This window comes from Sphingomonas longa (genome assembly GCF_016892685.1).
Lineage (GTDB): Bacteria > Pseudomonadota > Alphaproteobacteria > Sphingomonadales > Sphingomonadaceae > Sphingomonas > Sphingomonas longa.
Genome location: NZ_JAFEMC010000003.1, coordinates 218,979 through 328,343, shown reverse-complemented (window position 1 = coordinate 328,343; position 109,365 = coordinate 218,979). Strand labels below are relative to the sequence as shown.

Sequence of the window (109,365 nt, the reverse complement as noted above, 5' to 3'; positions counted from 1 at the left end):
GGGCGGCAAGGGCGCGCCGGTCGCTCGGCTGGTCGAGGAGCATGGCAGCCCAGTGACGGTGTTCGTCGATGATCTGGCGGTGCACCACGACTCCGTCGCCCGCCACGCGCCGGGCGTCCACCGGCTGCACATGATCTCCGAACCCGAACTGGCTGCCGCAACGCCGCCCGCACCCGCCGCGCACGCGCGGATCGACGACTGGCAAGAGGCGGAGGCGTGGATCGCCGCGCGCTTCGCCGATGGCGCGCCGGCTCAAGCTTGACCCCCGGGGCTTGACCCTGCCGCGGTGCGAAGGCAGTCCCGCCGCATGACCGATCGCATCGATACCAAGCTCGCCGAACTGGGCCTCTCCCTGCCGGAGGCGGCCGCCCCCGTCGCCGCCTATGTCTCCGCCGTAGAAGCCGGGGGCATGCTGTTCCTGTCCGGGCAGTTGCCGTTCAAGGACGGCCAGCTGGTCAAGGGCCGGCTCGGCGAGAACGTCTCGCTGGAAGACGGTCAGGAGGCAGCGAAACTGTGCGGACTAATGGTCGTCGCCCAAATCCGCAAAGCACTGAACGGCGATCTGGCGCGGGTGAAGCGCATCGTGAAGCTGGGCGTGTTCGTAAATTCCACCGCCGACTTCACCGATCAGGCGAAGGTCGCAAACGGTGCGTCGGAGCTGATGGTCGCACTGTTCGGCGACATCGGCCGTCACGCCCGCTCGGCGGTCGGCGTACCCGTGCTGCCGCTGGGTGCCGCGGTCGAGGTCGACGCGATTATCGAGATCGGCACCGCACTTTAAACTTTACGATCATCAGTCGGGCCGGACCGGCCGCTTTAATCGACCTCCAGAAGCCGTAGCGGCACGTCACGTGCCAGCGGCAGGCCGCCGCAATCGATGTCATTCAATCTTGCGGCATGATACGCTTGACGGGTAACGACGTCGCGAGGCAGCACTCCAATCTGCCGCACCAGAGATATGCATCTAGAAAAGCATGTTTTTCCCCGGTGCTCTATGCTCACGGAGAGAAAACGGATGCCGGGACGGGAGCAGGAAGGGACTGTTCAGAAGGTTCGCAACATCGCGGACCTGGCGCGACTGGCGGGCGTATCGCCCGGCACCGTGTCGCGCGCATTGGCCGGCAAAGCGCTGGTCAACGCCGAGACGCGTGCGCGCATCCAGGCCTTGGCGACCGAGCACAGCTTTCGCCCCAACCAGATGGCGCGGCGGTTGCGGACACAGCGCACCGGCGTGATCGGCGTCGTCGTACCCTTGGGGCATGAACGTCGGCAGCATCTGTCGGACCCGTTCTTCATGTCCCTGCTGGGTCATCTCGCAGATTCGCTGACGGAGAATGGCTACGACCTGATGCTGTCGCGCATCATCCCCGATGCGGACGACTGGCTGGAACGGATCGTCGGGTCGGGCATGCTCGACGGGGTGCTGCTGATCGGCCAGTCCGACCAGTGGGAGACGATCGAGCGTGTCGCCGCCGAATATCGGCCGATGGTGGTATGGGGCAGCCAGATGCCTGGACAGATCCACTGCGCTGTCGGTGTCGACAACCGCATGGGCGGACGCCTGGCGGGCGAGAAGCTGATCGCGCGCGGCAGCCGCCGGCTGGCGTTTCTGGGCGAGGTGCGGACGCTGGAACTGGACCAGCGTTACAAGGGGCTGTGCGATGCAGCGGCGGCGGCGGGACTGGATGTGCCGTTGCAATTGGACACGCATTTGGCATCCGACCTGATGACGGCCGAGATCACGGCGCATATCGACGCGCAAGGTGACCGGATCGACGGGATCGTCGCGGCGTCGGACGTGATCGCGGTGCGTGCGGTCCGCGTCCTGATCGATCGCGGTATCGCCGTGCCGGACAGGATGCCGATCACCGGCTTCGACGATCTGCCGCTGTCCGGTCAGATGGTCCCGCGGCTGACGTCGGTGAAGCAGGATCTGGTCACCGGCGCACGGGCGATGGTGGACGCCCTGTTCGCGCGCATTGCCGGTCAGGATGCGCCATCGGTGGAGATGACGCCGGTCCTGATGGAACGCGACACGGCCTGATCCGTCAGGCGGGGCTCTCCATGGCATCCAGAAGTGCGTCGATGCTGACCGTGCCGAAGCCGGTGTAATCGTCGGCGATGCCATACGGGAGCAACATCGTCCGGCCGCGGACCAGCGCACCGCAGCTGTACACGACGTTCGGAACATAGCCGTCGCGGTCCTGAGGCCCCGGCTCCAGGATCGGCAGCGGCGTGCGGCCGAGCACCTTCGAGGGATCGTCCTTGTCGAGCAGCGCGGCGCCCATGCAGTAATTGCGGACGACACCGACGCCGTGGGTCAGCAACAGCCATCCCTCCTCGATCTCCAGCGGGGAGCCGCAATTGCCCATCTGAACGAATTCCCACGGATAACGGGGTTCGATCAGCTTCTGGCCGCCGGTCCATGCGAACAGGTCGTCCGACGCGAATAGCCACAGATTTTCGTTATCCTGACGCCCAATCGCGAAATGGCGTCCTCCGATCTGTCGCGGAAACAGCGCCATACCCTTCGCCGCGGCGAGATCGCCGGTGACGGGCCGCATCCGGAAGGTCGCGAAGTCGTCGGTCTGGAGCATCTGCTGTTGCACGCCGCGATCGCCCACCGCGGTGAACGTGCCGACATAGGTGGAATGGCCGTCCGGCATGGTGAGCGGCGTGAGACGCAGGTCCTCGATCCCGCGGCTCTGGCTGGGGACGACGGGGAACAGCACGGTTTCCGACGGTTCCCGGCTGCCGCCACAGTCGAGTTCGAAGACATCGTCGGTGCCGGACGGCGCGACGATCGGTGCGACCGAGGTCGGGCTTGGCGGGTCGACGGCGACGCTGCCGTCCGCGGCCCAAGTGCCGGTGCGGAAGGTGACGGACGACAGATGCCCCTCTCCGATCCCGCGCAGCGACAGGATGAAGCGGGTTGCGCCATCTTCGGTGCCGGACAAGTCGGGGTGTTCGACGATGCTGGGGTTGAACAAAGCGGCGGATTCGAAGGAATATTCGGCGCTGAAATACGCGCCGATCAGCATCCGGTGCGCCTCCGTCGCGTGCGCCGCACCGGGCAGCTGATTCGCCATCTCGGCGAAGCGACGGAGCAGCAGCGCCGGCACATCGCGGTGCCGCTCGTCCAGCGACAGTCGCACGCGGTCGAGTTCCTCGCGCAGTTCCGCCTCGTCGAGCTCCAGCACGCGACGGGCGATCCGCTCGGCGCGCGGATGGCCGGGCGTCTCGAACCCCGGCGGATCGGACGGCAGGAACGGGCGGATCACCGTGCGGCCCGGATCGGGGCGCAGGACGACGGGCAGGACGGTGATGAGGGACTCGCTCACTTGACGTTCGCATCCTTCAGTTCGGTGGCGTTGGTAACGGTGGCGATGCCGCCCGCGTCGATCGCGACCAGCCAGCGCGCATTGCCGTCGCACACCGCGACCCAGGTCGGCGCACCCTGGATGTCCTTGGCTTCCTTGACATCGGTCACCTGCTGGCATTCGCGGCCGGCGTCGCGGATCGCGCGAAACATGACGCCGACGCGCTGCCCCTGCGGCATCGTGCGGATCGCCTGCGCATAATTACCCTCTGGAACGGTGACGTTGGTCGTCGGCTGGTCGCTCGACGCGCCTTGTCCGCATGCGGCGAGCAGGAGCGGAGCGATCAGGAGTGCAGGCATCAGGCGGTTCATGACGATCCCTTTTCGTGGCGGGTCCATGCCCTGATAACCGCTCGCCGCCGCGCCGGTTGCATAGTGACGGTATCGTAATGACGCGGGAATCACTGGCGTGCGGCGGCGTGCCTGATAAGCCATGAGCGAAGGGATGCGGAATGGCGCGCTGGCGGCTGGCAATATTGAACCTCGCGGCGGTTCTGACCGCCTGTGGCAGCGATTCCGGCGGTTCATCATCGGCGGTCGGCGACACCGGCGGCGTGACCACGGCAGCCGCGGGCTGCACGTTGCGGGCGCGGCAGGACTGGGCGGCGGCGCAGTTGCGCGAATGGTATCTGTTCCCGGAGACGCTGCCGGCCTCGCTCGATCCCGCCCCGTATCCCACGGTGCAAGCCTATGTCGACGCGCTGACCGCGGGGGCACGGGCGCAGCGCAAGGATCGGTTCTTCACCTACGTGACCTCCATCCGCGAGGAGGAGAGCTACTACCAGTCGGGCAACACCGCCGGCTTCGGCATCCGCATCGCCACCTCCGCCGATCGCACGAAGTTGCAGATCACGGAGGCGTTCGAGGGCGCACCGGCACTGACCGCCGGGATCGACCGCGGTACGGAGATCGTCGGGATCGGCACGACCGCGAGCGATGTGCGTCCGGTGGCGGAGATCGTCGCCGCGAACGGGCTGGACGCGGCGCTGGGGCCGGCGACGGCGGGGACGACGCGGACCTTCCGCATCGTCGACGGCTCGGGAACGCGCGACGTCACCGTGGCGAAGGCGGACTATGCGTTGGTGCCCGTGTCGTCCCGTTACGGCGCACGGGTGCTGGCGGATGGCGACAAGCGGGTCGGATACATCAACCTGCGCACCTTCATCGACACCGCGGACGGCAGCCTTCGCGCCGCGTTCGACGGGTTCCGGGCGCAGGGCATCACCGAGTTCGTGATCGACCTGCGCTACAATGGCGGTGGGCTGATCTCGATCGCGGAGCTGATGGGCGACCTGATGGGGGCGGATCGCCGCCCGAGCGACGTATTCTCCTACACCATGTATCGTCCGGAAAAGGCGGCGAGCAACCGCACGCGCTTCTTCCAGCCGCAGGCGCAGTCGGTCGCGCCGACGCGCATCGCCTTCATCGGCACCACGGCAAGCGCGTCGGCGAGCGAGTTGGTCATCAACGCGTTCATCCCCTACCTGCACGCTCGCGTCGGGCTGATCGGGACCAACACGTTCGGCAAGCCGGTCGGGCAGATCGGGCTGGACCGCAGCGCGTGCGACGACCGGCTGCGCGTCATTGCGCTGGCGACGCAGAATGCCGCACGCCAGGGCGGCTATTATGACGGGCTGGCGGGGACGGTGGAGGCGAGTTGCCGGGCGACCGACGACTTGACGCAACCGCTGGGCAGCGTGGCGGAGGACTCGATCAGGACGGCGCTCGATTTTCTGGCGGGGCGCGCCTGCACGCCGATCGATTCCGCTGCGACCGCACAACGTGTTGGCGGAGGAGTGCGGACGCTGGTCAACGCGGCGCGGCCCAATCCGGCGCAGCGCGAGGTGCCGGGGCTGTTCTGATCGGGCCGCGCGGCCTATCGCTCATGGATGAGCGACGAGTATGTCTATGACGAGGCCAGTGGCGAGTGGGTGGCGGGCGGCGACGCCCCTGCCCCGGCAACTGCCGTGGAGGTGCGCGACGCGGTCGGCAATGTGCTGGCGGACGGCGATCAGGTGACGCTGATCAAGGACCTGAAGGTCAAGGGCGCGGGGCAGACGCTGAAGCGCGGGACGCTGATCAAGAGCATTCGCCTGACCGGTGACGAGCAGGAGATCGACTGCAAGTTCGACGGGATCAAGGGCCTCGTCCTGCGCGCCGAGTTCGTGCGGAAGCGGTGACGTGAGCCCGCGGATCGACCCGAGCTGGGACGCGACGCTGGCCGATGCGCTGGCCTGTCCGAGCATGGCAGCGCTGCACGCGTTCCTCGACAACGAGGTGGCGGCCGGCAAGCAGGTGTTCCCGGCCGCGGAGGACCGGTTCCGCGCGCTGGAGCTGACGCCGCTGCCGGACGTGCGCGTCGTGATCCTGGGGCAGGACCCGTATCACGGCTCGGGACAGGCGCACGGGCTGAGCTTTTCCGTGCGGCCGGGGGTCAGGCCGCCGCCGAGCCTCGTCAACATCTACAAGGAAATGCACGCCGATCTGGGCATCGTGCCGGCGGGGCACGGGTTTCTGGAGGCGTGGGCGCGACAAGGCGTGCTGCTGCTCAACACCGTCATGAGCGTCGAGGCGGGCCGCGCCGGATCGCACCGCGAGCGTGGGTGGGAGCGCTTCACCGATGCCGTCATCCGCGCGGTCGCCGCGAAGCCGAAACCGGTCGTGTTCCTGCTGTGGGGCGCACATGCGCAGAAGAAGGCGGCGTTCGTCCGCACCGTCGAACGGGGCGGCGCGCATCTGGTGCTGAGCGCGCCGCATCCGTCGCCGCTGTCGGCATACAAGGGCTGGTTCGGCAGCCGGCCCTTCTCGCAGGCGAACGCCTTTCTGGTGGAGCACGGCAGGCGGCCGATCGACTGGGCTTTGCCTTCAGAGGGTTAGCGCGGAAGGTTAGGCTAAGGTTAGTCCAATGCGACGTTTCACTCGTCGTCGCTTCCATCCCCATCGCGCTCCATGTCGCGGCGGTGGCGACGCAGGGCGCGGTCGATCGCTTTGGGATGATCGGGCGCATTGCGCGGATGGACGAAGCGGTCGAGCGGCACGGGCACCGGATCGCGCTCGTCGAGCAGGCACGCGATCTCGTCCGCCAGTTCCTGCGGCGGCATCAGCAGATGCGGCTCGGCCGGCGTGACGGGGCCGAGCGTCGCGGCGGCAACTTCCAGCGGCGGGGTCGCCGGCATGGGCTCGGCAGCGGGGCGGGTATCCTGTTCGGCATGGCGGAAGCGATCGGGGCGATAGGCGCGCAGCAGGAACATCATCAGCCTATCGCTGTAATGACGCTTCGAGCCGATGCGGCAGCCGTCGCGGTCGAACACCGGGATGTCGACGCCGTCGATCGCGCGCGTCATCGCGACGTCGATCAGGCGGGTCGCCGCCGCCGCGACGGCGGCATCCCAGGCGCGCGCGAAGCTCTCCGCCCCCGCCGAGCGGCGCAGGCGATAGGCACTCTGCACCGAGATATCGAGCGAGCGGCAGGCGTCGGCGACGATGCCGGTATCGGCCAGTGCCTCGACGAAGCGACGCTGCAATTCCGGCGTCCAGCCATCCGAGCGCGGCCGGCGCAGGACGGGCCGCCATTCGAAATCATGGGGGTCGAAGCCGTTGGCATCCAGCACCGGCGGTTCGGGCACCGTGGCGACGGTGCGCGACCGGTCGTCGGCCGCCGCCTCCGGCATGTCGAGGGTGGCGGGATCGCGCGGCGCGGCAGCGGCGGGCGGGGCTTTGCGGGTTTTGGAATCGTCCATGCGCGCCAGAAGGTCACGGGTCCTCCAACATTGACAGGCGGCCGGGGTCGATTGTTGGACGGTTTACGGGCGCGCTGTGGCAGGATGGCATCCAACAGCCGCCCGCGGTGCGCGGGTGCGCGAAGGAGACGGACGATGACCGAAGCCTGGTGGAACGACACGCGCATCGCGGCGAGCGACGACATCGTGGTGGTGGAGGGCAACAGCTATTTCCCGCTGTCCGCCGTCGACCCCGCCATACTGAAGGACAGTGCGACGACCAGCGTCTGCCCGTGGAAGGGCACCGCGCATTACTACACGCTGGTCGCCGGCGGCGCGGAGAACAAGGACGCGGCATGGTACTACCCCGAGCCCAAGGACGCGGCGCGTTCCATCGCGGGGCGGGTGGCGTTCTGGAAGGGTGTGGTGGTGCGGTAGGTCCGGGTCAGCGGGGGCGGTCGAGCGGGAAGCGCATCGCGACGTCGCAGCGGGCATAGGCGTGGCCGAAGCGCGCCATGATGTCGGCGTCGTGGACGAAGCCGGCGCGTTCGTAGAGGTGGATCGCGGCGGCGCATTTGCGGCTGGTGAGCAGGTAGAGCGTGTCGATGCCGGGCAGGTCGCGGGCGCGTTCGATCAGTGCGGCGAGCAGGATGCCGCCGGCACCGGTGCCGCGGGCGGCGGCGAGCACACCCATCTTGGTGAGTTCGTACGCGCCGGTCGCGGTCGGCATCAGCGCGCCGGTGCCGATGACGGTGCCGTCGGGCGTGGCGGCGAAGAGGATGACGCCGCCCTGATCGACGATCGCTTCGCGCGGATGGCCGAGGACGTGGCGGTCGTGATCCTCGAGGACGAACATATCCTCGATCCAGGCGGCGTTGATGTGCGCGAAATGGGGGGCGAGGGTGTCGGTGTAGGGGAGGATTTGCATGGGGGTGGTAGGGGATCACGAATCAAACACGGAAGCGACGATCAGTTTTAACTACCTTAACTTTGCTGAAGGGCCACTCTCCCTTCGGCAGTTCTCTTAAGCTTCGCACGGATCGCCATCCGATATTTCGGCGTTACGAATTTCCATAAATTTTGCTTAGGCGCTCGCCGGATTATCGGATGCTTGGCTGAGGCAAATCCCGATAAAATCTGTGAAACGTTTAAGGCTGCACCCTTAGTTTCAAAATTCTCGCGCAATATCATTTCAATATCACTAGTTTTAAAATCCTCTAAAGAACACATTCCAAGGGAGAACAATACCTGATTTTTTCGCCCTACCTTTGTGTCTATGGCGTTCATCACCCCCTCAATGACGCCAACGTCGGAAGACAGGCTATCTGCCACCCACGTCTCCAAGGCATCATTGACGATTTCTTGAGTTATAATATCTTTGTTGCGAACGGCACCTTGAGACACAATCAGGCACAGCTCATGCAGATGCTGAGCAATCCTATCAGTGTAGAAGCTGATATCTGAGTAAAGCTTCTTTTGATCTACTTCGGCAGAAAAGTTTAGACCCAACTGACCAACAAAGCCTTTCTCAATCAAATCATGCGCTTCGCTGTCAGTCATTCTTGCGACCTCAGGCAACTCTGTAAGACGATTCGCGATCGGTGCCGAATTCGAAATATTTACCAGGATTTCCTTGAGATTTCCAGGCACCCCTACGATAACGACCTGAACATCAAATTGGCTGAAAGATTCATCATCTGCGGACACGATAAGGCCACCAATCTGGCGGACCATATCTGCATCACTCACAATAGACTCAAAGTTGTCTAGCACTAGGGCCGCGGGTCGGTCAGAATGGGCACGAAAACGGACTGCCTCTAGCAGACTCATAAATGGGCTCTTAACGTGAAACGTTTGCGACGATTTCAAAGCATGATCGACGCCCATTCCGCCCGGCTTAAAGCCGGCACTTGAGTTGGTTTCCTGGGCAGTTATTGTTGAACGCCCCCATTCCCCAAGCTTTTGCTTGAAAGCATCTTCAAGAGATCCAGTTGCGGCAGCCTGTCCTAAATTTACCACATCCACGTGTATATCATTTTCTGCGAAAACTTTCTTCTATAACCAAGTTTTTCCGTTTCCACTTTCTCCATGTATCACGATATACTTATTAGCATTAAAAGCATCTATGAGGCGCCTCTCAAGGCGTTCGCGTTGAACGTACATGCTATCGTTCACCTGAGGTGCACGCGGCGTAAAGACCTTATCAGGAGCTACCTTCGGCATAACCGTCTCACTACAGACTTAAAAGACTACAGTGCTACATTCAGGCTAGTATTGCAAAGGCGATCATTCCGCCGCCGGCAGGTAAACCTCGCTCCCCTTTGCCTTAAAGCGTTCGCTCATTTCCGCCATGCCGGCTTCGGCGTCTGCTACCGAGCCCTTGCCGTTGGCGAAGAGGGCGCGGTCGGCGTCGGCTGCGTCCGCCGCCAGGAACGTGTCCGCGGGCGAATTCTGCTTGGCGGCGAATTCGCGGACTTCGGCGGTGATCTTCATCGAGCAGAATTTGGGGCCGCACATCGAGCAGAAGTGGGCGGTCTTGGCGCCTTCGGCGGGGAGGGTCTGGTCGTGGTAATCCTCCGCCGTGTCGGGGTCGAGCGACAGGTTGAACTGGTCGCGCCAGCGGAAGTCGAAGCGGGCGCGGGATAGGGCGTCGTCGCGCATCTGGGCCGCCGGGTGGCCCTTGGCGAGGTCGGCGGCGTGGGCGGCGAGCTTGTAGGTCACCACGCCGACCTTGACGTCGTCGCGGTCGGGCAGGCCGAGATGCTCCTTGGGCGTGACGTAGCAGAGCATCGCGGTGCCGTACCAGCCGATCATCGCGGCGCCGATGCCGCTGGTGATGTGGTCGTAGCCCGGCGCGATGTCGGTGGTGAGCGGCCCGAGCGTGTAGAACGGGGCTTCGCCGCAGACCTCGAGCTGCTTTTCCATGTTCTGCTTGATCTTGTGCATCGGCACGTGGCCGGGGCCTTCGATCATGACCTGCACGTCCTGCGCCCAGGCGCGGTGGGTGAGTTCGCCCAGGGTGTAGAGCTCGCTGAACTGCGCCTCGTCGTTGGCGTCGGCGATGCTTCCGGGGCGGAGGCCATCGCCGAGCGAATAGGCGATGTCATACGCCTTCATGATCTCGGTGATCTCGTCGAAGCGTTCGTAGAGGAAGGATTCCTTGTGATGCGCGAGGCACCATTTCGCCATGATGCTGCCGCCGCGCGAGACGATGCCGGTGACGCGCTTCGCGGTCATCGGGATGTAGGGCAGGCGGACGCCGGCGTGGATCGTGAAGTAATCGACGCCCTGTTCGGCCTGTTCGATCAGGGTGTCGCGGAATACCTCCCACGTCAGATCCTCGGCGATGCCGCCGACCTTTTCGAGCGCCTGATAGATGGGGACGGTGCCGATCGGCACGGGCGAGTTGCGGATGATCCATTCGCGCGTGTCGTGGATGTTGCGGCCGGTCGACAGGTCCATGACCGTGTCCGCGCCCCAGCGGATCGACCAGACGAGCTTGTCGACTTCGGCGGCGACGTTGCTGGCGACCGCGGAGTTGCCGATGTTGGCGTTGATCTTGACCAGGAAGTTGCGGCCGATCGCCATCGGTTCGGATTCGGGGTGGTTGACGTTGTTGGGGATGATCGCGCGGCCCCTCGCCACTTCGTCGCGGACGAATTCGGGGGTGACGTAGTCGGGGATCGACGCGCCGAAGCTTTCGCCGTCGCGCTTGTAATCCTTGAGCATTTCGCGGCCGAGGTTCTCGCGGGTGGCGACGTACTCCATCTCGGGCGTGATGATGCCGCGGCGGGCATAGTGCATCTGGCTGAGGTTCATGCCAGGCTTGGCGCGCAAGGGGCGCTTTACGTGGCGCGGGAATTGCGGAACGCCGCCGGAGCGGTCGGGGCCGAGCTGGCCGTTGTCCTCGGGGCGGATTTCGCGGGCGTCGTAGCTTTCGACGTCGCCGCGCGCCTCGATCCACTGGCGGCGAAGCTGCGGCAGGCCTGCCATGATGTCGATGCGGGCGTCGGGATCGGTGTAGGGGCCGGAGGGGTCGTAGACCCGCAGGGGTGGCTCGTTTGCGGAGGGATCGAGGTGGATCTCGCGCATCGCGACGCGCAGGGGGCCGACATGCACCTTCTTCGATCCCCGGATCGGTCCGGTGGTGACGCCGATTTCGGTGCGGGCTGGGATGTCGGCCATGTCGTCTCTCCAAAAAACGGAGAGCGGGCGGTCCTCTGGCGAACACCGCTCCCTCCCTCCGCCGGTGTCAACCGGATCAGGTTCAGCGGGTCGAAGGCTCCTGCCTTCCTCTCAAGCGCGGACTGGCGCTCCCCCGGGGATGACGGGAGCATAGGCGCGTCGCAGGCCGCGTCCAAATAAAAAGGCGGCCAAACGAAAAGGGCCGCGCCGTTGCCGGCGCGGCCCCCGTTCGACCGTCAGGAGGGGGAATCAGGTCGAACGAACGGTGCCGTTCACACCGGCGGGGAAGAAGCCGCCGCTGGTCGTGGACGCATTCGGGGTCAGGTACACGATGTTGAGCACCTGCGCCGGCGAGCGGACGAAGGCGAGGCCGTTCGCGTCGGTCGGGACGATGTTGGACCGGACCTGCCCGTTCACCGTCTCGGATGCGATACCCTGATCGCGGTCGGCACCCTGGCCGAGCAGACCCGTCGATGCCGTTCCATCCAGCGTGTCGCGCGCGTCGCTGATCCGCGTGGTGGCGGTGATGATCGACGTGTCGGTCACCCCCTTGCGGTACAGCAAAGTGCGGACGAGGCCGGCGTGATAGGCCTCGACGGCGTGAATGCCCGCCGCCGCCTCGATCGTGGCCGGTGTCGTCAGCAGCTGGACGCCGCCCATATACGCCGTGACGCCCACATCCTCGAACAGATACGCGGCCAGCAGGAAGTTGTTGTCGCTGGCATACGGATCGAACGTCGCGGTCGCACCGACCACCTGGGCGGCGCGCGCCGCCGCGGTGAAGGCGCCGTTCGCATCGCCGGAGATGTTGATCGCCGGCTGGGACACCGCGGCAGCGCCGAGTGCGGTGCGCAGGAAGGTGACGTGCGCGATCTCGTCATAGGCAATCTCGCGGGCATATTGGCCGACGATCGGGTCCTGGAACGTGACCTGCCGGCCACCGGTGACCGCACCCTGCACACCGGTCCCGGTGGTCAGGTTCGCGGCCAGACCGACGCCGAATGCCGCAAAGCTGTAGAACTGCGCTTCGAGATATTCGAGGTTCAGCGCGAAGTTCAGCACGTCGGCTTCCGTCACCGCAGTGGGTGTCGGGCTCGGCGTGGGGGTCGGCGTCGGCAGCGGCGTGTCGTCGTCGTTACAGGCGGCGAGCATCGACAGCCCGCCGACCACTGCGGCAGCACCACCGGCGGCGCGGAGGAATCCGCGGCGCGCGTCGCGCCGGGTCTTGGCTCTCTCGACCAGGTCGAGAACGAAATGTTCGTCTTGCATGGAAGCATTTCCCTTAAAAGCAGGTTCTCGACAGATCAGAGCGAGGCGATGCCGCCCCGGATGTTGCCGTTGACGCCGTTCGGGAAGAACCCGCCCATCGTCGCCGCCGCGTTGTTCAGATAGACGATGTTCAGCACCTGCTGCGGAGAGCGGCTGAAGGCGATCGCGGAAACGGGATCGGCCGGAACGATATTCGACACCAGTGCACCGCTGAGGGTGACAGGCGAGATGCCCTGATCCAGATCGTTCGGGCCATCAAGGCTGTCACGCGCATTGGAGATCGCGTCCGCCGCCGAGCGCAGGCTGGGGGTTTCGACACCCAGACCGTAGAGCGTCGTGCGGACGATCGCGGCGTGGTACGCCTCCACCGCCAGGATACCGGCGGCCGCCTGAAGGAAGGTCCTGTTCTGGACCAGCGGCGAAGCGCCCTTGTACGCGGTCACGCCGACATCCTCGAAGATGTACGCACCGAGCAGGAAGCTCGCGTCGTCCGCATAGGGATCGAAGCTGGGCGACAAGCCCGCTGCCGCCGCCGCCGCGCCGAACGGTCCGCCGGCGCCGCCGCGAATGTCGATGTTGGGCATCGCCACCGCCGCCGTGCCGAGCGCGCCCGCACTGCGCAGGAAGGTGACGTGCGCGATCTCGTCCGCCGCGATCTCGCGCGCATATTGCGCGACGACCGGGTCACGGAACGTGACCGGACGGCCGCCGACCACGGTACCGGCCGCGGTCGTCCCGTTGCCGCCCCCGGTCAGGGTCGTAGACAGATACGAGCCCGTCGCAGCGATCGCGTAAAATTGCGCCTCGAGATATTCGAGGTTCAGCGCGAAGTTCAGGATATCGGCATCCGTGATCGCCTGCGCCGACGCCTTGGTCGAGAAGCTGAGCGCTGCCGCGCCACCAACCGCGAAGGCACCCACGCCGAACGCTGCCTTGAAAAATTCTCGCCGGTCGTCGCGGCGGCGGACACGATTGTCCATCGTCGCGATCAGGTGTTCGCTATCGGTCATCGATCATCCCCTCGTACGGCCGGTCGGGGGCGACCAGCCTTCAGGTCCTCTCCGTCACGCGAGAGAGGGGAGGAATGCTCCCATGACCCGCGATCGGGTACAGGAACGTCGATCGAAGACTTCCGGACGCACCGCGGCGCACCATGACGTCAAATAATTTTCGTTAAGGTCGCATAGGTTGCACGGGATCGTTGATCCCGTGCAACTTCGTTGCGCGCCACGACGGCGGATCAGAAGGTGTAGGCGACGCCCACTGCGCCCAGCCACTGGGTGCGCGATCCGGCGATGCTGGTCAGCGGACTGTCGGCATAATCGTTGAGCAGGCGGCGGTAATTGACGCCACCGACGGCCTTCCAGCCGTGCAGCAGATCGCCGCTGAGCACATAGGTGCCCGCGACGCCGAGCGACCAGTTCTTCCACCCGCCGCGCGCGTTGTAAACGGGTAGGCCGCTGGCGAGGCTCTGCTGCGGCGAGACGCTGAAATAGGTGCGAGCGTACTTACCCGCGGCGCGTTCGCCGGACGCGAAGATGCCGACCGCAGCCTTCTGGCTGAGCGGCGTGAAATAGCTGACGGTTGGTTGCCAGATGCCGCTCTCGTGGGCGTTGCCGACATCGTAGCGATAGCTGACCGACACGGCGAGGCGGTCATAGGGGCTGGTGAGGACGCCGGTCTTGCCGACCCCAACGAAGCCGCCGACCTCGTACGCCGTGTTGACCTCTCCCAGCGCCTTCACCCGGCGATCGTCGATGCTCTTGGTGTTCGACCGGTTGAAGTTCAGGACGGCGATCGGGCCAGCCTGCAAATCCCAGGTCGGTCCCGCCTGATTGCGGATCAGGTCGACGGACACGCGGTTGCCGAGCACCTGGAAGGCATAGCCGCTGATCGAGCCGATCGCGGCGGGGGCCGGGACGACGCGATAGTCGTTCGAACCCTCGTAATCGCTGAGATACGCCGCAGCGACACCGACGGTGACGGTATCGGCATCGAAGCCGTCAGCGCTTCCCGCGGGAGGCGTGTCCGCTGCGGATTGCGCCAGTGCCGGGGCGGTGAACAGCAGCAGCAAGGCGGCGGCGGGCAGGATGGCGCGCAAGGACTGTAACTCCGGTGATACGATGATCCCGGCGCAACGTCCCGATAACCGGATCGGGTCCGGGTCGACCGATCAGAAGATGTAACGCATCCGTACCTGTTGCGTTTGTGCACCACCATCCAACGTGAAGCGGGCAGCCTCGAACCGCGGCGGGCCGAAGCGGACGGCGGGATTGCGGGAGAAGCCGAACCCTTCGCGCGGAATGCCGGCGAAGGTGTCCAGCTTGGCGTTGCCGTTCTCGTCATGGATCACGGCGACGGCATAGCCACCCCTGGGCAGGCCGTCGAAGCGGACGCTATGCACTCCCGCGGGCACCGAGCGGGTGACGGCGTCGGCATCGTCGATGCAGCCGGGGAAATTGGCCGGATCGGCGGTCAGGCAGATGCGGACCATGCCCTTGCCGGAGCGCAGGTGGTCGACCGCGACGTCAAGCCGCGCCGGGTTCGTCGCGCCGGTGAGGGCCGACAGCGCTACGATCGCCAGCGCCGCCGTGCCGGCGCGCCGCGCGGGCGTGGTCCCGCACGAAATCGCCGAGGCCACGGTCGGTGCCGCAGATGCGATCCCAAAAGCGGAAATAGAGGCCATAATTGCACCCGTATTGTTCATGATGCCGCTGGTGATGGCTCGCCGTGATGAGCCAGTTCCCCAATGGCCCCCGCCACATGAACCGCGGGAAAACCTCCCACCCCATATGGTTCGTCACCCCCATAACCGTCATGACGGCAAGGACGAAGCACAAGGCACCGGTGTGGAGCGGAATGACGAACACCAGTAGCGGAATTACAACAGCCCCGCTCAGCGCCTCGATCGGGTGGAACGCCATCGCCGCCCAGGCGGTCGGTGGTTTGCTGGCGTGGTGGACGGCGTGCGCCATCCGGAACGGTTTGGGCCGATGCATCCAGCGGTGCGTCCAGTAGAACCATGTATCGTGCGCGAACAGCACGAGAAACACCGACACCGGCAGCCACCAGAGCGGATAGTCTGAGACGCGGTCGTAGAGCAGCGTCCAGCCGCGATTGTGCCAGCCCCAGGCGACGATACCCGCCGGGATGCCGTAGATCGCGGCGGACGCGAGGCTCCACGCGATCTCCCGCTTCATCTGCGGATCGAGGCCGCGATAGAGGCCCGGATGCCGCCGCCCCGTCGCCCAGGCGAAGGCGCCGGACACGATCAGGTAGCGGACACCGATGATCAGCGTCATCGCAATAGCCGACAGGATGAGGGCGAGGATCACCGGGCCGCTCTACACGATGCGTGGTTAACATCCCACCCCGGGTGGCCTGCACCCTCCCCGACCGCCGTCATCGCGAGCGAAGCGAAGCAATCCGGGCCCGGACGCGCGGCTGCGGATTGGCGCGTCGCTGCGCTCCTCACAAGGACGGATATTGGCGGTAGCGAGGCATCTGGCGAGGGGCTCAGCCCTTGGGCACGCGCAACGCGTCGACCATCGCGATGACGTGTTCCAGATGCGCGGCGGGGGCGCTGGCGCCGGCGCGGTCGAGCGCAACGGCGGCGCGGGCGAGCAGGTCGGCGGATTCCTCCAGCCAGTCCTGCGCATCGCCGCCGTCGAGGCCGGCGGCATCGCCGATGTCGCGGCGCAGTTCGAATGCGGCGACGGTGCGGCGGGCGAGCATTTCCAGCGCCGCGCGCTCCTCCGGATCGAGGTCGTCGCGGGGTGCGATGTCGATAACGCACAAGGTACCGAGCCTGGCGCCGTTGCGCATCCTGAGCGGAGCACCGGCGTAAAACCGGATGCCGCCATCCCTGGCGACCGCAGGGATATCGCGGAACCGCGTGTCGGCGCGGGCATCCGCGACGGTGAACAACTCGTCGCTGCGGATCGCGTGCGCGCAGATCGATTCATCGATCGGGTCCTCGCGGTGCTCGACGCCGATCGCCGCCTTGAACCATTGCCGGTCCTCGTCAACCAGCGAGATCATCGCGATCGGGGCGTTCGTGACCGATGCCGCTTCCTGTACGATCACATCGAAGGCCCGTTCGGCGGGCGTATCGAGAAGTCCGTATTCCTTCAGCGTGGCGAGTCGCGCGGCCTCGCTCTGAGCATCCAGCATGGTAGATTCCGTGTCAGGAGAGGCCGGCCCGATATCACACCGCAGCGCAGGCCACTATCATCCCGATCAATGTCGGAGCGATTACATCGTGCGCTCCAGGATCAGCGTCGGCTTGTCCCGGTACAGCCCTTTCGCGAAGGCGACGAAGCCCAGCCGCTCCGCAAGCCGCCGCGATGGTGCGTTGCCCGGATCGATGATGCACATCGTGCGCGACAGCCGCGGATCGGCCCAGCCGAACACCGCCTCCAACGCTTCGCGCGCGAATCCCCGGCCCTGCGCATCGCCGCGAAAGCCCCAGCCGACCTCCGGCACCCCCTCGAAATCGGGAACCGTGCCGCGGCGCGAATCCATGATGCCGACCTCTCCCAGCCAGGTGCGGGTGGCGCTGTCCCGCACCACCCAGTGGCCGTATTCCGCGACCTGCCAGTGGCCGATATAACGGAGCAGGCGGTGCCACACCTCCTCGCGCGGGGTCGGCTTGCCGGACAGCGGCGCGTAGAAGCCGGGATCGGCGTGCATCGACGCCATCTCCTCCAGATCGCCCGGCTCGTGCGGGGACAGGGTGAGGCGTGTGGTGGACAGGATCGGCGGAGTCATCGCCGGATGGTAATGCAGGATGGTGCGGGCACGGAAAGATTTTCCGTGTCGCCGCGAAACACGCTAGGCGGAACGTTCATGGCCACCACCATCTCCTGCGACGTCGCGATCGTCGGCGCCGGTCTTGCCGGCGGGCTGATCGCGCTCGCGCTGGCGAAGCGACACCCCGACCTCGACGTGCGGCTGATCGACGGCGGCGACAGCGTCGGCGGCAATCATCTGTGGTCGTTCTTCGGCAGCGACGTCGCGCAGGCGGATCGCTGGATCGTCGAGCCGCTCGTCAGCTATGGCTGGCGCGGGTACGATGTCGCGTTCCCGCATCACGCGCGCACGATCGGCGCGACCTATTACTCGATCGAGAGCAGCGCGCTGGACCGGGAGGTGCGGGCGGCGATGCCGGCAGAGCGGCTGATGCTGGGGCGCAAGGCGCTGGGCGCGTCGGCGACCGGCGTCGTGCTGGCGGACGGCGACCGGATCGAGGCGCGCGGCGTGATCGATGCGCGCGGCACCGGCGACCTGTCGATGCTGGACCTCGGCTGGCAGAAGTTCGTCGGGCGGGAGATCGCGCTGGACACCCCGCACGGTCGCGAGCGGCCGGTGGTGATGGACGCGACGGTGAAGCAGATCGACGGGTATCGCTTCGTCTACGTCCTGCCCTTTGCCGAGCGGCGCATCTTCGTCGAGGACACCTATTACAGTGACAAGGCGGAACTGAACCGCCGCGCGATCGAACCGCGGCTGGATCGTTATGCAGAGGCGCAGGGCTGGCACGGCACGACCGTCCGCGAGGAGGCGGGCGTGCTGCCGGTCGCGATGGGCGGCGATTTCGAGGGATATTGGCGGTCGGGCGGCGCGAAGACGGCGAAGGCGGGAATGCGCGCCGGCCTGTTCCACCCGACGACCGGCTATTCGCTGCCGGACGCGATCCGCACCGCCGCCGCGATTGTCGCGCAGCGCGACTTCTCCGGCGAGGCGCTGCACGCGCTGACGCACGGGCTGGCGAAGGCGACGTGGGACGCGCGCGGCTTCTACCGGATGCTCGACACGATGCTGTTTCGCGCCGCGGAACCGGAGGAACGGTACCGCGTGCTCGAACGCTTTTACCGGCTCGATCCGGGGCTGATCGGGCGCTTCTACGCGGGAACGTCGACGATGAAGGACAAGGCGCGGGTGCTGGTGGGCAAGCCGCCGGTTCCGATCGGGCGTGCGGTGCGCGCATTGATGAGGGCAAGAGCATGACGACGGCGGTAGTGATCGGTGCGGGATTCGGCGGGTTGGCGCTCGGTATCCGGCTGCAATCGGCAGGCGTGCAGACGACGATCGTCGAGGCGCGGGACAAGCCGGGCGGGCGCGCCTATTATTGGGAGCGCGACGGCTTCACCTTCGATGCGGGCCCGACCGTCATCACCGATCCGGCGTGTCTGGAGGAGCTGTGGCAGTTGACCGGCCGGGCGATGGCCGACGACGTGACGCTGGAACCGGTGTCGCCCTTCTATCGCCTCAACTGGCCCGACGGCACCAATTTCGACTACACCAACGACGACACCGTGCTGCGCGCGGAGATCGAGAAGCTGCATCCCGGCGACTGGGAGGGATACCAGAAGTTCCTGAAATACTCCGCGGGCGTGTTTCATGAGGGATATGAGAAGCTGGGCCATGTCGCGTTCCTCGACTTCGCGTCGATGATCAAGGCGGCACCGGCGCTGGCCAAATATCAGGCGTGGCGATCGGTCTATTCGGTCGTGTCGGGCTTCGTGAAGTCGGAGAAGCTGCGCGAGGCGCTGTCGTTCCACACGCTGCTGGTCGGCGGCAACCCGATGACGACGAGCGCGATCTACGCGCTGATCCACAAGCTGGAGCGCGACGGTGGTGTCTGGTTCGCCAAGGGCGGCACTAATCGCCTGATCGCCGGCATGGTCGCGCAGTTCGAACGGATCGGCGGGACGCTGCGCCTGGGCGATCCGGTCGCGAAGATCGAGACGCTGGGCGACCGCGCGACCGGCGTCGCGTGCGAAAGCGGCTGGCGCGCGGATGCGGACATGGTCGCGGCCAACGCCGACATCATGCACGCGTACCGCGACCTGCTGAGTGACTCACGCAGTTCGCAGCGGACCAAGGCGAAGCTGGAGCGCAAGTCGTACAGCCCGTCGCTGTTCGTCGTGCATTTCGGCATCAAAGGCACGTGGCCGGGCGTGCCGCACCACATGATCCTGTTCGGCCCGCGCTATAAGGGCCTGCTGGAGGACATTTACGACCACGGCGTGCTGAGCGAGGATTTCTCGCTGTATCTGCACCATCCGACCGTCACCGACCCCAGCCTGGCCCCGGAAGGAATGTCGACCTTCTATGCGCTGGCGCCGGTGCCGCACATGGGCAAGTTTCCGGTCGACTGGGCGGAGATCGGCCCGATCCTGGAAAAGCGGATCATCGACGAGGTCGGGCGTCGCCTGATCCCCGACATCCACGAGCGCATCGTCACCAAATTCCACTACGCGCCCAGCGACTTCGCGCAGGACCTGAACGCGCATCTGGGCAGCGCCTTCTCGCTGGAGCCGGTGCTGACGCAGAGCGCCTATTTCCGCGTCCACAACCGCGACGACGCGATACCGAACCTGTATTTCGTGGGTGCGGGCACGCATCCGGGCGCGGGCATTCCCGGCGTGGTGGGGAGCGCGAAGGCGACGGCGCGGTTGATGCTGGAGGGGTGAGGGGTTGGTGGGGTGATGCAGAAGTCAAAAGTTTTGCATCAGCGTGGGGAGCAAAGCGGCCGGTTGGCCGATGCCTGGAAGCGGACCTCAAAGCTTAGGCATTGATGCGATCTTAGTCGCGAAGGTCAGCAGGTTCGGGTGTTCGCGCCACTCTGTCAGTTCGCTAAATCCGCGTTCAAGCAACGCATCAATGAATGGAGCAAAAGCGGCAACCTCTTCGCCTTCCATCAGAAAGGTCGTCTTCCAGTATCGATCGCTTCCCCGATCGTCCGAGCAACAAGCCCATAGATTCCACGTTAAACGGTCCGGGTCGGCAAGATATAGCTGCAACAACGCACTCGGATTGTTCCCCCAACGCATGGATCTGCCAACGGAGTCGCGCTCATTCTGCCTCACCGACGGGGCATGACGTGCCGCGAACCCATTGATGTTTGGATCGATCGGCAGAAGCGCTGCTTCGAAATGCGCCCATTGCTCGTCTGTCCCATACCAGCCGCGGTTCGCCATGAGGCACCTCCACGCTTTGGTATGCGGCTTCCAGCAGGTTTGGCAACACGTCCGCTCCCAGCACCTTTCCGCGCTATGGATGCAAAACTCAAAGGTTTGCATCAAAGCGACATGAAGGTCCGACCGATGATCACCTGCAATCAGGTGACGCTACTGAATTGCAGCATGCCGCCGGATGGCGGGTATGGTGGGCGATGGGTAAATGGCCGCGAGTGACGCTGGATCGCTCCGGACCGTAGCCGCAGGCGTGAAGTCAGTAACTTCGAATCTAGCCCGGTCTATAGCCACGATACGCATTGCGCCCTCAACATGGTGTTTTGCCGCATCAGTCGCGCGTATCCAAATATAGTATTTTGGATACGACACTCCACTCTGTGTCGCTCCTTTCCGAAGCGGTTCAAGCGTCACCTTTTTAGAAGGTAGCCGGTGCGCTGCGAGGTACGCTCGAACATCGCGCTCAAGGATTTTGCTAAAACTTGAGGCAGGTGGCGCATTTGCCGCAATATGGCTCGCCTGTAGCTGCTGCATCATTCGCCCTATGTGAGCCGTTGATGGAACCTGCTGTGCCATTACAGATGCCGATACGGAGATCAGAAGTGTGAAGATGGCCGAGGTGCGCATGGTCATGATCGGTTTGTCAGCATAATCCGAGTTCCGTCAATGGCCGGTTTCCAGCGAGGTTGCCAACCATGATGCATAACTAACAAGTTCTGCATCACGCCGGGGACGGCAGAGATCCGGGCGCATTCATGATGCATATCCCTGATGCATCATCCCATCCCCGCACCCCGCCACCCTTGCCGCTCCCGTCCCCATCCCCTAACCCGCGCAGCATGAAGCGCCTTGCGATTTACTGCGGCTCCGCGACGCCGGCCGATCCCGTGTTCATCGATTCCGCGCGGGAGGTCGGGCGGACGCTGGCCGAGCGGGGGATCGGCGTCGTCTATGGCGGCGGGCGACTGGGATTGATGGGCGCGATCGCCGATGCGGCGCTGGCGGCGGGGGGCGAGGTCATCGGCGTGATCCCGCAGGCGCTGGTCGATGCGGAGGTCGCGCATCGCGGGCTGACCGAATTGCACGTCGTCACGGGTATGCACCAGCGGAAGGCGCTGTTCACCGAGCTGTCGGACGGCTTCGTCACGATCCCGGGCGGCACCGGTACGATGGACGAATTGTGGGAGGCGCTGAGCTGGGCGCAGCTCGGCTATCACGCCGATCCCGTGGGGCTGCTCAACACCGCCAATTACTACGAGCATCTGATCGCGTTCTGGGGGACGATGGCGCAGACCGGGTTCCTGCGACCGCAGCACCGCGACCTGCTGATCGTCGCCGATACGCTCGACGTGCTGCTGGAGCGGATGGCCAGTCACGTGCCGACGCAGCCGATCGTGCGGATGTCGGTCGGGGATCTTTGAGCGCCGCATCGCCTTCGGATGACGTGGGGCCCACCCGCGACGCGATCGTGGCGACCGCGCATGAGTCGATCGCGCGTGGATCGAAGAGCTTCGCCGCCGCATCCCTGTTATTCGATCCGAAGACGCGGCAGCGGGCGTGGCTGCTGTACGCGTGGTGCCGACGCTGCGACGACATCGCGGACGGGCAGGATCACGGCCACAGCATGAGCCATGTCGAGGACGCGCCGGCCCGGCTGGCGGACGTGTCCGCGAAGACCGAGGCGGCGCTGGCCGGGCAGGTCGTCGGCGATCCGGCCTTCGACGCGCTTCGGATCGTGGCGGCGGAGACGCGGTTGCCGCCCGCCTTCGCGCGCGACCTGATCGCCGGCTTCGCGCTGGATGCCGAAGAGTGGCGGCCGGCGACCGAGAACGACCTGTACCGCTATTGCTACCACGTGGCCGGGGTCGTCGGGTGCATGATGGCGGTCGTCATGGGGGTGCCGCCGGAGAACGCCGCAACGCTGGACCGCGCCTGCGATCTGGGCATGGCATTCCAGTTGGCGAATATCGCCCGCGACGTGCGCGAGGATGCGGAGGCTGGTCGCTGCTACCTTCCCGCTGCGTGGCTGGCCGAACTGGGGCTGACCGAGGCGACGCTACTGGAGCCTGCGAACCGCGCGGCCCTGGCGCGGCTAGGGGCACGGCTGGCGGAGAAGGCGGCGGCGTTCGAGGCGAGCGCGCGGGGCGGGACGCCGGCGCTGTCGTTCCGGTCGGCCTGGGCGGTGCTGGCGGCGGCGGCGATTTATGGTGCGATCGGGCGCGAAGTCGCGGCGCGGGGCGAGCGGGCATGGGACCGGCGGGTCAGCACGTCCGGCGCACAGAAGCTGGGTTTCATCGCGCGCGCGGGTCGCGAGGCGGCACGGCGACACGAGCTATATGCAAATGTGGCGCGGCCGGCTGGCCTGTGGCGACGGCCGCGCTGACGATCGACGGCCGCCAACTCTCGGGGACGGCAACCGACCTATCAATCGAAGCTACACCCGGCCCGAGCGCACGCAAAAAGGCCGCGGGCAATGTCGCCCCCGGCCCGTTCACCACCGCGATCGGCAATCGACCCGCACGCCCGAAGGCGTGCGCGTGCGGATTACTTGATCTTGGCTTCCTTGAAGTCGACATGCTTCCGCACGACCGGGTCGTACTTCTTGAAGCTCAGCTTCTCCGTCTTGGTGCGCGGGTTCTTCTTGGTGACGTAGAAGAAGCCTGTGTCCGCGGAGCTGACGAGCTTGATCTTGACGGTGGTCGGCTTGGCCATGAGCCCTATCCTGAAAAAGAAAGAGAGCGGCGGCCGGGGCCCCCGCTCGATCAGTGGCGGCGCATGACGCATGGTCGGCACGAAGTCAACCGAAAGCACCCTGGCGGGCGGGTCTTAACGGCCCGGCAACCAGTGGAAGCGTAGGGTTTCAGCAGGATAGAAGAGGAGCCGGGGACATGGAGCAGCCGATCGATCTGGACGCGGTCCGCGCCGACCTGACGATGCGAATCGCCGCCATCGACACGCGTGCGCCCTATGCCCGCCCTTGCGAACTGGCGCCGGCGATCGATGCGATTCGCGTGATCGCGCATCGCAACGGCCTGAACCCCGCCGTTACCGTCGCGCATTTCGTCGATTCGGCGCTGTCTCGTGGCGAGCGCGGTGCGCTGGTGCATGGCTGGCTGTCGATCCTGTCCGACGCGGTCGGCTGCGAGCGGCAGGACGTCGCCGCGTGCGACGCCTATGCCGCCGCCTGCTCGGTCCGCCTCGCGAGCTGACATCTTGGACGCGCTGATGGCGGCGCTGGTCGCCGCCGCGCTGGCCGGCATCGGCGATCGGCCTGCGCACCTCTCGGCGATCCTTGCCGATCGATTCCGCCCCGGTGTCGTCATCCTGGCGGCGCTGGTCGCGCTCGCCGCCGCGACCGCGTTGGCGGCGATCGCAGGAACGCTCCTCGCGCCGATGCTGACGCCGGAGGCCGCACGGCTGCTCCTGGCGCTGGCGCTGGCGTTGCAGGGGGGCGGCGCACTGTGGTCGGGCAAGCCACCGGAACGCCTCGATGGCTGGCGACTGGGCGGGTTCGCCACCGCGACGCTCGGTTTGTTCATCCTCGCGTTCGGCGACGGAGTGCAGTTCGTCGTCGCCGCGCTGACCGCCGGCGGAGGATCGCCGATCCTAGCCGCGGCCGGCGCGACGATCGGCGCAACCGTGACGATGACGGCCGGGGTCCTGCTGGGCGAGCGTGGCTGGCTGAGGCTGCCGCTCAAGCCCGTGCGATGGACGATCGCCGGGCTGTTTCTCGTCGTCGCGGCGATCCTCGCATTACAAGCACTCCATCTCGTCTGACGGCGGAGCCAATCGAGGCGGGGTTCGTTACGCTGACGATCCCAAACTTCGGAGCTTATCATGGCCGACGTCGCCCCCAACCTGAAGACCCCGACCGACCTCAACCGCAACGACACGCGCACCGTGGCGGAGGCGCTGAACATCGCGCTGGCGGATTGTTTCGCGCTGTACCTGAAGACGAAGAATTTCCACTGGCACGTGTCCGGCCCGCATTTCCGCGATTATCACCTGATGTTCGACGATCAGGCCACGCAGATCCTGGGCATCACCGATGCGATCGGTGAGCGTGTACGCAAGACCAGCCAGACGACGCTGCGTTCGATCGGCGACATCAGCCGTCGCCAGACGATCGTCGACAACGATCGCGATTATGTCAGCCCCGACGAGATGCTGGCGGAGCTGCGCGAGGATAATCTGAAGCTGATCGCGGTGTTCCGCGACGCGCGCGAGCGGGCCGAGGAAGCGAACGACACCGCCACCTCGTCGATCGTCGACGACTGGATCGATCAGGCCGAGGAACGCGCCTGGTTCCTGTTCGAAACCGCACGGAAGGGTTGATCCGATGTTGAAGCTCGCTGTGATCTTTCTCGTGCTCGGCCTCGTGCTGGGCGGCCTGGGCTTCGGCGGCGTCGGCGGTGCGTTCGTCGGGATCGCCAAGATCCTGTTCGTGATCGCGTTGGTGCTGTTCGTGATCTTCCTCGTGCTCGGTCTGGTCGCGGGCAAGAAGGTCAAGGACGCACTCTGACGGACGGGAGCGCCTACTGGCTGGTGGACGACGGTCCGATCCGGATCAGCCACCAGTCGGGCGGTGCGCCGAAGCGGATCGGCAGATTGCTGGTGCCGAGGCCACCGGTGACGATGATGGTGCGGCCGGGGTCATGGATCACGCCGCACCGATACCGCGGCGGGGCCACATCGATCGGGGCTCCGTAGAAGGGCAAAACGACCTGCCCGCAATGGGTATGCCCCGCCAGCAGCAGGTGGACGTACGGCTTGGCCCAATTGGTCGCCTCGGGCGAATGGGCGACCATAACCCCAGCCCCCTGCAGTCGTAGCAGCGCGAACATGGCCGGTGCGATGTGGAAATGGCCTGTAGACTGGTCCCCCATCCCCGCGACTCGCAAGGGTCCCACTTGCGCCGAACCATTGATCAGCAACGTCGCACCAATCCGCCGTAACATTCGCGCCACCGCTACCTCGTCGGTGCCGTAGTCGTGGTTGCCGAGCACCGCGACGATGCCGAATGGGGCGGACAGCCGACGCAGTTCCGCCTCCAGGATCGGTACGGCGTGCAGGGCTTCTGCCCGGCCCACGCCTTCGATGAAGTCCCCGGCGATCACGATCAGGTCGGGGCGCTGCGTGTTCACCCGATCGACCACGCGGCGCAGTCGCTGCGGGTCCATCGTCATGCTTTCCATGTGGATATCGCTCAACAGCGCGACCGTCATTGGCGGCGCGCCCCTGGGCCAGTCCGGCAGCCCGACGGAGGTACGCCGCAGCACCGGATCGACGCGGGCATTGTGCACCCCGACGCCGAACAGGACACTGAAGGCGGCGATCACGAGCAGACAGGCAAGCAACAGGCGGCGCATCAACATCGTCGCGTGCCCTAGCGGGAGCGGTTCGGGTGCGCCATGCGTTCCGATGTCATGCACGCTTTCGCCGCGCTTCTCGATTCGCTGATCTACACGCGCGGTCGCAACGCGAAGCTGAAGCTGGTCGCCGACTACCTTCTCGCCACGCCCGACCCCGATCGCGGCTGGGCAATGGCGGCGCTGACCGGCGATCTCGACCTGCCGGGCGTGAAACCCGCGCAAATTCGCGCGCTGATCGAAGAGCGCGTCGATCCCGTGCTGTTCCGTATGAGCCGCGATTATGTCGGCGACACCGCGGAGACGGTGGCGTTGTTGTGGCCGGCGCCGGTCGTGCCCGCCGAGCCCGAGCCGCTATCGCTGGCGCAAGCGGTGGAGCGGTTGCGGCATTTGTCCCGCTCCGACGCGCCTGCGGCGCTCGCGGCGATGCTCGACCGGCTGGACGCGGAGGAGCGGTTCGCGCTGTTGAAGATGGCGACGGGCGGTTTGCGCATCGGCCTGTCCGCACGGCTGGCGAAGACGGCGCTGGCGAATGCCTTCGGGATCGACGTCGACGAGCTGGAGGAGCTTTGGCACGGTCTCGACCCGCCCTATGCGACGCTGTTCGAATGGGTGGAGGGGCGCGCCGAGCGACCGACGGCGGTGGACACGCCGATCTTCCGTCCCTTCATGCTAGCGCACGGACTGGAGGACGCGCGTGTCGACCTGAACGATTATGCCGCGGAGTGGAAGTGGGACGGTATCCGTGTCCAGATCGTTCACGTCGCCGGCCAGACGCGCCTGTACAGCCGCACCGGCGACGATGTGACGGGCGCCTTTCCCGATGTCGCCGCCGCCTTTGCCGAAGCCGGGGCGGTCGATGGCGAGTTGCTGGTGAAGGGCGAGGTTCAGGGCGGCGAAGCGGCGAGTTTCAACGCGTTGCAACAGCGATTGGGCCGCAAGACCGTGTCGGCGAAGATGCTCGCCGAATATCCGGCCTTCGTCCGCCTCTACGATATCCTGGTCGACGGTACGGAGGATCTGCGCGCGCTGCCCTGGACCGAGCGCCGCCGGCGGCTGGAGGCGTTCGTGCCGCGGCTCGATCCGGAGCGCTTCGATATCAGCGCGGTGATCGAGGCCGACGACTTCACGCATCTGGAGGCGATCCGCGCCGGCGCGCGCGATGCCGCGATCGAGGGTGTGATGCTCAAGCGGCGCGACAGCCCCTATGTCGGCGGACGGCGCGCGGGCTTGTGGTACAAATGGAAGCGCGATCCGCTGACCGCAGATTGCGTGATGATGTATGCGCAGCGCGGCAGCGGCCGGCGATCCTCCTATTACAGCGACTATACGTTTGGGTGCTGGACCGATGACGGCGAGTTGCTGCCGGTCGGCAAGGCGTATTCGGGCATCACCGACGAGGAGCTGCGGATACTCGACAAGTTCGTGCGCAACCACACGCTGAACCGATTCGGCCCGGTGCGCGAGGTCGAGAAGACACTGGTGCTGGAGATCGCGTTCGATTCGATCCACGCCTCGACCCGGCACAAATCGGGCGTTGCGATGCGCTTTCCCCGGATCGCGCGGATCAGGACGGACAAGCCCGCGAACGAGGCCGACCAGCTGGCGACGCTGAAGCGGCTGGTGACCTGATCCGCCGGACGGACGTCAGGGCAGCGCGATCTCGAACAGCGTCGGCCACAGCTTGCCGGTGACGAACAGCCGCCGCGCCTTCGCATCCCAGGCGATGCCGTTCGCCACCGCCTCGATATCGGTAACCCCGATCTCCGCGACGATCGGCTTCAGGTCGACGATCTGGACGACCTTGCCCGAGCCCGGATCGATGCGGACGAGATACGGCGTGTGCCAGACGTTGGCGAGGATCGTGCCGTCGACCAATTCCAGCTCATTCAGGTCCTTGAGCGGCCGACCGCGGATCGTGACGGCGATCAGGCGGCGGTCCTTCAGCGTCTTCGGATCGACCACCCGCAACGTGTCGGACCCGTCGGAGCGGATCAGCTGCGTCGCGTCGCCGGTCAGGCCCCAGCCTTCGCCGGTGTAGCGCATAGTTCCCAGCGGCTTGAGCGTTTTGGCGTTCCAGCGATGCGCTATGCCGTCATGCCATGTCAGGCTGACGAGATCGTTGCCGGCCAGCGCCACGCCCTCCCCGAACTGCGCCGCGGGGATCGTGGCGCGGGCGAGGATGCGACCGTCATTCAGGCGGACGCGGCGGACCTCCGACCGACCCTCCTGCCCGGTGCTCTCGACCAGCACGCCGTCGTGCCACAACAGCCCTTCGGTGAAGGCGGTGCGGTCGTGCGGGTAGCGAGCGACGATCCGCGGCACGACGACGGGGATGTCGGCGGGCTCCGTCGTTCCCTGCGCGGCCTGCGCCGGCGGCGTGGCTTGCGCGGGTGGCGAAAGCCACAATGTGAGCAGGGCGAGGAGCGTCGGGATCATCGCGCCTGATTGCGGCAGGCGATGCGGGGCGGCAAGCCTCTAGTGGCGGAAGTGGCGCATGCCGGTGAAGACCATCGCCAGCCCGGCCTCGTCCGCCGCCGCGATGACCTCGTCGTCGCGGATAGAGCCGCCCGGCTGGATCACCGCCGTCGCGCCGGCCTCCACCGCTGCGAGCAGGCCGTCGGCGAAGGGGAAGAACGCGTCCGACGCCACGGCGGAGCCGATCGTCTGCGGTTGCGCCCAGCCTGCCTTCTCCGCCGCGTCCTTCGCCTTCCACGCGGCGATGCGGGCCGATTCCAGCCGGTTCATCTGCCCCGCGCCGACACCGGCGGTCGCACCGTCCCTGGCATAGACGATCGCATTCGATTTGACGTGCTTGGCCACCGTCCACGCAAACCGGCAATCCGCCAGTTCCTGCTCGGTCGGCGCGCGACGCGTCACCACCTTCAGTTCGCCCAACCGGCCATTGTCGCGCGACTGGACCAGCAGGCCACCGGCGATGCTCTTGATCGCCAGCCCGCCGCGTGTCGGATCGGGCAGTTCGCCCGCGATCAGCAGCCGCAGGTTCTTCTTGCGCGCGAACACCGCCCGTGCATCGGCATCGGCATCGGGGGCGACCACGACCTCGGTGAAGATCGCCGAGATCGCCTCCGCCGTCGCACCGTCGAGCGGACGATTGACCGCGACGATGCCACCGAAGGCCGACACGGTGTCGCACGCGAAGGCGGCGCGATACGCGTCCAGCACCGTCTCACCGCTCGCCACGCCGCAGGGGTTGGCATGCTTGACGATCACCACCGTCGGCGGCCCGTCGCGGAACTCCGCCACCAGTTCCAGTGCGGCGTCGGCATCGTTGAGGTTGTTGTAGCTGAGCGCCTTGCCCTGCAACTGCTCCGCCTGCGCGATGCCGCGGGCGTGCGGCCCGCGCGGCAGGTACAGGGCGGCCGACTGATGCGGGTTCTCGCCGTAGCGCAATTCCTCCGCGTGACGCGTGAAGGCGAGCGGGAGCGTCGCCGGGAACGTCTCACCCTGATCGGAAAAGGCGAACCACTGCGCGATCGCCGAGTCGTAGGCGCCGGTGGCGGCGAACGCCTTGGCCGCGAGGCGGCGGCGCGTGGCGAGCGTGGTGCCGCCGGCGTCGAGTTCGGCCAGCACGCCCGCATAATCGGCGGGATCGGTCAGGATCGCGACATGCGCGTGGTTCTTGGCGGCGGAGCGGACCATGCTGGGGCCGCCGATGTCGATATTCTCGATCACCTCGTCCCGCGCCGCGCCCTTCGCGACGGTCGCCTCGAACGGATAGAGGTTGACGACGACGAGATCGATCGGCGCGATGCCGTGCTCCCGCATCGACGCGACGTGCGCCGGATCGTCGCGCACCGCCAGCAGTCCGCCGTGAACCTTGGGGTGCAGCGTCTTGACGCGTCCGTCCATCATCTCAGGGAAACCGGTCAGGTCCGACACGTCGTCGACCGTAAGGCCAGCCTCGCGTAGCGCCCTCGCCGTGCCGCCGGTGGAGACGAGCGCGACGCCCTTGGCCGCCAGCGCGGTCGCGAGATCGACGATGCCGGTCTTGTCGGAGACGGACAGGAGGGCGCGGGTGACGGGGATGGTGCTCATGGCCAGCGCCCTTGGCCGGTCAGAGCGCGCGCTTCAAGACCCAGCTGATGTGCGCGCCGCCGGTCGGGGCTTCTCCACCGACCACCAGTTGCTGGATCGCCACCGGCCGCCCCTCCCCGTCGATCCAGACGCTGTCCTCGATTGCAAGCGCACCGCCGCGCGCACGGAACTGCCACAAGGCGCCGCCGGGCAGGCGCAGGATCGCAGCCTGCCCGTCCGCGGTTGCCGACGCCTGCACGCCACGACCGAGATGGAACCGGACCGCGAACCCCGTCGCCCCCGGATTGCGCTTGCGGCCGTCGGGCAGCAGCGCGTCCTCGCCGCGCAGCTCGCGGCCGTCGCCGGTCAGCAGCAGCTGGCGGCGGTGCTTGAAACCCCAGCGGCGGACGTATCCGTCATGGCTCGCCTCGATGCGGCTGGCGGCATCGGATTCCTGCCGGGACAGCTCCACCTCCGCGACGCCGCGGCCCAGCGTGCCGTCCGTGTGGATCGCGGTGGAGTTCGAATCGCCCAACGTCAGCGTCGAATGCGCCGCGGTGGTGCGCAGCCCCTCGGCGAGGGTTGCGGGAAGCTGTACCACCGCCGCGCGCGCGCCGCCGCAGTTCACGACGATGCGGACCGGGCCGTCGCTGAACTCGAACGCCAGCGTGGAGGCACAGCCGCCATCGACCACCCGCGCGACCGGCGGCGGCGCGGCATCGACGATCAGCACCGCAGAGCCGGCGGCGAGCCGCTGATACCCCCATTCGCGCGACTGGCGCAGCGGGCGGGTGCGGATTCCGCTGGCCGCGATCACCGCCGCGACCTCCGCTTCGGTAGAGGGGCCACCACCCTGCCAGCTCGACAGCGCACGGTCGCCGTGGCTCGCGCCGAGCAGCGCCGGGACCATCCGCGCCAGCGCCGATCCCGCGACGACGGGCAGCTCCAGCCGGCGCGCCGCATAGGTCTCACGCAGGGTCGACAGCAGCGCGATCACGTCGAGCAGCATCGCCGGGCTGCGCGAGACGACGCCGCCATCCTCGAACAGGCCGGTGTGCAGCGCGCGCGTCAGCCCCGCCTCCCCGAACGCCAGCCGCGGATCGCCGCCGGGAATGAGCAGCCCTGCCGCGACGACTCCGCACCACGCGGCAATGCGCGGTGCACCGGCGGGTGCCTTGTCGGCGCTGCGATCCAGATGCCGCGCGCCGCGTGCCAGCGTGTTCAGCACCTGCGACCGGTAGATCAGGTCCGTCGATGACAGGATCAGCGGCGCATGCGCCGTCCAGAACAGGATGCGGCGGCCCCAGTTTTCCGGCGACCACGCCGCGCCGTCGATCTTCGTACCATGCACGCTCAGCCAGCGCTGCATCAGCCCTTCGGCGACGGTCGCTCCGGCGGCGCGGGTGGCCCCCGACGACAGGTCGCGCAGCCAGGCGAAGCTGTGAACATAGGCGCCGAACGCACCCGACCAGTCGGGCCTGGCGAAGTCGAGCGTGTCGATCGCGCGAACTTCGCCGCGAAAGCCGATCTGCCCGTCCAGCAGCGCCTGTCCGCACGCGGCATTGCCCAGCACGGGGTCGTCCGGCACTGCGATCAGCTTCAGCGGGTAACGACCCTTCAGCCGCATGCCGTGGATCGGCGTCCGCCACGTCAGCCGGTGCAGCCGGTCGGCGAGACGCTCCGCCAGCGACAGGCCGGACGTACCGCGGACCCGCATCAGGCGCTTGCCCTCCTCGATGCCGTCGGGGTTTGTCTCGCTATCGGGGGGCAGGTCGGTCACGCGCCGCGGAGTGCCCGGATATTGTCGGCGTAAGCGTCTGGTCCGCCACGGAAGACGGCGGTCCCCGCAACCAGCGCGTCCGCACCCGCATCGATGCACTGGCGCGCGGTGTCGGGATCGACGCCGCCATCCACCTCCAGATCGATCGCGCGGCCGGTCTGGTCGATCATCTTGCGGACCGCGGCGATCTTCTTGAGCTGGCTGGGGATGAAATGCTGCCCGCCGAAACCGGGATTGACGCTCATCACCAGCACCAAGTCGACGGTGTCGAGCAGGTAATCGAGCATCTTGGCGGGCGTGCCGGGACACAGCACGACGCCGGCGCGCTTGCCCAACCCCTTGATGTGCTGGAGCGAGCGATGGATGTGCGGCCCCGCCTCGTAATGGACAGTGATGCAGTCTGCCCCGGCCTCCGCGAACGCATCCAGATACGCATCCACGGGCGATATCATCAGGTGCACGTCGAACGGCTTGGTCGTAACGCCGCGCACCGACTTCATCACGGCCGGCCCGAACGAGATATTGGGCACGAAATGCCCGTCCATTACGTCGATGTGGATCCAGTCCGCACCAGCGGCGTCGATGGCGCGCACCTCCTCGCCGAGCTTCGCGAAGTCGGCGGACAGGATCGACGGGGCGATGCGGACGGGCAGGGCTGGCATGGGCGCTCGTGTAACGCGGGTTGCGGCGGGGTTAAAGGTGGCTGGTAGGGTCAGGTGCGCCTGAGCTTCACCGCGAAGAACCCGTCGAGGCGACCCTTGTCGGCGAGCATCGTCGGCAGCGTCCGGACATATCCCCCTTCCGCCGCAGCGACGCCGGTCGGCAGCGATGCCGGATCGACCGGCTCCACCGCAAAGTCGCGCCGCGCGACAAGGAAGCGTTCGAGCTGGCGCTCGCCCTCGTCCGGCTCCAGCGAGCAGGTGGCGAAGACCATCGTGCCGCCCGGTTTCACCCAGTCGGCGGCGCGGTTGAGGATGCGGGTCTGAAGTTCCGCCAGTTCCGCAACCACCGAGGGGCGGACGCGGTGGAGGACGTCCGGGTGGCGGCGGAAGATACCGGTGGCGCTGCACGGTGCGTCGATCAGGATCGCGTCGGCCGGTTCCTCCGGCGACCACAGCAGCACGTCGGCGCGCACCACCTCGGCCTTCAGGCGGGTGCGGAACAGGTTCTCGCGCAGGCGCTTGATTCGCCCCTGCGACGAATCGATCGCGACGGTCTGCCAGCCGGCGGCGGCGAGCTGCATCGTCTTGCCGCCGGGCGCGGCGCACAGGTCGAGCGCGACGCCGTCACCCCGGCCCAGCATCCGCGCCGGGATCGTAGCGGCAAGGTCCTGCACCCACCACGCGCCGTCGGTATAGCCCGCCATGTCCGGCACGGGGTCATGATCGACGAGGCGCAAGTGGCCGGGCGCAAGGCTTTCGCCGCCGAGCCGCACGCGCCATTCCTCCGTCGAACCGGGATCGGCGAGCGTGATGTCCAGCGGCGGCGGCGCGGCGATCGCTTCCGCGGCGGCCTCGACCATCGCCTCGCCCCACGCCGTTTCCCACCGCGCCTCGACCAACGGCGGCAGCGCGGGAATTTCGGGCAACAGGATGTTGGCGCGCATCAGCGTGCCGAACACACCGTGAACCAGCTTGCGCGGGCCGCCGTCGACCAGCGGCAGCACGGTCGAGATCGCGGCGTGCGGCGGCGTGCCGAGCACCAGCGCCTGCACCAGCGCGATGCGCAGCGCGGTGCGCGCCTTGGCGTCGTCCGGCAGCGCCCGCTCGGTCGCGCCGTCGATCGCGGCATCGAGATCGGGCAGACGGCGCAGCGTCTCCGCAGCGATGGCATGCGCGAGGCCGCGATCGGGCCCGTGCACCATCCGCGTCGCCGCCGGCAGCGCCGCCTCCAGCGACTCGCCACGGCGCAGCACCGCGTCGAGCAGTTTGATCGCGGCACGGCGGGTGGGCACGCCGAGCGGTTCGGGCGCATGCGTCTGCGGCCCCGCCGGCTTCGTTCTGGGCTTCACTTGGGAGAACTCCTTTGAGCCCCTATGTGGAGCAGCAGCGATATTCCAGCAACCGCAGCACCGGAGATACGCCGATGGGACAGCGTCCCGACCATCTGAAGCCGCCCAGCTACCTGTCCCCAAACCCCCCGGTGCCGCAGCCGGAAGCCACGCCGAAGCGCCACGACGATCCGCTCGGCCGCGATCCGGTCCGGTACGGCGACTGGGAACTGAAGGGCATAGCCGTCGATTTCTGACGCCCGCTCGGGAACTTGTTTTCCCTGCGGAACGTCCGGCTTGATATGGGGCAAATCGGCAGGCGCTGGCGGATCATCGGCGGGGTGCTGCTCGGCGTCCTCGTCATCCTGTTATTGATCGTGGCGATGTTCCCGTGGGGCGTGTTCCGCGGCATCGTCGAGCGCGAGGCGACGGAGCGCTTCGGCCGGCCGGTGACGATCGGTGCCGTCGACCGGATCGACAGCTTCGGCTTCACTCCCGTCATCGCCATTCGCAACGTGCGCGTGCCGCAGGCGGACTGGGCTGGCACCGGCGACTTTGCGCGGGTGAAGCAGGTGACGGTCAGCTTTCCGGTGTGGCCGTTGCTGACGGGCGAGTTCCGGCCGCGCGACGTGACGGCGGACGGCGTGCGGCTGGCGCTGGTTCGCGATGCCCGGAAGCGGACCAACTGGGACCGGCCGGGCAAGCCGCAGGGTGGCGGCGGCTCCACCGACCTCGGTGCGATCACGATCCGCGATGCCGTCGTCAGCTATGCCGACGCCGTGCAGGACCGGCGGGCGACGATGCGGCTGACCGCCGACCCCGACGCCGGGCTGAAGGCGGAGGGCGATGGCATCATCCGGGGTGCGCCGGTGCGGATTACCGTGAGCGGCCCCGCGCCTGTTCGCGGCCAGCCCTGGCCGTTCACCGCCGACGTTGCCGGACGGGCGCTGACCATGCATGCCAAGGGCAGCATGGACCGGCCGCTCGACACCGATGCGATGACGCTGGACGTATCGGCCCGCGCGACCGACCTGAAGATGATCGACGCGGTGATCGAGGCGGGCCTGTTCCGGACCCGCCCGGTGGCGCTGACCGCGCATGTCCGGCACGATCCGACGCGCTGGACGATCACGGCGCTGAAAGGCACGATCGGGCGATCCGATCTGCGCGGACACATGACCGTCGACAAGATCGACGGTCGATCGAAGATCGACGGCGCGCTGGTGTCGAAGCAGTTCGCCTTTGACGACCTGACCTCCCCTGAGGGACGTGCCGAGGGCATTGCGAAGGAACGCCGGATCGGGCCGCGGCTGGTGCCCGACACCCGCATCGACATCGGCAAGATCGACAACACGGACGGGCGGCTGGTGTTCAACGTCGACCAGATCGTCGGGCCGGGGGCGAATGCGCCGATTCGATCGCTGGCGGCGACGATGACGATGGACCACCAATTGCTGACGCTGTCGCCGCTGAAAATGGTGCTGGCGCAGGGCCGAGTCACCGGTCGCGCGACGATCGACCAGCGCGGCGGCCGGCGGTCGCCGACCCTGTCGTTCGACATCCGGCTGGACGGCGGCCGGATCGCCGGCTTCGCCGAAGACGGGCAGTTCACGGGCAAGCTCGACGGTCGTGCGCGGCTGACCGGGGTCGGCGATACCATCCGCAGCGCGATCGGCCGGTCGAGTGGCGGCATCGGCTTCGTGGTGCGCGAAGGTCAATTGCCGCAGCGTTATGCCGCCGCTTTGGGCTTCGACGCGGGGCGGGCGTTGCTGGCGGGGTCGGACGACCGCACCGGCCTGCGCTGCCTGATCGCGCGGGTCGCGGTGAAGGACGGCACCGGCCGGATCAACCCGCTGGTCGTCGACACGGCGATCAGCCAGTTGACCGGGTCGGGCACCATCGCCTTTCCGGAGGAAACGCTGGCGCTGACGATGAAGGGCGCGCCCAAGCGTGACGTGATCCTGCGCATCCCCGGCAATGCGGCGATCGCGGGAACGCTGACCGATCCGAGGATCGTCGTGCCGCGCGAGGTGAAATCGGTCGGCAACATCCTGAAAGCGATCGGTAATCGCATCACCGGGCATAGCGGGCCGGTCGCCGGGAACGCCGACTGCAACGCGCTGGCGGCGCGGGCCTTGCGGTAAGCGCGACTGCGGAAGGTTAGGCTAAGGTTAGTCCAACGCGGCTTATGGCCGACGAGTGGATATGGACGTTTGAAAGAGCGGGTCGGCGCGCTTCATATAGGCGGATCGGGTTCTGTAGGACAGCGCGAACGCATTCTATCGACCCTCGTCGCGTAGCGGTCGGGCCAGCAGATCGCCGACCACCTGCGCGGCGGGGGCACCTTCCAGCAAACGACAGACCGCATCGGTAACGGGCATGTCGACGCCCGCTTCGCCCGCCGCCTGACGCAGCACGGGGGCGGTGAACGCGCCCTCCGCGACGGTGCGGCGATCCTGGAGCAGTGTCGCCGCCGTGTCGCCGCGCCCCAGCCCGACCCCGAGCGAGAAATTGCGGCTGCTGGTCGACGAACAGGTGAGGACGAGGTCGCCGAGGCCGGACAATCCCGCCAGCGTCTCCGCTCGTGCGCCGCGCGCCAGACCGAATCGCGTCATTTCCGCGAAGCCACGGGCGATCAGCGCGGCACGGGCGTTCTGGCCCAGCCCGGCCCCCTCGACCACGCCACAGCCGATCGCGAGGACGTTCTTCACGGCTCCACCGATCTCCGCACCGATGACGTCGTTCGATGCATAGGGGCGGAAATGCGGTGCCGCGAGACGATCCATCAGTCGCGCGCGCAGCTCGTCGTCCTCGCAGGCGAGCGTCACCGCGGTCGGCAGTCCGCGGGCGACCTCATGTGCGAAAGTGGGGCCGGACAGGACGGCGATCGGCGCGGCCGGGTGCGCGGCGCGCGCGACCTCCCCCACCAGGCGGCGGGTGCCCGCCTCGATGCCCTTGGCGCACAGGATCAGCGGCGTCTGGCCGACCGGCGTCGCGGCGAGCACGGTGCCGACATGCTGCGCCGGCACGACGACGAGCAAAGCGTCGACATCGCGCATACGAGTTGGATCGGTCGTCGCGACGATCGTCTCCGACAGCTTTATGTCATTCAGGAACAAGGGGTTGAGGTGATCGCGATTGACCGCGTCGACCACGTCGCGGCTGCGCGCCCAGAGCAGCACGTCGCGGCCGCCATGCGCAGCGACCTGCGCCAGCGCGGTGCCCCACGCGCCGCCGCCGAGCACGCCGATCCTCATGCGTTTACCCCCGTCATGCCTTCACACCGGCACCGCGCACCGGCGGCGCGGACGGGTCGAGCGGCCAGCGCGGGCGCGCCGGCATGTCGAGCGGATCGGTCAGGCCGGCGGCAAACCGCTCCACCCCCGCCCACGCGATCATCGCGGCATTGTCCGTGCACAGCCACAGCGGCGGGGCGACGAAGCGGCGGCCATGCTCCGCCGCCAGCCCGGCCAGCGCGGTGCGGACGGCGGTGTTGGCGGCGACGCCACCCGCCACGACGAGCGCCTTGGCCTCCGGGGCGGCGTGGAGCGCGCGGGCGGTGCGGTCGATCAGGCATTCGACTACCGCCGCCTGGAAGGATGCCGCGAGATCCTCGGGCGAGTGATCGGCGGCGGCACGCGCGACCGCGCTTTTCAGGCCCGCGAACGAGAAATGCGGCTCGGCGGCCCCCTTGAGCGGGCGCGGCAGCGGTACCGCGCGGGGATTTCCGAGCGCCGCCGCCCGTTCGACGGCCGGACCACCGGGGAAGCCGAGGCCCAGCACCTTGGCGGTCTTGTCGAACGCCTCGCCCGCGGCATCGTCGATCGTCGTGGCGAGTCGGCGATAGCGGCCGACGCCCTTGACGAGGAGCAACTGGCAATGGCCGCCCGACACCAGCAGCAGCAGGTAGGGAAAATCGAGATCGGGGTCGGACAGCCGCGGGCTGAGTGCATGCCCCTCCAGATGGTTGACGCCGATGAGCGGTTTGCCGACCGCATGCGCCAGCGCCTTGCCGGTGACGAGGCCGACCATGACGCCGCCGATCAGGCCCGGCCCGGCGGTGGCGGCGATCGCGTCGACATCGGCGAGCGCGATGCCCGCATCCTTGAGAGCGGCGGCGATCAGCGGCTCCATCGCCTCGACATGCGCACGGGCGGCGATCTCCGGCACGACGCCCCCGTAAGGCGCGTGCGCCGCCTCCTGCCCCGCGAGCCGGTGCGCCAGGACACGGCGATCGTCGGTGACGAGCGCGGCGGCGGTCTCGTCGCAGGAGGATTCCAGACCAAGGATCAGCATGCATGCTCTGTAGGGCGGGCAACGGAGACGGGCAAATGCCCGTAGCCCTTGTCCCCGCCCCTTCCCCCGCGCTAACCGGCGGAAATGATCCGGTTCAGGCTCGGGACGCGGGGTTCGCCGCTGGCATTGACGCAGGCGGGAATGGTGCGCGCGGGGCTGTGCGCCGCGCACGACTGGCCGGAAGACGCCGTCGAGCTCGTCGTGATCCGCACCACCGGCGACCGCGTGCAGGACCGCGCGCTGGCGGAGATCGGCGGCAAGGCGCTGTGGACCAAGGAACTCGACCGCGCCCTGCTCGACGGTGCGATCGACGCGGCGGTGCATTCGATGAAGGATGTCGAGACGATCCGGCCGGAGGCGATCCGCATTGCCGCGACGCTCCCTCGCGCGGATGTACGCGACCGGCTGATCGGGGTCGAATCGCTCGACGTGCTGCGCCGGGGCGCGGTGGTCGGCACCAGTTCGCCGCGACGGCGCGCGCAGTTGCTGCGACTGCGGCCCGACCTGTCGATCGTGCTGTTCCGCGGCAATGTCGAGACGCGGCTGGCGAAGCTGGCGGCGGGCGAGGTCGATGCGACGCTGCTGGCGGCGGCGGGGCTCGACCGGCTGGGGCGCAGCGATGTGGGTCATGCGATTGGCACCGACGTCATGCTGCCCGCGCCGGCGCAGGGGGCGGTCGGGATCGAAGTCCGCCGCGCCGATGCCGCGGCCGAGGCGCTGGTCGCGGCGATCGACGATCCGGCGACGCATGCCTGTGTCGCGGCGGAGCGATCGTTGCTGGCGAGCCTGTCGGCGGATTGTCACTCGCCGGTCGCGGCACTGGCGAGTCTGGCGGGCGAGACGCTGTCGCTGCGCGGGCAATTGCTGTCGGAGGACGGCGAGGAGGATGTCGTCGGGCAGGTCGAGGGGGTGCCGGGCGAGGACCTCGGCGGCGCACTGGCCGCCGACCTGCTGGCTCGCGCGCCGGAGGCGGTGCGGCGGCTGTTCGCGGCGTGATGACGGGTGGTGGGCGACGGTGGCGTAGCAACGCCCTGAACGTAGACGCCCTCATCAAGCTGTACGACTCCGAAGGTAGCGGCGCCACGCCGCAAGCCATTCACCGCGCCTCTGCGCATCCGCGCGGACATTCTGATTCGCGTCCAAGCGGTTTACCGATCCCCGCAGCGCGCCCCGCCTGTCGGCCAGGAGCCTGACGGCATGCCGCGCCCGATCGTCGTCTTACGACCGGAGCCGGGGAACGCGGCGACGGCGACGAGGGTCGAGCAGGCCGGTCTCGTCGCCCTGAGGTTGCCGTTGTTCTGCGTAGCGGCGGTGGCGTGGACAGTGCCGGACCCGGCGCAGTTCGACGCGCTGCTGCTGACCAGCGCCAATGCGGTGCGGCATGGCGGCGAGGGGTTGGCGCGGTTGCGAGAGCTGCCCGTGGTCGCCGTGGGAGAGGCGACGGCACGGGCGGCGCGCGCGGCTGGCTTCACCGTCCTGCTGACGGGCAGCGGCGATGCCGCATCGGTGACGGCGGCCACGACCGGACGTCTGCTGCATCTGGCGGGGCGCGAGCATCATGCGGTCGCGGGGGCGACGACGATCGTCGTCTATGCAACGGAGCCGTTGCCGGTCGACGGCTCACTCTTCGAGGGCAGTGTCGCGCTGGTGCATTCGGCGCGCGCGGCGGCGCGGCTGGCTGCAATAGTGGAGGGGGAAGCGCGCGAAAGCATCGTGATCGCAGCGCTGAGTCCGACAGTTGCGGCGGCGGCCGGCGATGGGTGGCGAGCGGTCGAGGCCAGCGACATGCCCCGCGATGAGGCACTCGTCGCGCTGGCGGTGCGGCTCGCCGGTCGCGACGGTGATTGACCGCACCGCCCCGCGGCCCGATAAACGCGTGCAATGAGCAGCCACGCGCCCACCGATCCGACGCGGTCCCGCGGGCCCCGCATGGGCATCATCCTGACGCTGGTACTGCTGGCGTTTCTCGGCGGCGCGCTGCTGGTGGGGCTGGCGTTCCGGTCGGGCTGGTCGTTCGGCGGGCTGATGGCACAGCGGCAGGCGGCTGCAGCCGCGCCTACCGCCACGGGGTTCCAGCCGGCGCAACCGCTGACATCGACGGGATCGGTGCCGAACGTCGATCCGGCGACGCTGGTCACGCGCGAGGCTGCACTGGCGGGGCAACTCGCCGCGTTGGAGACGCGCGCCGCGGTGGTCGCGACCGATGCCGCCGCGGCGGGCGCGCAGGCGACGCGGGCGGAGGCGCTGATGGTCGCATTCGCGGCGCGGCGGGCGATCGATAAGGGTACGCCGCTCGGCTATCTCGAAGAGCAGTTGCGCACGCGGTTCGCGCAGGCGCAGCCCAAGGCGGTGGCGATCATCGTGCAGGCCGCGCGCGAGCCGGTGACGGCGGAGGATCTGCGGCAGGGCCTCGACGCGCTCGCCCCCGATCTGGCACGTCCAGCAAGCGAGGGGTGGTGGGCCGACCTGCGCCGCAACTTCGGCAATCTGGTGGTGCTGAGGCCGGAGGGAACGCCCTCCCCCGCCGCCGAGGAGCGGATCGCGCGGGCACGCCGCTTGCTGGACGACGGTCGCGTAGATGCGGCGCGCGCGGAAGTCGCCCGGCTGCCGGGCGCGAACGATGCCGGCGCGTGGATGAGCGCGGCGCGGCGTTGGGTGCTGACGCATCAGGCGCTCGACGTGATCGAGACGGCGGCGATCCTCGGGCAGGCGCAGGGCTTGCAGCCGCCATTGCGTGTGGTGCCGACGCAGGAAGCTGCGCCGGTGGTGACGACCGAAGGCGGTTGAGGGGATTGCGGCGGGACTGTTCGGCTGCATCGCAGGCCACCCCGGCGTAGCTCGTGTCGAAAGCATGATTACACGACGGTGATCCTCCCAGCGCGTTCGCCCCGAGCCTGTCGACGCCCGTGGTGAGCGACGCCGCAGGTGGTGTCGATGGGCATGAGTCTCGTTGGTGCTTCGACAGGCTCAGCACGAACGGTGCAAGCAGCGGTCATCACTGCCCTGCGCCGACTGTGTTCCGGCTGCTATAGGTGCTCTGGGTTTCACCGCCTTCGCCGAAACTGGACCAGGGCCCACGCCGGGTTGGCGCCAAGTTTTAGAAGCATCGCCCGATCAAGCTGCCGTTTCCACCGCGCGGCGAATACGCCCGATCAAAGCCGCTCGATCAGCGCCATCGCTCCCTGCGGGGCGCGGACCTTGGCGCCGTTGATGAAGAATATGAACGTATCGCGCGGCTGCTTCGATGCGGGGTCGGGCGCGGCATAGGGCAGGCCGTCCGGCTGCTCCCCCGCCGCCCAGCGCTTGGCGGCTGCCGCCCACTCGTCCAGCGCGGCGGGTGCGTAGCCGGCGACGAAGCGTTCCTCCGCCGCCTCCAGCCGGGCATAGACGAGATCGCCCGACGCATCGGCGATCGCCGGATACTCCGTTGAGTGCGCGTAGACGATCGCGACGCCCGCCCCGCGGCACAGCGCCACGAACTCGGGGCAGGCGAAACTCTCGTGCCGGACATGCACCGCGTGTCGGAGCGCGATGCCGTCCTGCTTCGTCGGCAGCAGCTTCAGGAACGCGCCGAAATCGTCCGCGTCGAATTTCTTGGTGGCCATGAACTGCCACAGGATCGGGCCGAGCTTGTCCCCGAGTTCGACGATCCCCTGCCCCGTGAAGCGCGCGATCGACTCGCCCGCCTCCGCCAGCACCTTGCGGTTGGTGCAGTAGCGCGACGCTTTCAGCGCGAAGACGAAACCGTCCGGCGTCGTGTCGCGCCATCCGGCGAAGGTCGCGGGCTTGAAGCCGCTGTAATAAGTGCCGTTGACCTCGATCGCGGTAAGCTTGCCGGCGGCGTATTCCAGCTCGCGTTTGTGCGGCCACTTCTCCGGGAAGAACGTGCCGCGCCACGGTTCATAGGTCCAGCCGCCGATGCCGACGCGGACCGCGCCTCTGCGCTGTGCTGCCTCAGCCGATCCCATGTCGCTGCCCCACATCCATCGTTCCCGATTAGCATCGGTGGGCGAGGACTGCACGCGATACCAGTACGATCTCGGAAAGCCCGTCGTCGCCCGCGGACGAGTCTCGATTTCGGACGAAATAGAGCCATGGTAAACGGTCAAGTAACGTGCAAGTCATGGCATCGGGCTTTCAGGGGGAATAAACGATGTCGATCACTATCAAGACCGCGATGCAAGGTGCTGTTCTGGTTGCGGGACTCATGACCGGTGCGGCTGTTCAGGCGGTGACGGTACCCGGTGTGTATAGCACCGGGTTCGGTGCGGGCGGCGCGTCGCTGGCTGCTGGCAACGGTGTGGCGGACGCGAATTATCGCCTGACGGCAACGACGTCGGCAACGCAGCCGGTCGGAACGCAGGCCGTCACCTTCTACAACTTCAATTATGCAGCAGATACCGCGACATCGCGCTGGATTTCGTACACGGCCGACACGTCGCAGATGGGCTACAACGCCAACTTCACCTTCACGACCACGTTCGACCTGACCGGATTCAACGCTGCCACTGCGCGGCTTTCGGGCTTCGTCGGGGCTGACAACGAAGCCACGGTGCTGCTGAACGGGGTCGCGATCGGCGGCGTCTATGGCTATCGACGGGAGACGTTCACGTCGCTGACGGCGTTCTCGACGCTGGATCCGGCCCTGTTCGTCAGCGGCGTCAACCGGCTCGACGTGGTGCTGCACAACATCGATCTGATCGCTGCGGTTCGGATCGATCAACTGACCTTGACCGCCGATGCTGGGGCGGTGCCGGAGCCGGCGACCTGGGCGATGATGGTGCTGGGTTTCGGGACGATCGGCGGGGCGATGCGCCGCCGCCAGACGATGCGCCTGGCGAACGCGTAACGGGTGCGAGCCATGCCGGCCATCGGGGTCGGCATGGTTCGATCCCATATGATCGTTATATCGCGTGCCCCTCGGCGTCGCGCAGCACTTCGCGACGGCCGACATGGTCGGGGCGGCCGACGATGCCGTCCTTCTCCATGCGTTCGATCAGGCGCGCGGCGGAGTTGTAGCCGATCCGCAACTGGCGCTGGAGCCAGCTGGTCGACGCCTTTTGCGATTCGCAGACGAGCTGGATTGCGGCGCGATATTGCTGGTCCTCCGCCGAATCCTCGCCGGTCGGTGCGCCCTCCAGTGCGAAGCCGTCCTCCGGCTCCTCGGTGACGGACGAGATGTAATCGGGCAGCCCCTGCCCGCGCCAGTGATCGGCCACCGCGCGCACCTCGTCGTCGCTGGTGAAGGGGCCGTGGACGCGGACAATGCCCTTGCCGCCCGGCATGTACAGCATGTCGCCACGCCCCAAGAGCTGCTCCGCACCCTGCTCGCCCAAAATGGTGCGCGAGTCGATCTTCGACGTGACGTGGAAGCTGATGCGCGTCGGCAGGTTCGCCTTGATGACGCCGGTGATGACGTCGACCGAGGGACGCTGTGTCGCCATGATGAGGTGGATGCCGGCCGCGCGTGCCTTCTGCGCCAGCCGCTGGATCAGGAATTCGACCTCCTTGCCGGCGGTCATCATCAGGTCCGCCAGCTCGTCGACGATCACGACGATTTGCGGCAGGACGTCGTATTCGAGCTTCTCCTCCTCGTAGATCGGCGCGCCGGTATCGGGGTTGTAGCCGGTCTGGACGCGGCGGCCGAGCGGCTGGCCTTTGGCACGCGCACCCCGCACCTTGTCGTTGAAGCCCGCGAGCGAACGCACGCCGACCGACGACATCTGCCGATAGCGGTCCTCCATCGTCTCCACCGCCCATTTCAGCGCGCGGACGGCCTTGGCGGGATCGGTGACGACGGGCGACAGCAGGTGCGGGATGTCGTCGTACATGCTGAGTTCCAGCATCTTCGGATCGATCATGATCATCCGGCACTGGCTCGGCGTCAGCCGGTACAGCAGCGACAGGATCATGCAGTTCAGGCCGACCGACTTGCCCGACCCGGTCGTGCCCGCGACCAGCAGATGCGGCATCGGCGCGAGATCGGTGATGACCGGATCGCCGGCGATGTTCTTGCCCAGGATGATCGGCAGCTGCGCCGCCTGATCCTCGAACGACTGGCTGCCGACGAGTTCGTGGAGCGATACCGACTCACGCTTGGCGTTCGGCAGTTCGATGCCGATGACGTTGCGACCGGGGATCACCGCGACACGCGCGGAGATCGCCGACATATTGCGCGCGATGTCGTCCGCCAGCGCGATGACGCGGCTGGCCTTGATGCCCGGCGCGGGTTCCAGTTCGTACATCGTCACGACGGGGCCGGGGCGGACCTCGATAATCGAACCCTTGACGTGGAAGTCGTCGAGCACGTTCTCCAGCAGGCGGGCGTTGCGTTCCAGCGCGGCCTTGTCGACGACGTTGCCCGACGAGGGTGGCGACGGCACCAGCAGGTCCAGCGAGGGCAGCACGTAATTGTCGCGCAGGTCGAGCTGTTGCTGGCGCTTGGGCGTCGCGGCGGACACGGGCGCGAGGTTGCGGTCGGCGATCACCGGCGCCGGCCGCGGGTCCGGCTCCGCGACGGCGCGCGGCTGCACCGGCTTGCGCGTCAGCGTCAGCGGCTCCTCGTCGTCCTCATCGGTCGCATAGGCGTCGATATCATAGGGCAGGTCGCCATCGGCGGGACGCGCGCGGCGGAACCGCCAGCGACGCTCGCCGAATTCGATCTCCAGGCTGCGCGCCCAGATGATCACGCCGGCGATCGCCGCGATCAGGCCGAGCGCGCGGCCGGCCCACAGCTCCGCCACAGGCTGACCGACGAACGCCAGCGCCCAGCGGATCGCACCCGCGACACCGAGCCCGACGATCCCGCCCCAGCCGGCGGGCAGCGCCAGCACCGACGCTGCCGACACGAACGCCAGCGCCGTCGCCATCAGCGCCACGCCGAGAGTCGCGCCGCGCAACATCCGCACCCAGCGACCGGCGGGCGCGTCCCGCCACAGTCGCAGCGCGACGATCGGCCCGACCGGCAGCAGCAGCGCCACGACGGGGCCGAACGCGCTCAGCATCAAATCCGCCAGCCACGCACCGGGAAAGCCGACCAGGTTCGCCGCAGCGCCGCCGGACGCGGTGTTGATCGCCGGATCGGCGGGGTGGTAGCTTGCCAGCGCCAGCGCCAGCAAACTGGTCACGGCGAAAATCGCCGCGGACGCGATCAACGCCCCGCTGCGCACCGCACCGGCCTTCATCGTCTCGCGCCACAGCGGCGGCTGCGCCTGACTGGCCATCGCCTTCGTTCCCCGTCAGTATGTTCGTAGATTGCCCGGCGGAAATCATCGGCTTTCGCGTTAACCTCGTCAAGCTGGCGTTGCCGTCCTGTTCCCGGGCCGCCCAAGATCGCGGCAGTGCGTCGCGACGATGTATGTCCCTCCTGCCGCATTTGGCGCTTGGGCCGGTGCGGCCAGCGCGGGTAAGACCCTTCACATGCAGAACGATGTCATCATCCTCGGCGGCGGGCTGGTCGGGGCGACGCTGGCGCTGGCGCTGGACGCGCATGGCCTGACTTCCACGGTCGTCGACCCGGCCGATCCCGCCGTGATGCTTGCGCCCGGATTCGACGGGCGCGCGTCGGCGGTCGCCAGTGCGAGCCACCGGATGCTCGATGCGATCGGCGTCGGCGCGACATTGTCGGGCAAGGGCTGCGCGATCCGGCAGATCCGCGTGAGCGACGGGCTGAAACCCGGCGCACTCGACTTCGTGCCCGATGCCGACGACGGCGCGCTGGGGACGATGTACGAGAACCGGCTGCTGCGGCGGACCCTGTTCGAGGCGGCGCGCGACGCGAAGAACGTCTCGTTGAAGATGCAGACACGCGCGACGCAGGTCGAGCGCGGCCCTGCGAGGGTGGTCGCGACGCTGGACGACGGCAGCACCGTCCGCGCGCCGTTGTTGATCGCGGCGGAGGGGCGTCATTCACCCACGCGGGAGGCGGCGGGCATTCGCGTCGCGCGCTGGTCGTACGATCATGCCGCGATCGTGGGGGCGTTCCACCACGCGCAACCGCATGGCGATATCGCCTACGAGATCTTCTACCCGTCGGGTCCGTTCGCGTTGCTGCCGTTGCCGGACGATACGATCGGCCACCGCTCGGCGATCGTCTGGTCGGTCGCGGCGGCGCACGGGCCGGGGCTGGTGAAGCTGTCCGACCGCGCGTTTCTGGCGGAGGCGGAGAAGCGGATGGGCGGGTTCCTCGGTACGCTGTCCGCGCCGAGCCCGCGTGCTTCCTATCCGCTGGGATTCCATCATGCCGGGACGATCACGGCGGAGCGGCTGGCGCTGGTCGGCGATGCGGGGCACGGCATCCATCCGATCGCCGGACAGGGGCTGAACCTCGGGTTCCGGGATGTCGCGGTGCTGGCGGAGGTGCTGGTGGAGGCGCGGCGGCTGGGCCTCGATCTCGGCGATGCGCAGGTGTTGGCGCGATACCAGAGCTGGCGCGGGCTCGACACGCTGGCGGTGGCGGCGGCAACGGACGGGCTGACGCGCTTGTTCGGGGTGCGGGGACGCGCGGCAAGCGCGGTGCGGCGGTTCGGGATTTCGGCGGTCGACCGGCTGCCGCCGCTGAAGGCGCGGTTCATGGCCGAGGCGCGGGGCGAAAGCGGGCAGTTGCCGCGGCTGTTGCAGGGCGCGATGATCTGAACGGCCGGATTTAGCCGGAGTTTAACCGTCGTCGGCTATGTCGGCGGGATGACCGAGCCATCATCCGACACCCGCGAGAAGCGGAGTGGAGTCATCATCCGTGCCGCCATTGCGCGGGACGGCGCCAGCGTCGAGCGGCGGGTGCGCAACCTGTCGCCGCGGGGGGCGTGCGTCGACAATGTGCAGGATCTGGCCGCAGGCGATGTCGTGACGGTGGCGATGGGCAGCCTGCACGGGCTGATCGCCGACGTCATGTGGGCCAAGCCGCAACTGGCCGGGCTGCGATTTCGGTCGACGGTCGATCTGGATGCCGCGCGCAAGCCCCGCGCCGCGGTATCCGCCACGGCGAAAGCGGGCTGGATGGCGGACATGGGTAACGCCTATCGCCGGGACGGCTGAGGGCCTATCACCGCGACCGCTGAGGGTTCAGCCGAGAACCCGCGCTTCCTCGACCAGCATCACGGGCACGCCGTCCCGAATTGGATAGGCCAACCCCGCCGCCTCCGACACCAGTTCGTGCGCCGCTTCGTCGTAGCGCAGCGGCCTCCGCGTTACCGGACAAACGAGGCGTTCCAGCAGCCACGGGTCGAGCACGCTCATTGCAGCGTCACCCGATCCTCACCGTCATGGCGACCGAAGAACTGCATGAGCTGGATGATGAGTTCCGCGCGCTGCTCGATATCGGGCGCCTCCAGCAGCGCCTGTTTCGCGGCGACGTCGAACGGTGCGATCTGGGCGATGCCGTTGACGAGGCTCTGGTCGTCCAGCCGACCGACCGCGTCCCAATCCACCGAATAGCCGGCCGCGTCGGCGAAACGCCGCGACTCCATCTCCAGGGAGGATCGCCGGCCGAGCGAGAGCGCGTCGTCGGCGATCGTCGGCAGCAATTCCGCCTCGATCTGGCGAAACGCGGTCGTCGCGTCGAGTTCGCGGACGATCCGGAACAACGACAGCCCTTCGAGGATGACGTTGTAGCGGCCGTCCTCCAGCGCCTCCACCTCCGCGATCTTGCCGACGCAGCCGGTAGTATAAAGCGGCGGCTTGTCCGACATCGCGCCCGGCTCGATCCGCGGCTGGATCATGCCGATCCGCCGGTCACGCGCCATCGCGTCGGAGATCATCGCGCGGTAGCGCGGCTCGAAGATGTGCAGCGGCAGGTGCATGTCGGGAAACAGCAGCGCGCCAGGCAGCGGAAAGATCGAGAGCCGCGTCATCGGGCGTCCGTCATCCGAACAGCACCGCGGACAGACGGCGGCGCTGCGCCGACACCCAGGGGTCCATCAGGCCGACGACTTCGAACAGCTTCAGCAACTGGGTGCGCGCCGCCCCGTCGTTCCACTCGCGGTCGGCGGCGACGATGTAGAGAAGGTTGTCCGCCGCGGCATCGCGGTCGCCCGCCGCCATCTGCGCGCCCGCAAGCGCGAAGCGACGTTCGTGATCGTCGGGGTTGTTCTGAACCTCGGTCGCGAGCGCGGCATAGTCCGCCACCGGTTGCGCGGTCTGCGCCAGCGCCAGCGCGGCACGCGCACGGTCGAGGCCGGGGTCCTTCAGGTCGACGGGCAGCGCATCGACCGCCGCCTGCGCCTCGTCGGTGCGGCCGGCGGCGACCAGCGCGCGGATGCGGCCGGACAGGACGGCGGGGTGCTCCGGCGCCATTTCGAGCAGCTGGTCGAACAGCGACAGCGCGCGTTCGCCGTCGCCCTCGGCCAGAATATCCTCGCCCATCGCGATCAGCGGCTCCAGTTCGGCCTCCTGATCGGCGGCTTCGGTCTGGATCGGCAGCTGCTTCAGCAGCTGGTCGAGCATCGTCCGCAGCGCGCTTTCGGTGCGGGCCGGCGTCAGGTCGGCGACGAGTTGCCCCTGGAACATCGCATAGACGGTCGGGATCGACTTGATCTGGAATTGCGCGGCGATGAACTGGTTCTTGTCGGTATCGACCTTGGCCAGCACGACGCCCTTGTCGGCATAGGCGGCGGCGACCTTTTCCAGCACCGGCGTCAGCGCCTTGCAGGGGCCGCACCACTCTGCCCAGAAATCGATGATGACGAGGCTCGACATCGACGGTTCGACGACGTCGCGGCGGAAGGCGGCGACCGCATCCTTTTCGGCAGGCGACATTCCCAGGGTGGCCACGTGATCTCCGTTCGCTTGTGTCGGTCGCTATTTGGGGCGGAAGGGGGTGGATTGGAAGCGGGAGCGAGGTGAAAGGTCCCGAAGCTCGGGGGATATCGCGTACAGATGGGGCTGTTCGCTGGTTCGGTGTCGGCGTGCGAGGAGTCTTTACCGCACGGGACGGGTGAAGGACAGCTTTGGGCGTTCCCACTCCTTCCGGCCCATCCACCCCGGCGACGACCGGGGTCCCGTTGCCGTCAATGCCGTGAGTCTCACCGGCTTCGTGGAGGCTGGACCCCGGCCTTCGCCGGGGTGGTGAGGTGGAAGGTTCTCCCGAATTTAATGGAAATCCCGCGATTTCGGCAGCACGCGCACGTCGCGGGGATGGCCGTGGCGGGGGGCGTGACTGGGCGCGTGGTCGTGACGGGGGTCGCGGCCGCGGGGGTGTTGGGGGCGGATGAACTCGTCGGCGCGCGACAGGGTGATCGTCGGCTGGTGATCCTCCGACAGGCGGCGCAGTTCGTGGGTGCGATCCTCGACCCGCGACGTCATCAGATGCACGACCCCCTCGTCGCTGCGCTGGACGACGCCGTGCAGGACCATCAGCCGCGACGCCATCACCGCGCGGCGATGCTCCTCGAAATCGCGCGCCCACATCAACGCGTTGGCGACGCCGCTCTCGTCCTCCACGGTGATGAAGACGGCATTGCCCTTGCCCGGCCGCTGACGGACCAGCACGACCCCGGCGACGCTGGCGCGGCGGCCGTCCTTCGTGTTGCGCAGTTGTTCGCAGGTCAGGATGCCCTCGCCTGCGAACGTCGCGCGCAGGAAGGTCATCGGGTGGTTCTTCAGCGACAGCCGCGTCGTCTGGTAGTCGGCGGCGACCTGTTCGGACAACGGCATCGCGGGCAGCTTCGCATCGGGCTCCACGCCCAGTTCCGGCGCATCGGCGGCGGCGAACAGGGCGAGCTGCACCGGCGGCGTCCGCCGCACCTCCCATCCCGCCTGCCGCCGGTCCGTCCCCAGCGAGCCGCACGCATCGGCATCCGCGAGCAGCTTCAACGCCCGCGACGGCAGCCCGGCGCGGCGGGCAAGATCCTCGATCGACGCATAGGGCGCGGCGGCAGCGATGGCGTTCCCCCAATCCTCGCGGAAGCCGTCGATCTGACGGAAGCCGAGGCGGATGGCGAAGTCGCGATCGTCGCGGACCTCCGCATCCCAACCGACCGGGCCACCATCCGGGCCGATGCGACGACGGTGGAAGTTGCGCGCGACCGGCCTTGGCGCACCGGATTCGAGCCGGTTGTCCCAGATGCTGTGATTGACGTCGATCGGCTTCACGTCGACGCCATGTTCGATCGCGTCGCGGGCGAGTTGCGCGGGGGCGTAGAAGCCCATCGGCTGCGAGTTCAGGATCGCGCAGCCGAACACCGCCGGATAGCGGCACTTGATCCACGACGAGACATAGACCAGCCGCGCGAACGACAACGCGTGGCTTTCGGGGAAGCCGTAGCTGCCGAACCCCTCGATCTGGCGATAACAGCGCTCGGCGAATTCGCGCGTGTAACCGCGCGCGGTCATGCCATCGACCAGCTTCGCCTGAAAATCCTCCATGCCGCCGACGTGGCGGAACGTCGCCATCGCCTTGCGCAGGCGGTTCGCCTCGTCGGGCGTGAAGCTGGCGGCGACGATCGCCAGCTTCATCGCCTGTTCCTGAAACAGCGGTACGCCGTACGTTTTGCCGAGCAGCGTCTTCAGCTCGTCGGGATCGTGCGGCGGTGACGGCGACGGACATTCGACCAGTTCCTTGCCGGCGCGGCGACGCAGATAGGGGTGGACCATATCGCCCTCGATCGGTCCCGGCCGCACGATCGCCACCTGCACCACCAGATCGTAGAGTTCGCGCGGGTTGAGCCGCGGCAGCATGTTGATCTGCGCGCGGCTTTCGACCTGGAACACGCCGATGCTGTCGCCGTCGCACAGCATCTCGAACACCTCCGGCGCATCGGGCGGCACCGTGTCGAGATCGTGGTCGCCCATGTCGGCACCCCGCATCAGGTCGAACGCCTTGCGGATGCAGGTCAGCATGCCGAGTGCGAGGATGTCGACCTTCATGATCTTCAGGACGTCGATGTCGTCCTTGTCCCATTCGATAAAGGTCCGGTCCTTCATCGCGCCGTTGTGGATCGGTACCGTCTCGTCCAGTCGCCCCTCGGTCAGGACATAGCCGCCGACATGCTGCGACAGATGCCGCGGAAACTTGTGCAGCTGGTCGACGATCATGCGCAGCTGCGCGATCTGCGGATTGGCGAGGTCGAAGCCGGTTTCGTGGAAGCGGCGTTCGTCGAACCGGTCGGAAAAACTGCCCCAGACAGTGCTGGTCAGGCGCTGCGTCACGTCCTCCGTCAGGCCGAGCGCACGGCCGACCTCCCGCACGGTGCTGCGCGAGCGATAGCGGATGACGGTGCCGGCGATCGCGGCGCGGTGGCGGCCGTAGCGGCGGTAGATGTACTGCATCACCTCCTCGCGCCGCTCATGTTCGAAATCGATGTCGATATCGGGCGGCTCGTCGCGCTCCGCCGACACGAAGCGCGAGAACAGCAGGTCGTGCTTCATCGGATCGACCGAGGTGACGCCGAGCAGCCAGCACACCGCCGAATTCGCCGCCGAGCCGCGGCCCTGACACAGGATCGGCGGTTTGCACTCTTCGCGGGCGAAGCGAACGATGTCGTGGACGGTGAGGAAATAATGCGCGTAGTTGCGGCTGGCGATCAGCGGCAGTTCTTCGTCCAGCAGCTTCTGGAGCTTGTCCGGAATACCGCCGGGAAACCGCTGTAGCGCCGCGGCATAAGTGATGTGCTCCAGCCAGTCCTGCGCGCCCCAGCCCTCCGGCACCGGTTCGTGCGGATATTCGTAGGAGAGCTGCGACAGGTCGAAGCCGATACGGTCGAGCAGCATCCCGCTGTGCTGAACGGCATCCGGGCGGAAGGCGAACAGGCGCGCCATTTCCTCCGGTGGTTTCAGATGACGTTCGGCATTGGCGGCGAGGATGCGGCCGGCGGCGTGGACGGTCAGGCCCTCCCGAATGCACGTGACGACATCATGCAGCGGACGGGCGCCCGGGTCCGCATAGAGCGCATCGGTGGTCGCCAGCAGCGGCACGCCGGCCGCGTCGGCGACCGCCGCCAGCCGCGCCAGCCGCCGCCGGTCGCGACCCGCACGCGGCATCGTCAGGCCCAGCCAGACGCGACCCGGTGCGGCCTTCGACAGTTCGCCGAGCGTCGCCGGCAGGCCGGGATCGGCACGGCGCGGTGGCAGGGGGATGCCGGGCATGGGCCTGGCAGGACGCTCGGTCGAGCGATGGAGGACGATCAGCAGCAGGTCGTCGGCGTGGCGCACGAGGTCGCCGAGCCCGAGGATGCAGCCACCCTTTTCCGATCGCAGATTCCCCGTCGTCAGCAGCCGCGTCAGCCGGCCCCAGCCGTGGCGGGTGGCGGGATAGGCGACGATGTCGGGTGTGCCGTCCGCGAACACCAGCCGCGCGCCGACCGCCAGCTTGAACGCGAGCGGCGGCAGTTGCGCGCCGAGCAGCCCCTTTCGTGCGCGCTCCAGCGCGTCATAGGCGCGGACGACGCCGGCCACGGTGTTGCGGTCGGCGATGCCGATGCCGGCGTGCTTCAGCTCCACCGAGCGGGCGACCATGTCGCCGGGCTGGCTCGCCCCGTCGAGGAACGAGAAGCTGGTGGCGGTGACGAGGTCTGCGAACGCGGTCATCGCCCCCCGACACCTCTACGGCCCCGCATGACCCCCGTCTTGTCGGCCTTGCACCCGGCGAACGGCATCACGCGAACAGCCCATGCAGATACCAGCGCGGGGCCTCCGTTTCGGAATACAGGCCGTGGCGGAAGATCCAGAAGCGCCGCCCGCGCCGGTCCTCGATGCGGAAATAGTCGCGCGTGGGAATCGCGGCGTCGTGGCGTCGCCACCATTCCCCCGCGATCCGCTCTGGCCCCTCGGCGCGCGCGACGTCGTGCAATGTGCGCCGCCAGCGGAAGCGGGCGGGCGGGCCGTCCGGCACCTCCGCCATGACGCTTTCGATCGGCTGCGGCGGGTCGAACAGGTAGATCGGGCGGAGCGGCGGCTCGCCCGCCTCCGGCTCAGGCCAGGGTATTGCCGCGGTTGCAGGCGCGGCGGCGGGCAGCATCAGTTCGGCCTGTTCGGGGATGTGGCTGTCGCGCGCCGCAAAGCGCCGGACGCGATCGCGGCCGAGGCGCGTCGACAATTGGTCGACCAGCGCGCCGACATCGCCGCCGCCAACACTCTTGCGCGTCTCCCCGCCCTCCAGCTGCAACTGGCTGGTGTCGAGCCGCTCCGCCAGCACCACGTCGAGCCGGATCAGGTCATAGCCGAAACCGGGGTCGAGCGGATCGGCGAGCCCGTCGATCCGCTCCGCGAACAGCCGCATCAGCAGCGATACGTCGCGCGTCGGGCGGCCCGTCTCGACGCGCAGCCGCTGGATCTGGCCGTCGGCGCGGAACAGCTTCGCCTCCCAACGGCGACCACCCTCGCGGCGTTTCTCCAGCGCGTCGATGGCCTCGCCCGCGAGGTCGGCGATCACCTCCAGCGCATATTCGGTACGCGCCACGGGTTCGGCGAAGCGCCGTTCGGCCGCGATCGGCTGGACCGTCTTGCGCGCCACGACCGGCGCTTTCACGTCGCCGGACAGCCGCCGCACCGCCGTCGCCGCCGCTTCACCGAAGCGCGCGGCGATACCGCTGAGCGGGCGGCTCATGACGTCGCCGACGGTCTTCAGCCCGGCGCGGCGCAGCGCCTCGCTATCGTCGTCGTCCAGCCCCAGCGCCGCCACCGGCAGCCGCCGCACCGCCCCCGCCTCGTCCGGGGCGGGCGCACCGGCATAGCGGGCCAGCGCGCGCGCCACTTCCGGGGTGTCGCCGAACGCGTGGCGGACCAGCACGCCGCGCCGTGCCAGCCGCCCCTCGACATCCGCCGCCAGCGGCCGCTCCCCTTCGAACGCATGCACGCAACCGGCGATGTCGAGCGTCAGCCCGTCGGGCGCGTCCAGCGCGACGGTCGGCGTGTAGCGCGCACATCCCTCCGCCAGCCGTTCCAGCCATTCGTGATCGGCGTGCGGGTCGCTGGGGAAGACCTCCAGCTCCGGCACCCGTGCGCGCGCGTCCGCCAGCGTCAGGCCGGGTTGCAGCCCCGCGAGCACGCCCGCCCGATCGAGCGCGACGAGGCGCACGGCCTGACCGACCGTCTCCACGAAGGCGGTCGGCGTCTCATCCCGCCCGACGAACAGATGGGGCCGGGTCGCGCGCAACCGCTCGATCGGCAACCAGGGGAAGACCAGCGCCAGGTAGCGCCGTTTCCTGGGCCGGTAAGGTGACGAAGTGTCGGGTTTCACGGTTCCACTCCACGGGCCAGCGGGTGCCGGCAGGGCCGCCGCGCCGACGCAGGCATTCGACGAGAAAGGCAGGTCGGCCGGGTGCGGGCGTGCCGAACACGTCCCCCGGCAAGGTGCGCGATGGCATGGCGGCAATGCCCCACCGGCTGGCGGCGGCGCTGGGCTCCACCTGCGCGGCGAGGCGGACGCTGAGCACGGTGACGCCGGACGCTTCGGCCGCCAGCATCAGCCGGCGGGTCGCCGTCAGGTCCAGCCCCGGCACGCGCCCGTGCGTCTCGACGATGACGGTGCCGAGCCCCGGAAAGCGCGCCGCATCCGCCGCCACGCGCAGCAGCGCCGCCGGATCGGGCACCTCCGCCAGCACCAGCGCGTCGGGCGCGAGACCGAGGTCGAGCAGCCCGGTGGCGTGTAGGCGGCCGTCGCCCCGCCCCTGCTGGCGGACCCACAGGATCGGCGCGGCGACGTGTCCGATGGCCGTCGTGTCCCCCTGCTTCTGTCCGGCCAGCGCCAGCGCGACCGCGAATCCTGTCGCCGCCGGGCCGTCCTCCGCCTCCATCCCGTAGATCTCGTGGAGCTGCGCCGCGGGGGCGCCCTGCATCAGCCAGTCGTCCGGACCGGCGGAATCGCTCACCCTGCCGCTCCGGGGGGCGGTGATCGCGCGCAATTGCGCTATCAGGGCGTTCGAGTCGGCCATCTATGTTCTTGTAATGTTCTATTTAGCGAGTCGCCAACCCTGAATCTTCGCGCATTCGGGAACGGCCCGCGACTTTTGCGCTTGCGGCTATGACAGACCACTGCTAGTGGCCGCGCCTCACCCAGCCGGTGGCTCTCACGAGCAACCGGCACATGGCGCCAGAGCGGGCGTAGCTCAGGGGTAGAGCACAACCTTGCCAAGGTTGGGGTCGAGGGTTCGAATCCCTTCGCCCGCTCCAGTCATTCCGTTGAAGCCGCCAAGCTTCCGGTAGCCGCCTTAGCGGCGCTTAAAATCAAACGCTCAGGTCCGCCGCCAGCGATACCGATACGTATCGCCCGGTGTTGAAGTACAATCCTTCCGATGCGTTAGCGACCCAGCGATAGGTGTCGAACAGGTTGTTGACCTGCACCCGCGCGATCACGTCGCGTCCCGCTAGATGCAGCCGATGACGAGCCCCCAGCGCCACGACGGGGCGCGACGGCAGGCGGACGATATTGGCCTGATCCGCGAACGATCCGCCGTGCCGCGTCACCTGCAAATCCAGCGACGAGCCGTTCCATCCGGGCGGATGCAGGTCGAGTGCCAGCACGATCCGGCTGCGCGTGACGCCGACCGGGCGCGCTCCGATCGTGCCGTCTTCCACCAGAGCCCCGCCGACCCGCGGATCGAGCAGGACCGCCCCGGCGACGATACTGAGCGCAGGCGACGCGGTGCCGCTGAGCGATCCCTCGACGCCGCGGTGCCGGACTTCGCCGAGACGGCGGTAGATGTCGGCGCCGTCGAGGTTGAAGTACGGCTTGCGCACGTCGAACAGGCCGATCGCGGCTTGCAGGGTCTTGCCGAGCGCGATCCTCAGCCCACCGTCGATCTGACGCGTGCGGAGCGCGGGCGGAGCGGCATTGCGGTTGACGGCGATGTCCGGGGCGACATCGCTCTCCTCCAGACCTCGCGTGACGCCGGCATAAGCCGCGACATTTTTCGTCAGATCGAGCGATGCCATCAGGTTCACCAGCCACGGCCGTTCGCGTGCATCGATCCCTGCCCGATCCGGCGGCCGGACCGTCTTGCGATAGTCGGTCTTCTGCACACCGATGTTGACGCTGCCCCGCCCATTCCAACGGCCCTCATAGGCGAGGCCAAGCGTCACCTGTCGCACATCGTCGGGCGTACGGGGTTGGAAGTCGAACGCGGGTTCATCGACCGGTCGACGCGTATCGATGGACCGCCGCGGCAGTGCGACCGCCTCGGCATTGCCATAGAGGCGCGCCTGATCGCGGGCGCGCACCGAGACGTGGACACGGTGCACGCGTGAGCCCTCCACCCAGCTTCGCGACAGACGCAATTCGCCGGAGGTGGAGGCGTAGCGTGAGGGCGGTGCGGCGAAGACGGTCTCCATCCCCGCGCCCGCGCGGTCCACATCGAGCCACACGGTCGTCCGGTCGCGCGCGATCGTGAAGACGGAGCGGAACAGCCCGGCTGCCAGCGACCACCCGCCCCGCCGGCCCCGCGCGATCAGACCGGCATTGTCGCCGCGGCTGGTGTTCGTGGCCCAGCGTTGTCCGGTATAACGCTGACGATCGCCGATCCGCGGCGGCAGGAACGCTCCATCGACGAAATAGGTGGGGCGAGATTCCTCGCTCCAGTAGCGATCGGTGCTCCAGAACGGGATGATCTCGACATTGACGGCGGGTCGCCAGCGCGCGCTGATGCCGGCGGACAGCACTTCGGGCGTGCCGCCGAACGCTTCGTTGTCGCGGTAGGCGCCGAAGCCACCGGCCACGGACACGGTCTTGCCGATCACCGGCGCACGCACGTCCGTTTCGATGCCGATGTCGCCGAAGCTGCCCGCCGTCACGCGCGGACTGATCACGAACGCGTCGGGTGCATCGGGCAGCCGGAAATCGGCGATGCCGGTCGGCGCGGGAAACGGATAATCGATTGCGGTCAGCCCGACGCGGATGATCGAGCTGTCGACGACCCGGTAGCTGAGGTCCGCCTGCTGGTCGATGTACAGCCCCTCCAGCCGGACGTTGCCGGCATCGATCGGTGAGAAACCGCGCACGTCCTCCTCGTCGTACAGGCCGATCGATTCGTTGGCGTAGCTGACGCCGAACGCGTCTTCGGCCGCGCGCGCGGCGTTCTGCTCCGCGCGCTGCGCGGACGCCGTGCCGACGGTACCGATGCACCCGCCGGTCGCGACAAGTCCGACTATCATCAAGTATCGCATATCGCCCCCGCCGCGGGCGTAGCGTGCCGGCTGCGCGCCACCAAGGCGGATCGCCCCCGGATCGGGGGAACGGCGATCCTCGCGGTCGGTTGTTTAGCGACAACAGCGACTTAGCGGACACGAATTTGCGGGAGACAAGCATGAGCGACGACAGCCAGACGACGGGTGCCCGGATCGCGAGAGGTGCGCTGGCCGGGGTGATCGGCGGCATCGTTGCGTCGTTCGCGATGGACGGGCTGCAGGCGCTGCTGGCGAAGATGTCCGACGACGACAGCGGTAGCGACGAAGAGCCGACGACGACCAAGGCGGCGGACGGCGTTGCCAGGGTTGTCACTGGTGATGACATCGGAGAGGCGAACAAGCCGCTCGCCGGACAGGCGATGCATTATGGCCTGGGGGCGGCACTCGGCCTTGCGTACGGCGTTGCGGCAGCGTTCGAACCTCGGGTCACGACCGCGTCGGGGACGCTGTTCGGGCTGACGACCGCGACCGTGCTGGACGAGGGCGCGGTGCCGGCACTGGGGCTCGCCGACGCGCCGTGGAAGACGCCGGCGTCGGGGCATCTGTACTCGCTGGCGTCGCATCTGGTGTTCGGCGGCGTCACGGAACTGGTACGCGCTCAGGTCGACAGGACGCTGGCTCCTGCGGACTGACGTCGCAGCCCGGTCGCGCGCTTGCCAACGGACCCGGGGGGCGGCAGCGACGTTCACCACGAGTTCAATGCGCGGCCGCTATCGCCGCGCCACCCCCTCGGGAGATCGTCGTTGAAGTTCTTGATCGCCGCCGCCTTGCTGGCCCCTGCCGTCGTGCTTGCCGCCCCCGTCGGGGCACAGGCGAACGATCTGGCAACCGTGCAGCGTTATCTGAAGGCGATCACGACGATGACCGCCGATTTCAGCCAGACCGATCGTAACGGGCAGGTGCTGACGGGTACGCTGACGTGGAAGCAGCCGGGCAACATCCGCTTCCAGTATCAGAAGGGCGTGCCGACACTGATCGTGGCGGAGGGCGGTGCGCTGACGTTCATCGACTACTCGGTGAAGCAGGTGCAGCGCTGGCCGATCCGCAACTCGCCGCTGGGCGTGCTGCTCGATCCGGGTCGCGACCTGTCGCAATTCGCCAAGGTCGTGCCCGGCGATCCGCGGCTGGTGTCCGTCGAGGCGCGCGACCCCAAGCATCCCGAATATGGCCGCATCACGCTGGTGCTGGCGCGCGATGCGGCGGCCCCGGCGGGGATGACGTTGCAGGGCTGGGTCGCCCTCGACAGCCAGAACAATCGCACGACGGTGCGCCTTTCGAACCAACGTTATGGCGTTCCGGTGGCGAGCAACGCATTCCGCTGGGTCGATCCGCGACCGACGACGCGGCGGTAGTCCGTCGATCTTCCGTGCTCCCGCCTCCGTGGGAGCATTCGGACGACGTAGCCGGTGCCGCTGATCGGCCAAGAAACGACCGGTTTCCCAGCCAAGTCTTTTTTTACAAAGCCATTCATCCAATCGACAGGTTGCCGGGGCTAAAGCCGATTTGCGAGTGTGGGGCGTCCGGGATTTCCCCCTGTTGCCTGGATTTCATCCCCATTCGCCTGCGTGACGAACGCTGAGTCGGCCCTCGTTCCATGCCCCCGGAACGGGGGCCTTTCTCGTCTGGCGGCTTGCCGCCGGACTTGCCGTCAGCGTGGAACGATGACGGACTGCGCGGCGTGGCGGTGACACCGCGAGCCTCCTCCTACGTGACGCGCCCCGCAAAACCGGCTACCCGCGCGCCCGTGAAGATCGTCTCCTGGAACATCAATTCGGTGCGGTTCCGCATCGCTATCGTCGAGCAATTCCTGCGCGAGCAGGCACCGGATATCCTGTGCCTCCAGGAAACCAAGGTCATCGACGACGACTTCCCGTTCGAGATGTTCCGGTCGCTCGGCTACGACCACGTCGTCATCCACGGTCAGCGCATGCACCACGGCGTCGCGATCCTCAGCCGCGTGCCGATCACGCTGGACGACCGGTTCGACTGGCAGGCCAATCGCGAAGCGCGACATGTCGGCGTGGCGCTGCCGAACGGCGTGCGGCTGGAGAATGTCTATGTCCCCGCGGGCGGCGACGTGCCCGATCGCGAGGTGAACCCGAAATTCGGGCAGAAGCTCGACTTCGTGGAGCGGATGACGCGCTGGTCGGAGGGGCTGTCAGGCCCGACGATCCTGGTCGGCGATTTCAACATCGCGCCGCTGCCCGAGGACGTGTGGAGCCATAAGCAGCTGCTCGACGTGGTCAGCCATACGCCGATCGAGGTCGATGCGCTGGGCCGGTTGCAGGCGGCGGGCGACTGGGTCGATCTCGGCCGACGCTTCCATCCGGCCCCCAAGCGGCTGCACACCTGGTGGAGCTACCGCGCGAAGGACTGGGCGGCGTCGGATCGCGGGCGGCGGCTCGACCATATGTGGGCGACGCAGGACGTGGCGGCGCAGGCGGTGGCGCACACCGTGTTCGAGGATTGCCGTGGCTGGCTGAAGCCGTCCGACCACGTGCCGATCATGACCGAGTTCGCGTGGTGAGGGAGGCACGCGATGTCGCCCGGGCGATCGATGCGATGCGGCGCGGATGGCCGATCGCGATCGCCGCGCCGGGCGAGGCGCCGCTCGTGCTGTTGGCGGTGGAGACCGCCGATCCGTTACGGCTGGCGGCGTTCGCGCCGGAGGGCGGCCCGGTGCTGATCTCCAGCGGTCGGGCGGAGACGCTGAAGCTGACGAACCAGCTGGCCGCCGCCGATCCCGATTTCCCGGTGGTGGTGGAGCATGCCCCGTGGCTGGATTTCGATGCGGCGGTGGCGCTGGCCGATCCGCAGCTCGATCTGGCGACGCCGTTGAAGGGTCCGTTTCGCACCGCGACGGTGACGCAACCGGTGGCGTCGCTCGCGGCGCTGAGATTGGCGCGGATCGCCGGGTTGTTGCCCGCCTTCTTCATCGACGGAGTCGAGCCGGAGGTGACGATCGCCGCCGCCGCGATCGATGCCTACACCGCGCCTGCCTCGCTGCGGATCGCGACGCGCGCGCGGCTGCCTGTCGACGGGGCGGAGGATGCGGAGATCGTCGCCTTCCGTGCGCCTGATTCGGGCGACGAGCATGTCGCGTTGATCGTCGGTCAGCCGGACGGGACGCCGCCACTGGTGCGGCTACACAGCGAATGCCTGACCGGGGATGTCCTCGGCAGCCTGAAGTGCGATTGCGGGCCGCAGCTTCATGCCGCGATCCGCGCGATCGCCGCGAATGGCTGGGGCATCCTGTTGTATCTGCGGCAGGAGGGGCGCGGGATCGGGCTGGTCAACAAGCTGCGCGCGTACCGGTTGCAGGATCAGGGATTCGATACGGTCGATGCGAATACGCGGCTGGGCTTCGCGGTCGACGCGCGTGATTTCGGGGTCGCGGCGCGGATGCTCGACCTGATCGGCCAGCGCGCGGTGCGGTTGCTGACCAACAACCCCGCCAAGGTTGCGCAGCTGGAGGCGGCGGGCACGCGGGTGGTGGAGCGGGTGCCGCATCACCTGCCGCCGAACCCGCACAACGCGCGCTATCTGGCGACGAAGCGCGACCGGACGGGGCACGAGTTTTAAGCTCGGCCGCCGTCCCGGCGACAGCTGGGATGACGCATTCTGCTATTCCAGCACCCGCGCCACCTCGGCGAAGTCCGCCGCGATGACATCTGCGCCCAGCGCGAGCAGTCGCTGGCCGTGATCCGCCGGGCAATGCAGCCCCGCGCACAGCCCGATCACGAACGCGCCCGTCTTCGCCGCGCCCGTCACGCCGACCGGCGAGTCCTCGATGATCGCGCAGCGTTCGATCGGCACCCCTAGCGCTTTTGCCCCATACCAGTACAAGTCCGGCTCCGGCTTGCCGCGCGCGACATGCTCGCGCCCGGAATAGATGTGGTCGCCGAACGCCTCGCGCAGGCCGAGGTGGTGCAGGTGCGTGTCGATCCAGCGCGTCGAACTCGACGACACCACCGCGCGCGGCAGGTCGGCGGGCAGCGAGCGGACAAATGCCACCGCGCCCGCGACCGCGTCGATTCCCTCCGCCAGCACGCGAGCGTTCTCGATCTCGCGATCGGCGTGAAACGCATCGGGCAGCGGCTTGCCGATCCATCGTTCGACTGCCGCAATGAAGTCGGTGCCGGACAAGCCCATGAAATGCGTCATCGAATGTTCGGGCGTCGTCGGATAGCCCGCCGCCGTCAGCCACTCCGCCAATTGGCGGTTGCCCGACGCCTCGCTCTCCAACAGCACGCCGTCGAAGTCGAACAACAGGGCATCGTACCTCATGCGCGCGCTCCGAACAGCGCGGTGCCGACGCGGACGTACGTCGCACCAAGCATCACCGCCGTCTCCAGATCGTCCGACATGCCCATGCTCAGTCCCGCCAGCCCGTGGTCGCGCGCCATCTTGGCGAGCAGCGCGAAATAGGGCGCGGGCTCGAGGTCGGCGGGCGGCACCGCCATCAGCCCGGCGATCGTCAGCCCGGCCGCCCGCGCACGCTCCAGCAACGCCGGCAGCTCGGCAACCGCGCAGCCACCCTTTTGCGGCTCGTCGCCAATATTGACCTGCACGAAGCAGGCAGGATGCTTGTCGGCCTTGGTACATGCTGCCGCCAGCGCATCGACCAGCGATGCACGGTCGATCGAGTGGATCGCATCGAACAGCGCGACGGCATCGGCGGCCTTGTTGGACTGAAGCTGTCCGACGAGGTGAAGCTCGACATCGGGGTAGCGCTCTCGCAGCGCCGGCCATTTCCCCTGCGCCTCCTGAACACGATTCTCGCCGAACGCACGCTGACCGGCGGCGAGCAGCGGTTCGATCTCCTCCGCCATCCGAGTCTTGGAGACGGCGATCAGCGTCGCGGCATCGTCGTCGCGCCCGGTGAGGCGCGCGGCGGCGGCGATCCGGGCACGCACCGTCGAGAGAGGGTCCTGTTCGGTCATGCGCGGCGCTATAGGGGGGACGATGCCGAGCCGATACCCCGCCGAGATTCCACCGCGTTGGCTGATGACCGACGAGCGGCTGGGCGACGGCCTGTGGCGGGCGTTGCGCCGATTGCCACCGGGGAGCGGCGTGGTGTTCCGCCACTACGCCACGCCGCTAGAGGAGCGGAGGACGCTATTCGAACGCGTTCAACGCGTCGCAAGGGCGCGGCGACTCGTGTTGGTGGCGGCAGGGTCGGCCCTCGGGGGGACGTTGCGGCACGGCCGGGTCGCCGGCGCGTATAGCTGGCCGGTCCATGACCGTGCCGAAGCGCTGGCTGCCCGGCGAGCGCGGGCGAAGATGGTGATGGTGTCGCCGGTGTTTCCGACGCGCTCGCATCCGGGGGCACCGGCGCTGGGAGCGGCGCGCGCGGCGAGGATCGGGCGGTTGGCGGGCGTGCCCGTGGTCGCGCTCGGCGGCATGACGGAACGGCGGTGGCGACGGGTCGCGGGGCTGGGGTTTGCAGGCTGGGCAGCGATCGACGCGTGGGTGGAATGATGGCTAGCCCCGTCATTGCGAGCGTAGCGAAGCAACCCAGAACAGACCGCCACGCACTGGATGGCTTCGCTGCGCCCGCAATGACGGATATTTTGTGTGACGGGATCGGGCCGAACGCCGCCGCGCTACTTTTGGAAGCGTAAGCCGATCGGCTACCAATGATACGATTTGGCCGCTGGGCTCCCGTCTTTCCGGGAGCACGTCGGTTATGAGCGGAAACCCGCCGTTATCCGTCCGCCGACCTTAGAACCGGAAGGCAGTACCCAGATACACCGCCTGGCTGTCGCGCCGCTCGTCCAGTCGCGCCAGTCGCTCGCGGTCGGAGCGATAGCGGACGCCCGCCGTCACATCGAGGTTGCGCGTCAGCGAATATGATCCTCCGAGATCCACCGAATAGCTCTGCGGATCGGCGATTGCCTTCGGAGTGCCGGCGATCGGGCGATCGGTGGCCGCCCGCACCTGCGTGCTCCAACGGTTGGCGGTATAGCTCAATGCGACATCCGCAGCCTCGCGTCCGCCCGGCTGCGTGGCCAGATCGACACGCGTCAGGTCGCCCGCGATGGCGAACCGCTTCCAGCCCACGGCGGCACCCAGATTATAGGCGATCGGCGCGATGCCGGTGCGTGGTTCGGCGGCGATGCGCGTCGTCGTCGCAGTGTCGACGTTACTGCGTGCGCGGACCGCGACCGTCACGGCGCGATTGTCGCGCCGCGTCTCGGCGGGCGTGAACGGCAGACCGTTACCGGTACCAAGACCACTGCGCGCAAACAGCGCCGCCAGCCGCGGATCGCCCGCCGCAGGGGTGAAGCCACCCAGCGCGCGAATCGGCGGGCGCTTGACGGCGCGGGCGTTATGCTGATCGGCCGTACGGAGGGCACCGACCGCAGGCGCGACGAGGGCAGCGGCGGCGACAAGCGCTCCGGCGACAACCCCAATCATGGCGCGATGCGCACCCACCCCGAATCCTCCGACTAATCCCCTCGAAACTTCGCCTAGCATGATTCGATCCGGGCCAACCACAACCGGGAGCCTGCCGGTACGGAAATTGCGCATGTGTTGCATCAAGCGCACAGTTCGACCCCGGCTCGCGCGTAACTTGCGGGTATGCACGCGGCCCTATAGAGGCGGGAGAAGCCCATTTTTCCGTCGCAGGACACCCATCCGCATGATCCGCCGCACCGCCCGTCTGGGCATCACCGCCGTCGTGTCGCTCGCCACCTTGTCTGCCTGTGCCAGCAACGATCGGCCCAAGGGCGATCTGGCGGCATCGAAGATCACGACGATCGGCGTGAATAGCTATTTGTGGCGTGCCAGCCTCGATACGCTGTCGTTCATGCCGTTGCTCCAGACGGACTCCAACGGCGGCGTCATCGTCACCGACTGGTACGTCAATCCGCAAATTCCGTCGGAGCGGATGAAGGTGACGGTGTCGATCCTCGATCAGGACCTGCGCGCCGATGCGGTCCGCGTCGCGGCGCTACGCGAGATCAATCGGCAGGGTCAGTGGATCTCCGCCCCCGTGCAGGCCGCGACGACGCAGAAGCTGGAGGACCTGATCCTCACCCGCGCCCGCGACCTGCGCCGCGCCTCCATCGCCGGCTGAGGCAACGCCCATGACGTCGCGGTTCAACGCGCTGAAGGCCGACGCGCACTGGCAGGCCGTGTGGGAGGAGCGTCGCACCTTCGCCGCCGATGCCGCGTCGACCAAGCCGCGGGCCTATGTCCTTGAGATGTTTCCCTATCCTTCGGGGAAAATCCATATGGGCCACGTCCGCAACTATACGATGGGCGACGTGCTGGCGCGCTATCGGCGGATGACCGGGCACGAGGTCCTGCACCCGATGGGGTGGGATGCGTTCGGCATGCCGGCCGAGAACGCCGCGATGGAAAAGGGCGTGCACCCCGGCAACTGGACGCGCCAGAACATTGCCACAATGAAGGCGCAGTTGAAGCGGCTCGGCTTCGCGCTCGACTGGACGCGCGAGTTGGCGACGTGCGAGCCCGATTACTACGGCCATGAACAGGCGCTGTTCCTCGACCTGTTCGCGGGCGGGCTGGTCTATCGCAAGGAATCCTCGGTCAACTGGGACCCCGTCGATATGACCGTGCTCGCCAACGAGCAGGTGATCGACGGTCGCGGCTGGCGGTCGGGCGCGGTGGTCGAGAAGCGCAAGCTGAACCAGTGGTTTCTGAAGATCACCGACTTCGCCGACGAGCTGCTCGACGGTCTGTCCTCGCTCGATCAATGGCCCGACAAGGTGCGGTTGATGCAGGAGAACTGGATCGGCCGCAGCAAGGGGTTGACGTTCCGGTTCGATCCCGTTGCGCCGCTGACCGCACCCATCGAAGTCTACTCGACGCGTCCCGATACGATCTTCGGGGCCAGCTTCGTCGCGATCGCCGCCGATCACCCGGTCGCGCGCGAAGTAGCCGCACGCGATACTAACGCTGCCACCTTCATCGAACGGTGCAAGGCTGGCGGCACCACCGCCGCCGAGCTGGACACGCAGGAGAAGCTGGGCTTCGACACCGGCTACACCGTCGCGCATCCGTTCGATGCGGCGTGGACGCTGCCCGTCTACATCGCGAACTTCGTGCTGATGGAATATGGCACGGGTGCGGTGATGGGCGTTCCCGCGCACGACCAACGCGACCTGGATTTAGCGCGCAAATACGGACTTGATGTGACCCGCGTCGTCGCCGAGGGCGACCAGACGGATGCGGTGTTCGAGGGCGATACCGCCTATACCGGTCCCGGCGCGATCGTGAACTCGCGCTTCCTCGACGGCATGGACGTGGAACAGGCCAAGGCTGCCGTCATCGCCCGTGCCGAGGGTGAAGGCTGGGGCAAGGGCTCCACCGTATTCCGACTGCGCGACTGGGGCGTCTCGCGCCAGCGTTACTGGGGTACCCCGATCCCGATCATCCACTGCGATGCCTGCGGTGCGGTGCCGGTGCCCAAGGACCAGTTGCCCGTCGTACTGCCCGACGACGTATCGTTCGCGATCCCCGGCAATCCGCTCGATCGGCACCCGACGTGGAAATACGTCCCCTGCCCGACCTGTAGCGGCGAGGCGGTGCGCGAGACGGACACACTGGACACCTTCGTCGACTCGTCCTGGTACTTCATCCGCTTCGCCAGCCAGCCCAAGGACCGGCCGTTCGACCGTGCCGAGGCGGAAAAGTGGCTGCCCGTCGCGCAATATATCGGCGGCGTGGAGCATGCGATCCTGCACCTGCTCTACGCGCGCTTCTGGACCCGCGCGCTGAAGCATATCGGCCAGCTCGACATTGCCGAGCCGTTTGCCGGGCTGTTCACGCAAGGCATGGTCACGCACGAGACGTACAAGTCCGCGGAGGGGCTGTGGCTCGGGCCCGACGACGTCGAGGGTGGCATCGAAGTCTCGACGGGGCAGCCGGTGACGGTCGGCCGCGTCGAGAAGATGTCCAAATCCAAAAAGAACACGATCGATCCGGAGCCGATCGTGGATCAATATGGTGCGGACGCCGTGCGCTGGTTCATGCTGTCGGATTCTCCACCGGAGCGGGACCTGCCCTGGTCGGAAGCCGGCATCGACGGCGCATGGCGCTTCGTGCAGCGGCTGTGGCGACTGGTAGGCAGCGAAGACGATGCTGGTGAGGGCGAGAACATCGCGCTGCGCAAGCTGTCGCATCGCACCACCGCCGGTGTCGCCGAAGCGATCGAGGGGTTGCAGTTCAACAAGGCGGTGGCGCTGCTCTACACGCTCGCCAATGCCGTCGAGAAGGCGGCCCCCTCCCCCGACCGGCGTGACGCCGTGGCGACGTTGCTGCGCCTCGCCTCTCCGATGGTTCCCCATCTGGCGGAGGAAGCGTGGGCGGCGAGTGGTCAGTCCGGCCTTGTCGCCAATGCGCCGTGGCCGACCGTCGACCCGGCGATGCTGGTCGATGACGAGGTGACGATCGCGATCCAGGTCAATGGCAAGCTGCGCGACACGCTGATGTTTGCCAAGGGCGCCCCCCGCGAAGAGGTGGAAGCCGCCGCACTCGCCAGCGACAAGATCGCGCGGACATTGGACGGCAAGCCCCCGCGCAAGGTCATCGTCGTCCCCGACCGCCTCGTGAACATCGTCGCATGAGGGCGGCTGCGCTCCTGCTGCTCGGCGCGGTAGCCCTATCCGGCTGCGGCTTGCGGCCGCTCTATACGGGTGGTGGTAATGGTGCGGTCGCGAATGCGCTTGCCAATGTCGAGGTTGCGCCGATCGAGGGCAAGGCCGGCTGGCTGATGGCGAACGCATTGCGGGATCGGCTCGGCAATCGTGGCGGCGCGCCGACCTATCGCCTCGATATCCGGCTGGACGACCGCATCAGCGGCCTCGGCCTGCGCAGCGATGACAGCGTTACGCGCGAGCGGCGGGCGTTGCGCGCGCGGTATCAGCTCGTGAACGTCGCTGACGGATCGGTGTTGCTCGATGCCACCGCCGGGTCGGATGCCGGCATCGATGTCGTGCAATCCGAATACGCGACGATCGCGGCGGAGAATACCGCGCTGGAACGTCTGTCGGGCATCGTTGCCGACCAGATCGTGTCGCGCCTGGCGCTGTACGCGCAGCGGCGTTCCGCAGCGCCGTGAAGGCGAACGCCAACCAGATCCGTCAGGCGCTCGCCGCGCCGCGCCCCGCCATTCGTTTCCACTTGCTTCACGGCCCCGACGAGGCTGGCGCAGACGCCCTTGCGCGCGTTCTGGGCGATGCGATGGGCAAGGGTGCGGAGCGGGTCGATCTCGATGGCGCCACGCTGAAGGGTGATCCAGCCCGGCTGGCCGATGAAGCCGCGTCGATTTCGCTGTTCGGCGACAAGCGCTGGATCAGGATCACCGGCCTCGGCGAAGAGAGCCTCGCGGCGATCAGCGCCTTGCTGGAGGCGGAAAGCGCAGGCAACCCCGTCGTGGCGATCGCACCGACGATCAAAGCCACCGGCAAGGTGGTGAAGCTGGCGCAGGACTCTCCTGCCGCAATGGCCTTCGCCTGTTACCCACCGACCGCACAGGACGCCGAGCGGCTGGCGGTGTCGCTCGCCGCCGAACAGGGCATGCGGACCGCCCCCGGCGTCGCGGCACGGATGGTGGCGGCGAGCAGCGGCGATCGTGCCGTGCTGGCGCGAGAGGTCGACAAGCTGGCGCTGTTCCTCGATGCCGCCGCCGACCGACCGCGCGACCTGGATCACGAGGCGCTCGACGCGATCGGCGCGGCGCTGGACGAGGCGGAGACGAACTTGGCCGTCGAGGCCGTGATCGAGGGGCGCGCCGACGTCCTGGCCGTAGAGCTGGCGCGGCTTTCGGAGAGCGGCACGTCGCCGATCATGTGGCTGCGTCAGCTGGCGCGTCGGATCACGGCTTTGGCGGAGATGCGGGCCGAAGTTGCCCGTGGCGAGCCGGCCGACAGCGTGGTCAAACGCCACCGCGTCTTCTGGAAGGAAGAGCAGGCGACAATCCGGGCGTTGCGCCGCTGGTCGCCCGTGATGCTTGCCGACGCCCTGGCGCGTGCGCGGGCCGCGGAACGGGCAGTCATGGCCGCAAATAACGCTGGATCGGTGCTGGCGGATCAGGCGATCCTCACCCTCGCCCGCGCGGTGGCCCGGCGGGGCTAGATCGTCTCGCCGGTCAGTCGCTGACAGAGCATGTCGAGCTGGTCGAGCGTCGAGTAGGCCAACGTCAGCGTCCCGCCTTTCTCTCCATACCCGATCGATACGGAGACCCCGAGCAGGTCCGCAAGCCGACGTTCCAGCGCCGCGATATCGGCATCCGGTGCCGGCGGTGCCGCCCGCTCCCCGCGCGGTTCGGACCGTCGCGGCTTGGTGTCGCGGGCCAGCTTCTCCGTCTCGCGCACTGACAGGCCACGACGCACAACCTGTTCCGCCAACCCCTCGACATCGGGAGCGCCGAGCAACGCCCGCGCATGGCCCATCGACAGCGATCCATCGACCACCCTCGCCTGTACGGGGTCGGGCAAATCCAGCAGTCGCAGCAGATTGGCGACGTGGCTGCGCGACTTGTGGACGATCTGCGCCAGCGCTTCCTGCGTATGACCGTAATCGCCCGCCAGACGCTGGTACGCCTGCGCCTCTTCGATCGCGTTCAGGTCCTGCCGCTGAATGTTCTCCACCAGCGCGATTTCGAGCGTCTCTGCGTCGTCGAAGTCGCGGACGACGACCGGCACTTCATGCAGCCGAGCCCGCTGCGCGGCCCGCCAGCGTCGTTCACCTGCGACGATCTGATACTGATGCCCGTGCGGTCGCACCACGATCGGCTGGATAACTCCCCGCGACGCGATCGACGCGGCGAGCTCGTCCAGCATCGCCTCGTCGAAGTGGCGTCGTGGCTGCTCGGGGTGTGGAGCGAGAGCACCGACCGGCAGCATCCGCACGCCCGGTCCCGGCTCCGCCCCCGGTGTCACCGGCGCCTCGCGCGCGATTTCGCCCAGCAAGGCGTTCAATCCGCGCCCGAGTCCTCCGCGCGGTCGACGTGCGGCATCGCTCATGCGGCCGCATCCACAGCTGGCTTGGGAAGCCGCTGGATCATCTCGCGTGCCAACGCCATATAGGCTTCCGAGCCGGAGCAGCGGTGATCGTAAATCAGCGCGGGCAAGCCGTGGCTCGGCGCTTCGGACAGGCGGACATTGCGCGGAATCACGGTGTCGAACACGACCTTGCCCAGCACGGCGCGAACGTCGGTGGAAACCTGTTCGGTTAGCCGGTTCCGGCGATCGTACATCGTCAGCGCGACGCCGAGGATCGCGAGTCCGGGATTGAACCGCTCGCGGATGCGCTCGACCGTGCTCAACAGTTGGGACAATCCTTCCAGCGCGAAGAACTCGCACTGGAGTGGGACCAGCAATCGGTCGGCGGCCACCATCGCATTGATCGTCAGCAGTCCGAGCGATGGAGGACAATCGATCAACACGATGTCCCAACGCGAGGCGTTGGCGCGGATGGCCGCATCAAGGCGGTGGGTGCGATCATCGAACTCGACCAGTTCGATTTCCGCCCCGGACAGATCGACCGTTGCGGGGAGAACATCGAGCCGTGGCACCTTGCTGGCAACGACCGCGGCATCCACCGGACAATCCCCGAGCAAAACGTCGTAGCTCGATCGCTCGCGTTGCGATTGTGGAATCCCAAGGCCTGTGGAGGCGTTGCCCTGCGGGTCAAGGTCCACCAGCAACACGCGTTGGCCGGTAGCGGCGAGAGCCGTGCCAAGGTTGATGGCGCTGGTCGTCTTCCCAACCCCACCCTTCTGGTTCGCGATCGCAACGCAGATCATGTGGGGCAGCCTTCAAGAACCACGATCGAAGACGATGTCTCCGTGACGCTTTGTTCCACGTGAAACATCATACCCCTCGCTTCGACCTGGGTCTGAAGATCGCCAATGTCGGCCGCTCCCCGCGGCAACAACCAGCGTGTCCTTGGTGTGCAGCAATGCCGCGCCGCAAGCAAAAGCTTTTCGACGGACGCCACTGCCCTGGCGGTGATAACATCCGCTTCAACCGAAGCCGTTTCAATTTTGCCTTCGATGACCAAGGCGGGCGCAACGCCCAACGTGGCGAGGCAATGGCGCAAAAACGCGACGCGACGCTTCCGCGGTTCCACCATCGTCATCGGCAGTGCCCCCGCGATGGCGAGAACCATCCCCGGAAATCCGCCGCCCGATCCGATGTCGAGCCACCTGCTCGGCCGATCGGATCCTGCGATCGGCAGCAGCTGCAGCGAGTCCGCAATATGTCGACTCCACAGCATCGGCACAGTGCCCGGCGAAATCAGGTTCTGCCGCGTATTCTCTTCGACGATCATGACTGCGAACCTTTCGAGCGATCGGAACGCGCTCGAATCCACTCGATCAGCGACCCATGCCTTGGCGTCGTCCTCGGTCACGCCGCCTTCCTCGCATGAAGCAACACCGCGCTGAGAGCGGCTGGTGTGATCCCCCTAACCCGCGCGGCCGCCGCCAGCGATCGCGGCTGGCTGGCCGACAACCTGACGACCATTTCGTTCGACAGCCCCGGAATTTCGGCGAAGCACAGATCGTGCGGCAAAGGGATATCCTCATCCCTCCTCATGCGCTCGACCTCGGCTGCCTGGCGGTCCAGATACGGGGCATACCGCGCGTCTTGCAGCGTCTCCGCAAGAATGTCGGCACCCGCGACCACATCCGGCGCGACATGGTCCCACGCAACACCGTCGAAACGCAGCCATTCCCACGCGGTCCGCCGCGATCCATCCTGCGCCACCTTGCCGCCTGCGAGAGCAATAGCGGATGACGTGACGTCTCGAGCAAGCAGGTTGCGGACTCGCGCTCGTTCCCGGGTCCGACCGTGCTGGTGCTTCAGCCGTGCGCTTCCCAATGCTCCGGCCGCCTCCGCAATCTGACCCAATCGTGTTTCGGCATTGTCGGCGCGCAGGGCCAATCGGTACTCGGCGCGAGCCGTCAGCATTCGGTACGGCTCGGTCACACCTTGCAGCACGAGATCATCGATCATGACGCCGATATAGCTCGACGCGCGGTCCAGAATGACAGAGTCCAAATCGCACACATAAGCCGCTGCGTTCAACCCGGCGACAAGGCCCTGCCCCGCTGCCTCCTCATATCCCGTCGTGCCATTGATCTGCCCTGCGAAGAACAGGCCATCGACACCGCGATGCGCCAACGTAGGTCCAAGCGAGCGCGGGTCGAGGTGGTCATACTCGACGGCATAGCCGGGCACAGTGATCCGCGCGTTTTCCAGCCCGGGAATCGATGCGAGCACCGCCTCCTGAACCGAAGTCGCCAGGCTGGTCGACAAGCCGTTCGGATACACCGTGGTATCCGACAGACCTTCCGGCTCCAGAAATACCTGATGACCGTCGCGATCGCCGAACCGGTCGATCTTGTCCTCGATGGAGGGACAATAGCGTGGACCCTGCCCCTCGATCGCGCCGGAGAATAGCGGCGACTCCGGCAACGCCTCGCGGATGATCGCGTGCGTGGCCATGGTCGTGCGTGTGATCGCGCAGGCTATTTGGGGAAGAACCCGATGACGGGTTAGCGCCGACATGGACCATAGATCGTCATCCGACGGCTGCTCTTCGAGTTTCGCCCAGTCGATCGTTCGGCCATCGAGCCGGGGCGGAGTGCCCGTTTTCAAGCGAGCCATCGGCAGCGCGAGATCACGCAACGATGCCGCTAGCGGACCAGCGGCGCGCTCGGCGATGCGGCCGCCGTGATGACGTTCGTCGCCTCGGAAGATCGTCGCACCGAGGAACGTCCCGGTTGCGATGACCACGGCGCGCGCCTGAACGTGGTCGCCGCTGCTCAGCGTGATTCCGACGATGCGACCGTTGTTCAGCTTCAGGGCAATAGCTTCGCCCTCCAGCATTTCGACATTTGTCGTTTTGAGTATGTGTTGCACCGCTGTCGCATACAGCCGCCGGTCCGCTTGTATGCGGGGTCCGTGAACCGCCGCCCCTTTGCTGCGATTCAGCATCCGGTGATGGATAGCCGCAGCGTCTGCGGCCACTGCCATGATGCCGTCGAAGGCATCTACCTCGCGGACGATGTGTCCTTTTCCCAACCCGCCAATCGACGGGTTACAGGACATCTGCCCAATGTTGTCGGCCGAGTAGGAGAGCAAGGCGACCCGAGCGCCTCTCCGCGATGCTGCTGCCGCTGCTTCGGCACCAGCATGGCCGCCACCAATTACGAGAACGTCGTACATGGTTCGGCTTTGACGCGGCCACGGACAAAGGTCAAAATTGTTCCACGTGGAACAGCGTCATTTTCCCAAGCAAAAGCGCGAAAAGAGTGCATCCAGCATCGCTTCGGTAGCATCCGCCCCGGTAACCGCTGCCAACGCTTTGAGCGCAATCCGGAGGTTCTCACCCAGCAAAAGCGGATCGCGCGTAGCATCAAGCAATGCATGTGCCGCAGTGCGGCATAACTCAGCTTGGTGGGCCCTTAAAGGAACGAGGTCGATGGAGGGTATCAGCGTGACGGCCCGCGCCGATATGGCGTTCCAAACGGCTTCTATAGATTGGGGGTCCGACTGCGATATCACGACGTCAGCATTCGTCGGCACCACTCGTCGATCTGGCAGATCGCTTTTTGCGTGTACCCTGATCGCGTCCTGACGTGGAGGTGCTCCGTCCCCCAGCCACAACACGATATCGCCCGCATCGATGGCCTGCTCCGCCCGGCCGACTCCGATGGCTTCGACGATGTCATCGGTTCTGGTCAGGCCGGCCGTGTCCGTCAGCCGATACGCCAGCCCTCCGCGTGCGACCTGTACTTCGATCCGGTCGCGGGTCGTCCCCGCGATCGGCGACACGATCGCGGCGTCCTGTTCTGCCAACAGGTTCAACAGGGTCGACTTGCCGGCATTCGGAGGACCCGCCAAGACGACGACGATGCCGCGGTGCAGCGCATCGACGGGGGGCGCCGACGCAACGTCGTGGATTGATGTTCCGAGCGTTCGCGCATCGAGAGCTATGGCATCGATATCTTCGTCGACGGCATCGTCCTCGCCATAGTCGAGCACCGCCTCGATACGCGCCGACAGGATCGCCAACTCAGTGATCCAGCCCTCGATCGAGCGGCTGACATTCCCCTCGGCAGCGGCGATCGCCACGCGACGCTGCCCCTCGGTTTCGGCGGCCAGCAGGTCTGCCAACCCTTCCGCTTCGGTCAGATCGATGCGCCCGTTGGTCAATGCTCTCCGCGTGAACTCGCCGGGTTCCGCGAGACGAACGGTGGCGCTATCGACCAGCGTCGTCAGGATCGACGCGACCACGGCGCGTCCGCCGTGGCAGTGGATCTCGACTAGGTCCTCCCCCGTCGCCGTGGCGGGTCCGGGAAAGGCCAGCATCAAGACGCGGTCGAGCACCGAACCTGCGGGATCTCTCAGGGTTCGCAGCTTCGCCGTTCTTGGTGACGGCAGCGATCCTGCAAGCGCCTCCCCCGCCGCAAACGCCGCCGGTCCGCTAACCCGGATCACCGCAATGGCCGCCGGCGGCTGACCGCTGGATACCGCCGCGATCGTATCGATCATCCCTTCGATGCCGCGCCGATCGTACCGGCACTGTCGAGCATCTGCCGCCAGAATTTCATGCCCGCGTCACCCATCGGGGCCCAGCTTTTCAGCATGCCCTCCAGCAGTTCGGGCTGGACCTTCCCCTGCATCACCTCCTGCATCATCGCAACATATTGATCGTGCAGCGGCGTCAGGTCCGGCAGGCCCATGGCCCGACGGGCCTCGTCTGGCGTGCAGTCGATCTCGATCGTGACCTTCATATCGCATGTCCTCCGCCGCCGTGGCGCCGCATAGCGCCACGACCGCGTGTTCCCGTCAACCGGATCACCCGAACAGGCTGGCGACGCCCAGCGTGTTCTCGCTACCGACCCAGCCTTCGTAGATCATCTTGAACGCCACGAAGACGATCACGGCAAGGCCGACATAGGCGATCCAGCGATACTTGTTGATGATGCGCGCGATGAAGTTCGCCGCCAGCCCCATCAGGGCCACCGACAGCAGCAGGCCGACGACGAGGATGCCCGGATGCTCGCGCGCCGCCCCTGCGACCGCCAACACGTTGTCCAAGCTCATCGATACGTCGGCGACGGCGACCGCCCAGGCCGCTCCGGCGAAGCTCTTCGCCGAGCGAATGCCCGACGCTTCATCACCAGCAATTTCATCGGAGCCGGGGTTGTGTCCACCCTCGCGAATTTCGCGCCAGAATTTCCAGCTCACCCACAACAGCAACAGGCCACCCGCGAAGATCAGGCCGACGATGCCCATCAGCCACGTGACGATCAACGCGAACAGGATGCGCAGCACCAGCGCCGCGCCGATGCCGATCAGGATCACCTTCTTGCGCTGCTCGGCCGGCAGGCCCGCCGCCAGCGCCCCGACGACGATCGCATTGTCGCCCGCAAGGACGAGGTCGATCATCAAAACCGATCCGAACGCGGCGAGTGCCGCGGGCTCGGTGATGTTCGAGAAGTCCGCGACGATATGCTGCCAGATCTCGGCGGGCGAACCCGGTCCGCTCGCGACGGCCGCGGCTAGAAGGGTGAGGATAGACATGTCGGCTCCCGATGACGCATTCGTCACCTCATAGCGCAACAGGCGGGTGTTACGAGCGAAAGTCGCTTAATTCGGTCGTCCTCGACACTTGTGGTGGCCGCGACGCGGGCAAAGCCCGCGTCGTCGGACGGGCGCAATTTGCCCGCCGGCCGCGCTCGGGCGAGTCCTGCCGCAAGGTGGGGCAGGCCGCCCCGCCCGTTACTGATTCATGCTGTCGAAGAAGTCGTGGTTGGTCTTCGAATTCTTCATCTTGTCGAGCAGGAATTCCATCGAGTCGATCGTGCCCATCTGCATCAGGATGCGGCGCAGGACCCACATCTTGGACAGCTTGTCCTTCTCGACCAACAGCTCTTCCTTGCGAGTGCCGCTCTTGCCGACGTCCAGCGCCGGGAAGATGCGCTTGTCGGCAACCTTGCGATCGAGCACGATTTCCGAATTGCCGGTGCCCTTGAACTCCTCGAAGATCACCTCGTCCATGCGGCTGCCGGTGTCGATCAGCGCGGTGGCGATGATCGAGAGCGAGCCGCCCTCCTCGATGTTACGCGCCGCACCGAAGAAGCGCTTGGGGCGCTGCAACGCGTTGGCGTCGACACCGCCGGTAAGGACCTTGCCCGACGACGGAACGACGGTGTTGTAGGCACGGCCGAGACGCGTGATCGAATCGAGCAGGATCACGACATCGCGCTTGTGCTCGACAAGCCGCTTCGCCTTTTCGATCACCATTTCGGCGACCTGCACGTGGCGCTGGGCCGGCTCGTCGAAGGTCGACGACACGACTTCGCCCTTCACCGATCGCTGCATGTCGGTGACTTCCTCCGGCCGCTCGTCGATCAGCAGCACGATCAGGAACACTTCGGGATGGTTGTCGGTGATCGCCTTGGCGATGTTCTGCAACATCACCGTCTTGCCGACGCGGGGCGGTGCGACGATCAGCGTACGCTGGCCCTTGCCCTGCGGCGAGACGATGTCGATAACGCGCGCCGACTTGTCCTTCTGCGTCGGGTCCTCCGGGTCGAGCGTCAGCTTCGATTCCGGATAGAGCGGCGTGAGGTTGTCGAAATTGACGCGGTGCCGGACCATGTCCGGATCGTCGAAATTGACGGCGGTCAGCCGCACCAGCGCGAAATAGCGCTCGCCGTCCTTCGGCCCGCGGATCTCGCCCTCGACCGTGTCGCCGGTGCGCAGCCCGTGCTTGCGGACCTGATTGGGCGAGACATAGATGTCGTCCGGGCCGGCAAGGTAATTCGCTTCCGGACTACGCAGGAAGCCGAAACCGTCCTGCAACACCTCGATCGTGCCCAGCCCCATGATCTGGTCGCCACGCTCCGCCTGTTCCTTCAGGATGGCGAACAGCAGGTCCTGCTTGCGCAGCGTCGACGCGCTTTCGACGCCCAGTTCCTCGGCAAGCTGCACCAGCTCGGCGGGCGTCTTCTTCTTCAGGTCTTTGAGATGCATGGAAAGGTCCGGATGCGAGCGTCGGGCGGCGAAGGACTCGCGATCATACCGATGCTGGAAAGGCGCGTGGAACGCGGCAGGACGCCGCTACGCGAGACAGGGAGGTAAGCGGCTCGCTTCCTCCCGTCAAGCAGGGTTCGTCAAGCAGGGTTCAGGGTTTTACGATCACCAGCACCACGATCAGCGTCACCGCCAAAGCCGGTACCTCGTTCAGCATCCTGAGCTTGCGCCCGTCGAGCGTCGGCTTTCCGCGCGCGAGCTTCTTCGCATAGCCGATCGCCCACCCATGATAGCCGGACAGCAGGAACACCAGCAGCAGCTTGGCGTGGAGCCAGCCCAGCCCCGACACACCGTCGAACAGCCCCAGATTGGCTGCCAGCATCAATCCGAGCACCCACACGACAACCAGCGCCGGCGTCAGGATGATGTGGCGGATCTTGCCCTCGCGCGATACCCATTCGGCCGCTTCCTCGGTGCGGCCGGCGGCCAGCGCCTCCTGATGATAGACGAGGTAGCGCGGCAGCATGAACAGCCCTGCCATCCAGAAGATGACGAAGATCAGATGCGCCGCCTTCACCCAGTCATAGGTCGCGCCCAGCCAGCCGATCATCGATCCCTCCTTACGTGCGCAATCAACCGTTCGACGTGCGCGATCGGCGTGTCGGGCAGGATGCCATGGCCCAGATTGAAGACGTGCGGCCGCCCCGCCAGCGCTGCCGTGATACGGTCCACCGCCCGATCGAGTTCCGCACCGCCCGCGATCAGCGCCAGCGGGTCGAGGTTACCCTGCACCGGCATGCCCTCCGGCAACACGCTGTTCGCCCAGGCGGGATCGACCGTCTCGTCCAGCCCCAGCGCATCGACCCCGGTCTCGCGCGCATAGGCGGGCAGCTTGCCCCCCGCCCCCTTGGGAAAGCCGATCACCAGCAGGTCCGGCCGTTTCGCCTTCAGCGCCGCGACGATCGCCGCATTCGGCGCGATCACCCAGCGTTCGAACTGCGCAGGGCTCAGCGATCCGGCCCAGCTGTCGAACAGCTGCACCGCCTCCACGCCCGCATCCGCCTGCGCGATCAGATACTCGACCGTCATCGCCGCGATCGCATCGACCAGCGCCTGGAATGCGCCGGGATCATTATAGGCGACACGCCGCGTCTCGCCCTGATCCTTCGATCCCTTGCCCGCGACCATGTACGTCGCGACCGTCCAGGGCGATCCCGCGAAGCCCAGGAACGTCGTCGCTCCACCGTTCAGGGCGGGCAGTTCCGCCGCGACCCGACGTACCGTGCCGTAGACCGGCTCCAGCCGCTCCGGCACCCGCTCCAGCGCGTTCAGCGCGTGGTTCATCAGGGCCGGCTCCAGCCGCGGCCCATCGCCCACCCCGAAACTCAGGTCCTGGCCCAGCGCCCACGGCACCATCAGGATGTCGCTGAACAGGATCGCGCCGTCGAACCCGAAGCGCCGGATCGGTTGCAGCGTCACCTCCGCCGCCGCGACCGGATCGGTGGCGAGTGCAAGGAACCCCCCCTTCTCCGCCCGCAGCGCGCGATATTCCGGCAGGTACCTACCCGCCTGACGCATCAGCCACAGCGGCGGCACCGTGGGAATCGCACCCTTCAACACCGCGAGGAGCGGCTTGTGGCTCGAATCGGTCAGCGTCCTTCTTCCTTAAAGAAGAGTTAAAAATAGGATGAGGTAGTGGATGGCGCGTTGGCACCGGGGATTAGGCATCCGTCCCGGAAATGCCAACAGCTTGACCGCGCGGGAGTCGCTGAATCACGCGCGATTCGGACCAAGCGTCCCCGTTTTTCACAGCCTGTGGATAAAATGCACGGTTGTGGACGCGCCTGTGGATGAAATGCCGATTGTCCACCATCACGGCCTCGCTTGGCCGGGTGGGCGGGTTACGCTACCTCTCATCCCCATGTTATCCACAGATCGGTCCACAGCATCGCTCATCGGCCCCGCGACCTGTCCCGCCGCCCATCCTGCTCCGCCACGATGACGACGCGGCTTCACCTGCATTTGCTGTCGGATTCGACCGGCGAGACGCTGGAGAACATCGCCAAGGCAGCGCTCGCGCAGTTCGACGATGTCGAGACGGTCCGCCACTTCTGGCCGATGGTACGGACGGAAATGCATCTCGACCGCATCTTGGCGGAGATCGCTCAGAATCCGGGCCTCGTCGTCTACACGCTGGTCAATCCGGCGATGCGGCGGACACTGGAGACGCGCTGTGCCGGGCTCGGGCTACCCGCCGTCGCGCCGCTCGATCCCGTCAACGACGCGCTGTCCGCGATGCTGGGTCAGCAGGCCAAGGCGCGGCCGGGGCGGCAGCACGTGCTCGACGCCGCCTATTTCGCGCGCGTCGATGCGATCCAGTGGACCATCGCGCATGACGACGGCATCGCGCACGAGGAGTGGGAGGAGGCGGACATCGTCCTGGCGGGCGTCAGCCGCTCGTCGAAGACGCCGACCTCGATCTACCTCGCCAATCGCGGCTTCAAGACCGCCAACATCCCGATCGTCGTCGAGAGTCCGCCGCCGGCGTCGCTCTACCGCCTGCGCAATCCGCTTGTCGTCGGGCTGACGACCAGCGCCGATCGCCTGATCCAAGTACGCCGCAACCGCCTGTTGTCGCTCAACCAGCAACCCGACACCGCCTATGTCGAGGAGGAAGCCGTGGTCCGTGAACTCGCCTTCGCGCGCCGCATGTTCGCCGACAATGGCTGGCCGGTGATCGACGTCACCCGCCGGTCGATCGAGGAAACCGCCGCGGCGATCGTGTCGCTCGCAAACCAGCGGGAGGTCTGAGGATGGGGCTGCCGTCGGTCTCCCAAATGACGTTGACGTCCCTCCCCGGCGAAGGCCGGGGCCCAGTTGCTGCGCACCAAGTGAGTCCCACCGCCGTGACCACAACGGGACGACCTTCGCCGGGCAGGAATTAGAGTGCTGCCCCTGCAACATTCCGTGCTCCCGCGCATGTGGGAGCCTAGTGCCTTCTAACCCACGAATCACCGCTCACCCCGGATCGCTGTGTCCGCGCCTTCGCGGGATACTTCGGACCAGAACCACCGCGCAGGAATGCTCCACCGATGACCCTCATCCTCGCCTCGCAAAGCGCCTCCCGCCGCGCCATGCTCGACGCCGCCGGCGTCCCGTTCGAGGCGGTCGCCGCCAACGTCGATGAAGAATCCGCGAAGGCCGCTCTCACCCACCTCTCGCCTCGCGACCTCGCGGATGCGCTGGCGGAACTGAAGGCGGTCAAGGTCGCCACCCGCCTGCCCGGCCTCGTCCTCGGCTCCGACTCGCTGGTCGCGCTCGCCGACGGCACCCGCCTCGACAAGCCGGAGAGCCGCGAACAGGCGGCCGCGCATCTGACTCGCATGAGCGGCGGCACGCACGACATCTGGAGCGCGGTGGTGATCGCCGAACAGGGCCGCCCGGTCTGGCGTCACGTCGAACGCGCGCGGCTGCATGTACGGCCGCTGTCCTACACCTTCATCGAGGCGTATCTGGATATGGAGTGGCCGGTCATCGCGGGATGCGTCGGCTGTTTCAGGATCGAGGGGCCGGGCGTGCAGCTGTTTGCGAAGATCGAGGGAAGCCATTTCACCATTCTCGGCATGCCGCTGCTGCCGGTGCTTGCCTATCTGCGCGAACGCGGCGTGTTGCCGAAGTAGAGGCACACGCTGGATCGCCTCCACTTCCTCCACTTCGGGCCTCCACTTCGAAGGAAATCAATGCCCTACGCAGACGTGATCGGGGACCCGATCAGCCACTCCAAATCGCCGATCATCCATCGTTTCTGGTTGGAGGCGCTGGGCATCGGCGCCGATTACCGCGCGACGCACGTCGCGCCGGATGACCTCGCCGCCTTTCTCGAAGGTCGCGCCGCTGACCCCGACTGGCGCGGCTGCAACGTCACCGTCCCGCACAAGATTGCGGCGCTCGACCACGTCGCCGACCCTGGTGACGTTCGAACTTCGATCGGCGCGGTGAACACCATCTTCCGTCAGGCGGACGGCACTCTGGCCGGCACCAACACCGACGCCGCCGGCTTCTGGGCACCGATCGCTGACCTCGATCTCGCCGGACAGCCGGTGACGGTGATCGGAGCGGGTGGTGCGGCGCGCGCGATTCTGTGGGCGCTGGCGCAGGTCGGCGTCGGCCCGGTGACGGTGATGAACCGCAACCCGCTCAAGGCCGCGGCGCTGTTGTCTCACTTCAAGCTCAGGGGTCAGGCGCTGCCGCTCGGTCCGTCCGCGCCGCCGTCCGCGCTGCTCGTCAACGCGTCGAGCCTTGGGATGGTCGGCCAGCCGCCGCTGTCGCTCGACCTGTCCGCCCTGCCCGACCACGCCGTTGTCTACGACATCGTCTATGCGCCGCTGGAGACGGAGCTGCTGGCGGCGGCGCGCGCGCGCGATCTCGACACGGTGGACGGGCTCGACATGCTGGTGGCGCAGGCGGCGGCGGCGTTCGCGATCTTCTTCGGCAAGGACCCGCCCCGCGACCGTGACGACGATCTGCGCGAGTTGCTGACGGCCTGATGTTGACCGTCGGCCTCACCGGATCGATCGGCATGGGCAAGTCCACCGTTGCGGCGATGTTCGCGGCCGAGGGCGTGCCGGTGTTCGACGCCGACGCGGCCGTCCACCGCTTGCAAGGCCCCGCGGGTGCCGTCGTCGCCGCGATCGAGGCGGCGTTTCCCGGCACGACCGGGGCCGGCGGCGTGGATCGCACCGCCTTGTCGGAGGCCGTTCTGGGCGACGACGCGGCGATGAAGAAGCTGGAGGCGATCGTGCATCCCGCCGTCGCCGCGGAACGCGCCGCCTTCGTGACGGCGCATGCCGATTCGCCGCTGATCGTCTTCGACATTCCGCTGTTGTTCGAAACCGGGGGCGATGCGCGCGTCGACCGGGTCGTCGTCGTCTCCGCCACTGCCTCGGTGCAGCGCGCCCGCGTCCTCGCCCGCTCTGATATGACGGAGGCGAAGTTCGCCGCGATCCTCGCGCGGCAGCTGCCCGACGCCGACAAGCGCGCGCGCGCGCACCTCGTCATCGCGACCGACGTGACATTCGACGAAACCCGTGATGCGGTTCGCCGGGCGATCTCTTGCCTCCGCGCGTCGACGGGCGGATAAGGTCCCCATGCGCGAGATCGTGTTCGATACCGAAACCACCGGATTCAAGTTCGCCGAGGGCGACCGGATGGTGGAGATCGGCTGCGTGGAGCTGTTCAACCGGGTCGAAACCGGCCGCACCTTCCACGCCTATTATTGTCCCGAGCGTCCGATGCCGGCGGAGGCGCAGGCGGTCCACGGCTTGTCTGACGCCTTCCTGTCCGACAAGCCGGTGTTCGCGGCGGGTGTCGCCGACCTGCTCGACTTCATCGGCGACGCGCCGTTGATCGCGCACAATGCCGGCTTCGACTTCGCCTTCCTGAACGGCGAACTCGGGGCGTGCGGCTTTCCGCCGATCTGCACCCGGACGCGGATGGTCGACACGCTGCAGATCGCGCGGTCGCGACATCCGGGGGCGAAGCACACGCTCGACGCGCTGTGCTCACGCTTCGGGATCGATCGTTCGCACCGCGTCCTGCACGGCGCATTGCTCGACGCGCAGTTGCTGGCGCAGGTCTATGTCGAACTGATGGGCGGGCGGCAGATCGGGCTCGGCCTCGTCAGCGACATCATCGTCGCCGATACGGGGCCGGTCGTCGCATCCGCCCCTCGCATCGTCCGGCCGCCGCGTGTTTTCACAGTGCCGGAGGGAGAACTTCTCGCGCATGCCGCGTTCATGAAGGGCATTTCAGATCCGCTCTGGGGGGCCGTGGCGTCCGGTTGACGCTGTTTCGAACGAAGCCAACAGGATCGTTCGAGAGACATGGAGAAGACGATGGATATCCGGATTTCAGGTCATCAGGTCGAAACGGGCGAAGCGCTCAAGACCCATGTTCAGGACCGACTCCAGGGTATCGCCGACAAGTATTTCAGCCGCGCCATCTCTGCCGAAGTCACCTTCGGCAAGGGGCCGCATGATGTCGGGTTCAAGTGCGATATCGTCGCCCACGTGATGAAGGGCCTGGTGCTGAAGGGTCGGCACGAAGCGCAGGACGCGCATCCCGCCTTCGACGGCGCGGCGGAGAAGATCGAGAAGCAGCTGCGCCGCTACATGCGCCGCCTGAAGGATCGCCACGCCGCCGAGACGATCGAGATCGCGGAGGCAGGTGCCTACGACAATGCCGGCTATACGCTGTTCGCCGAGTCAACGTCCGAGGAGGAAGAGGCCGACGCCCCCCTGATCGTGGCGGAGACGCGCGTCGACATCCCCGATGCGTCGGTCGGCGATGCGGTCATGATGCTCGACCTGCGCAACACGTCGGCGCTGCTGTTCAAGAATTCCGGCACCGGGACGTACAACATGGTCTATCGCCGCGGTGACGGAACGATCGGCTGGGTGGAGCCGCAGCGCGCCGCCTGAGCCCTTCCCTTGCTCCCCCCGCGCCAGCCGCTATGGCCCGCGCGGGGGCCTTCATGACCGGGACAGCTTCGTGATTACCGATTTCAGCGACTTGCTGCGTCCCGACGCCGTCGCCACCGGCTGGAACACGGCCACGAAGAAGGCGCTGTTCCAACAGGTCGCCAACAGCTTCGAAATCCTGCGCGTCGGCGACGCCCGGACGATCGCCGATCGGTTGGCGGAACGGGAGAAGCTCGGCTCGACGGGGTTCGGCGGCGGCGTCGCGATCCCGCATGCCAAGCTGCCCGACCTGGCCGCCCCTACCGGCCTGTTCGTGCGCCTGTCGCAGGCGATCGACTTCCAGGCGGTCGATAACTTGCCCGTCGATCTGGTGTTCGTGCTGCTGTCGCCGGTCGACGCCGGATCGGACCATCTGAAGGCGCTCGCCCGCGTGTCGCGGCGGCTGCGCGACCGGTCGTTCCTGGGCAAGCTGCGCGGGGCCGGATCGCGCGACGCGCTCTATGCGCTGTTCACCGCCGACGAGAGCCGGCATGCCGCCTGAAAGCGGGGAGTCGGCGCATTTTCGGGCGCTGGAGCAACTCTACGCAGAGGCGCCGATCAACCGCTTCTTCGAATCGTCGCTGGAGATCCCCGAAAGCGGCGTCGCCCGCATCCGTTTCACGATCGACGACCGCTATTACCACGCCGGCGGTGCCGCGCATGGCACGAGCTATTTCAAGATGCTCGACGATGCCGCCTTCTACGCCGCGAATAGTCTGGTCAGCGATCGCTTCCTGCTGACGACGGCGTTCAACCTGTTGCTGACCAAGCCGCTGACCAGCGGCCCGGTGGTGGCGGAGGGGCGCTGGATCAGCGGCAAGCGCCGCGTCTTCGTCGCAGAAGCGCGCCTGATCGATGCGGATGGCGAGGAAGCGGCGCGCGGGACCGGCACCTTTATGCGGTCCCGCATCCCGCTCGCGACCTTGCCGGGGTACCGCGCGTGAGCGACCGGCTGCCGAGTCATCTGCTCGTGTCGGCGATGCTGCGACGGGCGAACGACAGCGGCGGGATGGGTATGGTGCTGGCGAAGGGCGATGCGCAGGCCGGCGCGATCCTGGCCGTGACGATAGAACCGGGCGGTGCCGAGCGGTTGTTCGAGCGGGCTTTCGACAGGCTCGGTCGGGTCGCGATCGTCGAGTCGACACCGGCGGAGGATGTCGTCGGCTACTGGCGGCGGAGGCGCTCACGCGACCCCGATCTGTGGGTGATCGAACTGAACGTCCCGGGGGCGGAACGGCTCGTCGCTGAAATATTGGCGGCGAATTGACTCGTTAACTCGCTTCGGCGAGCGCGGTTCCACTGAAAACACGCGTTGTGCCGTGTCCGGGTGCGATCCGGGTCGGTGACGCAGTCGGGGGGCAGCCCGGACGACCACCGCAGGTGGTCGGGTCCGTGATCTCACCGCATGTCGTATAGAGTGAATGACCGTTTTTGCCCGGTTCGCGACTGCCGCGACCATGTCCCTTGCGCTGGCCGGCCTACTCGGCACCAGCACGCCGACCCTAGCACAAGAGGTTCAGACCTCCGTCGCCGTGTCGGCCCCCGCGGTGGAGTCCACAGTCGAGCAGACCGCTCCTGTCGAGACCGCCACCACCGATTCCTTCGATACCCTGGCCGACGCCGTCGACGCGCATGATGACAATGCGACCGCTTCGACCTCCGCGATGCGCTGCCTGGCCGGTGCGATCTACTTCGAATCCAAGGGCGAGCCGCTGTCCGGTCAGCTCGCCGTCGCTCAGGTCATCCTGAACCGCGTGAAGTCGGGGCGTTTCCCGACCGACGTTTGCGCCGTCGTCAAGCAGCGCGGGCAGTTCGGCTTCGTGCGCGGTGGTGAGATCCCCGCGGTCAACGAGGGCGCTCGGTCGTGGCGCACCGCGATCGCCGTCGCCCGCGTCGCGATGGCCGACATGTGGAAGGCCGCCGCCCCCAAGGCGCTGTACTTCAATACGCCGGGCCGCCTGCCGGGATCGGGCCTGACCAAGATCGCCGCGATCGGCAATCACATCTTCTATCGCTGAACGTATGACGGCGGGGCTTGCCCGCCGTTCGTGTTACGTTCTATGAGCGGGGGCGATGCTGGACGTCGCCTCCTCTTCGTGTCTGGATGATGGCAATCCGCTGCTCTGCGCCGCCGATGTGGCGCGCGGAGTCACGCGGATGCTGCTGCGTCACGACCTCGTCACCCTTCCCGAAGTGCCGCTGGACGGTGGCCGCCGTGCCGACCTGATGGCGATCGATGCGCGCGGGGGGCTCGTCGTGGTCGAGATCAAGGTGTCGCGCGCCGACCTGCTGGGTGACGGCAAGTGGCCCGATTATCTGGCGCATTGCGACCGCTATTTCTGGGCGGTGCCGGCGGGGTTCGACCTGTCGCCGCTGGACGGTCCCGCATTCCTGCCGGAGCGGACGGGCGTGATCGTCGCGGATCGTTACGATGCGGAGATCGTCCGTCAGGCGCATACGGTGCCTCTTCCCGCGCATGTCCGCAAACGGTGTACCCTCGCGTTCGCGCGGCGGGCGGCGCGGCGGCTGACGGCACTGGCCGATCCCGAGGCGGCGGCGCTGCCGTTCGAGTGACCCTCGGGCACTGATTGGCCAAGTTGTTGTAATCGCTGGGGGTCGCCCTGGAAGGTTAGGCTAAGGTTAGTCCAACGTCGTTGGTTCGCAGGGTTCGCTTTCCACACGTCAGGGCTGGCGAGTTCAAAGAGCAAGCGCAGGCGGAGCCTTGGACGACGCGTTCAGCGTGGCACGAACCGGGCGCTGTAGGACAGCTTCCATCGGTATTTTGTTGGAGCGATCAGCGGGCGGGCGTCGGCGCGACGTTGCGTCCCGGCTTCAATCGATCGCGAGAGTAGCGGACTGGCAGCGTGCGGGGCGGGGATGCCGGGACAAGGCCGGCATGACGGATGAGGTTGGGGCCGCCCGGGTCGCGCCGTCGCCGGAGATCCCAGCGTTCGCTGGGATGACGAGGGAGTGATCGTGCACCAGCCCGTGGCATTCGCGCGAGCGACGCCACGGGTGCCCCGGATTGCATCTGTGCTTCGGCAGGCTCAGCATAATCGACTCAAGCTGATGCCGTCAGGCTCTAGAATTTCGGGCCGGCGACCTGAGCCTGCGTCTTCTTCGGCGTCTCGGCGAAGATCTTGGCGATGGCGGAGTTGCGCGGGTCGTTGGTGGCGTATTCGCGGGCCGACTGGCCGGTCTGGCGATCCTGCTGGTCGGGATCGGCCTTGGCGGCGATGAGCAGGCGGACCATGTCGATGCTGCGGTTCTGCGTCGCCAGGATCAATGGCGTGATGCCGGTCTGATTGGCGAGGTTCGGATTCGCCTTTGCCGCGGACAGGATCGGGATCATGTCCGACTGGCCGCCCTGCACGGCGAGCAGCATGGGCGTGTTGCCCTTGCCGTCGCGCAGATTGGGATCGGCACCCTTTTGCAGCAGGAAGCGCAGATAGGTGCTGTCGCCGCGCTTCACGACGATGTGCAGCGCGCCGTCGCCGGAGGTGACTTCGCGGGTATTGATGATGTTGCTGCCCGGCTTGTCGAGCATCGCGATCACGTCGTTGCCCTTCGCATCGCGAACGGCACTGAGGAATTTGTAGCTTTCGGATTGCTGCTGCGCCGCCACGGGGGCCGTCAGCATCAAGATAGCTGCCGAAATCAATGCCTTGCGCATCATGCGAACGGGGTCCTTGGAACGATAACCGGAATGCTTGCGCGACACCGGCTAACAGATCAAGGCTGGCACCGCCATGAACAAGCTTCTTCTCGCCGGACTTGTCCTGCTATCCGCCTGCCAGCCCGCGCCGACCGAAAAGCCGCCGCTGGAGGGTGCGCGGATCGGTGGTCCGTTCACGCTGATCGATCAGAACGGGCGCGCCGTGACCGACCGCAGCTTCGCGGGCCAATACCGAATCATGTATTTCGGCTATACGTTCTGTCCCGACGTCTGTCCGACCGATGTGCAGTCGATTTCGGCGGGGCTGAAGCTGGCCGAACGCGATGCGCCGGGCAAGGCGGCGAAAGTGGTGCCGGTCTTCGTCACGGTCGATCCCGTCCGCGACACCGTGCCCGTGCTGAAGCAGTTCGTTTCGGCCTTTCATCCGCGCCTCGTCGGCCTGACCGGCGACGAGACCGCGATCGCGGCGATCAAGAAGGCGTATGCGGTCTATGCCGCCAAGGGGGCGGCGACGCCCGGCGGCGGCTACCTGGTGGATCACAGCCGCACTGCCTATCTGATGGACCCCGACGGCAAGCCGCTGGTGCTGGTGCCGCAGGACGAGGGGCCGCAGGCGGTCGCCGACACGATCGAGAAGTGGGTACAGTGATCGACAAGTTCTGGGAACGACCGATCGAGACGCTCGACCGTGGCCAGTGGGAAGCACTGTGCGACGGATGCGGGAAATGTTGTCTTCACAAGCTGGAGGACGAGGATACCGGCGAACTGCACAGCACCAACGTGGCGTGCAAGCTGCTCGACCGGCGCAGCGGCCAGTGTTCGGATTATCGTCACCGGCGCGCTTATGTGCCGGAGTGCGTCCGACTGACGACGCGCAACGTGCGCGACATCGACTGGTTGCCGTCGACCTGCGCGTACCGGCTGCGCGCGAACGGTGAGCCGCTGCCTGACTGGCATTACCTCGTCAGCGGCGACCGCGAGGCGGTGCATGCGGTCAAGCAGTCGGTGCGCGGCTGGACGGTCAGCGAAACGGATGTCGGCGACCTGGAGGATCACGTCGTCGACCGCATCCTGTGAGCGCATCGGCGGTGGAGGCGGCGGGGATCGACGTGGTCCGCAACCCGCGCGCGCGCCGGTGTACGCTTTCCCTCGATAGTGCGACCGGACGCGCGCGGCTGGTGTTGCCGCCGCGCGCTGCGCTCAAGCCGGCACTCGTCTGGGCGGCGGGCAAGGCGGCGTGGTTGGCGGAACAACGCGCGCTACTGCCGGTGGCGCGGCCGTTCGTGCCGGGAACGACCATCACCGTCGCAGATGAGGTGCTGACGATCGTGCGCGATGAGGGATCACGCCGCGCACTCGTCCGGGACGGCGACCGGCTGCTCGCGGCGGGGCCGGAAGAAACGATCGGCCGCCGGGTCGAGGCGTGGATCAAGCGGCGTGCGCTCGACCTGCTGAGTGCCGAAACGCAGGAGTACGCCGCGCTGGCCAAGGTGACGGTCGCGTCGGTCGCGATCGGCGACGCACGGCGGCGCTGGGGAAGCTGTGCGTCGACGGGCGTGATCCGCTACAGCTGGCGGCTGATGCTCGCACCCGGTTGGGTGCGTCGTGCGACCGTCGCGCATGAAGTGGCGCACCGGGTGCATATGAATCACGGGCCGCAGTTTCATGCCTTGGTCGCCGACCTGTACGGCCGCGACCCGACCCCTGCGCGCGTCTGGCTGCGCGAGCACGGCGCGGCACTTCACTGGGTGGGGCGGTCGTCCTGAACCGGTACCGGCTGGCGGACCGGCGGTAGCGGCTGACGGATCGGGGCGGGCAGGGGCTGCCGGCCCGGTGGTACCACCTCGCCAGCGGTCGGATCGCGCGGCGCATCGCGAGGGGGCCCATCACGCCCGGTCACGCGGTCGATCAGGTCGTCGAGCTGCTGCCGCGAGGTGTCGTCGTCGGGGCGCTCGTCCGGCGCACTGGGATCGACCGGCTGCGCGGTCGATGCGCCCGCGATGGGATTGCCGTTCTCGTCCACCATCTGGCCGCTATTGTCGGGCTGGCCGAAATAGCTCTCCTCGTCGGGTTCGATCTGCCACTCGGGCAGCGTCACCTGCGTGTCGAACTGCTCGATCGGGCGCTTGGCCGTGGCAGGGCGCATGAAGGCGGCGAAGGCGCGCGCGGGCGCGGTGCCGCCATGCAGACCACGAATCGGGCGGGCATCGTCGCGACCCATCCACACGCCAGTGGTCAGGCCGCTGGAGAAGCCCAGGAACCACCCATCCTTCAGCGAGGTGGTGGTGCCGGTCTTGCCCGCGACCGGACGGCCGATCTGCGCCTCCCGCCCGGTGCCGGTGTTGACCGCGGTCTGAAGCAGGTCGGTCATTTCCGCTGCGACGTAGGGCGCGACGAGGACGCGGCTGGTATCCGCCTGATGCTGGTAGATCACCTCTCCGTTCGCGGTCACGCGGGTGATCCCGTAGGGGACGATCGCGACGCCCTTCGACGCGACGCTGGCGAAGGCGCGGGTCATGTCGATCAGGCGAACGTCGGACGTGCCGAGCACCATCGCCGGATGCGTGTTGATCGGCGTGGTAATGCCGAAACGGCGGGCCATGTCCGCGATCGTGGTGAAGCCGACCTCCTGCCCCAGCTTCGCCGCGACGGTGTTGAGCGAATAGGCGAAGGCGGTGCGCAGCGACACGTTGCCGCTGTTGCGGCGGGAATCGTTGCGCGGGCTCCAGCCGTCGATCGTGACGGGCTCGTCGACGATCGTGTCTTCCGGCTTGTGGCCTGCCTCCAGCGCGGCGAGGTAGACGAACAGCTTGAACGCGGACCCCGGCTGGCGGACCGCCTGGGTCGCGCGGTTGTAGATCGAGGACACATAGTCGGTGCCGCCGACCATCGCGCGGACCGCACCGTCGCGGTCGAGGCTGACGAGCGCACCCTGCGCGCCGCCGGGGACGTTGGCGCGGATCGCCGTATCGGCCTGACGTTGCATCGCCGGGTCGATCGTCGTCCACACCTCCAGCGGGGCCTGCGTCTCGTCGATCAGCGTATCCAGTTGCGGCAGTGCCCAGTCGGTGAAGTAGCGCGCGCTGTTCTGCTGCGCGCCCTGCACCAGTTTCAGCGCCTCCGGATTGGCTTCTTCCGCCTGCAACTGCGTGACGTAGCCGTTGCGCACCATCTGCTGGATGACGACGCCCGCGCGACCCCGCGCGGCGTCGGCGTCGGCGGTGGGCGAGTAGTTGGAGGGGGCCTTGACCAGGCCGGCGATGACGGCGGCCTCGGCCAGATTCAGCTCGTCCGCACCGTGGCCGAAGAATTTGCGGGAAGCCGCATCGATGCCGTACGCGCCGCCGCCGTAATAGACCTTGTTCAGGTACAGTTCGAGGATCTGGTCCTTCGAAAACTTGCGTTCCAGCGCCAGCGCTAGGATCGCTTCGCGAAACTTGCGGCCGAACTTCTTCTGGCTCGACAGGAACACGGTGCGGGCGAGCTGCTGCGTGATCGTCGAGCCGCCCTGGATCCAGCGACCGCGTTCGTAGCGGACCTCGACCGAGCGGGCGATGCCGATCGGGTCGACGCCCAGATGGCTGCGGAACCGGCGATCCTCGACCGCGACGGTGGCGTCGCGCATAACAGTGGGGATGCGGCTGTAGGTCAGCCATTCGCCATAGCTGGGGCCGAGCGAGGCGATCACCGAACCGTCGCTGGCGTGGACGCGGATCATCTGGCCGTTGGGTGAGGATTTCAGCTCCTCGAAGCTCGGCAGTTGCGACCGCGCGACATAGACGGCGATCACCAGCGCGCCGAGCGCGAGGACGCCGAGGCCGATCAGGATCTTGACGAGAAGACCGAGGCGGCGACGCCAGGGCGAGCGGAGAGCTTTACGCGTGCGGGCCATGTAGGCGGCACGAATTACGCGGTAACCGTGCCCGCCACAAGCGTTACCGCGTCAGGCCTTGCGTGGCCGAAACTCCAGCGCGACCGAGTTCATGCAATAGCGCAGGCCGGTCGGCGGCGGACCGTCCGGGAAGACGTGGCCGAGATGGGAATCGCAGCGGGCGCAGCGGGTTTCGGTGCGGACCATCCCGTGGCTGCGATCGGAATGATCGGTGACGCTATCTTCCGCCAGCGGCTGCGTGAAGCTGGGCCAGCCGGAGCCGCTGTCGAACTTGTCGGCGCTGTCGAACAGTTCGTTCGCGCAGGCGGCGCAGCGGTAGATGCCGTCCGCCTTGTTGTCGGTCAGCGCGCCGGCGAAGGCCCGCTCCGTCCCCGCTTCGCGCAGGACGTGATATTGCTCCGGCGTCAGCTTGCGACGCCATTCGGACTCGGACAGATTCAGATGTTCCATGTCGCTAATCTCGGATCGAGGGAGCGGAGCGTCAATGGCCAGCGTGACCGATCCGGGTCAGTCGCGCGACGATCTGGATCAATGCGGGACGGGCGGCGGCGACGAGCAGCGGTGCGAGCGGACCTTCGCCGATGCCGCGGATCAGGCCGGCGACGCCGATCGGGCGGTGGACGGCGCGCGCGAAGCCGGGCTGCCAGCGTCGTGCCGCGTCGGGTCCACCACGCGTATAGGCGTTCGCGGCGGCGATGCCGCTGGCGATGGCGATTCCCATCCCTTCGCCGGCGAGCGACGGGATGACGCCGGCCTGATCGCCGAGCCGGAAAAGTCCCGCGGTACCGCTGCGCTGACGCCAGCCATAGGGGACGTTGGCGACGGCATCGATCGCGGCGCCCGCGGCCATGTGCGCGATACGGTCGCCGAGGTGGGGGTTTTCGTTGCCGAGCGCCGCGAGGAGGGCGAGGGGCGACCCGGCTTCGGTCAGGCGGGAGCGGTGGACGGCCATGCACAGGTTGACGCTGCCGTCCTCCTGTCGCGCGATGCCGGCATAGCCGCGGTCGAACAGGTGTAGTTCGATCGTGTCGCCGACCAGCGCGTCGAGTTCGGGCGCGGCGGCGAGGCGGACGCGCAGGCCGAGCGTCGGGTCCCGCCCACGCGCCGCTTCGGGCCGCGCAAGCCCGCGCAGGTCGTGCTTGCCGGTGGCGAGGAACAGCGCGTCGGTTGCGACGGTGGTGCCGTCGTGGAGGCGGATGCCGTCGTCTTCCACCGCCCGCGCACCGACCCCACGCTCGATGGCATCGACGCGGTCCAGCAGGAGCGTATCGAGGCGGTGGCGCGAGACGCAGACGGCAGGGCGGGGCAGGGGGGCCTCCGCCATGTGATCGCCGGCGAACAGGCGGACGCGGGTGACGCGGTCGCGGTTCAGATCGTCGGCTTCGACTCCGAGCGTCGCCAGCGTTTCCAGCGTTCGCCAGCTCAGGAAGCCGCCGCACAGCGCGTCACCGGTTTCGCGCGTCCGCTCCAGCACGAGCGCGGGGGTGCCGCCGCGCGCGAGGGCGATGGCGGCGGCGGCACCGGCCGGACCGCCGCCGACGATCAGCGCAGCGTGTCGACGCACAGCCGGAACGGGAAAGTGCGGTAGACGCGGGCGTGATCGATGCCGGCTTCATGCAGGATCACGGGCCATTCGGCGGGGCGATAGCTGCGCGCGATCGACAGGGTGCCGTCGTGGCGGACGATCGGGTGCCAGCGCGCGAGACGGGCGAGCAGCGGGAAGCCGGCATGCGCGAAACCGTGACGATGGAGGTCGTTGACCAGCCAGCACCGCGCGTTCGCGTCCATGAAGCGCAGGAAGGCGACGAGCTGGTCGTGACTCATGTGATGCGCCACGAGGCTGGAGACGATCGCATCCCACTTTCCACCTTGATCGGCATAGTCGCCGGTCACCCAGCGGATCCGCGAATCGGCTGACGTATGCGCGCGCGCGGCCTGTTCGGAGCGGGGATTGAGGTCGACTCCGACCAGTTCGGCCTCGATGCCGCCCTTCATCGCCCATCGTTCGATCCGGCGCAGCATGTCGCCGTCGCCGAAGCCGACATCGAGCAGGCGCAGCCGTCGACCTGTGACGGCACGCTTGAGGAAGGCCATGGTCGGGCGCGCTGCCAGCGTCACGGCGTTCACGCGCGCGAGGTCCGCTACGACGTCGGCGTAGACGGCGGGGTCGAGGTCGTCCGCGTCCATCAGCTCCTCGGCCTGGGCGCGGACCGCGAGGGTCATGACGCGCTCCGGAATCCGAAGCCCTCCGCCGCGAGGCCGGGGCCGAACGCCAGCGCAACGCCGTGCTCGACCGGTGGTCCGGCGAGCAGCCGTTCGAGCACGAACATCAACGTCGCGGACGACATGTTCCCGTGATCGGCCAGCACGCTGCGCGACGGCGCGAGCGCGTCGCCGGGCAGTGCCAGCGCCTGCTCCACCGCATCGAGGATCGATCGGCCGCCGGCATGCACGGCCCAGCCGTCGATCGCGTGCGCGTCGCGACCGGCGGTGACGGTGGTGCGGAAGGCGTCGTCGTCCAACGCATCCGCAATCCGGCGCGGAACCTCGCCCGACAGGTGCATCGCGAAGCCAGTATCGGTGATCGCCCAGCGGATCAGCGCATCGCTGTCGGGCAGCGTTGCGGCGAACGGCGCGTCGAGCGCGAAGCCATGAGGTTCGTTCGTGACCAGGGCCGCGGCCGCACCGTCGCCGAACTGCAGCATCGCCAACAGCGGCTCCAGCGCGGTCGTCTCCTGCAAATGCAGCGTCGACAGTTCGCAACAGATCACCAATACGCGGGCATCGGGTTCGGAGCGCACCAGATGCCGGGCAGTGCGCAGCGCGGCGACCGCGGCATAGCAACCCATGAAACCGATCAGCAGCCGCTCGACCGATCCCGGCAGGCCGAGGGCCCGCGCGACGATCTGATCGAGACCGGGCGCGACGAAACCGGTGCAACTGGCGACGACCAGATGGGTGATGCCGTTTAAGTCGGCACGGTTCGCGAGGGCGGCGACGGCGTCGAGGCTGAGCGCCGGCGCGGCTTCTGCGTACAGCGCCATGCGGGCTGCCGTGCCGGGCATCGCCTCCGCATAGAAGCCCCCCGGTGAGACGGGGGACAGACCTTCCGCGGTGGGGGGCAGCACCGACCAGCGATGCCCGATGCCGGATCGCCGCGCCATGCGTGCGAATAGTCGCGCATCCTCGGCGGCGACGCGTGCGCCGGCCCAGTCGATGAAGGCGTGATGGATATCGTGCGGTGGCGTCGCCGTACCGACTGCGTTGAGATAGGCCGACACTGCGGGGTAAGCGGACACGGGCAAGCGGTTGCGACCTTCGATCAGCGGTGGCGCGGACCATCAGGAGGAACCGCGCACAACGTCAACGCATCAATCGCCCGCTTCGCTGCACAGGTTAGCACGCATCCGGTTCATCATCGTCATGATCGCCGCCAATGCCGAAGCGCTCCTCGACCAGGGCAATCGCGTGGCCGACATAGGCGGCCACGACATGCTCCTCGAGCTCTTCCAGCTTGATGCACGCGGCGCGGAGTTGGGTATGCACCCATTGCACATCCTGCCGACGATCGTTCGAAGCGACCAGACTATCCTCCTTGAAACCAGGTTACGGTAAGGTGCGCCAACATCACTTCAGCGATCGGTATACAACGGTCAAGCCAGCCTCAGTACTCCAATAGCTCGGCCGCGAAATTCATCCTAACATGTGTTTGGATTGTGGATGTAAAGCTATTACAATATGATCGAGATTGGTTCATCGTCTCAGCCGGAACCAATGCACGGGTTTTCCGTCTGAACGATGGGATCAATCGCTGATCGCACGACGGGGGGCTGGCCTGATGGAGCAGTATAGATTGTGAGCGACGCCTCGATCGTAGCCCTGATCAAGGACATGACGGCCAAACTGTCAGCAGTCGCCGACGAGTTCAGCATGCGCGCCGATCAGGTTCATACCGATCATCCCGCAACTCCTTTGAACGGTGCCACCGCCGCGCCGGTCCGGGAACCGATCACGGTCTGTCGGCGATTGCTGGAGGAACGCCGCCTCCGCCGTCGGCATCTGCCGGCCGACCTGTTCCACGAACCGGCCTGGGATATGTTGCTGGCGCTGTATGTCGCCGATCACGAACGCCGGATCATGAACGTAAAGACGCTGGTCGGCAGCGCGGATGCGCCGGTCACCACGTCGCAGCGCTGGATCGATCATCTCGCCAAGCTGGGGCTGATCGACCGGGTCACCGATCCGATCGACCGGCGGCGGATCGAAGTGTCGCTGAGCGATAGCGGACGCAAGGCGATCGAGGGCTATCTCGCGGCCATCGCCTGACGACCGCGCGGCCGCTTCACGCAGCCTCGCTTATTGGTGCGACCGACCGAAATCGGGGGCGGGATCGTCCTGCCCCTGTTCGATGATCGACCGGCGGATCGCGCGGGTGCGGGTGAACAGGTCGAACAGCGCATCGCCGTCACCCCAGCGGATTGCGCGTTGCAGCATCGTCACGTCCTCGGTCAGGCGCTGCAAGATCTCCAGCACCGCTTCCCGGTTGTTGAGGAACACGTCGCGCCACATCGTCGGATCGGATGCGGCGATGCGCGTGAAGTCGCGGAAACCGCCGGCGGAATATTTGATGACCTCCCCCTGCGTCACCTCTTCCAGATCGGAGGCGGTGCCGACGATCGAATAGGCGATCAGGTGCGGCACATGGCTGGTGACGGCGAGCACCAGATCGTGGTGGCGCGGCGTCATGATCTCCACGTTCGCCCCGAGGGCCTCCCAGAACGACCGGAGGCGAACGACGGCGGCTTCCGGCGTGGCGTCCTCCGGCGTCAGGATGCACCAACGGCCGCGGAACAGCGTCGCGAATCCCGATTCGGGGCCGCTATGCTCGGTGCCGGCAACGGGATGACCGGGAACGATCGTCGCGTCGGGCAAAACCGCGCGGAGAGCGGCGATCACGCTTTCCTTCGACCCGCCGACATCGCTGACGATCGCGTCGCCGGGCAGGTCGGCGGCGAACTCCGCCGCGACCGCGCCCATCGCACCGACCGGCACGCATAGCACCACGAGATCAGCGTCGATCACTGCCGCGCCGGCGCTGTCCGCGACATCGTCGCACAGGTCGATCCGCACTGCGGTCGCGCGCACATCCGGGTCGGCATCGTACCCGGTGACGCGCACGGTCGGCATCGTCGAGCGGACGCCGCGCGCGATCGAGGAGCCGATCAGGCCAAGCCCGACGATCGTGACGCGCGCGAACGGCAGCATCAGCCCGCCTTCTGGACCTCGGCGGCGAGCACGTCCGCCACCGCGCGCAGCTCGTGTTTGGTGCCGATCGTGATGCGCAGGCCGTGCGGGAGGCCCTGTCCGGGCAGCCAGCGCGTCGCGTAGCCGGCCGCCATCAGCGCGTGATAGGCGACCTCCGCGGTCAACGCGCCTTCGAACAGCACCAGCACGAAGTTCGCCTTGCTGGGCACCACGCGCAGGCCGATCGCCGTCATGGCGTCGGTGAACCAGTCGCGCCATTCGCGATTATGCTCGCGACTGCGGGTGACGAAGCCGTCGTCGCCGAGCGCCGCGATTGCCGCCCGCTGCGCGCCGATGCCGAACGCGAACGGCGCGCGGATGCGGTGCATGGCGTCGATGATCTCCGTGGAGGCATAGCCCCAGCCGATCCGCTCCGACGCGAGGCCGAAGATCTTGGAGAAGGTGCGCGTGACCAGCACGTTGGGTTGCGTGCGCGCCAGTTCGAGCCCGCCGTCGTCGTCCTCGGCTTCCAGATACTCGGTATAGGCCTGGTCGAGCACCAGCAGCACGTGGCGGGGGAGGCCGGCGTGCAGGCGCGCGATCTCGCCGCCGTCGGTGTAGGTGCCGGTGGGGTTGTTGGGGTTGGCGACGAAGACGACGCGCGTGCGCTCCGTCACCGCCGCGAGGATCGCGTCAACATCGGTCGCGTAGTCGCGGTCGGGCGCGATCACCGGCATGGCGCCGACGCGCCGCGTCGCGATCTCGTACACCGCGAAACCGTAGCGGACGTGGATGATCTCGTCGCCCGGTCCGGCGAAGGTGCCGGCGGCGAGGTGCAGCACCTCGTCCGATCCGGTGCCGTAGATCAGCCTGTCCGCCTCGACCCCGTAATGCGCTGCCAATTTGGCGCGAAGTTCGATTGCGGCGGCATCGGGATAGCGTTCGAGCTCGCTTGCCGCGCTGCGATAGGCGTCACGGGCGGCCTCGGGCGTGCCGAACGGGTTTTCGTTCGACGACAGCTTCACGACCTTGCGCCCGTCCTCGCTGGTGGCGCGACCGGGGACGTAGGGGGCGATGCCCAGAATCCACGGCTTGGGGGCAGGGGCGGCGGTGCTGCTGTCGGTCATCGCTTGCGCATAGCGAGCGTGGTCTTGCCCCGCCAGCCTGTGCGGACTAACCGGCGCAGCGTGGACGACCGCTACGGCCTTGCGCGCCGCGTGACGCTGCCGGGGCCGCTGCGGCTGGACGGCGGCGGGACGTTGGGCCCGATCGACATCGCGTACGAGACGTATGGCGAGCTGGCGGCGGACGGCGGCAACGCGATCCTGATCTGCCACGCGCTGACCGGCGACCAGCACGTCGCCTCCGCCCACCCCCGCACCGGCAAGCCCGGATGGTGGACGCGGCTGGTCGGGCCGGGCAAGCCGATCGATCCGGCGCGGCATTTCGTGATCTGTTCCAACGTGCTGGGCAGTTGCATGGGATCGACCGGGCCGGCGTCGATCGACCCGTCGACCGGGCAGCCCTGGGGCATGCGGTTCCCGGTCATCACGATCCGCGACATGGTGCGGGCGCAGGCGCTGTTGCTCGATCATCTGGGCGTCGGACGACTGATGGCGGTGGTCGGCGGATCGATGGGCGGGATGCAGGCGCTGTCTTGGCCGGCGACGTTCCCGGAGCGAGTCGCGGCGGCGGTGGTGATCGCCTCCACGGCACGCCATTCGGCGCAGAACATCGCGTTCCACGAAGTCGGGCGGCAGGCGATCATGGCCGACCCGAACTGGCAGGGCGGCGAGTATCATCGGGGCGATCCGCCGTCTGCCGGGCTGGCCGTGGCGCGGATGGCGGCGCACATCACCTATCTGTCGGAAGCGGGGCTGACCGAGAAGTTCGGGCGCAAATTGCAGGCGCGCGCCAACCAGCCGGAGGGGGCGAAGGGTTTCGGTTTCGACGCGGACTTTCAGGTCGAGAGCTATCTGCGGCATCAGGGGTTGAGCTTCGTCGACCGGTTCGACGCCAATTCCTACCTCTACATCACCCGGGCGCTGGATTATTTCGATCTGGCGGAGGAGCATGGCGGCTTGCTGGCGAATGCGTTCCGCGCGACGGCGGCGCGGTTCTGCCTCGTCAGCTTCGATACCGACTGGCTGTATCCGACCGCCGACTCGCGCACCATCGTCCACGCGCTCAACGCCGCCGGTCGCGCGGTCAGCTTCGTGGAGCTGTCGAGCCCCTACGGCCATGACGCGTTCCTGCTCGACAGCCCCGAACTGAACCGCGTGGTCGACGGATTCCTGCGGGGTGGACGGTGAGTCTCAGGCCCGATCTGGCGATCATCGCGCAGCATGTGGCGCGGGGAGCAAGGGTGCTGGACGTCGGCTGTGGCGACGGGGCGCTGATGGCGAGCCTGCGCGACGAGCGGGGGGCGGACGTGCGTGGGCTGGAGATCGATCCGACCAACGTCGCCGCCGCGGTCGCGCGGGGGTTGGCGGCGGTGCAGGGGGATGCGGATGTTGACCTGGAAGGTTACCCCGACGCCAGTTTCGATTATGCGATCCTGAGCCAGACGTTGCAGACGACGCGCAACCCGCATCTGGTGCTGGACGAGTTGTTGCGGATCGGACGACGCGCGATCGTCAGCTTTCCGAACTTCGCGCACTGGCGCGTGCGGCTGTCGTTGCTGTGGGGCGGGCGGATGCCGGTGACGTCGCTGCTGCCGGAAGAGTGGTACGACACGCCCAACATCCACCACGTGACGATCGACGACTTCCGGGCGTTCCTGAACAAGCGCGGCGTGGCGGTGGAGGAGGCGTGGTTCCTGGCGCGGGGTACGCGACGGGCGGCGGCGGGAGCCAACCTGCTGGCGGAACACGCGGTATTCCTGTTGCACCGCGAGGAACTATGATCCAGATCAAGCGTTTGCCCACTCCGAACCTGCTGGACATGGTATGAGCAAGACCGCGCTGATCGTCGAAGACGAAATTTTCGTCGCCCTGGATCTGGAACGCATCCTGACGGATGCCGGCTACCGGGTCTGCGCGATCGCAGCGGATCGGCAGGAAGCGCTGGACGCCGCCTCCGAGTGCGCCTTCGCGTTCGTCGACGTCAATCTTCGGGATGGGCCGACCGGGCCCGAGATCGCGCGCCGGATCGCTGCCGACTACGGCGTGAAAGTGGTGTTCGTGACCGCCAATCCGGCGCAGATCGGTGCCAGCGACTCTGCATTGGGATTCGTGCGGAAGCCGTTCAGCGAGTCCGCCATCTTAGCAGCCGCCGCGATGGCCGCCGGCGACACGATGGTTGCCAACGATCAGGTGCAGCCGCTCGCCGCGGCGGGATAATCGTACGAAGCGGCGTGGGTCGCGCGGATGATGCGCCGCTAGGATCAGAGTTGGATCGGAGCCCATCCTGGCCACAGCCGGGGTGGGCTTTTGATATGGAAGCCTGATAGCTCGGGATGGAGCGGCCCGCTCGTTTCCCTGCTGACGGAGGTTGGCGTGGGATTCTCTACAAGTGACCTGCTTGCGGAAAAGCCCTATTCCAGTCCGTCCCCCTAAAGGGGAGGGGGCAGATAAAATCTAGCGGTCAGTGCCGCGCGCGGTGATCCTGATGCGGCATCTTGTCGCGGCTGAGGGCGGCGGCGGGGATTTCGACCGTAACGACGAGACCCTCGGGACGCCAGTCCCTGGCGACCGTTCCACCAAGCTGCCGTACCGCGCTGAGTTCGATCAACTGACTGCCGAAGCCGGAATGGACACCCGGATCGACGACGACGGGACCGCCCCGCTCGCGCCACGTCATCATGACCAGATCGTCGCGGTTCTCGACCTCGACGACGACGTGGCCGCCCTCGATCGACAGGGCACCGTACTTGGTCGCATTGGTTGCGAGTTCGTGGAACAGCAGCGCCAACGGAGTCGCCGAGCGGTCGTCGATCGACACCATTTCGCCGGACACCGCGATCCGCTCCTCGTTCGCGCCGCTATAGGGGCTGAACAGGTCCTGGAGCAGGCCGTGCAAACTGTCCTGACGCGATGCCGGGCGTGACTGGGCGCTGTGTGGGCGGACGAAGTCGTGCGCGCGGCCGAGCGCGGTGATGCGTTGGCGCAGATCCGTCGCGGCGGGCGCGAATTCCGGACGCGCGCGCGCAGCGAACCCGACGAGACCGGCGATCACCGCGAAGATGTTCTTGATGCGGTGCGACAGTTCCTGGCTGATGATCTCCCGCTCATCCAGCGCCATCTTCTGTTCGTGGATGTCGGTGCAGGTGCCGAACCAGCGGACGATGACATGGTCGCCGTCGCGGATCGGCAAGGCCCGCCCGAGAACCCAGCGATAGGTGCCGTCGAAATGTTTCAGCCGGTATTCGATGTCATAGGGATCGCCCGTTTCGAGGCTGTGGCGCCACACCGACCAGGCGCGATCCTGATCGTCGGGATGAAAGATGTCGTTCCACGCCTCGCCATCGGTCGACCCCTGCGGCACGCCGGTGAATTCATACCAGCGCGCGTTGTAGTAATCGTGGAAGCCGTCGGGCAGCGTCGACCAGACCATCTGCGGCATCGTGTCGGCCAGAGTCCGGAACCGCTGCTCGCTATCCTCCAGCGCCTGACGCGACAGCGCCTCCGCCTCGCCCTGCTCGCGCGAGGTGCGGCGATCGTCCAGCCGTGCCATCGCCGCTTTCGCCAGCAGCGCCAGCCCTTCGCGCTGAAGAGGGGTCAGGCCGAGCGGACGGGCAACGGTGTCGATGACGCAAACGGTACCGAGAACGACGCCCTCGCCAGAGAGCATCGGCGCGCCGGCATAGAAGCGGACATAGGGATCGCCGGTGACCAGCGGGTTGCCTGCAAAGCGCGGGTCCCGCGTCGCGTCGACGACTTCGAAGATGTCGGGCCCGCCGAGCGCGTGTGCGCAGAACGAAATGTCGCTGGGCGTACGGTCCTGATCGATGCCCGTGCGCGCCAGGAACTGCTGAAACTCCGCCTCGACCAACGTCACCAGCGCGACCGGCGTGTCGCAAAGCCGCGCGGCGAAGCCGACAATGTCGTCCAGCGCACCCGCCTCGCGCAAATCGCCGGTGTCGTAGGACGCGAGAACGCGCGTCCTACGATCGTCGCAAAGGATGGATTTGTCGAAGCTCATGCCGATCAGAACGGCACGTCGTCATCGAGATCGTCCGCGAAGCCACCGCCCTGACCGAAGCTGCCGCCGCGTGCGCCGCCGCCACCACCGGACGCGCCTCCGGCTCCGCCACCGCTCGCGCCGCCCGATCGACCGCCACCATAGCCACCGCCCGAGGACGAACCACCGCCGCCCCAATCATCGTCACCGCCGCCGCTACGGCCGCCACCGGCACCGCCGCCTGCCCCGCCGCCTGCACCGCCACCGGCGCCGTCGAGCATCGTCAGGACGCTGTTGAACCCTTGCAGCGTGATCTCGGTCGAATAGCGGTCCTGACCTTGTTGGTCCTGCCACTTCCGCGTGGTCAGTGCGCCCTCGATATAGACCTTGGATCCCTTGCGGAGGTATTTTTCCGCCACGTTCGCAAGACCTTCGTTGAAGACCTTGACCGTGTGCCACTCGGTCTTCTCCTTGCGCTCGCCGGAATTGCGGTCCTTCCACGATTCCGATGTCGCGATGCGCAACTCGACGACCTTGCCACCGTTCTGGAACGAGCGGCTTTCGGGGTCGCGCCCCAGGTTGCCGACCAGAATGACCTTGTTGACGCTGCCCGCCATCTTCTTCCCTCGTCAGAGGCCGACGGCAACCGCCAGCCAGTATGTCGCGCCGGCCATGACATAGGCGGCGACGAAAAGGTAGCCGACCATGAAGGCGGGCCACTTCCATCCATTCGTCTCCCGCCGGGTCACGGCGATCGTCGAGATGCACTGCGGCGCGAACACGAACCACATCAGGAACGCCAGCGCGGTCGGAAGGCTCCAGCGGCCGCGGAGCCGGTCGGATATCGCACGCGTACCCGATTCGCCCTCCGCATCGTCGATCGCGTAGACGGTGCCGATCGCGGACACCGCGACCTCGCGCGCGGCCATCGCCGGCAGCAGCGCCAAGGCGATGTCGCGGTTGAAGCCGATCGGGGCGACGACCGTCTCGATGCCGTTGCCGATGCGGCCGGCAATCGAATAATCGACCGGGCTGATATTGCTGCCCGGTGGCGGTTTGGGGAAGCTGAGCAGCAGCCACAGCACCACCGTCGTCGCGGCGATGATCGTGCCGGCGCGCTTCAGGAAGATCATCGCGCGCGTCCACAGGCCGATGCCGATATCCTGCCAGCGCGGCCACTGGTATTTGGGCATCTCCATCATGAAGCCCGACGATGCGCCCTTGGTGACGGTGCGGCGGAGCAGCAGCGCGGCGACGTAGGCACCGGCGACCCCCATCACGAGCAGGCCGAACATGACGAGCCCCTGGAGGCGCACGAACGGCAACACCTGGATGTTGGGGATCATCGCGCCGATGATGAGCGTGTAGACCGGCCAGCGCGCGCTGCACGTCATCAGCGGGGCGATGAGAATCGTGGTCAGCCGGTCCTTCTCGTCCTCGATCGTGCGTGTCGCCATGATGCCGGGGACGGCGCAGGCGAAGCTCGACAGCAGCGGGATGAACGCACGGCCGGACAGGCCGACGGTCGCCATCAACCGGTCCATCAGGAACGCGGCGCGGACCATGTAGCCCGACGCCTCCAGCACCAGAATGAAGAGGAACAGGATCAGGATCTGCGGCAGGAACACGATGACCGCACCTACGCCGGCGATCAGGCCGTCGGTCACCAGCGATCGCCAGAAGCCGTCGGGTGCCGTCTCGCGGACCCAACCCTCCAGCCCGCCGAACGCCACGTCGATCATGTCGGCGGGGGTGGCCGCCCAGCTGAACACCGCCTGGAACATGACGAACAGGATCGCGACGAGCAGCAGCGGGCCGACGACCGGATGCAGCGCGACCGCGTCGAGCCAGTGCGCCCAGCGGCGTGCGGGTGTTTCCGACACCGTTGCCGCCGCCGCGATCGTGCGGGCGCGGCGTTGCAGGACGACGATGTTCTCCTCGACCCGGTCCACGGCCGGCACCGGATGGCCGCCGAGCAGTGGCGACAGCTTCGCGCGCAGTTCGTCCAGCCCGCGACGGCGCACTGCGACGGTGGAGACGACGGGGACGCCGAGTTCGCGCTCCAGCACGGCCGGATCGAGGACGAGGCCGTCGCGCTCCGCCAGATCGATCATGTTCAGCGCGACGATAACGGGGACGCCGAGCGCAATCAGCTGCAACGTGAAGCGCAAGTGATTGTCGAGATTGGCGGCATCGACCACCACCACCAGCGCGTCCGGCAGGCGTTCGAAGCCGCCGCGCCCGGTCACGACATCGCGCGTGACGCGCTCGTCGGGGGAGGAGGGATCGAGGCTGTATGCGCCAGGCAGGTCGACCAGTTCGATCGGGCGACCATCGTCCAGCACCATGCGGCCCGAATGCCGTTCCACCGTGACGCCGGGATAATTGCCGACCTTTTGCCGGGCACCCGTCAGGGCGTTGAACAGCGCGCTCTTGCCGGCATTGGGATTACCGACCAGCGCCACCAGGGGCGCGGCATGCACCGGGCGATGTTCGATGGCTGGTCAGCCGGCGAGCGGCGCGACGTGGATGCTGGCGGCGACGGCGCGGCGCAGCGCCACCGTCATCCGGCCGATCCGGCACGCGATCGGTCCGCCGCCGATCGACGCGCGGTGCAGCACCTCGACCCCGACACCCTCGTCGAAGCCCAGTTCTCGCAACCGGCGCGCCTCGGGATCGGCGAGGCGCGTCCAGTCGATCGCGGCGATCAACGCCCGGCGATGACGGGGAAGGGTATCGAGGCGGTCGGGAACCATGACTCGCCACATAGAAGGCCTGCGATTGATTATCAATAACCTCGTCGGCGAGGCGGGACCGGCCGCAAGGGAATCGCGGCCGGTCCCGTGGGTCATCCGAGGGTGACGACGGCATGCGTCCTGCGCCGGCGCAGCGCACCACCCGCGGCACCGATTCCGACGATCATCATCGCCCAGCTGGCCGGTTCCGGCACCGCCGCCACGTCGCCGAGCCGGATGTTGTCGAACTGCACGAACCCGCTCGACCCGGCGCGCGGCGTGAAGCTGAACGACAGCAGCGGCGACAGGTCGAAGGTCAGGACATTCGGCGTCAGGCGCTGCCCGGCGAAATTGTCGAGGACATAGGTCTGCGCGCGACTGGAGCCGTCGGCAAAGGCGAAGGTGAAATCGACATCCATCGTCACCGGCCCGAAGCCGCTGAAGTTGCCGTAATTGTTGGCCATCGTCAGTTCGTCGAGCACGAACGCCGCGCCATCGACGCGGGCGACGGTGACGACCGCGCCGCCGAGCTGGTTGGTCAGCGCCGCGCCGGTGCGGTCGAGGCTGGTGAGCGTCGTACCGGTCGTCACGAAGCAGGCACCGTTGTTCGCGGGGCAGCGATCGGCGGAGACGCGGAAGCCATCCTCCACCCACGGGCCATAGACATAGCCGGTGCGGCCGTTGCGACCGCGGGCGGCATCGAAGTCGAGAACGGCGGCGGCGGCGGCGGGAGCGGCGCTGCCGGCCAGCAGCGCGATGGCCGCGATGCGCTTCATCATCAGACGTTATCCTTTGAATCGGAACGATAAATCGGTCCGGTCGCGCTAGACGGCCAAGATGACAGCGCCGTTACATTGCGGCATGCCCATCGCGGAAAACGACAGCGCCCCTGCCGCGATCAGACGGCGGGGTAGCGCAACCGGCCGATGAAGCGGGACAGGCTGGGGCGGTGCTCGGTACGCTTCAGGAAGCCGGCCTTGGCCTTTTCGAAGCGCATGATGCCGTCGATGCGGCGATCGAGGAAAGCCCGCGTGTCGGCATGGCCCTCACTCTCGTCGTTGAGGAAGACGGTCACGGTGGCACCGTAGACGCCGAGCAGGATCGTGCGCTTCGTATAGTGATTGTAATCGGTGGCGGTGTCGCCGGCGAGACGCCAGATCGCATCGACGCTGCGCCAGCCCAGCTTCGCGGCGCGGGCGACGTTCTGCGGCATGGCGAGGATCGTCAGCGCGCGGCGCAAGGCCTCCCGGTCCGGGGCGAGGATCGTCAGCCGCGCCTCGACCAGCGCGGCGATGCGGGCGCGGATCTTCATCGTCGCGAGCGCTTCGGGTGGCAGCATCTCCGCCATCCGCCGGTCGATGGTCGCGAACCACGCGTCGATCATCTCCACTGCGCTGACGCCGCGGTCGCCGGCGAACGCCAGCGTCGCGATGTCCGGATCGACGCCGTTGCCTTCGGCCGCCATCGCCAGCGCCGCTTCGCTCCACCCGTCGAACGCGGCATTGGCGGCGATCGCGGGCGCCAGTTCGAGGCGCAGCTCGTCCAGCGTCGGATCGGCCGGTGCGGCGTGCGGCTCAAGCGTGGTGGGATCGGCGATCATGCTATGCTCCTCGGCTCCTGCACATGAGGGCTGACCGGCTCCGGTGCAACCACGGGCCGGCGGCGGACCAGCACGAGCGCGGCGGCAACCATCGCGATGCCGATCCAGTCGACGGCACCGAGCCGCTCGCCATAGATCAGCCAGCCGATCGTCGCGGCGACCACCGGCTGGATCAGCAAGGTGATGCCGACCATCAACGGCGACGCCTTGCCGAGTGCGAAGATCATGCATCCCTGGCCCAACACCTGACTGACGAGCGCGAGCCCCAGCAGCGGACCCCACGCGGTCGGCATCACCGTCTCCCCCAACGCGACGGCGAAGATCAGCAGCGGCACGATGCTGGCGATCGTCGACAGGGCCAGCGCCGGCATCGGCGGCACATGCTCCCGCACGCCCGCCATGATGATGAAGTAGACGGCGTAGAGCAGGCCCGCGGTCAGGCAGAGCGCGTCGCCGACCAGATTGGCGGGATCAAGATCGTAGGACCGGCCGAGCAGCAGCAGCGCCCCCGCCCCGGCCAGCGCGAGCGCGAACCCCTGCGTCCGGCTGGGCCATGTGCGCACGACGATGAAGCCGTAGATCGGGAAGATGAAGGTGGCGCAATTGCCCAGCAGCGTCGCGTTCGCGAGCGTGGTGCGCATGATGCCGAGGTGCCAGCTGCCGAGATCGCCGGCGAACGCCACGCCCGCGAGGATCAGGATCGTCCACCGCTTCGGAGTCATCATCGGGGCGGCGTCGGTCAGCTGGCCCCGTCCCGCCACTGCGAGGACGACGAGCAACGGCGCCGCCAGCGTGATCCGCCAGAAGCCGGCCGCGACCGGACCGGTATCGGCCATCCGCACGAAGAGCGGGCCGAAGGCGAGCGCGACGTTGCCCACGATCAGGGCGAGGAACGCAAGCGCGGAGCCGGTGCGGGGAGCGGGCGTGATGCCTCTCGCCTCCGATTCCGCCATAGTATCGGCCTGCAGGGGATCGATGCTTTGCAGGGGACCAGTTTTTCTTGGGCGGTCCGATGCGGGCATGAGGCGCTGTAGCGTCCTATCTGTTGACGCAACAGCCTTTGAAACAGGAGTTTCCATGCCCGAACTATTCGACCCGATCGATCTGGGTGCGATCCACGCCGCGAACCGTGTGCTGATGGCGCCCCTGACCCGCGGTCGGGCGGATCGCGATGCCGTACCGACGCCGATCATGGCGCAATATTACACGCAGCGGGCGAGCGCGGGCCTCATCATCTCCGAAGCGACCGGAATCAGCCGCGAGGGGCTGGGCTGGCCCTTCGCACCCGGTTTGTGGTCGGACGAGCAGGCGGCGGCCTGGAAGCCGATCACCGACTCGGTCCACGCGGCAGGCGGCAAGATCGTCGCGCAATTGTGGCACATGGGCCGGCAGGTGCACTCGTCGGTGACGGGTAGCCAACCGGTGTCGTCGTCGGCGACCAAGTCGGACGGCACGGTCCATACCTATGACGGGAAGCAGGCGTTCGAGACGGCGCGGCCTCTCGATGTGTCCGAGTTCCCGCGGCTGCTCGACGATTACGAACGGGCGACGCGAAACGCGATCGCGGCCGGATTCGACGGCGTGCAGATCCATGCGGCGAACGGCTATCTGATTGACGAATTCCTGCGCGACAACGCGAACTTCCGCGACGACCGCTATGGCGGCAGCCCGGAGAACCGGGTGCGCCTGTTGCGCGAGGTTACCGAGCGCGTGGCGTCGATCGCGGGTGCGGACCGGACGGCGGTGCGCCTGTCGCCCAACGGCAATTCGCAGGGCGTCGACGACAGCAACCCGGCGTCGGTGTTCGGTCCGGCGGCAAAGGCGCTGTCGGAGGTCGGCATCGCGTTTCTCGAACTGCGCGAGCTCGGCCCCGACGGTACCTATGGCGCGACCGATGCGCCGAAGCAGTCGCCGCTGATCCGTCAGATGTTCGACGGGCCGCTGGTCCTGAACTCCGACTTCACCAGTCGGGCGCAGGCGCAGGCGGTGCTGGATTCGGGCGCGGCGGACGCGATCGCGTTCGGGCGGACGTTCCTCGCCAATCCGGACCTGCCGGTGCGGCTGCGTCACGATGCTCCGCTCAACCCGATCGATCCCAAGACGCTGTATAGCCAGGGGCCGGAGGGGTATATCGACTATCCCGCGCTGGTAACCGAGGCGGCGTAGCGCCTGTCGCCGTTTCGACCCGGAGCTTTGGTGGCTTCGGGTCGAGCGCAGCCTCAACCTCTCCCGGCGGAGGCCGGATCCAGTTTCGACGAGCTTGGTGAGATTCACTGCCCGTGCGGCAACTGGACCCCGGCCTTCGCCGGGGTGGATGGTTGAAAGCGCCGTGGCGCTCCTGCGACCGCTCACTTCAACCCCCGCGGGCGACGATCCCGTCGAGCCACCGGGTGATGCCGTCGCGGGCCGGTTTGCGCACACCCTTGTTGAACAGCGCGAACGGGATGGCGAGCAGCCACGGCGTCGCCACCGCGGCGGCGATGAACGCGAACAGGGCGAACAGCGCCACGATCTTCACCCGGCCGATCGTCGCGGCACTGACGCTGTCGAGCCGGATCGTGCGTGGTCCTTTCGCGTCGTAGAAGGTGCGCGTGGTGATCTCGCCGCCGCCGTCGAAGCGCATCTGGCGGGGGAATAGTTTAGGCGCGGGTACCGGGTCGACCGGTGCGGCGCGGGTGTCGATCACTTCGAGCCGGCGACCCCGCTCGACGACGCGGTAGCGGGGTGGGGGTGGTTCGCTCATCGTCCTGCGCGAGTGGCGCGCCACGTGGCGGCGGACTGGCCCCAGGCATCGACGCGGAACGCTTCGAGCGGCGGCGGCAGGCTGACCGGGCCGCCATTGGTCGCGCCCAGTCGTTGTGCGAGCCGGATCGAGGCGTGATTGTCCGGATCGATCGTGTGGATCACGTGCGTCCAGCCGAGCACGTCCACAGCATAGTCGATCGCGGCCACCGCGGCTTCATAGGCATAACCTTTGCCCGCAAAGGCGGGCGCGACGCCCCAGCCGACCTCCGTTCCGGGCCAGCCGTCGGGCTGGTGTGGGCCGATGCGTCCGACCCATGCGCCGGTCGCGCGTTCGACGACGGTGAACATGGAGAAGCCGCGGATGGTCCACGCGCCCGCCATGCCGCACAGCGAGCGCCATGCGACGCTGCGCGCCTGCACGCCACCGAGGAAGCGCATCGTGTCGGGATCGGCGTGGAAGGCGACCCACGGCTCCAAATCCTCTGCCGCCAGCGGCCTGAGCATCAGGCGCGGGGTGAAGAGGATCGGGCCGCCGGTCATCCCGCGTCAGCCGCCGAAGCGCTCGCGCACGTCGAGCAGGGCGAGCGCCGCCTTTGCCGCCTCGCCGCCCTTGTCCTTTTCGTCGGGGCGGGCACGGGTCAGCGCCTGCGCCTCGTTCTCGACCGTCAGGATACCATTGCCGATGGCGAGTCCGTCCATCGTCAGCGCCATGATGCCGCGCGCGCTTTCGCCCGCGACGATCTCGAAATGATAGGTCTCGCCGCGGATGACGACACCGATCGCGACGAAGCCGTCATAGCGGTCCGTCTCCGCCGCCAGCGCGATGGCGGCGGGAATCTCCAGCGCGCCGGGTACCGACACCGTTTCGTGCGTGTGGCCGGCTGCCTCGATCGCGGCGCGTGCGCCGGCGACCAGCAGGTCGTTGAGATGGTCGTAGAAGCGCGCCTCGACGATCAGGATATGGGCCAAGCTATCAGTCCTCGATGCGCCGCTCGCCGACGATCGACAGGCCGTAACCGTCGAGCCCGACAAGGGTGTGGTGGGTGTTCGTGAGCAGGATCATGTCATGCACGCCGAGTTCCGCCAGGATCATTGCGCCGACGCCGTAGTCGCGCAGTTCCTCCATCGGCACCTCGACCTGCTCGCCCGCCTGTCGCCGGACGGCGGTGGTGAAGGCATCGGCGCGCTGGCGGTTGATGAGGACGATGACGCCCGATCCGGCTTCGGCGATCATCTCCATCGATCGCTGGAGCAGGCCGCCGCGTGCCGACTCCTCGCCGAAGATGTCGCCGTAAGGGGACAAAGCGTGCATCCGCACCAGCACCGGCTGCGACGGGTCGATCCGCCCCTTGACCAGCGCCACCTGCTCGGTGCCCGTCGCGGTGTTGCGATAGGCGCGGGTGGTCCATTCGCCACCCCAGCGGCTGGTGAACTTCGCCTCCGCCTTTTTCTCGACGAGATGGTCGTAGCGGCGGCGATAGGCGATCAGGTCGCGGATCGTGCCGATCTTCAGGCCGTGCAATTGCGCGAACGACACCAGGTCGTCCATCCGCGCCATCGTCCCGTCCTCGTTCATGATCTCGCAGATCACGCCGGAGGGATTGAGCCCGGCGAGACGCGAGACGTCGACGGCCGCTTCGGTATGGCCGGCGCGTACCAGCACGCCGCCGTCGCGCGCGACCAGTGGGA

Annotated in this window: 117 protein-coding genes, 1 tRNA gene and 1 riboswitch (2 of these 119 running past the window's edge); of the genes, 53 read left to right on the top strand and 65 right to left on the bottom strand. The window is 67.5% G+C overall.

The features are described from left to right. The 3 genes from ILT43_RS11545 to ILT43_RS11535 form a co-directional block, all read left to right on the top strand. Positions 1–262 carry the 3' end of a hypothetical protein gene (locus ILT43_RS11545; protein ID WP_204199115.1) on the top strand. It extends 368 nt beyond the left edge of the window, so only the last 262 of its 630 coding nucleotides appear in the window; its start codon lies beyond the left edge, outside the window; the stop codon is at positions 260–262. Positions 263–307: 45 nt separating this feature from the next. Beyond that, entirely contained in the window at positions 308–781 is a 474-nt protein-coding gene (locus tag ILT43_RS11540; RefSeq protein WP_204199114.1) for a RidA family protein, read from the top strand. A gap of 234 nt (positions 782–1,015) precedes the next feature. Then, positions 1,016–2,044 (top strand): LacI family DNA-binding transcriptional regulator, encoded by a 1,029-nt coding sequence (locus tag ILT43_RS11535; protein ID WP_204199113.1) that lies wholly within the window; start codon positions 1,016–1,018, stop codon positions 2,042–2,044. Positions 2,045–2,048: 4 nt separating this feature from the next. Here the strand turns inward: ILT43_RS11535 and ILT43_RS11530 are convergent, their stop codons facing one another. Beyond that, complete coding sequence (locus ILT43_RS11530) at positions 2,049–3,341, bottom strand: glycoside hydrolase family 130 protein (RefSeq protein ID WP_318293490.1); 1,293 nt, start codon at positions 3,339–3,341, stop codon at positions 2,049–2,051. Then, positions 3,338–3,814, bottom strand: coding sequence for a hypothetical protein (locus ILT43_RS19520; protein WP_239474556.1), 477 nt, complete (start codon positions 3,812–3,814; stop codon positions 3,338–3,340). Before ILT43_RS19520 ends, ILT43_RS11530 begins: the two co-directional genes overlap by 4 nt. A gap of 17 nt (positions 3,815–3,831) precedes the next feature. Between ILT43_RS19520 and ILT43_RS11525 the strand changes: the two genes are divergently transcribed. From ILT43_RS11525 to ung, 3 genes are read left to right on the top strand one after another with little or no spacing between them, the layout of a single operon-like run. Beyond that, positions 3,832–5,241, top strand: coding sequence for a S41 family peptidase (locus tag ILT43_RS11525; RefSeq protein ID WP_204199111.1), 1,410 nt, complete (start codon positions 3,832–3,834; stop codon positions 5,239–5,241). A 27-nt stretch (positions 5,242–5,268) separates the two neighbouring features. Further along, positions 5,269–5,559, top strand: a complete 291-nt coding sequence (locus ILT43_RS11520; RefSeq protein WP_204199110.1) for an alkylphosphonate utilization protein — start codon at positions 5,269–5,271, stop codon at positions 5,557–5,559. Position 5,560: 1 nt separating this feature from the next. Next, positions 5,561–6,256 (top strand): uracil-DNA glycosylase, encoded by a 696-nt coding sequence (gene ung, locus ILT43_RS11515; protein ID WP_211534469.1) that lies wholly within the window; start codon positions 5,561–5,563, stop codon positions 6,254–6,256. Between the two features lie 38 nt (positions 6,257–6,294). Here ung and ILT43_RS11510 read toward each other — a convergent pair whose 3' ends face one another. Beyond that, positions 6,295–7,119, bottom strand: a complete 825-nt coding sequence (locus ILT43_RS11510) for a hypothetical protein (protein WP_204199109.1) — start codon at positions 7,117–7,119, stop codon at positions 6,295–6,297. 135 nt (positions 7,120–7,254) lie between these two features. Between ILT43_RS11510 and ILT43_RS11505 the strand changes: the two genes are divergently transcribed. After that, on the top strand, positions 7,255–7,536 hold the full coding sequence (locus ILT43_RS11505; protein WP_204199108.1) for a DUF427 domain-containing protein: 282 nt from the start codon (positions 7,255–7,257) through the stop codon (positions 7,534–7,536). Positions 7,537–7,543: 7 nt separating this feature from the next. Here ILT43_RS11505 and ILT43_RS11500 read toward each other — a convergent pair whose 3' ends face one another. The 10 genes from ILT43_RS11500 to ILT43_RS11455 form a co-directional block, all read right to left on the bottom strand. Further along, entirely contained in the window at positions 7,544–8,026 is a 483-nt protein-coding gene (locus tag ILT43_RS11500) for a GNAT family N-acetyltransferase (protein ID WP_204199107.1), read from the bottom strand. Between the two features lie 56 nt (positions 8,027–8,082). Further along, positions 8,083–9,123: a hypothetical protein gene (locus tag ILT43_RS11495; RefSeq protein WP_204199106.1), complete on the bottom strand. Its 1,041-nt coding sequence runs from the start codon at positions 9,121–9,123 to the stop codon at positions 8,083–8,085. A gap of 261 nt (positions 9,124–9,384) precedes the next feature. Then, positions 9,385–11,283, bottom strand: a complete 1,899-nt coding sequence (gene thiC, locus ILT43_RS11490) for a phosphomethylpyrimidine synthase ThiC (protein ID WP_204199105.1) — start codon at positions 11,281–11,283, stop codon at positions 9,385–9,387. A gap of 36 nt (positions 11,284–11,319) precedes the next feature. After that, positions 11,320–11,428: riboswitch (TPP riboswitch) on the bottom strand. Positions 11,429–11,532: 104 nt separating this feature from the next. Then, positions 11,533–12,552 (bottom strand): ferritin-like domain-containing protein, encoded by a 1,020-nt coding sequence (locus ILT43_RS11485; protein ID WP_204199104.1) that lies wholly within the window; start codon positions 12,550–12,552, stop codon positions 11,533–11,535. A gap of 35 nt (positions 12,553–12,587) precedes the next feature. Then, positions 12,588–13,562: a ferritin-like domain-containing protein gene (locus tag ILT43_RS11480; protein WP_204199103.1), complete on the bottom strand. Its 975-nt coding sequence runs from the start codon at positions 13,560–13,562 to the stop codon at positions 12,588–12,590. 230 nt (positions 13,563–13,792) lie between these two features. Further along, positions 13,793–14,653, bottom strand: a complete 861-nt coding sequence (locus tag ILT43_RS11475; RefSeq protein ID WP_204199102.1) for a MipA/OmpV family protein — start codon at positions 14,651–14,653, stop codon at positions 13,793–13,795. Between the two features lie 72 nt (positions 14,654–14,725). Beyond that, positions 14,726–15,121, bottom strand: coding sequence for a DUF2141 domain-containing protein (locus ILT43_RS11470; protein WP_275431448.1), 396 nt, complete (start codon positions 15,119–15,121; stop codon positions 14,726–14,728). Then, the gene (locus tag ILT43_RS11465; RefSeq protein WP_204199100.1) at positions 15,081–15,887 is read right to left on the bottom strand and encodes a sterol desaturase family protein; all 807 of its coding nucleotides are present in this window, start codon (positions 15,885–15,887) and stop codon (positions 15,081–15,083) included. The genes ILT43_RS11470 and ILT43_RS11465 overlap by 41 nt, the downstream gene beginning before the upstream one ends. A gap of 181 nt (positions 15,888–16,068) precedes the next feature. Further along, positions 16,069–16,725 (bottom strand): GAF domain-containing protein, encoded by a 657-nt coding sequence (locus ILT43_RS11460; protein WP_204199099.1) that lies wholly within the window; start codon positions 16,723–16,725, stop codon positions 16,069–16,071. Between the two features lie 81 nt (positions 16,726–16,806). Then, a complete protein-coding gene (locus tag ILT43_RS11455; RefSeq protein ID WP_204199098.1) occupies positions 16,807–17,322 on the bottom strand; it encodes a GNAT family N-acetyltransferase in 516 nt (171 codons plus the stop codon). A 78-nt stretch (positions 17,323–17,400) separates the two neighbouring features. On the opposite strand from ILT43_RS11455, the gene crtY reads away from it, so the two are divergent. Continuing rightward, positions 17,401–18,561, top strand: a complete 1,161-nt coding sequence (gene crtY, locus ILT43_RS11450; RefSeq protein WP_204199097.1) for a lycopene beta-cyclase CrtY — start codon at positions 17,401–17,403, stop codon at positions 18,559–18,561. Then, positions 18,558–20,030, top strand: coding sequence for a phytoene desaturase (locus ILT43_RS11445; RefSeq protein WP_204199096.1), 1,473 nt, complete (start codon positions 18,558–18,560; stop codon positions 20,028–20,030). The genes crtY and ILT43_RS11445 overlap by 4 nt, the downstream gene beginning before the upstream one ends. Before the next feature lie 87 nt (positions 20,031–20,117). On the opposite strand, the gene ILT43_RS11440 is transcribed toward ILT43_RS11445, so the two are convergent. Beyond that, positions 20,118–20,537: a hypothetical protein gene (locus ILT43_RS11440; protein WP_204199095.1), complete on the bottom strand. Its 420-nt coding sequence runs from the start codon at positions 20,535–20,537 to the stop codon at positions 20,118–20,120. 833 nt (positions 20,538–21,370) lie between these two features. Between ILT43_RS11440 and ILT43_RS11435 the strand changes: the two genes are divergently transcribed. After that, positions 21,371–21,952, top strand: coding sequence for an LOG family protein (locus ILT43_RS11435; protein WP_204199094.1), 582 nt, complete (start codon positions 21,371–21,373; stop codon positions 21,950–21,952). 23 nt (positions 21,953–21,975) lie between these two features. After that, positions 21,976–22,914 (top strand): squalene/phytoene synthase family protein, encoded by a 939-nt coding sequence (locus tag ILT43_RS11430; RefSeq protein ID WP_204199093.1) that lies wholly within the window; start codon positions 21,976–21,978, stop codon positions 22,912–22,914. Between the two features lie 161 nt (positions 22,915–23,075). On the opposite strand, the gene rpmG is transcribed toward ILT43_RS11430, so the two are convergent. After that, the gene (gene rpmG / locus ILT43_RS11425; protein ID WP_055844439.1) at positions 23,076–23,243 is read right to left on the bottom strand and encodes a 50S ribosomal protein L33; all 168 of its coding nucleotides are present in this window, start codon (positions 23,241–23,243) and stop codon (positions 23,076–23,078) included. A 176-nt stretch (positions 23,244–23,419) separates the two neighbouring features. Here rpmG and ILT43_RS11420 point away from each other — a divergent pair, with 176 nt between their 5' ends. Genes ILT43_RS11420 through ILT43_RS11405 form a run of 4 tightly spaced genes read left to right on the top strand, consistent with a single transcriptional unit; the run spans position 23,420 to position 25,053 of the window. Next, the gene (locus ILT43_RS11420; RefSeq protein WP_204199092.1) at positions 23,420–23,740 is read left to right on the top strand and encodes a hypothetical protein; all 321 of its coding nucleotides are present in this window, start codon (positions 23,420–23,422) and stop codon (positions 23,738–23,740) included. Positions 23,741–23,744: 4 nt separating this feature from the next. After that, on the top strand, positions 23,745–24,308 hold the full coding sequence (locus tag ILT43_RS11415) for a TMEM165/GDT1 family protein (protein WP_204199091.1): 564 nt from the start codon (positions 23,745–23,747) through the stop codon (positions 24,306–24,308). Positions 24,309–24,368: 60 nt separating this feature from the next. Next, on the top strand, positions 24,369–24,866 hold the full coding sequence (locus ILT43_RS11410) for a Dps family protein (RefSeq protein ID WP_204199090.1): 498 nt from the start codon (positions 24,369–24,371) through the stop codon (positions 24,864–24,866). A gap of 4 nt (positions 24,867–24,870) precedes the next feature. Continuing rightward, a complete protein-coding gene (locus tag ILT43_RS11405) occupies positions 24,871–25,053 on the top strand; it encodes a DUF1328 family protein (RefSeq protein ID WP_204199089.1) in 183 nt (60 codons plus the stop codon). Positions 25,054–25,066: 13 nt separating this feature from the next. On the opposite strand, the gene ILT43_RS11400 is transcribed toward ILT43_RS11405, so the two are convergent. Further along, positions 25,067–25,906 (bottom strand): metallophosphoesterase, encoded by an 840-nt coding sequence (locus tag ILT43_RS11400; protein WP_204199088.1) that lies wholly within the window; start codon positions 25,904–25,906, stop codon positions 25,067–25,069. Between the two features lie 51 nt (positions 25,907–25,957). Between ILT43_RS11400 and ILT43_RS11395 the strand changes: the two genes are divergently transcribed. Then, a complete protein-coding gene (locus ILT43_RS11395) occupies positions 25,958–27,532 on the top strand; it encodes a cisplatin damage response ATP-dependent DNA ligase (RefSeq protein WP_204199087.1) in 1,575 nt (524 codons plus the stop codon). A 15-nt stretch (positions 27,533–27,547) separates the two neighbouring features. Here ILT43_RS11395 and ILT43_RS11390 read toward each other — a convergent pair whose 3' ends face one another. The 5 genes from ILT43_RS11390 to ILT43_RS11370 are packed head-to-tail and all read right to left on the bottom strand — an operon-like array spanning position 27,548 to position 33,729. Next, on the bottom strand, positions 27,548–28,339 hold the full coding sequence (locus ILT43_RS11390; protein WP_204199086.1) for a glutaminyl-peptide cyclotransferase: 792 nt from the start codon (positions 28,337–28,339) through the stop codon (positions 27,548–27,550). A 39-nt stretch (positions 28,340–28,378) separates the two neighbouring features. Further along, entirely contained in the window at positions 28,379–29,959 is a 1,581-nt protein-coding gene (gene purH / locus ILT43_RS11385; RefSeq protein ID WP_204199085.1) for a bifunctional phosphoribosylaminoimidazolecarboxamide formyltransferase/IMP cyclohydrolase, read from the bottom strand. Positions 29,960–29,978: 19 nt separating this feature from the next. Further along, on the bottom strand, positions 29,979–31,655 hold the full coding sequence (locus tag ILT43_RS11380) for a heparinase II/III family protein (protein ID WP_239474685.1): 1,677 nt from the start codon (positions 31,653–31,655) through the stop codon (positions 29,979–29,981). Between the two features lie 59 nt (positions 31,656–31,714). Further along, on the bottom strand, positions 31,715–32,380 hold the full coding sequence (gene rpe, locus ILT43_RS11375; RefSeq protein WP_204199083.1) for a ribulose-phosphate 3-epimerase: 666 nt from the start codon (positions 32,378–32,380) through the stop codon (positions 31,715–31,717). A 50-nt stretch (positions 32,381–32,430) separates the two neighbouring features. Beyond that, on the bottom strand, positions 32,431–33,729 hold the full coding sequence (locus ILT43_RS11370) for a transcription antitermination factor NusB (RefSeq protein WP_204199082.1): 1,299 nt from the start codon (positions 33,727–33,729) through the stop codon (positions 32,431–32,433). 74 nt (positions 33,730–33,803) lie between these two features. On the opposite strand from ILT43_RS11370, the gene ILT43_RS11365 reads away from it, so the two are divergent. Together ILT43_RS11365 and ILT43_RS11360 are read left to right on the top strand one after the other, a co-directional pair. After that, on the top strand, positions 33,804–33,965 hold the full coding sequence (locus tag ILT43_RS11365; protein ID WP_204199081.1) for a DUF1674 domain-containing protein: 162 nt from the start codon (positions 33,804–33,806) through the stop codon (positions 33,963–33,965). Positions 33,966–34,010: 45 nt separating this feature from the next. Further along, positions 34,011–35,852, top strand: coding sequence for an AsmA family protein (locus ILT43_RS11360; RefSeq protein ID WP_204199080.1), 1,842 nt, complete (start codon positions 34,011–34,013; stop codon positions 35,850–35,852). 135 nt (positions 35,853–35,987) lie between these two features. On the opposite strand, the gene ILT43_RS11355 is transcribed toward ILT43_RS11360, so the two are convergent. Both ILT43_RS11355 and tsaD read right to left on the bottom strand, forming a co-directional pair. After that, positions 35,988–36,965, bottom strand: a complete 978-nt coding sequence (locus tag ILT43_RS11355; RefSeq protein WP_204199079.1) for an NAD(P)H-dependent glycerol-3-phosphate dehydrogenase — start codon at positions 36,963–36,965, stop codon at positions 35,988–35,990. Between the two features lie 13 nt (positions 36,966–36,978). Beyond that, positions 36,979–38,004, bottom strand: coding sequence for a tRNA (adenosine(37)-N6)-threonylcarbamoyltransferase complex transferase subunit TsaD (tsaD, locus tag ILT43_RS11350; protein WP_204199078.1), 1,026 nt, complete (start codon positions 38,002–38,004; stop codon positions 36,979–36,981). 84 nt (positions 38,005–38,088) lie between these two features. On the opposite strand from tsaD, the gene hemC reads away from it, so the two are divergent. The 3 genes from hemC (at position 38,089) to ILT43_RS11335 (ending at position 40,791) form a co-directional block, all read left to right on the top strand. Then, positions 38,089–39,000, top strand: coding sequence for a hydroxymethylbilane synthase (gene hemC / locus ILT43_RS11345; RefSeq protein ID WP_204199077.1), 912 nt, complete (start codon positions 38,089–38,091; stop codon positions 38,998–39,000). A 201-nt stretch (positions 39,001–39,201) separates the two neighbouring features. Next, a complete protein-coding gene (locus ILT43_RS11340; protein WP_204199076.1) occupies positions 39,202–39,852 on the top strand; it encodes a uroporphyrinogen-III synthase in 651 nt (216 codons plus the stop codon). Positions 39,853–39,885: 33 nt separating this feature from the next. Continuing rightward, positions 39,886–40,791: a YbbN family protein gene (locus ILT43_RS11335; RefSeq protein ID WP_204199075.1), complete on the top strand. Its 906-nt coding sequence runs from the start codon at positions 39,886–39,888 to the stop codon at positions 40,789–40,791. Between the two features lie 365 nt (positions 40,792–41,156). Here the strand turns inward: ILT43_RS11335 and ILT43_RS11330 are convergent, their stop codons facing one another. Next, complete coding sequence (locus ILT43_RS11330; protein ID WP_204199074.1) at positions 41,157–41,987, bottom strand: DUF72 domain-containing protein; 831 nt, start codon at positions 41,985–41,987, stop codon at positions 41,157–41,159. Between the two features lie 170 nt (positions 41,988–42,157). Between ILT43_RS11330 and ILT43_RS11325 the strand changes: the two genes are divergently transcribed. Continuing rightward, a complete protein-coding gene (locus ILT43_RS11325) occupies positions 42,158–42,853 on the top strand; it encodes a PEPxxWA-CTERM sorting domain-containing protein (protein WP_204199073.1) in 696 nt (231 codons plus the stop codon). Between the two features lie 55 nt (positions 42,854–42,908). On the opposite strand, the gene ILT43_RS11320 is transcribed toward ILT43_RS11325, so the two are convergent. Further along, a complete protein-coding gene (locus tag ILT43_RS11320; RefSeq protein WP_211534468.1) occupies positions 42,909–45,227 on the bottom strand; it encodes a DNA translocase FtsK in 2,319 nt (772 codons plus the stop codon). Positions 45,228–45,423: 196 nt separating this feature from the next. On the opposite strand from ILT43_RS11320, the gene ILT43_RS11315 reads away from it, so the two are divergent. Both ILT43_RS11315 and ILT43_RS11310 read left to right on the top strand, forming a co-directional pair. Next, complete coding sequence (locus ILT43_RS11315) at positions 45,424–46,638, top strand: UbiH/UbiF/VisC/COQ6 family ubiquinone biosynthesis hydroxylase (RefSeq protein ID WP_204199072.1); 1,215 nt, start codon at positions 45,424–45,426, stop codon at positions 46,636–46,638. 48 nt (positions 46,639–46,686) lie between these two features. Further along, positions 46,687–47,037, top strand: coding sequence for a PilZ domain-containing protein (locus ILT43_RS11310; RefSeq protein ID WP_204199071.1), 351 nt, complete (start codon positions 46,687–46,689; stop codon positions 47,035–47,037). A gap of 27 nt (positions 47,038–47,064) precedes the next feature. Here ILT43_RS11310 and ILT43_RS11305 read toward each other — a convergent pair whose 3' ends face one another. The 6 genes from ILT43_RS11305 to ILT43_RS11280 form a co-directional block, all read right to left on the bottom strand. Then, positions 47,065–47,238: a Trm112 family protein gene (locus tag ILT43_RS11305; protein ID WP_211534467.1), complete on the bottom strand. Its 174-nt coding sequence runs from the start codon at positions 47,236–47,238 to the stop codon at positions 47,065–47,067. Beyond that, complete coding sequence (locus ILT43_RS11300; RefSeq protein ID WP_204199070.1) at positions 47,235–47,852, bottom strand: LON peptidase substrate-binding domain-containing protein; 618 nt, start codon at positions 47,850–47,852, stop codon at positions 47,235–47,237. The genes ILT43_RS11305 and ILT43_RS11300 overlap by 4 nt, the downstream gene beginning before the upstream one ends. 10 nt (positions 47,853–47,862) lie before the next feature. After that, entirely contained in the window at positions 47,863–48,756 is an 894-nt protein-coding gene (locus ILT43_RS11295; protein WP_239474681.1) for a tetratricopeptide repeat protein, read from the bottom strand. Between the two features lie 333 nt (positions 48,757–49,089). Further along, on the bottom strand, positions 49,090–52,524 hold the full coding sequence (locus ILT43_RS11290; RefSeq protein ID WP_204199068.1) for an error-prone DNA polymerase: 3,435 nt from the start codon (positions 52,522–52,524) through the stop codon (positions 49,090–49,092). Positions 52,525–52,591: 67 nt separating this feature from the next. Then, positions 52,592–54,091, bottom strand: a complete 1,500-nt coding sequence (locus tag ILT43_RS11285) for a Y-family DNA polymerase (protein WP_204199067.1) — start codon at positions 54,089–54,091, stop codon at positions 52,592–52,594. After that, entirely contained in the window at positions 54,051–54,806 is a 756-nt protein-coding gene (locus ILT43_RS11280; protein WP_204199066.1) for a hypothetical protein, read from the bottom strand. Before ILT43_RS11280 ends, ILT43_RS11285 begins: the two co-directional genes overlap by 41 nt. A 226-nt stretch (positions 54,807–55,032) precedes the next feature. On the opposite strand from ILT43_RS11280, the gene ILT43_RS11275 reads away from it, so the two are divergent. Continuing rightward, positions 55,033–55,107, top strand: a tRNA-Gly gene (locus ILT43_RS11275). Between the two features lie 54 nt (positions 55,108–55,161). On the opposite strand, the gene ILT43_RS11270 is transcribed toward ILT43_RS11275, so the two are convergent. After that, the gene (locus tag ILT43_RS11270) at positions 55,162–57,084 is read right to left on the bottom strand and encodes a TonB-dependent receptor domain-containing protein (protein WP_204199065.1); all 1,923 of its coding nucleotides are present in this window, start codon (positions 57,082–57,084) and stop codon (positions 55,162–55,164) included. A gap of 152 nt (positions 57,085–57,236) precedes the next feature. Between ILT43_RS11270 and ILT43_RS11265 the strand changes: the two genes are divergently transcribed. From ILT43_RS11265 to ribA, 4 genes are all read left to right on the top strand, one after another. Continuing rightward, complete coding sequence (locus ILT43_RS11265) at positions 57,237–57,749, top strand: DUF1440 domain-containing protein (protein ID WP_204199064.1); 513 nt, start codon at positions 57,237–57,239, stop codon at positions 57,747–57,749. 111 nt (positions 57,750–57,860) lie between these two features. After that, positions 57,861–58,469 (top strand): LolA family protein, encoded by a 609-nt coding sequence (locus tag ILT43_RS11260; RefSeq protein WP_204199063.1) that lies wholly within the window; start codon positions 57,861–57,863, stop codon positions 58,467–58,469. A 392-nt stretch (positions 58,470–58,861) separates the two neighbouring features. Then, positions 58,862–59,644, top strand: a complete 783-nt coding sequence (gene xth / locus ILT43_RS11255) for an exodeoxyribonuclease III (RefSeq protein ID WP_204199062.1) — start codon at positions 58,862–58,864, stop codon at positions 59,642–59,644. A 35-nt stretch (positions 59,645–59,679) separates the two neighbouring features. Beyond that, a complete protein-coding gene (gene ribA, locus ILT43_RS11250; RefSeq protein ID WP_204199456.1) occupies positions 59,680–60,699 on the top strand; it encodes a GTP cyclohydrolase II in 1,020 nt (339 codons plus the stop codon). Positions 60,700–60,741: 42 nt separating this feature from the next. Here ribA and ILT43_RS11245 read toward each other — a convergent pair whose 3' ends face one another. Together ILT43_RS11245 and ILT43_RS11240 are read right to left on the bottom strand one after the other, a co-directional pair. Then, on the bottom strand, positions 60,742–61,404 hold the full coding sequence (locus tag ILT43_RS11245; protein ID WP_204199061.1) for an HAD family hydrolase: 663 nt from the start codon (positions 61,402–61,404) through the stop codon (positions 60,742–60,744). Next, on the bottom strand, positions 61,401–62,060 hold the full coding sequence (locus ILT43_RS11240) for a YggS family pyridoxal phosphate-dependent enzyme (RefSeq protein ID WP_204199060.1): 660 nt from the start codon (positions 62,058–62,060) through the stop codon (positions 61,401–61,403). The genes ILT43_RS11245 and ILT43_RS11240 overlap by 4 nt, the downstream gene beginning before the upstream one ends. Before the next feature lie 22 nt (positions 62,061–62,082). Here ILT43_RS11240 and ILT43_RS11235 point away from each other — a divergent pair, with 22 nt between their 5' ends. Then, positions 62,083–62,598 (top strand): thiamine phosphate synthase, encoded by a 516-nt coding sequence (locus ILT43_RS11235; RefSeq protein WP_204199059.1) that lies wholly within the window; start codon positions 62,083–62,085, stop codon positions 62,596–62,598. A 243-nt stretch (positions 62,599–62,841) separates the two neighbouring features. Here the strand turns inward: ILT43_RS11235 and ILT43_RS11230 are convergent, their stop codons facing one another. Further along, positions 62,842–63,537, bottom strand: coding sequence for a porin (locus ILT43_RS11230; RefSeq protein ID WP_204199058.1), 696 nt, complete (start codon positions 63,535–63,537; stop codon positions 62,842–62,844). A gap of 226 nt (positions 63,538–63,763) precedes the next feature. On the opposite strand from ILT43_RS11230, the gene ILT43_RS11225 reads away from it, so the two are divergent. Genes ILT43_RS11225 through holA form a run of 4 tightly spaced genes read left to right on the top strand, consistent with a single transcriptional unit; the run spans position 63,764 to position 68,226 of the window. Then, positions 63,764–64,201, top strand: coding sequence for a DUF3576 domain-containing protein (locus ILT43_RS11225; RefSeq protein ID WP_204199057.1), 438 nt, complete (start codon positions 63,764–63,766; stop codon positions 64,199–64,201). Positions 64,202–64,211: 10 nt separating this feature from the next. Next, positions 64,212–66,716: a leucine--tRNA ligase gene (leuS, locus tag ILT43_RS11220; RefSeq protein ID WP_204199056.1), complete on the top strand. Its 2,505-nt coding sequence runs from the start codon at positions 64,212–64,214 to the stop codon at positions 66,714–66,716. Beyond that, positions 66,713–67,210, top strand: coding sequence for an LPS assembly lipoprotein LptE (gene lptE, locus ILT43_RS11215; protein ID WP_204199055.1), 498 nt, complete (start codon positions 66,713–66,715; stop codon positions 67,208–67,210). The genes leuS and lptE overlap by 4 nt, the downstream gene beginning before the upstream one ends. After that, a complete protein-coding gene (gene holA, locus ILT43_RS11210) occupies positions 67,207–68,226 on the top strand; it encodes a DNA polymerase III subunit delta (protein WP_204199054.1) in 1,020 nt (339 codons plus the stop codon). Before lptE ends, holA begins: the two co-directional genes overlap by 4 nt. On the opposite strand, the gene ILT43_RS11205 is transcribed toward holA, so the two are convergent. The 10 genes from ILT43_RS11205 to hemE form a co-directional block, all read right to left on the bottom strand. Continuing rightward, complete coding sequence (locus tag ILT43_RS11205) at positions 68,223–69,116, bottom strand: ParB/RepB/Spo0J family partition protein (RefSeq protein ID WP_204199053.1); 894 nt, start codon at positions 69,114–69,116, stop codon at positions 68,223–68,225. The two genes, holA and ILT43_RS11205, sit on opposite strands and share 4 nt — an antisense overlap. Further along, complete coding sequence (locus ILT43_RS11200; RefSeq protein WP_204199052.1) at positions 69,113–69,898, bottom strand: ParA family protein; 786 nt, start codon at positions 69,896–69,898, stop codon at positions 69,113–69,115. The genes ILT43_RS11205 and ILT43_RS11200 overlap by 4 nt, the downstream gene beginning before the upstream one ends. After that, on the bottom strand, positions 69,895–70,506 hold the full coding sequence (gene rsmG / locus ILT43_RS11195; RefSeq protein ID WP_204199051.1) for a 16S rRNA (guanine(527)-N(7))-methyltransferase RsmG: 612 nt from the start codon (positions 70,504–70,506) through the stop codon (positions 69,895–69,897). Before rsmG ends, ILT43_RS11200 begins: the two co-directional genes overlap by 4 nt. Beyond that, positions 70,503–72,326: a tRNA uridine-5-carboxymethylaminomethyl(34) synthesis enzyme MnmG gene (gene mnmG / locus ILT43_RS11190; RefSeq protein ID WP_204199050.1), complete on the bottom strand. Its 1,824-nt coding sequence runs from the start codon at positions 72,324–72,326 to the stop codon at positions 70,503–70,505. The genes rsmG and mnmG overlap by 4 nt, the downstream gene beginning before the upstream one ends. Before the next feature lie 57 nt (positions 72,327–72,383). Beyond that, positions 72,384–73,655, bottom strand: coding sequence for a tRNA uridine-5-carboxymethylaminomethyl(34) synthesis GTPase MnmE (mnmE, locus tag ILT43_RS11185; protein ID WP_204199049.1), 1,272 nt, complete (start codon positions 73,653–73,655; stop codon positions 72,384–72,386). Next, entirely contained in the window at positions 73,652–73,897 is a 246-nt protein-coding gene (locus ILT43_RS11180) for a DUF6489 family protein (protein WP_204199048.1), read from the bottom strand. The genes mnmE and ILT43_RS11180 overlap by 4 nt, the downstream gene beginning before the upstream one ends. Before the next feature lie 64 nt (positions 73,898–73,961). Further along, complete coding sequence (locus ILT43_RS11175; protein WP_204199047.1) at positions 73,962–74,690, bottom strand: TerC family protein; 729 nt, start codon at positions 74,688–74,690, stop codon at positions 73,962–73,964. 198 nt (positions 74,691–74,888) lie between these two features. Beyond that, positions 74,889–76,145: a transcription termination factor Rho gene (gene rho, locus ILT43_RS11170; RefSeq protein ID WP_055844563.1), complete on the bottom strand. Its 1,257-nt coding sequence runs from the start codon at positions 76,143–76,145 to the stop codon at positions 74,889–74,891. A 151-nt stretch (positions 76,146–76,296) separates the two neighbouring features. Continuing rightward, on the bottom strand, positions 76,297–76,755 hold the full coding sequence (locus ILT43_RS11165; protein ID WP_204199046.1) for a CopD family protein: 459 nt from the start codon (positions 76,753–76,755) through the stop codon (positions 76,297–76,299). Then, complete coding sequence (hemE, locus tag ILT43_RS11160) at positions 76,752–77,798, bottom strand: uroporphyrinogen decarboxylase (RefSeq protein WP_211534502.1); 1,047 nt, start codon at positions 77,796–77,798, stop codon at positions 76,752–76,754. Before hemE ends, ILT43_RS11165 begins: the two co-directional genes overlap by 4 nt. A gap of 345 nt (positions 77,799–78,143) precedes the next feature. On the opposite strand from hemE, the gene ILT43_RS11155 reads away from it, so the two are divergent. From ILT43_RS11155 to ILT43_RS11105, 11 genes are all read left to right on the top strand, one after another. Further along, complete coding sequence (locus ILT43_RS11155; protein ID WP_055844568.1) at positions 78,144–78,956, top strand: pyruvate, water dikinase regulatory protein; 813 nt, start codon at positions 78,144–78,146, stop codon at positions 78,954–78,956. 281 nt (positions 78,957–79,237) lie between these two features. Next, positions 79,238–79,825, top strand: a complete 588-nt coding sequence (locus ILT43_RS11150) for a Maf family protein (protein WP_204199044.1) — start codon at positions 79,238–79,240, stop codon at positions 79,823–79,825. 60 nt (positions 79,826–79,885) lie between these two features. Next, positions 79,886–80,692, top strand: coding sequence for a shikimate dehydrogenase family protein (locus ILT43_RS11145; RefSeq protein ID WP_204199043.1), 807 nt, complete (start codon positions 79,886–79,888; stop codon positions 80,690–80,692). Next, the gene (coaE, locus tag ILT43_RS11140) at positions 80,692–81,285 is read left to right on the top strand and encodes a dephospho-CoA kinase (protein ID WP_204199042.1); all 594 of its coding nucleotides are present in this window, start codon (positions 80,692–80,694) and stop codon (positions 81,283–81,285) included. Before ILT43_RS11145 ends, coaE begins: the two co-directional genes overlap by 1 nt. Before the next feature lie 7 nt (positions 81,286–81,292). Then, positions 81,293–81,988, top strand: coding sequence for a DNA polymerase III subunit epsilon (dnaQ, locus tag ILT43_RS11135; RefSeq protein WP_204199041.1), 696 nt, complete (start codon positions 81,293–81,295; stop codon positions 81,986–81,988). Between the two features lie 51 nt (positions 81,989–82,039). Further along, positions 82,040–82,624: a ribosome hibernation-promoting factor, HPF/YfiA family gene (hpf, locus tag ILT43_RS11130; protein WP_211534464.1), complete on the top strand. Its 585-nt coding sequence runs from the start codon at positions 82,040–82,042 to the stop codon at positions 82,622–82,624. Positions 82,625–82,697: 73 nt separating this feature from the next. Beyond that, the gene (locus ILT43_RS11125) at positions 82,698–83,165 is read left to right on the top strand and encodes a PTS sugar transporter subunit IIA (RefSeq protein WP_211534501.1); all 468 of its coding nucleotides are present in this window, start codon (positions 82,698–82,700) and stop codon (positions 83,163–83,165) included. Next, positions 83,155–83,607 (top strand): PaaI family thioesterase, encoded by a 453-nt coding sequence (locus ILT43_RS11120; RefSeq protein WP_204199038.1) that lies wholly within the window; start codon positions 83,155–83,157, stop codon positions 83,605–83,607. The genes ILT43_RS11125 and ILT43_RS11120 overlap by 11 nt, the downstream gene beginning before the upstream one ends. After that, entirely contained in the window at positions 83,604–83,930 is a 327-nt protein-coding gene (locus ILT43_RS11115; protein WP_204199037.1) for a DUF1491 family protein, read from the top strand. Before ILT43_RS11120 ends, ILT43_RS11115 begins: the two co-directional genes overlap by 4 nt. 154 nt (positions 83,931–84,084) lie before the next feature. Further along, positions 84,085–84,681: a cell wall hydrolase gene (locus ILT43_RS11110; RefSeq protein ID WP_204199036.1), complete on the top strand. Its 597-nt coding sequence runs from the start codon at positions 84,085–84,087 to the stop codon at positions 84,679–84,681. A gap of 55 nt (positions 84,682–84,736) precedes the next feature. Next, complete coding sequence (locus ILT43_RS11105; RefSeq protein ID WP_204199035.1) at positions 84,737–85,237, top strand: MmcB family DNA repair protein; 501 nt, start codon at positions 84,737–84,739, stop codon at positions 85,235–85,237. A gap of 508 nt (positions 85,238–85,745) precedes the next feature. Here the strand turns inward: ILT43_RS11105 and ILT43_RS11100 are convergent. Further along, positions 85,746–86,303, bottom strand: coding sequence for an ankyrin repeat domain-containing protein (locus ILT43_RS11100; RefSeq protein ID WP_204199034.1), 558 nt, complete (start codon positions 86,301–86,303; stop codon positions 85,746–85,748). 109 nt (positions 86,304–86,412) lie between these two features. Here ILT43_RS11100 and ILT43_RS11095 point away from each other — a divergent pair, with 109 nt between their 5' ends. From ILT43_RS11095 to ILT43_RS11085, 3 genes are read left to right on the top strand one after another with little or no spacing between them, the layout of a single operon-like run. Continuing rightward, on the top strand, positions 86,413–86,988 hold the full coding sequence (locus ILT43_RS11095) for an SCO family protein (RefSeq protein ID WP_204199033.1): 576 nt from the start codon (positions 86,413–86,415) through the stop codon (positions 86,986–86,988). After that, complete coding sequence (locus tag ILT43_RS11090) at positions 86,988–87,416, top strand: YcgN family cysteine cluster protein (protein WP_425530303.1); 429 nt, start codon at positions 86,988–86,990, stop codon at positions 87,414–87,416. Before ILT43_RS11095 ends, ILT43_RS11090 begins: the two co-directional genes overlap by 1 nt. Further along, positions 87,413–88,105 (top strand): YgjP-like metallopeptidase domain-containing protein, encoded by a 693-nt coding sequence (locus ILT43_RS11085; protein ID WP_204199031.1) that lies wholly within the window; start codon positions 87,413–87,415, stop codon positions 88,103–88,105. The genes ILT43_RS11090 and ILT43_RS11085 overlap by 4 nt, the downstream gene beginning before the upstream one ends. On the opposite strand, the gene ILT43_RS11080 is transcribed toward ILT43_RS11085, so the two are convergent. The 6 genes from ILT43_RS11080 to ILT43_RS11055 all read right to left on the bottom strand — a co-directional run bounded on the left by ILT43_RS11080 (position 88,081) and on the right by ILT43_RS11055 (position 93,777). Next, the gene (locus ILT43_RS11080; RefSeq protein WP_204199030.1) at positions 88,081–90,231 is read right to left on the bottom strand and encodes a transglycosylase domain-containing protein; all 2,151 of its coding nucleotides are present in this window, start codon (positions 90,229–90,231) and stop codon (positions 88,081–88,083) included. The two genes, ILT43_RS11085 and ILT43_RS11080, sit on opposite strands and share 25 nt — an antisense overlap. A gap of 51 nt (positions 90,232–90,282) precedes the next feature. After that, complete coding sequence (msrB, locus tag ILT43_RS11075; protein ID WP_204199029.1) at positions 90,283–90,681, bottom strand: peptide-methionine (R)-S-oxide reductase MsrB; 399 nt, start codon at positions 90,679–90,681, stop codon at positions 90,283–90,285. A gap of 31 nt (positions 90,682–90,712) precedes the next feature. Then, positions 90,713–91,795 carry an FAD-dependent monooxygenase gene (locus ILT43_RS11070; RefSeq protein ID WP_204199028.1) on the bottom strand — a complete coding sequence of 361 codons (1,083 nt, stop codon included), beginning with the start codon at positions 91,793–91,795 and terminating at the stop codon, positions 90,713–90,715. Further along, entirely contained in the window at positions 91,774–92,454 is a 681-nt protein-coding gene (locus ILT43_RS11065; protein WP_204199027.1) for a methyltransferase domain-containing protein, read from the bottom strand. The genes ILT43_RS11070 and ILT43_RS11065 overlap by 22 nt, the downstream gene beginning before the upstream one ends. After that, a complete protein-coding gene (locus ILT43_RS11060; RefSeq protein WP_425530298.1) occupies positions 92,451–93,536 on the bottom strand; it encodes a type III polyketide synthase in 1,086 nt (361 codons plus the stop codon). The genes ILT43_RS11065 and ILT43_RS11060 overlap by 4 nt, the downstream gene beginning before the upstream one ends. 91 nt (positions 93,537–93,627) lie before the next feature. Further along, positions 93,628–93,777, bottom strand: coding sequence for a hypothetical protein (locus ILT43_RS11055; RefSeq protein ID WP_204199025.1), 150 nt, complete (start codon positions 93,775–93,777; stop codon positions 93,628–93,630). Between the two features lie 309 nt (positions 93,778–94,086). On the opposite strand from ILT43_RS11055, the gene ILT43_RS11050 reads away from it, so the two are divergent. Further along, the gene (locus ILT43_RS11050) at positions 94,087–94,557 is read left to right on the top strand and encodes a hypothetical protein (protein WP_204199024.1); all 471 of its coding nucleotides are present in this window, start codon (positions 94,087–94,089) and stop codon (positions 94,555–94,557) included. Between the two features lie 30 nt (positions 94,558–94,587). On the opposite strand, the gene ILT43_RS11045 is transcribed toward ILT43_RS11050, so the two are convergent. Both ILT43_RS11045 and hisC read right to left on the bottom strand, forming a co-directional pair. Next, the gene (locus ILT43_RS11045) at positions 94,588–95,496 is read right to left on the bottom strand and encodes a prephenate/arogenate dehydrogenase family protein (RefSeq protein WP_211534461.1); all 909 of its coding nucleotides are present in this window, start codon (positions 95,494–95,496) and stop codon (positions 94,588–94,590) included. Further along, complete coding sequence (hisC, locus tag ILT43_RS11040; protein WP_204199023.1) at positions 95,496–96,602, bottom strand: histidinol-phosphate transaminase; 1,107 nt, start codon at positions 96,600–96,602, stop codon at positions 95,496–95,498. The genes ILT43_RS11045 and hisC overlap by 1 nt, the downstream gene beginning before the upstream one ends. A 60-nt stretch (positions 96,603–96,662) precedes the next feature. On the opposite strand from hisC, the gene metX reads away from it, so the two are divergent. Genes metX through ILT43_RS11025 form a run of 3 tightly spaced genes read left to right on the top strand, consistent with a single transcriptional unit; the run spans position 96,663 to position 98,816 of the window. Then, a complete protein-coding gene (gene metX, locus ILT43_RS11035) occupies positions 96,663–97,787 on the top strand; it encodes a homoserine O-acetyltransferase MetX (protein ID WP_204199022.1) in 1,125 nt (374 codons plus the stop codon). Continuing rightward, the gene (gene metW / locus ILT43_RS11030; RefSeq protein ID WP_204199021.1) at positions 97,784–98,380 is read left to right on the top strand and encodes a methionine biosynthesis protein MetW; all 597 of its coding nucleotides are present in this window, start codon (positions 97,784–97,786) and stop codon (positions 98,378–98,380) included. Before metX ends, metW begins: the two co-directional genes overlap by 4 nt. 43 nt (positions 98,381–98,423) lie before the next feature. Beyond that, a complete protein-coding gene (locus ILT43_RS11025) occupies positions 98,424–98,816 on the top strand; it encodes a response regulator (RefSeq protein WP_204199020.1) in 393 nt (130 codons plus the stop codon). Between the two features lie 244 nt (positions 98,817–99,060). Here the strand turns inward: ILT43_RS11025 and ILT43_RS11020 are convergent, their stop codons facing one another. The 7 genes from ILT43_RS11020 to ILT43_RS10990 all read right to left on the bottom strand — a co-directional run bounded on the left by ILT43_RS11020 (position 99,061) and on the right by ILT43_RS10990 (position 105,884). Continuing rightward, complete coding sequence (locus ILT43_RS11020) at positions 99,061–100,617, bottom strand: sensor histidine kinase (RefSeq protein ID WP_204199019.1); 1,557 nt, start codon at positions 100,615–100,617, stop codon at positions 99,061–99,063. A 5-nt stretch (positions 100,618–100,622) separates the two neighbouring features. Further along, the gene (gene ssb, locus ILT43_RS11015; protein WP_204199018.1) at positions 100,623–101,213 is read right to left on the bottom strand and encodes a single-stranded DNA-binding protein; all 591 of its coding nucleotides are present in this window, start codon (positions 101,211–101,213) and stop codon (positions 100,623–100,625) included. 12 nt (positions 101,214–101,225) lie between these two features. Further along, a complete protein-coding gene (feoB, locus tag ILT43_RS11010) occupies positions 101,226–103,079 on the bottom strand; it encodes a FeoB small GTPase domain-containing protein (protein ID WP_204199017.1) in 1,854 nt (617 codons plus the stop codon). A 21-nt stretch (positions 103,080–103,100) separates the two neighbouring features. After that, positions 103,101–103,352 (bottom strand): FeoA family protein, encoded by a 252-nt coding sequence (locus ILT43_RS11005; protein ID WP_204199016.1) that lies wholly within the window; start codon positions 103,350–103,352, stop codon positions 103,101–103,103. Positions 103,353–103,444: 92 nt separating this feature from the next. Further along, positions 103,445–104,110 carry a PEPxxWA-CTERM sorting domain-containing protein gene (locus tag ILT43_RS11000; protein ID WP_204199015.1) on the bottom strand — a complete coding sequence of 222 codons (666 nt, stop codon included), beginning with the start codon at positions 104,108–104,110 and terminating at the stop codon, positions 103,445–103,447. Positions 104,111–104,229: 119 nt separating this feature from the next. After that, complete coding sequence (locus ILT43_RS10995; RefSeq protein ID WP_204199014.1) at positions 104,230–104,931, bottom strand: COQ9 family protein; 702 nt, start codon at positions 104,929–104,931, stop codon at positions 104,230–104,232. Beyond that, positions 104,928–105,884 carry a DMT family transporter gene (locus ILT43_RS10990; protein WP_204199013.1) on the bottom strand — a complete coding sequence of 319 codons (957 nt, stop codon included), beginning with the start codon at positions 105,882–105,884 and terminating at the stop codon, positions 104,928–104,930. Before ILT43_RS10990 ends, ILT43_RS10995 begins: the two co-directional genes overlap by 4 nt. A 124-nt stretch (positions 105,885–106,008) precedes the next feature. Here ILT43_RS10990 and ILT43_RS10985 point away from each other — a divergent pair, with 124 nt between their 5' ends. Further along, complete coding sequence (locus tag ILT43_RS10985) at positions 106,009–107,097, top strand: alkene reductase (RefSeq protein WP_204199012.1); 1,089 nt, start codon at positions 106,009–106,011, stop codon at positions 107,095–107,097. Positions 107,098–107,284: 187 nt separating this feature from the next. On the opposite strand, the gene ILT43_RS10980 is transcribed toward ILT43_RS10985, so the two are convergent. The 4 genes in view from ILT43_RS10980 to ribB are tightly spaced (at most 6 nt apart) and all read right to left on the bottom strand, a layout consistent with a single transcriptional unit that may run on beyond the window. Continuing rightward, positions 107,285–107,674 (bottom strand): hypothetical protein, encoded by a 390-nt coding sequence (locus tag ILT43_RS10980; protein ID WP_204199011.1) that lies wholly within the window; start codon positions 107,672–107,674, stop codon positions 107,285–107,287. Then, positions 107,671–108,216, bottom strand: coding sequence for a GNAT family N-acetyltransferase (locus ILT43_RS10975; protein ID WP_204199010.1), 546 nt, complete (start codon positions 108,214–108,216; stop codon positions 107,671–107,673). Before ILT43_RS10975 ends, ILT43_RS10980 begins: the two co-directional genes overlap by 4 nt. Before the next feature lie 6 nt (positions 108,217–108,222). Beyond that, on the bottom strand, positions 108,223–108,645 hold the full coding sequence (gene ribH / locus ILT43_RS10970; RefSeq protein WP_204199009.1) for a 6,7-dimethyl-8-ribityllumazine synthase: 423 nt from the start codon (positions 108,643–108,645) through the stop codon (positions 108,223–108,225). A gap of 4 nt (positions 108,646–108,649) precedes the next feature. After that, positions 108,650–109,365: the 3' portion of a 3,4-dihydroxy-2-butanone-4-phosphate synthase gene (gene ribB / locus ILT43_RS10965; protein WP_204199008.1), read on the bottom strand. The gene runs 418 nt beyond the window's last position; 716 of the gene's 1,134 nt are visible here — the last part of the coding sequence; its start codon lies off the right edge, out of view; it ends in the stop codon at positions 108,650–108,652.

Excerpts from the sequence above, each read along its gene's own strand:
- ILT43_RS11505 (WP_204199108.1), top strand. The coding sequence starts at position 7,255 with ATGACCGAAGCCTGGTGGAACGACACGCGCATCGCGGCGAGCGACGAC.
- ILT43_RS11435 (WP_204199094.1), top strand. The coding sequence starts at position 21,371 with ATGAAGCGCCTTGCGATTTACTGCGGCTCCGCGACGCCGGCCGATCCC.
- ILT43_RS11340 (WP_204199076.1), top strand. The coding sequence starts at position 39,202 with ATGCCGCGCCCGATCGTCGTCTTACGACCGGAGCCGGGGAACGCGGCG.
- ILT43_RS11485 (WP_204199104.1), bottom strand. The coding sequence starts at position 12,552 with ATGCAAGACGAACATTTCGTTCTCGACCTGGTCGAGAGAGCCAAGACC.
- ILT43_RS11025 (WP_204199020.1), top strand. The coding sequence starts at position 98,424 with ATGAGCAAGACCGCGCTGATCGTCGAAGACGAAATTTTCGTCGCCCTG.
- rpe (WP_204199083.1), bottom strand. The coding sequence starts at position 32,380 with ATGCCAGCCCTGCCCGTCCGCATCGCCCCGTCGATCCTGTCCGCCGAC.
- rpmG (WP_055844439.1), bottom strand. The coding sequence starts at position 23,243 with ATGGCCAAGCCGACCACCGTCAAGATCAAGCTCGTCAGCTCCGCGGAC.
- ILT43_RS11225 (WP_204199057.1), top strand. The coding sequence starts at position 63,764 with ATGATCCGCCGCACCGCCCGTCTGGGCATCACCGCCGTCGTGTCGCTC.
- ILT43_RS11145 (WP_204199043.1), top strand. The coding sequence starts at position 79,886 with ATGCCCTACGCAGACGTGATCGGGGACCCGATCAGCCACTCCAAATCG.
- hemC (WP_204199077.1), top strand. The coding sequence starts at position 38,089 with ATGATCCGGTTCAGGCTCGGGACGCGGGGTTCGCCGCTGGCATTGACG.
- ILT43_RS11245 (WP_204199061.1), bottom strand. The coding sequence starts at position 61,404 with ATGAGGTACGATGCCCTGTTGTTCGACTTCGACGGCGTGCTGTTGGAG.
- ILT43_RS11080 (WP_204199030.1), bottom strand. The coding sequence starts at position 90,231 with ATGGCCCGCACGCGTAAAGCTCTCCGCTCGCCCTGGCGTCGCCGCCTC.
- ILT43_RS11335 (WP_204199075.1), top strand. The coding sequence starts at position 39,886 with ATGAGCAGCCACGCGCCCACCGATCCGACGCGGTCCCGCGGGCCCCGC.
- rho (WP_055844563.1), bottom strand. The coding sequence starts at position 76,145 with ATGCATCTCAAAGACCTGAAGAAGAAGACGCCCGCCGAGCTGGTGCAG.
- ILT43_RS10975 (WP_204199010.1), bottom strand. The coding sequence starts at position 108,216 with ATGACCGGCGGCCCGATCCTCTTCACCCCGCGCCTGATGCTCAGGCCG.
- ILT43_RS11330 (WP_204199074.1), bottom strand. The coding sequence starts at position 41,987 with ATGTGGGGCAGCGACATGGGATCGGCTGAGGCAGCACAGCGCAGAGGC.
- ILT43_RS11005 (WP_204199016.1), bottom strand. The coding sequence starts at position 103,352 with ATGGTTCCCGACCGCCTCGATACCCTTCCCCGTCATCGCCGGGCGTTG.
- ILT43_RS11325 (WP_204199073.1), top strand. The coding sequence starts at position 42,158 with ATGTCGATCACTATCAAGACCGCGATGCAAGGTGCTGTTCTGGTTGCG.
- ILT43_RS11520 (WP_204199110.1), top strand. The coding sequence starts at position 5,269 with ATGAGCGACGAGTATGTCTATGACGAGGCCAGTGGCGAGTGGGTGGCG.
- hpf (WP_211534464.1), top strand. The coding sequence starts at position 82,040 with ATGGATATCCGGATTTCAGGTCATCAGGTCGAAACGGGCGAAGCGCTC.
- ILT43_RS10980 (WP_204199011.1), bottom strand. The coding sequence starts at position 107,674 with ATGAGCGAACCACCCCCACCCCGCTACCGCGTCGTCGAGCGGGGTCGC.
- ILT43_RS11320 (WP_211534468.1), bottom strand. The coding sequence starts at position 45,227 with ATGGCCAGTCAGGCGCAGCCGCCGCTGTGGCGCGAGACGATGAAGGCC.
- ILT43_RS11360 (WP_204199080.1), top strand. The coding sequence starts at position 34,011 with ATGGGGCAAATCGGCAGGCGCTGGCGGATCATCGGCGGGGTGCTGCTC.
- tsaD (WP_204199078.1), bottom strand. The coding sequence starts at position 38,004 with ATGCTGATCCTTGGTCTGGAATCCTCCTGCGACGAGACCGCCGCCGCG.
- ILT43_RS11525 (WP_204199111.1), top strand. The coding sequence starts at position 3,832 with ATGGCGCGCTGGCGGCTGGCAATATTGAACCTCGCGGCGGTTCTGACC.
- ILT43_RS11175 (WP_204199047.1), bottom strand. The coding sequence starts at position 74,690 with ATGTCTATCCTCACCCTTCTAGCCGCGGCCGTCGCGAGCGGACCGGGT.
- ILT43_RS11150 (WP_204199044.1), top strand. The coding sequence starts at position 79,238 with ATGACCCTCATCCTCGCCTCGCAAAGCGCCTCCCGCCGCGCCATGCTC.
- ILT43_RS11405 (WP_204199089.1), top strand. The coding sequence starts at position 24,871 with ATGTTGAAGCTCGCTGTGATCTTTCTCGTGCTCGGCCTCGTGCTGGGC.
- thiC (WP_204199105.1), bottom strand. The coding sequence starts at position 11,283 with ATGGCCGACATCCCAGCCCGCACCGAAATCGGCGTCACCACCGGACCG.
- ILT43_RS11270 (WP_204199065.1), bottom strand. The coding sequence starts at position 57,084 with ATGATAGTCGGACTTGTCGCGACCGGCGGGTGCATCGGTACCGTCGGC.
- ILT43_RS11355 (WP_204199079.1), bottom strand. The coding sequence starts at position 36,965 with ATGAGGATCGGCGTGCTCGGCGGCGGCGCGTGGGGCACCGCGCTGGCG.
- ILT43_RS11020 (WP_204199019.1), bottom strand. The coding sequence starts at position 100,617 with ATGAGCTTCGACAAATCCATCCTTTGCGACGATCGTAGGACGCGCGTT.
- coaE (WP_204199042.1), top strand. The coding sequence starts at position 80,692 with ATGTTGACCGTCGGCCTCACCGGATCGATCGGCATGGGCAAGTCCACC.
- ILT43_RS11510 (WP_204199109.1), bottom strand. The coding sequence starts at position 7,119 with ATGGACGATTCCAAAACCCGCAAAGCCCCGCCCGCCGCTGCCGCGCCG.
- crtY (WP_204199097.1), top strand. The coding sequence starts at position 17,401 with ATGGCCACCACCATCTCCTGCGACGTCGCGATCGTCGGCGCCGGTCTT.
- ILT43_RS11380 (WP_239474685.1), bottom strand. The coding sequence starts at position 31,655 with ATGCGGGTCCGCGGTACGTCCGGCCTGTCGCTGGCGGAGCGTCTCGCC.
- ILT43_RS11445 (WP_204199096.1), top strand. The coding sequence starts at position 18,558 with ATGACGACGGCGGTAGTGATCGGTGCGGGATTCGGCGGGTTGGCGCTC.
- hisC (WP_204199023.1), bottom strand. The coding sequence starts at position 96,602 with ATGACCGACAGCAGCACCGCCGCCCCTGCCCCCAAGCCGTGGATTCTG.
- ILT43_RS11120 (WP_204199038.1), top strand. The coding sequence starts at position 83,155 with ATGCCGCCTGAAAGCGGGGAGTCGGCGCATTTTCGGGCGCTGGAGCAA.
- ILT43_RS11230 (WP_204199058.1), bottom strand. The coding sequence starts at position 63,537 with ATGATTGGGGTTGTCGCCGGAGCGCTTGTCGCCGCCGCTGCCCTCGTC.
- ILT43_RS11295 (WP_239474681.1), bottom strand. The coding sequence starts at position 48,756 with ATGTCGCCTGCCGAAAAGGATGCGGTCGCCGCCTTCCGCCGCGACGTC.
- ILT43_RS11235 (WP_204199059.1), top strand. The coding sequence starts at position 62,083 with ATGCCGAGCCGATACCCCGCCGAGATTCCACCGCGTTGGCTGATGACC.
- ILT43_RS19520 (WP_239474556.1), bottom strand. The coding sequence starts at position 3,814 with ATGGCTTATCAGGCACGCCGCCGCACGCCAGTGATTCCCGCGTCATTA.
- ILT43_RS11300 (WP_204199070.1), bottom strand. The coding sequence starts at position 47,852 with ATGACGCGGCTCTCGATCTTTCCGCTGCCTGGCGCGCTGCTGTTTCCC.
- ILT43_RS11240 (WP_204199060.1), bottom strand. The coding sequence starts at position 62,060 with ATGACCGAACAGGACCCTCTCTCGACGGTGCGTGCCCGGATCGCCGCC.
- ILT43_RS11110 (WP_204199036.1), top strand. The coding sequence starts at position 84,085 with ATGACCGTTTTTGCCCGGTTCGCGACTGCCGCGACCATGTCCCTTGCG.
- ribA (WP_204199456.1), top strand. The coding sequence starts at position 59,680 with ATGCGGCGCGGATGGCCGATCGCGATCGCCGCGCCGGGCGAGGCGCCG.
- ssb (WP_204199018.1), bottom strand. The coding sequence starts at position 101,213 with ATGGCGGGCAGCGTCAACAAGGTCATTCTGGTCGGCAACCTGGGGCGC.
- ILT43_RS10995 (WP_204199014.1), bottom strand. The coding sequence starts at position 104,931 with ATGATCGCCGATCCCACCACGCTTGAGCCGCACGCCGCACCGGCCGAT.
- ILT43_RS11100 (WP_204199034.1), bottom strand. The coding sequence starts at position 86,303 with ATGCTGACGGCCCCCGTGGCGGCGCAGCAGCAATCCGAAAGCTACAAA.
- dnaQ (WP_204199041.1), top strand. The coding sequence starts at position 81,293 with ATGCGCGAGATCGTGTTCGATACCGAAACCACCGGATTCAAGTTCGCC.
- ILT43_RS11290 (WP_204199068.1), bottom strand. The coding sequence starts at position 52,524 with ATGACCGCGTTCGCAGACCTCGTCACCGCCACCAGCTTCTCGTTCCTC.
- ILT43_RS11265 (WP_204199064.1), top strand. The coding sequence starts at position 57,237 with ATGAGCGACGACAGCCAGACGACGGGTGCCCGGATCGCGAGAGGTGCG.
- ILT43_RS11200 (WP_204199052.1), bottom strand. The coding sequence starts at position 69,898 with ATGATCTGCGTTGCGATCGCGAACCAGAAGGGTGGGGTTGGGAAGACG.
- ILT43_RS11315 (WP_204199072.1), top strand. The coding sequence starts at position 45,424 with ATGCAGAACGATGTCATCATCCTCGGCGGCGGGCTGGTCGGGGCGACG.
- ILT43_RS11065 (WP_204199027.1), bottom strand. The coding sequence starts at position 92,454 with ATGACCCTCGCGGTCCGCGCCCAGGCCGAGGAGCTGATGGACGCGGAC.
- purH (WP_204199085.1), bottom strand. The coding sequence starts at position 29,959 with ATGAGCACCATCCCCGTCACCCGCGCCCTCCTGTCCGTCTCCGACAAG.
- mnmG (WP_204199050.1), bottom strand. The coding sequence starts at position 72,326 with ATGTACGACGTTCTCGTAATTGGTGGCGGCCATGCTGGTGCCGAAGCA.
- ILT43_RS11460 (WP_204199099.1), bottom strand. The coding sequence starts at position 16,725 with ATGCTGGATGCTCAGAGCGAGGCCGCGCGACTCGCCACGCTGAAGGAA.
- ILT43_RS11165 (WP_204199046.1), bottom strand. The coding sequence starts at position 76,755 with ATGATCGGCTGGCTGGGCGCGACCTATGACTGGGTGAAGGCGGCGCAT.
- lptE (WP_204199055.1), top strand. The coding sequence starts at position 66,713 with ATGAGGGCGGCTGCGCTCCTGCTGCTCGGCGCGGTAGCCCTATCCGGC.
- ILT43_RS10985 (WP_204199012.1), top strand. The coding sequence starts at position 106,009 with ATGCCCGAACTATTCGACCCGATCGATCTGGGTGCGATCCACGCCGCG.
- ILT43_RS11535 (WP_204199113.1), top strand. The coding sequence starts at position 1,016 with ATGCCGGGACGGGAGCAGGAAGGGACTGTTCAGAAGGTTCGCAACATC.
- ILT43_RS11420 (WP_204199092.1), top strand. The coding sequence starts at position 23,420 with ATGGAGCAGCCGATCGATCTGGACGCGGTCCGCGCCGACCTGACGATG.
- ILT43_RS11000 (WP_204199015.1), bottom strand. The coding sequence starts at position 104,110 with ATGATGAAGCGCATCGCGGCCATCGCGCTGCTGGCCGGCAGCGCCGCT.
- leuS (WP_204199056.1), top strand. The coding sequence starts at position 64,212 with ATGACGTCGCGGTTCAACGCGCTGAAGGCCGACGCGCACTGGCAGGCC.
- ILT43_RS11310 (WP_204199071.1), top strand. The coding sequence starts at position 46,687 with ATGACCGAGCCATCATCCGACACCCGCGAGAAGCGGAGTGGAGTCATC.
- ILT43_RS11540 (WP_204199114.1), top strand. The coding sequence starts at position 308 with ATGACCGATCGCATCGATACCAAGCTCGCCGAACTGGGCCTCTCCCTG.
- msrB (WP_204199029.1), bottom strand. The coding sequence starts at position 90,681 with ATGGAACATCTGAATCTGTCCGAGTCCGAATGGCGTCGCAAGCTGACG.
- ILT43_RS11455 (WP_204199098.1), bottom strand. The coding sequence starts at position 17,322 with ATGACTCCGCCGATCCTGTCCACCACACGCCTCACCCTGTCCCCGCAC.
- ILT43_RS11045 (WP_211534461.1), bottom strand. The coding sequence starts at position 95,496 with ATGCTGCCGTTCGCGCGCGTCACGATCGTCGGGCTTGGCCTGATCGGC.
- ILT43_RS11395 (WP_204199087.1), top strand. The coding sequence starts at position 25,958 with ATGCACGCTTTCGCCGCGCTTCTCGATTCGCTGATCTACACGCGCGGT.
- ILT43_RS11095 (WP_204199033.1), top strand. The coding sequence starts at position 86,413 with ATGAACAAGCTTCTTCTCGCCGGACTTGTCCTGCTATCCGCCTGCCAG.
- ILT43_RS10990 (WP_204199013.1), bottom strand. The coding sequence starts at position 105,884 with ATGGCGGAATCGGAGGCGAGAGGCATCACGCCCGCTCCCCGCACCGGC.
- ILT43_RS11305 (WP_211534467.1), bottom strand. The coding sequence starts at position 47,238 with ATGAGCGTGCTCGACCCGTGGCTGCTGGAACGCCTCGTTTGTCCGGTA.
- ILT43_RS11365 (WP_204199081.1), top strand. The coding sequence starts at position 33,804 with ATGGGACAGCGTCCCGACCATCTGAAGCCGCCCAGCTACCTGTCCCCA.
- ILT43_RS11390 (WP_204199086.1), bottom strand. The coding sequence starts at position 28,339 with ATGATCCCGACGCTCCTCGCCCTGCTCACATTGTGGCTTTCGCCACCC.
- ILT43_RS11410 (WP_204199090.1), top strand. The coding sequence starts at position 24,369 with ATGGCCGACGTCGCCCCCAACCTGAAGACCCCGACCGACCTCAACCGC.
- ILT43_RS11480 (WP_204199103.1), bottom strand. The coding sequence starts at position 13,562 with ATGACCGATAGCGAACACCTGATCGCGACGATGGACAATCGTGTCCGC.
- ILT43_RS11105 (WP_204199035.1), top strand. The coding sequence starts at position 84,737 with ATGCTGGACGTCGCCTCCTCTTCGTGTCTGGATGATGGCAATCCGCTG.
- ILT43_RS11205 (WP_204199053.1), bottom strand. The coding sequence starts at position 69,116 with ATGAGCGATGCCGCACGTCGACCGCGCGGAGGACTCGGGCGCGGATTG.
- ILT43_RS11500 (WP_204199107.1), bottom strand. The coding sequence starts at position 8,026 with ATGCAAATCCTCCCCTACACCGACACCCTCGCCCCCCATTTCGCGCAC.
- ILT43_RS11400 (WP_204199088.1), bottom strand. The coding sequence starts at position 25,906 with ATGTTGATGCGCCGCCTGTTGCTTGCCTGTCTGCTCGTGATCGCCGCC.
- mnmE (WP_204199049.1), bottom strand. The coding sequence starts at position 73,655 with ATGATCGATACGATCGCGGCGGTATCCAGCGGTCAGCCGCCGGCGGCC.
- ILT43_RS11155 (WP_055844568.1), top strand. The coding sequence starts at position 78,144 with ATGACGACGCGGCTTCACCTGCATTTGCTGTCGGATTCGACCGGCGAG.
- ILT43_RS11440 (WP_204199095.1), bottom strand. The coding sequence starts at position 20,537 with ATGGCGAACCGCGGCTGGTATGGGACAGACGAGCAATGGGCGCATTTC.
- ILT43_RS11180 (WP_204199048.1), bottom strand. The coding sequence starts at position 73,897 with ATGAAGGTCACGATCGAGATCGACTGCACGCCAGACGAGGCCCGTCGG.